The following is a 115,343-nucleotide window of genomic DNA, read 5'->3' on the forward strand; positions in this document are numbered from 1 at the left end:
TAGCAAGTCAATAGAAGAGCATTCATTTTTGAATTCGAAAAGAAAAAAGTTGTTTCTGATAAAACAACCACATAATTATTTAAGGTACCTTTTATACTATTTTAAAGATAATTTTTTAATTCGTTTATAAAAATTACTTCTCGGGATTTTCCGCTTTTTAGCTTTATAATCAGTCACTTTATAATCGATAACATAAATGTGTATTCTGATAAATCTTCTCCCGTATTTCTTCTGATGACTGTTTCTTTAACTGAGAAATTGTATGAACGATATCTTCTAAAAACAAAGGAGATGTATCACGGTTCTCATAAGGTCCATTAAATCGCCACGGACCATCAGTTTCAATTAATAACTGATCTAACGGCACTGAACTTGCTAGTTGTTGATCACGCTTTCGATAACACACTTCAGGAGTAACAGAGACGTAATACCCTTCTTTTACAATCAATTCGAGCACATCTTTAGGCGCTTTTAACCAATGAAAATGAGCGTGTTTCATTTGATGTTTTTGTAGTAAATCAAAAACCATTTTCGTTTTATCATGAACGGCATGAAGAGCAACTGGCAGATCGTTCTTAAGAGCAATTGCCAAACACTCCTCTAAAAATTCAATGTAGTACAAAAGAGAGTGGGGCAATTGATCAAGATTATAATAAGGTAAACCTATTTCCCCGATCGCGGTAATTTTGTCACGTTCCGTTGATATTAATGATTGCCATTCCATAAAGTCACATTCTTTAGGGAGTGGGTTTTCAGGATGGAATCCGACAGCAGCATAGACGAAATTTGGGTATTTCGTTTGTAATTCCAACGTTCGGTACGAAGAAGCCAAATCATTAGAAACCGCAATAACGCCTTTCATTCCTGCTAACTTCCACTCGTCAATTTTTTTATGAATGTTTTCGTATTGTTCAAGATGAATATGTGCGTCAATCATATGATCAATCCACTACTTTCTTCAAGGATACTAATACTCTCACTGTAGCATTTCACTAATTATTACAAAACCTCTTTCATTGAGAAAAATGTTCATTACTGTACAAATTCCCTTGCATCATTATTAAATCACCTTTATAATTCGTAATTATTACGATTTAATTTTCGTATTATAGGAGTGAACCTTCTTGAAAAAATGGATGATTATCGGCGGCGGCATTCAAGGCTGCACACTCGCAACCTTTTTAATAAAAAAGAAAAAAGTGACCATTGATGAACTTATTATCATCGATCCCCATGATGCCCCTCTTCAAAATTGGATACAGTGCACAAATAAAATTGCCATGCCACATTTACGTTCACCTTCTGTCCATCATATTGATGTCGATGCTTTTAGCTTAGAGCGACAAGCTAAATTGAATCTCTCTGAACAAGATCAATTGTTAGGACATTACGCACGCCCTTCTTTACCATTATTTAATGAGCATTCTTTAGGAGTCTTAGAAGACATTCAAATTGAAAAAGCTTGGTTAAGAGGTAAAGCCTGTGGAATAAAAAAAGCTACTGGAGCATGGGAAGTTCAACTTGAGGATGGACGCTCCTTTAAAGCAGAAAAAGTAGCGTTAGCAATGGGAATTAGTGAACATCCTATTTGGCCTGATTGGGCTCGTTCAATAAAAGATAGCGGCGCAAATATTGAACATATTTTTTCAGAGAATATTCAATCCTTAGCAAACGTCTCTACAAATATAACAATCGTCGGAGGGGGAATTAGTGCGGCTCACCTTTCGCTTAGACTAGCAGATAAATTCCCTGGTCACGTTACATTATTAACAAGAAATCGTCTAAAGGTGAAGAAATTCGATTCAGATCCTGGCTGGTTAGGACCCAAGTTTATGTCCACATTCACCCAATTAAAAGACTATACAGACAGAAGAAAAATGATTGCTAATGCTCGTCATAAAGGCTCAATGACTAGTGAATTAAATATTAAATTAAAAAGCAAAGAAAAATCGGGTAGTCTTAACATTATCTATGATGAAGTGAACCATGCTAAGTATGAAGAGGACATTATTCATTTAACGTTAAAGTCTAATGAACAAATATCTTGTTCATCAGTCATACTTGCAACTGGCTTTCATTCAATTCCTCCAGGCATAAAGTGGTTAAGTCCTTTTATCAAGAAACAGAACTTAGAATGCGCAGCTTGTGGGTTTCCGATTGTCTCCCCTTCTTCATTAGAATGGGATGAAAATTTATATGTACTTGGAGCGCTGGCAGAATTAGAAGTCGGTCCTGTATCAAGAAATATATCTGGAGCAAGAAGATCCGCTGAACGAATCGTGAATAGTTTATAAAATATTCACTCTAAATTAATAAGTGATCACTTTCATTATTGAAAGGATCACTTATGACATTCGTTACTATTTCTGATATGGAATGTTGACAAGGTCAGGAACCGTGACAAATTCAAAGCCTTGTTCTTTTAGGGTCGGGATTATTTGCCTGAGAGCTTTGATTGTCCCCGTTCTATCGGCCTCCTGTTCGCCTCCATCATGCATTAAAATAATCGCCCCTGGTTCGACGTTACTTAACACATTATATGCAATATCCTCTGGCGGTAATTCTCGCCAATCTAACGAGTCAGCTGACCATCCGACTACAGTATAATTCATTTCAGCTAGCTTCTCTACCAATTCATCATACAAGAAACCATAAGGAGCTCTAAATAGTTTTGGTCGATAGCCGATTAGATTTACCAAAACATCCTCTGTCTGATTCACTTCTCTTACAAGTGTTTCAATATCAGCAGCTTTCGAAAGGTCCGTATGAGAATATGTATGGTTTCCAATAATATGACCTTCCTTTACCATCCGCCTTACTATATCAGGGTAAGTTTCTGCTCTTTTTCCCAACACGAAAAAAGTTGCTGGAACATTAAATTCTTTTAAAACGTCCAAGACTTGATTTGTAAACCGTGGATCAGGTCCATCATCAAATGTTAATGCAACTTTATTTTCGGTTAATGGTCCTCTTAAGACAACCGTATTCGGATACTTTTGTTGTAAGATGATATTAGAAACAGGTTGACGAACTCTTCCACTATATTCGGGACCACCTGCAGGATCTGGGATCTCTTGCTCTCTTTGTTGGGGTTGATCCTTCTTATCCTTACTCCCCCACAATTCTAATAAATGATCGCCTATTGATTCCTCTTCAGCAAGAACAGTTGTATTTCCATTCACAAAAACACAAAATAGCAAAACACTCATCAATAACATTTTTAAAATTTCCCTCCGCAAGTTGTCATCTCCTTTTTCATTTACTTCTATTATTTTTAATAAAACAAGGAAACTTATTCGAGCATTTTTTAATTTCATGAAAGGTGTAATTAAACTTTTAAAGTAGGAGCTAATAGACAACCGCTTTTGATTCAAAAATATTCTTAATCACAAATAAAAAATGACCTCCCACTTTGCGGATAGGTCATTTTTTATTATTACTGTTATTAACGAGTTTTCCCCTTAGAACATATTGCACTGAAGGTAAAAGCTCTTTTACTCAAATTTTAATTTGAAACTGGTACGCCTTCTTCAGCTAACATTGTCCAGTCCTCTCCCATATTCGCTGTTTCATAAATGCTTTGTTGCATGGTTCCAACAAGAATAGTTCCTTCCAAAACAGGATGCTTACTAATCATCGTCACAACATCTTCTTCAAGTTCTAAATGTAAAGACGTCCATGTTTGTCCAAAGTCTTCACTTACATATAAACCATTATAGCTTCCAATCAAATAAGCTATTAACACTTCACTTTCTTCATCCATTGAAACAAAAGCTGTAGCTGTATAATCTGACTCAGCTTGACTCCAGCTTTCTCCTCCATTTTCAGAAACAAATAAGCCTGTTTCAAGGCCTGCTAAAACATAATCAGGATTTAACGGATTCGACACTAATGTAATAATCTCTGCAACTGATAAGCCCTCTACATTTACTTGACTCCAGTCATGTCCCTTATTTTCAGATTTATAAAGGACAGAATTCCCTGCATCTACCCCGTACATAATATTTTGATCGCCTTCGTTTACATGTAAACTATGAAAATCAACTTCCTCATATAAAGCAATTGGTTCCCAAGTCAAACCTTGATCGTCACTTATAACAACACCTAAAGGATTAGCTAAATCAGACCGTATACTTGGATGACCACTTGAAATCATTGTTCCATCGTTTAAAACGGTAAATCCCATCAAATCGTGCTGCTGTTCAGGTTCTCCAACTTGCTGCCAGCCTGACTCGTCAACTTGAATGAGACCATGATGTGTCGCAATATAAAAAGACTCATTTGCGTACTCAAGTCCATGAATATGAGTATATGATTCTATTTCATCAGTTTGACTACAAGCCGCTAAAATAATGACTACAAGCGCTGTGAAAATTATGTGTTTCATTGTTCTTCCTTTCTGATAATTAGTCTGTAAAATGTACGATTGTATTACTCCTAATAATACGATACGAGCAACGATCGTATTATTAAAAACACTTATCTCATATTCTCCTTTCACCTTTTAGTTAATCTACAATTGTTAATATAGTTAATAAATATGTAGAAAGAATGAAGTTTGCAAGTAATGACATGTATTCATTTCCACGTCCTAAATCACATTAAAGTAAAAATGTTCATTTTAAACATCGTTTAGACCCACTAAGTAGCATCAGTGGGTCTAATTCACCTTAAACATTCATTCACTTTCTTTTATAGGTAGATAAGAGTAACCCATAAATATAATGAGAGCAAAGTGACGAAAAGAGTTAAAGGTATAACAAAAATAGCAACTTTTAAATATTGGACCCAAGTAACATGAATGTTTTCCCTCTTTAACACATACATCCATAATAAAGTTGCAAGAGTCCCGAGTGGCGTAAGCAGTGCTCCTATATCACTCCCAATAATAATTGCGATATAAGAAAATTGTAATGTTTGTATATCTAGTCCCATTTCAGTAATCATTAGGACACCTAACATGACTGAAGGTAAATTATTCATTAGATTTGAAAGTACTGTTATCATAATCCCAGATAGAAAACTAGCATAAAGTAAATTTTGAGACATTGGTTCTTTCAATATTTCAACTAATATTACTGGTAAACCTGTATTGTTTAATGCATAGACTATCACATACATTCCAAAAGCAAATACGAGGATATGCCAAGGAGCTTTTTTAATAATATCATAGACGCCTATTCTTGTTTTAAACCATCTAATTACTATTAAAATAGCTGCTCCAACAAGAGCAATCCATTCAATATTTATACCTAAAGGCGTTAGTATAAAATAACTTGCTCTTACTAGTATAACAATACCAAGACATATTTTTAGTAATTGCACATCAATTGCTTGCCTTCCTATTGCTTTTTTTGATAATAGAGGAATTTGTTGAGACATGATAAAAGCAGTTGACTCATCTTGAATAGAATCTACTTTTTTTGGTATGCTCTTTTTAAAAAGTAGAAAGATTAATAAACTTAATGTACAGATCCCGATCATAGAAGGAACTAAAACCATATTTGTATATGATATTAAATCTAAACCTACTATTTGTAGACCGATTAAATTAGCAATATTACTTACTCCGATAGGTAAGCTTGAAGCCGTAGCAACAAAAACGCCGCCAAACAAATAAGGAAATTTTTGTTTTTTTGTTAACTTTAACATTGTAACAATATGAATAATGATTGGTGTTGTTAGTAAAATACTCCCATCATTGTTGAAAAAAATCGTCATTAAAAAACAAAGAATAATGATATACCAAAACAACTTTATACCAGATCCATTAGCCCGTTTGATAATATTATAAGCAGCCCACCTAAAAACACCTATCGTCTCAAGAACAATGCACATAATAATAGTTGATATAATTGTTAATGCAGGGCCACTTACGATTTCTAATATTTCCCTAACATCACTCAATGGTACAATTCCCATTAATAACAATATCCCAGATCCTACAAATGCAGGTACCGCTTCATTTATTCCTCGAGGTCGCCACATAATAAATAAAGTAGTAAGCGCAAAGATCAGCAGAGTAAAAATGACCAATGAATCAGACATTGGAGTTTACCCCTTTTATTAATTTATTGTAATTTTCTACGGCATCAGTCTTATTTTTAAACTGACTCAATTCGCTTGAAGGTTTTAAAAACTTATAGAAAACTAAACCCGATAAAAGTAATAAAGAAGAAATAAACATTTCCTCACCCCTCGCTATGAAAGATTATGTTGATAATTTTATTACATAAAATAATGTTCTTATCTATTTCTCCTTTTTCTTTAGCGATCATTCTTTGTTTGTTTTTTACTTTATTTTCGTATCAGTAATGTAGGCTTTGTTCTTATTCTCGGGCTCTCCTTCCACTTCAGCCTAATTTTCCTTATCATTCTCTGTTTCGTTTTCAGACTCACTTGCCATATCAATTGTTTCTTCTACTGGACTTTCTTCGTCAGAATTATCGCTTACTTCGTTTTCTTCATTACTTTGCATGACCACTATACTTAAACTTTTAAGATGCTCTATTGTGTAGAATATAAGGCCATCTCTTTCGGTTTGAAGCATAATAAAGCTTCCATCCTCACCATGTAATTTTCCTACTCTAGAATCTGGACCACTTCGATTAATGCGCACATTTTCTCCTATAAAAGTTTGGATTAACTTCTGAAAATTATTAGGGTATAAAAGTTCTTTTTCTTCAGAAGAAAAATGAATTTGTGCTTCTGTCTCTTCTGTAATCGTTTTAATATGTTCCAAGGTAAAAAAGATGATTTCTTGATTTTTTGCACGAAAGACTAAAAAGTCTTCCTTTACTGCTAAAAGCTTTCCAACCGTTGCTCCAGGTCCGCTTTTATTGACTTGAACTACTCTACCAATTAATGAATTATATATCTGATCAGACATTGTTTCCTCCCCCTTATCTAAAATCTACTAGTTAATCATCTATACTTCATATATACATATCCCTTTAGTCGTTTTCACTCGGAATATAGTTTATTTATATTGCAGAACACTTCTATGTGTGATGGGTAAAGTATTCAATTAATAATTAATATAAAGTATGTATAATTAGACTTAGACTATGAACTAGGTTGCTCTTAGATTTGCTTTTATGTATAGGTCATTTAAAAGACCCACCGAAAATTCGGTGGGTCTTAATAATAAATTGATCTATGTTCTCTTCAAGCTAAAACCAATATTCACTAAAGCCTGTTCTAATGTAGCATGAGTCTTAATTCCTTGTAAATCATCTTTAAATTCTACCGCTTTCATTGCTAAGTTTGGCTTAATTCCCGTCATCACAGGAGTTACTCCGATTAAATTTAAACTATTTGCTTTTTTTAATAAATGTGAAGTGAATGACCGATTCATAGCTTGAACGCCAGATAAATCAAAAATTAAATAGTCTAAGGATAGTCTTTGACTTTCAGATAAAGCAGTAAGAGTAATAGATTCTGCAAGTTCTTCACTTATATCTCCAATAATCGGCAGAATAGCAATTCCTTTAGCAACTGGAACAATTGGTGCCACTAAATTTTTTATTTGCTTATTAGCTATATCTAATTCTAGAATATAAGTAAGAAGAGAGGACATGGTCTCAAAGAGCTCAAGATGTTTATCGATAAATTCAAAAGGTTTATTATCTAGTCCACAAATCGTTCCATAATTCTCACCATTCCCAAAATATAAAGGTATACCAATAAAGCTCCCACCTCCTAATTTTTTTGTTACTTCAAGATGGGCGGTCAGTTCACTCTTAGTAATATCGGGAATGACGAGAATCTCTTTACCTTTCTCAACACTTAATTTGCAAAATGTTTCTCTAAAAGGTAGAGTCCCTCCTTCTTCTAACAAAACATAGTCTTGATTGATTACTTTGATAATTTCATTGGTATATGTATCGTTTTTAGCAATAAATAATGTATTAATGTCGATAAAACGATTCATAAGGTGCAGAACTTCATTAATTGCTTCATCAAAGTTTTCAAACTTATTTAATCTAATGCGAGACTTTTCAACCGTGCCTTTTGTCACTACGCCACCTCTTAGTTTGCATTTATATAAATTATTAAACTATTAAACTATTTCTTATTAGTTAGATTATAACGTGACTATCACTCACATGTACATCACAAAAAGCCTTAAAGTTGAATCAACAAGGCAATCCTTCGGCTTTGGAATACTTCTCATTTCTTCTATAGTCGGTTGACAATTCATATCTAAAAACACGTCAATCATGACATCTCCAATTAATCAGATTATATTTATATATCAATTAACCACTCCTACTATAAATAAGTAGAAGTGGTTTTTAAACTGTTATTTTTATTCTTCTGACTCATGTTCAAAGTTGATCTCAGTACCATTTTCTAGAGTCATTTCTAACTCCAAACTTTCATAATTTGGGTCGAAATCAAAATTTTCATGAATAGCAGCAAGAATTTCTTCTTCACTCATTTCACTATCAATTTGGAAATTTTCAAATCTATTTTCAAGTTCTTGATAAGCTTCATCTCCTGTTAACTGCATATCCATACGAGAATCATCAATTTCTGCATTTACTTCATCAGTCGTATGTTCGTAATGAATTGTATAGCTATCACCTAAATCACTATAATTCACATTCAAATGTAAGTAGCTAAAACCGAATGCAGTCGTTTCAGGTTCATCAGAATCAGGATCTAGCACTTCGTCCACATCCGTATCCATTCCTTCATCAGTATGAATCATGTCACCATCAGCTTCTTGCTCCACTGGCGTATCCTCTGGAGCTGGATCTTCAACAGTTGTTTCCTCGTTACAGGCTGCTAATACTAATAGAGATGATGCAAAAATACCTACCATTACTTTTCTTGTCTTTTTCATAAAATGAATTCTCCTTTTTTGGTTATGTAGTAGTTATGTAGTATAAGTAACCTTTAAACGATAAGATTAAACTTATTTTATGAATTATTTTAATATATTTTTACGTAATCCTTTTCATAAATAAAGAACACTCCCTACTGCAGAGAGTGTTGCTTAAAATATTGATTTTTATCCTTTCTTTGAAAATAACCCACTATGATAATCAGTATAAGCCTGTTTGATTTCTTCCATTGTATTCATGACAAAAGGACCATAAGCAACAATTTCTTCTTTGATAGGCACGCCTGTGTAGACAAGCACTTTTGAACGAGCATTTGCTTTTAATCGTAATTCACTTTCCTTTGTATCTATACCATTTTCTTTATATGTCAATGTTGCTACAGCTGTCTTTTTTAGACTTTTTTGATTATGACCAAATTCTACATCTCCTGAAAGCATATAAATGAATCCATTATGATTTTCAGGTAGACGCAAATTGTAAGAAGCACCATCTGATAAAGAAATTTCAGTTAATGTAAATGGGACTACTGACTCTATTGGCCCCTTTAATCCTTCAATGTTTCCTGAATAAACGTGAACTGCTCCTCCATCAAAGGAAACTGTCGGTACATTTTCGATATATACATTCTGGTAAGTCGTTGGAGTGTTTTTTTGATGTTTAGGTAAGTTCAACCATAATTGGAGTGTGTGAGCAATGTCATTGTCGACAGCTTCTTCCGCATGAAGTGCAGCCCATCCAGCATTCATGTATTGAACATCACCAGCCTCTAAAATATCATGACCACCATGATTATCCGTATGTTCAAGTCGTCCATCAATAACATACGTGATTGTTTGAAAACCTCTATGAGGGTGCTCTGAAAACGTCCCACGTTTAAACCAATCCTCAGCCATTAAAATAAACGGATCAAAGTCCTTCCATCGATCTGGAGGTAGCACCCACCCTTTTTGAACGGCTGGAAAAGACATTTCTTCATATTTAACATACCAGCTATCTTTAAGCTCCCTTTGTAATACATTATTAATTTCCATTTAATTTGCCCCCTCTTAAAAAATTTTTGATTCTTAGCAGCTCTAAATTAAGAGATGCTTAAATGCAATATACTATCTTTATTAAATCAGCTTTTGGGAAGATAAACAAAGCTATTGCTCATTACAGGAACAGTACTAAAAAGCAGAGGAACGACAATGAATGTCAAATGTCTTATTCCTCTGCTTTCATTATGGATTAATTATTTACTTTCAACCAAGGAAGGCACACTTATAATGCTTTCATCTAGTGGCTTAATTGGTTGTATGTTTTTACGGTTAGCTAAAAACTCTGGTCTAGGATTCGCATCTGAGAAAGGGTTAGTTAATTGATTTTCGATACTATTAAAAACAAAAAAGACATTACTGCGTGAGAATGGTGAAATATTACCACTAGAAGCATGCATAATATTTGAATCAAAAAAGAGAACCGATCCAGCAGGTCCCGTTGCCCTGTCGATTCTTCCTCCAGCTTGATCAACTAAGGTCTTTAAACTATTTTCATCCGGAACACCGAGCTCTTGTTTTTGTAACGACTGTTTATAGTTGTTCTCAGGAGTCTCTCCTGAGCAAGATACATACCACTTATGGGATCCAGGAATTAACATAAGTGGACCATTAAATTCATGGTTATCTGTTAAAACAATTGAACAACTTACTGCTCTCATATTTGGCATTCCATCTTCTACATGCCATGTTTCGAAATCAGAATGCCAGTAAAATTCTTTGCCTTTAAAACCTGGTTTAAAGTTTATTCTCGATTGCGTAATATACACTTGACTACCAAGAAGCTGCTGAGCAATACTGACTAGTTTTTTATTTTTTGAAAGTCGCTCAAAAAATTCACTGTTTTTATGAATTTCAAAGATAGAACGTACTTCGTTACTTCCAGGTTCTCGAATAACATCTTCACTATTGTTGTTTTTATTTAGTTCCATAACGTGGCGTAGTTCTTCTTTTAATACTTGAATATCTTCTTTAGAAAAAAGGTCTTTAAAAAGAAGATAACCATTCCTCTCATAAGTTTTTAAATCTTCTGCGCTAAGAGGACCTTGGAACAACTCGGAGTTTTTGTGAATGACGTCATCTTGTCTCCTGATCATTTTTGCTTCCTTACTAATTCTTGAAGAATACAAATCTGCTACCATACCCAATCACTCCTTCTGAAATATTTTATTTAATAGGTAACAGTTGATGTGATTCCCTCTATTTATACGACGAAACTAATAAATCCTATTCTTAAAGTATGAGATATTTTCAATTGTGATCAATAATTATTGACAATTAAATCATCCATATAATTTATTATAATCAATACTTAATTAAAATAATTATAATTAAGTATTGATTATATCTTAGAAGATGTTATAATAATAATCTAAATGTTATCTCAATGATCGAAAAATTTACTGATCTAGTAACTTTAACATAAAAAAGCTTTCTCATATTTTACGGTTAATAAAATAGTCATTTTGTAAATTCTCAATATTATTCTCAATTATAAAAATTTTTAAAATTCATTATCAATAATCATTATTAAATAAATCTATTACTCATTTACTCTTTTCACGAAGAATAAGAGGAATCATACAGCTAGATCGTCACGAATTTTAGTAGAGGTGAAGACAAGTGGCAAAAGTGGAAAGAAAAAAAATTGGATTACTCGTAATGGCTTATGGCACGCCTTATAAAGAAGAAGATGTCGTTGATTATTACACACATATTCGTCATGGAAGAACGCCAACTGCGGAAATGATCCAAGATTTAACAGATCGCTATAAAAGCATTGGTGGCATTTCTCCCCTTGCAAAAATAACATTAGCGCAAGCAACAAAGCTCGCGGAAACGTTAAATGCGATGCAAAACGAATTTGAATTCAAAATGTATCTCGGCTTAAAGCATATTACTCCTTTTATTGAAGATGCTGTCCAGCAAATGAAAGATGACAACATTGAAAATGCTGTTTCGATCGTATTAGCTCCCCATTACTCTACCTTTAGTACTGAGGTATACAATCGTCGTGCTAAAAAGGCTTCAAGTGAAATCAATGGTCCTGAAATTATCTCAGTAAATGAGTGGTATCAGGAGGAAGGTTTTATTCAATATTGGTCAGACGAAATCTCTAAAAAACTGAAGCAAAAAACAGATAATGATTTAGAAAAAACGGTTGTTATCTGTTCTGCACATAGTTTACCTAAAAAAATTTTAGAGCATAATGATCCATATCCAGAGCAGCTTAAAGAGACAGCGGAGTTAATCGCAAAGAAACTTCATTTTAAAAATGTTGTCGTTGGTTGGCAAAGCGAAGGAAATACGCCTGATCCTTGGATTGGTCCAGATGTACAAGATCTAACACGAGATTTATATGACCAAGGTTACCGTTCTTTTATTTATGCCCCTGTTGGCTTTGTTTCTGACCACTTAGAAGTTCTTTATGATAATGATTATGAATGCAAGGTTGTAACTGAAGAATTAAATGTAAGCTATGACAGACCACCAATGCCAAATACTGACTCTAGGTTTATTAATGTACTTGCTAAGGTTGTCATTGAAAAATTAAACAAGTAGGTGATGATAAATGATTCAAAAGACAAAAACATGTCCACAATGTCAAACTGAAATAAAACAGCTAAAACATAGTATTTTATGTGGATGCGGTATAAAATTTAAAACCATAAAAAAGGCAGGTTAATCATCATTCAAAGTAAACAAAAACGACTGGATCTAAGTTCCAGTCGTTTTTATTATGACTATTAATCTTCTCCGATAACAACTTCGGCAATATTAACGGCATGATCTCCTACACGTTCTAAATTACTTACAATGTCAACATAGATAATACCTGCAGCACCTGTACATCTATTTTCATTTAGACGTATAATATGTTTTTTACGAAGATCACGTTCCATGTTATCGATTTTCTCTTCTTTTTCTAGAACGGATCTTGCGTCATCTTGATTTCCCGTTTCTAATGCTTTAATTGATTGTTTTAAAGTAGATAACGTTAAATCAAACATTTCATCCAGATCAGCAATCGCTGACTCAGAAAATATCACTTTGTTCGTAATTTGATACTGAACAAGTTCCATAATATTTTCCATATGGTCACCAATTCGCTCTAAATCTCTAATCGTGTTCAGTAAAGTTGAATGTAATTTCGAATCTTCACCTGAGAGAGAATGCGAAGATAATTTAACAAGATAATCGGTAATTTTCCGATCCAAATTATTTATTGCATTCTCAAATTGCGGAACCATTTCCCCATGTTTCTTTTCATGAGTTTTCATAAAGAGCCCTACCTCTTCAAGTCCCTTTTCTGTTAACTCAGCCATCCTAAGCACTTCTTTTTGACCTTGTCCAAGAGCTATTGATGGAGATTCACGAATAAATCGTTCATCCAAATGGACTGCCTTATATTCAATAGTAGAATCCTCTCCAGGTACCAGCTTTGTAACGATCAAGGCGAGTATGGCAATAAATGGCGCTTGAATTAACGTATTCGAGACGTTAAAGATACCGTGCGCAAATGCAATTGTCATTTCTGGATTAAGACCTAAAGAATCTTGAAGAGATGAAATCAAATAGACAAAAGGACTAAACAACAGTAAGACAATCACTGTTCCAATTAAGTTGAAAATAACATGGGTTAACGCTGCTCTTTTCGCTGCAACAGAAGCCCCAATTGATGCCAAAACAGCTGTTATAGTCGTCCCGATGTTATCACCAAATAACACAGGTAAAGCCGCATTCAAATCCATTAGCCCTTGTGAGAAAAGAGCTTGTAGTAATGCAATGGACGCTGAGGAGCTTTGAACAATCATTGTAAATACCGTACCTATGAATACACCAAGTAGCGGATTATCACTCAAATTTATCATCATATCAGTAAATGCTTGAACTTCTCTTAGTGGTTTCATGGCATCGCCCATTAAGTTAAGTCCATAAAAAAGAGCACCAAAGCCAAACAAAATTTGTCCAATATTATTTGCTTTTCTGTTTTTAAAGAAAAAGATCAAAAAGGTACCAACAGCGATAATCGGTAGCGCATAATCTGATATTTTAATACCAATGATAAATGCTGTTATCGTAGTACCGATATTTGCCCCCATTATGACTCCAATTGCTTGTTTTAATGTCATAAAACCCGCATTTACAAGTCCAATTGTTAATACAGTGGTTCCTGAACTTGATTGAATTAAGATCGTTACTACTAAACCCGCTAGGATACCCATAATCGGATTAGTCGTGTACTTATCTAAAAGATCTCTTAATCGATCCCCAGCTGCTTTTTGGAGACCATCTCCCATGTACGTGATCCCAAATAAAAAGATCCCAAGTCCTCCAAAAAACATGAACAGTATTGTTTGTAAATCCATTTCATCAACCCTTCTTTATATCATTTCGACAAAATGTAACGCTATTTTATCCCCTTTCTTATAGTAAAAAAGGGATTAAGAAAAGTAAATGTTAGAAGTGTAAAGATATTGTAAAGATATTGTAAAGGCATTGTAAGTTTTATTCTGATGTCGTAATTATAGTTAATTTTTATTACATTAGGGCAATTTTTATACATCTTACGTATTTTTAAAGCTTAATGGTAAATAAAACTTTCATGAGCCTCTACTCTCAACCTAGAATGAAAAAGTATTATTCTTTTTCTATCCAACTAGAAACGAACCAACTTTCACACATAAAAAAAGCCTGCAATAAATCATGCAGACTTGTATCTATACTATTCATCTATAGGCTTTCTTCCAGTATAGCCTTCATCTTCTCCGTGAAAATGTGTAATTTCTGATTCCCCTTGTTTCCAACATAAAAGTACTTCTTCACCTTGAATAATTGCAGGAAAATCAAGAAGTCCCATTTCAATGTTCTTTAACTGTGCACCAGATGCTTCGATATTGTAAACATGTAATTGCGCTTGAATTTCTAAAAATTCAAGCTCGCTTTCTTTCATAAAAACACTGTCTGTTTCCGTTTGCAGATGATGAAATGTAGATTCTTTAATTTTCTTTAATTGCTTAGATTTATACTGAAATTCTTTTCGTAACTGTTGTAATTCTGCTAACTCTTTTTCAAGTGTCGGTAACAATTCATTGGCTTCTTCTAAAGTAAAATAAATTTTAGACATCCTATGCACCTCCAAAAACTATTATAAAACAAAATAGAGTGCATTTAAAGGAATCCAACTTAATGTCACTTGAAATCTTATCTTGTTAGACGTTGATATACTATCCAATCTCCTATCAAACATTATACAGTACGATATAATAGTCCCAATAGATAAGTTATATCTCTGTACATGATTATATAAGGTTATAATAGATAGTAGTATGATTGCTACTTCAGGCTTGTGGGTGTAAAAGGAGCTGATTACTACGGAACAGCATCGTTTTTTCCGTATATTAGGAGTCGTTTGTTATGTAACGGCCATTCTTTATTTGACAGAGCACTTTTTTCAAAGCGAAAAACTGATTCTACTATATAGTATTTTCGGCGCTATTTTGCTAGTCTTTAGTTTATTTTTCCTGCAACACATTAGTCGTTTCATTGTATTAACTCTTCTAATTGTTGGGATTGTTTGTTACTATCTTGAAGAAGTAAGTCTATTTGATGCCTTACTTGGTTTTGGCGAAAACATAAATTTATTGTCATTATTTTTATTAATACCGTTAATTGGCACTTTTATGTCTAGTGCAGGCTATTTAACAGCATTAAAAGAAATGGTTCAAGAAAAGGAACGAAAAGGTAATCAACACCCTTATCGTCTTAGCTTTTTTTTAACGGCTACTATTGGGGTGTTATTAAATTTCGGCTCAATGCCGATTGTTAAAAGAATAGCTGAAGAGAGTCTTTCTGCTTACCGCGATCAAAAACTAACCCTAACAATCATGCGTGCGTTCGCCTTCGGAATGTTTTGGTCTCCATATTTTGTGAACGTGGGCCTCGTTCTAGTGTTATTTAACCTTTCTTGGCTAGATATTAGTGGCTACGGTTTTATACTTGGTCTGATTTATTTACTTGTATGTTGGCTGATGTTTAGGAAAATCTCATTTCCTGATGATCCAATCATTGAACATACTCATCTAGAAAAGACTTATTTGTCGCAACAGTCTCTTGTCCCATTGCTATCTTTCAGTTTTACACTAATTACATTATCTTTTCTATTAGACTATTTATTAGAAGTAAATATGCTTACGATTGTCTCGATTTTAGCTATTATTCTACCTATATGCTGGGCACTTGGAACAAAAGTGATATCTTCTTATATTCATGATGTATCTGAACAGGTCCAATCTTCTTTTTTTCGCTTGAAAAATGAGATTGCCATTTTTATCAGCGCAGGCTTTTTTGGGAAAGCGATATCAGAGACTGAAATTGGAGCAACTATTTCAGAAATGTTGTTTCAATCATCATTTGGTTCCGTTTATTTATTAAGTTTTTCCATCGTAATTCTTGCTATCATCCTAGCGCAAATCGGCATTCATCCTATAATTATTGTAATAGGCATTGGTAGTGCTTTGTCTCCTGAAAAATTTGGCGTTAGTCCAGAATACTTAGCCATGCTCCTTCTAGTAGCTTGGACACTAGCGACACAACTGTCGCCTTTTTCAGGTCAAGTACTAATGGCTTCACGCTTAATGGGAAAACCACCTAAAATGCTCATTATACAGAATATTCCTTTTGTATTACTATTATCAATCATTTTAATCTCTACCATCTTCGGTTTACATTGGTTTAAGCTACTTTAGCTCTTACAAGATAATAATGATGACGAAATATGCTACACTTTTAAAGAAATAATTTCATTGTAGATTCAATTACCTTATAACTGAAAGTGAAGGAGAATGACTGATGGAAAATAAAGAATTAGAAAAACAGATCATTCAAAATTACCAAAGCGATGAGAATATGATGATTCTCGTCTTTGCACAGTGGTGTGTAAATAACAACCTAGATCCAGAAGAATTATACACTCGCGCATATCCAAATCAGTCAACAAATTATTCACTTACACAGTCTATGCAGTTAACCGTTCCTAAGGAAGAAGCAGGCCCAATTAGTGATGACACCTTACTTGGAGTTCTATCCCTTTTTGGAAATGAAGATCTTGCTTTTATTGTGACAAAAGAAATTGAAAAAAGAAGTCTTAAAAACTAAGAATCCGAAGGCGTTTCTATTTTTTAAAAAGTAGGAACGCCTACTCACTTAACTTTTTTAATAATACTGAATAAAATACAAAACTTGTCACATTGTAGTATATATTGTGGCTACAGCTTATTCTCTGTTTTATCTTAGATTAATATTTCTTTTAAATAGTTAAGGTCTTGTGCAATATGAGTAGACATTGCTGCTGCAGCCCTATCTACATCTCTTGCTCTCATAAAATGAATAATTTCCTCGTGTTGCTCTAAAATTTCTAAACACCTTTTACTGTTTTCAACATTCATCGTTCGATAAAAGAAAGTTAATGAACGTAAATCATTTAATTGTCTTTTTAAACGTATATTTTGACTAGCTTCTATTATAAGATCATGATACTTCGAATTTAGTTCAACAATTTGTTCAATTGAGTATTTTTCCCCTTTATTAAACACTTCTTTCGTATTTTGAAGAAGATCTGCTATATATTCCAATGTCTGATCAGATGCCAACCGCGTTGCTAAAACAACTGCAACTGATTCAAGTGCTTGTCTGCACTGATAAATATCCTCAACATCCTTTATTGTAGGTTCATAAACAAAAATTCTCGATTTTTCATCAATGACAAGTAACCCCTCCTGTTCTAATGAACGGATGGCTTCTCTTACAGGACTTCGACTAATTTCCAACGTTCGAGCGATTTTTGCTTCGTAAATTCGCTCTCCTGGTAAAAATTCACCTCTAATAATTTTCTCCCTTAAATAATCATGAGCTTGATGATGATAAGAAACAGCTTTTTTAATAGAAAAATCCATACCTTTTCACCTCTCCCTTATAAAGTGCAAAAACTCTAATAATCACCAATGAAAAAACAGTTAAAATAACAAGATTGACGACGAATTATGAATATTTTTAAAAAGAAATATTGACTAAATATTCACGAAAGTTATAATAAGTATATTACCTGTCGACAGACGACAGGTCAAGAAATAAAGAAAGGGACATCCCACAAGCGTGTAAGCGCTTAAAAATTTAAAAGAGGATGAGGTTTAAAATCATGAAAGCAAATATTTTAACACTTTGGAATCATTTATGGACTTCTCATCATCAAGCGAAAAATTTACTTTTGTTTGCATTACCTGTAAACACAAAGAAAAAACTTGAAAAAACGATTTCAAAAGAAGCAAATCACAAAGACAATGAAAAACCACCTAGTTACACAGGGCCTCAAAAAGTGGGGTTAATTCTTGGACCACTTCTTTTTCTTTCTGTATTATTTTTCTTTTTCCCTGAAGGATTAAGCTATGAAGGGCGTATGGTTCTCGCGACAACATTATGGGTTGCAACCTGGTGGATTACAGAGGCTATTCCTATTCCAGCAGCATCTCTCTTACCCATTATACTCTTACCGATAACTGGTGCTTTAGATGGGAGTGCAGTTACCTCTTCTTACGGTGACCCGATTATCTTCCTATTCTTAGGTGGATTCTTTATTGCTTTAGCGATGGAGAAATGGGATTTACATAAGAGAATAGCGTTAACGATCATTTCTGTGATTGGTACAAGTCCAAGAAATATTGTTCTTGGTTTTATGGCAGCAACAGGGTTCCTATCAATGTGGGTTTCAAACACAGCTGCCGTTATGATGATGCTTCCGATCGGTACAGCCATCACGTATCAAGTAGCCCAGGCTTTAAAGAATAGCAAAGAAAACCTTCCTAACGAAGAGGAGAAATTTTCGAAAGCGCTTATTTTCGGGATTGGTTATGCTGGAACAATTGGTGGACTTGGAACATTAATCGGTACACCACCTAATATTATATTAGCTGCTATTATTAATGAATTATATGGAATTCAAATTTCATTTGCGAGCTGGATGTTCTTTGCTTTTCCTGTCGTCATCATTCTATTATTCTCTAGCTGGTTATTTCTCACAAGAATTGCTCATCCCATTAAATTAAAAAGTCTTCCTGGTGGAAAAGAGTTAATTTCAAACGAGAAAAAAGCTTTAGGAAAAACTAGTTTTGAAGAGAAAATGGTTTTAAGCATTTTTACTTTTGCAGCATTTATGTGGATCACAAGAACGTTTTTCTGGGAGGATGGCGGGCTAATCATCGCAATACCAGGGATTAATGATACGATGATTGCCATATTTGCAGCTGTACTGTTATTTATCATTCCATCTGTTAATAAAGAAGGTCGCTTGTTAAATTGGGATGTTGCTAAAGATGTGCCATGGGGAATATTACTTTTATTTGGTGGCGGACTAGCCATAGCAAGTGGATTTCGTGAATCAGGCCTTGCAGAATGGATCGGTGGACAATTAACGGTCTTAGAAAGTGTTAATTTTATTTTAATTATTATCTTAACAACGACTCTTGTCTTGTTCTTAACTGAAATTACTTCAAATACAGCTACTGCCACGATGATTTTACCAGTGCTAGCAGCGCTTGCTCTTGCTCTAAACGTTCATCCATTTGCGTTAATGGTACCAGCAGCAATGGCAGCGAACTGTGCGTTTATGCTACCAGTTGGAACACCACCTAATGCAATTATCTTTGCTACAGGGAAAATTAAAATTATTGAAATGGTTAAAAACGGTTTTTGGATAAATAAATTAGCACTCATTTTAATCGTGCTTGCTGTATACTATTTAATGCCACTTATTTTCGGAATTGATTTGACTGTTTATCCAAGTGAATTAAGAAATTAACTTAAACAAATGTATATGATCGTAAACCTTTTAGAAAACTATTAAATTAGACTTCTAAAAGGTTTTCTTTTTTCTAATATATTTATCCGATTTACTTCATAATACTTGATCTCAAGTAATAAAAATAATGAGTCACGTCAAAATCCAAGAGTAAAAGGAGTTGTTTTTAAAATGTATGATGACCAGCAATTTTTTCATCTTCCACCTATTGCCTTTCGTAAAGATACTACTATCATCAAAGTGACAGGAAAAGGAACTCTGTCAGTACCTGCTAACCAAGCCATCATTACGTTAGGAGTCGTTACAGAGGATACAAACTTAAGTCAAGCTCAGGTAAATAATTCAGTTACCATGTCTAACATTATTACCTCTCTTTTTTCTCTAGGAATTCCAGGAGATCAAATCGAAACAGTTGTTTATCGAATTGATAGTGAATACAATTTTGAAAATGGACAACAGATTTTCAAAGGGTATAAAGTCACTCATCAAATTCAAATTACCGTTAACGATATTTCTATGGTTGGACAAGTAGTTGATACTGCAGTTGACAATGGTGCAAATTCTGTTTCAACCATCCAATTTACAGTAAATGACTTAGACATTTTTTATAATCAAGCATTATCAAAAGCTATTCAAAATGGACTGGTAAAGGCAATGATCATTGCTCGAGATTTAAATGTGACACTTAATCAAACTCCAGATAAAGTGATTGAAATAACACAACCAACTACACCTATCCCCTTTTCAGCGTCCTTTCTCTCAAAAAGTGAAGCTACTCCGATTCAACCAGGTAATATTACGGTGACAGCAATTGTTGAAATGGAATTCTCCTATCTAGCTTAGTAGTAATTGATACAAGAAAGGCTACATTCTCTTTATCATCTTTAATAAGAGAACGCAGCCTTTTAAATGTTAAGCACATTTTTGATCATGTTTTTTTCGTTTAAAATGAGACAAACTTTTACTCAACATCCCGGACGTTAAATAAACCCCAATAAAGACAAGTAACCCTCCGAATATCTGTTCTATTCGCATAACCTCACCAAGAAGTAAGCTAATAAGAGCTGTAAATACAGGAATTAAATTCAAAAAAATCCCAGCTTGGCTAGCACCAATCGATCGAACGGAAATATTCCAAAAAACAAATGAAAAAACAGATGGAAAAATAAACATATAAAGGATTCCATAAATCGACATTGAACTTATTTCAGATAAATTGATACCCTGCATTAATGCAAATGGAGTAAGAATGATCATGGCAAAAAAAGTCGAAACTGCCGTAGCAGTAATCGGAGGAATAGATATTTTCTTCCCTATAATCGAATAAAAAGTCCAAACAATAACCGCTCCGATCATTAACAAATCACCGCGATTATAGTCAGTGTTTAAAATACTACCAAGATTTCCTTGTGTTAAAATAATCAATGCCCCAAATAAGGAAATAAATAAACCTACGATTTGAATACGTGATAGCTTTTCTCTAAGTAATAACACAGAAAATAAAACAATAATGCCTGGATTTAGGGCGCTAATTAAAGCTGCATTTGTAGCAGATGTAAATTCTAGCGCAGAATAAAGAATAAGATTATAACCAATGATGCCCAACAAACCTAATAGCACTAAAGGCATCCATGATTTCATCACCATTTTCCAATCTGGTTTTTCAAAATAGAGCGCAATCGGAAATAAGAGAAAAAGTGCTAATACCCACCTTGAATAAGTAATCCATAAAGGGGAAATTTCTTCAACAACATATTTACCAAATACATAATTCCCTGCCCAAAATAATGTTGTTAATATTAATAAAATCCATATTTTAAAATTTTTCAATCCATTTCGCCTCCGTTTGTAAAAATGATTTAATGTAATCGATAAATGAAAATCGCCTCCCTTGAAAGAATCACTTTATAATGTAACATTTAATAAAACAGGACAATGATCACTACCTAAAATGTCTGAATGAATTTGTGCATTTAAGAGCTTAGTTTGTAATCGTTCTGATACGATAAAGTAATCAATGCGCCATCCTATATTTCTCTCCCGAACCTTACTCATGTATGACCACCACGTATACGCCCCTTCTTTTTCAGGATGAAAATACCTAAAAGAATCGATAAATCCGTTCTCTAATAAAGTTGTCATCTTCCCCCGCTCTTCTACTGTAAATCCAGAATTTTTCTTATTAGATGTTGGATTTTTTAAGTCAATTTCTTGATGAGCTACATTTAGATCTCCACACCAAATAACTGGCTTCACTTCATCTAATGCTTTAATATGCTTTAGAAAATCATCTTCCCACATGAGACGATCCTCAAGGCGTGATAAATCTCGTTTAGCATTTGGTGTATATACGTTTACTAAATAAAAAGAATCAAATTCTAATGTAATAATTCTCCCTTCTGGTTCGGTGTCCTCGCTCCCAACTCCGTAGCTAACAGATAGAGGCTTTATTTTTGTGAAAACAGCTGTACCTGAATAACCTTTCTTTTCAGCATAATTCCAATATTGATCGTAATCCTTTAAAATCAACTCAATTTGTCCTGCTTGAACTTTTGATTCTTGAATACAGAAAATATCTGCATTTACCTCTTCAAAATACTTAAGAAAGCCTTTCTTCACACATGCTCTTATCCCATTAACATTCCAAGAGACTAGTTTCATCTACTCATCACATCCTAAATAAACAATCTTTTATACTGAAAAATATTGATACAATTCGTTAATTACTTCAATGGTAAAATCGCAATAATTATAGTGTAGTTCATTAACTACAAAAATGGAAATAACCAGAAATAATTCGAAAATTCAAATTTATAAACTTTTAATCGTTCATGATCTCCATGTAAAGAAAATGCTTATTTTTTTAGAAATATAAGCTTACTAATCCTTTCTCTAGGACATTCACCCAAGAATCTACATAGGTAAATGCATAAGCTTTAATGAATAGTAAATTTAAAAATGGAGGTTATTTCATGAATACACATTTAAACTATTTTCCTGGTTACTCCCATTATAGAAATATAGATAATTCCGATAATAGAATATTGGATAGACAATTTGGGGGCTTTGGTGGACCTTTCTTAGGAGGTCTTGCAGGAGGTTTATTAGCTGGAACATTATTTTCACCTTATGGCTTAGGTGGATATGGATATCCCTATGGGTACGGAGGATATGGGTACCCGTATTATGGAGGTTACGGATTCCCTTATGGATACGGAGGGTATTATTATTAAAAGCCCGTTTTTAAGTCACCTATTATTATCAAATTATTAAAGTTCTTTTGTTATGAATAGTCATTTTGATTGCTACAAACAGTGTTATTAAATTTGAAAAAAGATGTGTCCTTGTATTTTGACACATCTTTTTTCATTCTCATTCTTACATTTTGTCAAATTCATCAACTAGCTCAGCAAATATCGCTAAAGCATTTTCAATAAATTCTGGTTTTGTTAGATCGACTCCTGTTGACTTAAGTAACTCAAATGGATAATCAGAGCTTCCACTCTTTAAAAACTGTAGATAGTTCTTAAGTGTGTTTTGATCTCCTGCTAAAATTCTATCAGCAAGATAAATAGCTGAAGCATAACCAGTCGCATATTTATATACATAAAATGGTCGATAAAAATGCGGAATACGCGACCAACCATATTTCACTTCATTATCTAAGACAAGTTCCTCACCATGATATTTCGTGAAAATCTTTTCGTATATGTCACTAAATACAGTTGCATTAAGAGGTTCTCCGTTCTCAGCTTTTTCATGGGTCATTTGCTCAAATTCAGCAAACATTACTTGTGTGAAAAACGTGCCTTTAAAACCATCAATAAAATGGTTAATAAGATGTTTCTTCATTTGAGGATCCTCTGTCATTTTCAATAAATGACGAATAAGTAAAATTTCATTTACAGTTGACGCTACTTCTGCGACAAAAATCGAATAACCTGCACTAATTTGTGGTTGATGCTTTGATGAGTACCATGAATGCATCGCATGTCCTGATTCATGGACAAGGGTAAATAAGCTGTCTAAATCATCTCTGTGGTTAAGTAAAATAAAGGGATGGACTCCATAAAGACCTAAATTATAAGCACCAGACCTTTTACCAGGCGTTTCACGAACATCAAAGTACCTTTTATCTTTAAAGCTTCGTAACGTCTCAACATAATCAGATCCAAGTGGCTTTAAGCTTGTGAGCATCGTTTCATACGCTTCATCAAATGAGATCTCATCTTTAACATCTTTTACTAAAGGTACATTCAAGTCATACGCTCTCAGTTCATCTAGACCAAGAATTTGTTTTCGTAGCTCAGCATAACGGCGCATCGGTTCTAAATGAGCCTTTGTCGTCTGTATGAGATTATCATAGACTTCTTTAGGTACTAAATCATCAAAAAGTGATTTTTCTAACGCAGAGGGATACTGGCGCATTTTTGAAATGGTCACATTATTTTTAATGGCAGCTGCTAGAGTCGTCGCAATCGTATTTTGAAGTTGCACGTATGGTTTGTAATAGGCAATGTATGCTTCTTTACGCGTATCACGATTTTGATCTTCAATCAGTTTCGTATACATTCCTCTTGTAAGCTCTACTTTTTCCCCTGCTTCATTCGTAACCTCGCCAAATTTAATATCGGCATTGTTGATCATTCCAAATGTTTGACTCGGTGTAGAAAGAGCATCCCCTAGTTGAGAGAGAACTTCTTCTTGCTCCTTTCTTAAAACATGTTTCTTATAACGAAAAGCTTCAAATAAATCTTCTTCAAAATATTTCAATCCAGATACTTCAGCAATGTAATTCTTTAATGTCTCTTCTTCAAGACTTAATAAAAAAGGCATAAAAAATGACTTCGCCGAGCTTAGCTTTACACTTAATTGTTTTCCACGATCTAAAAGCGCTTGTGCAGTAGACTTCCTTGTGTCTATATCCACATGTAACATGGCATACACATACACTTTTTTAAACAAATATCCAACTTCTTCATTTAACACTAAATAATGATATAAGGACTTAGCATCATGAATCTCTCCATTAAAAGCACGCAGGTTCCCAATCTGATCATTTACAGAATTATATGCTTCCTCCCATTCTGTTTGAGTAGCAAAAATATCCTCTAAATTCCATTTTTCATGTGCTGGAACTTCCTCTCTTGATTTATATGTCTTCATTTACCTACCCCTTCCAAAAGCAGCATTATTTATCTATTCATTATTATCAAAGTTAATCTGTTATGTATGACTGAAAAAATAACAATTCTTTCCTCTGCTTTGCTTAAATTATATCTGCACTGTTCTTACAATACAAACATATTGACCTTTTCTGATATTCCTCTCGATGAAATATAAATGAAAAGGGTGACCCAAAATATTGAGTACCCTCTTCATTATAAAATCACTCTTCAAATTCTGTAAAACCCTCTCTTTTTGGTTCGAAATCTTCTCCGTGAATTTCAACGATATTACCGTCAACTGTTCCCTCCACATACGTATCACTTACTTGCTCATGAGTCTTCGCAAGCCCACTTTCTACCTCTTGTGAACTTTTGTAATCAGATGGTTGATAATAATTTGTAGCTACTGCATCTGACGTTTTTGTAGGGATTTTTTCATTTTGTTTATTTACCATAATTACCTCCTCACATTAATTATCTTTATTATTTCTCGTTTTTAGAGATAAAATGAGGATTATTGATAATCAAATATTGGATATGATCTTTTAATCATAATAAAATCATTCCAGTAAGCCTAAATGAATATAGTCCCTCATGTTAATGCTTCCTGTCACTGGTATTTTCTCATCTTTTTGAAATGATTTTATCGCTTCCTCTGTTTTCTTATCAAAAATCCCATTACATTCTCCTTCATAATAACCAACTACTTTTAACCTTGTTTGAATGATGTAGACAAGAACACCTTTAGAATCTCTGCTTAATTGCTTATACTCACCATCTCCATTTCCCATAACAGGGCCATCTAAATGAACTGGAGTATCTATTGGAACTAACTCGTACAATTTTTCAACATCTTTGTTTTTCATACGTATGCATTCACTGCTGACATTTTTACCTAGTAACCAAGGTTTATTCGTTCCATGAATTCCAAAAGTCCCCCACGGAACATTTAAACCTAACCATCTTGTCCGAAACCCACTTCCCCAATTTTTTGCTTTATAAATGACTCTAAATTCACCATTTCGTGTTTATTTTTCATCTGCTCCAAAGGAAATGGAGAATGTGTCTATAATTTATTTATCACGTACTAAGTAAAGCTCGTTTTTCCATAAATCAATATAAATATGTTGCCTTTCATTTGTAGCATAAGCAAATGGTGGTACTGCGAATATACAAATAATAATCACTATTAGTAGAAAATATTCTTTTCTCATAAAGTTACACCTACTTGCTATCCTCATGTTTTAGAGGGAGATTTCCCAGCTCCCATGCGCTTGTAGGAGAATCTCTTTTAACAGTAAAAGTAAAAGATAATTCTACTTCTGACTTCCCTACTTCTTTTAGTTTAAATACGATAGGAATTTCGTGTAGTACATCTCCTTTTATTAAGGGGGGATTTAATTTATTTACCATTCTGATCATTTCAACATCTTTCATACTATCTGAAATAGCTGTTACATCACCGCTATAAATATAGCCCATTAAATCTTCGTCATGATGATTGACTGCAATGAAAAATAATTCAATAATTGCTTCTGGAGTTTGTTCTTTTACAAATTGACCTAGCGAGCCAGCAGCTTTATAAATCATAACCTGATGGGAAAGATCAAGACTTTTTGTCGAGTGAGTTAAACTATCTTTAAAATGAATACAAAAATGTCCAGGAAACCCGTTCTTTAAGGCCCCATGACCATGAGGCATTCCGTGCATCGATGCTGCGATGACATGATTTTGATAATGGATAAGGATTGCTCTTCTATTCCAACTCCATTTTCCTCCATAAATTCTTTTCATTATTTTCGTATCTGATTCTGTTAAAGGTTGAACATCTGCGTGATTACTACCAGCTCTTCGTTGTGCTTGAAATTGTAAGCCTGTCTCAATATCAGTAATTCTAAATGTTGTATAACGAGGAATGATTGAATTAACTTCTTCCCAAGTAAATATCTCTCCAAAATGTTTGGCTTGTAATACCTTAAAATAGGTTTTTATTTTCTTTGTTACATTTGGTGAAATCGCTATTTTTTCTTTAGTCTGTTCATCATAAATAGCCCCATTATCATCCACGATAAAAATTCGAATGATCCCATTATCTTCTATTAATAAATAATTGTTTGAAGACGGTATTTCCGACACTTTCATGCGCGATTTTGCATTCGTTAAAGCATGAATTAAGTCATTAGACTGTACGGTTAAGACTGTTTGAAATAATGAGTTGCCAGATGATTTAACTAAAAAAGACATCTCAGCTTCTGCTTGCTTAGCAAGTATTTGTACAGGCTGCATTATGTAAAACAGTAGTAGCATTAATAAAAACGTCTTTTTCATCCCTAAGACCACCTATATATCATCATTTTCCTTTACCCACTCTTAACTATTTGTCATCATCGTTCAAATTAAACAGATAAGTTATGGAAATAGCGAGAACATACTAAGTAAGCTTATTAAAAAGACCCAAAATGAACGTCATTCACTTTGGGTCTTTCAGATTAATTATTGGCTTTGTTGATTTGGTTGAAATTGAGGTTCTTCTTGAATAACTTGTTGATAACGACTTTCAATTTGATCACAAATGTTTTTTTGCTGCTGGGATAATTGCTCAAATAACTGTTTTGCTTGCTGATTCTCCGTCTCTAGAGCAAACTGACTTAAACTCGCTTCAACACTTTTAGCTGATGAAATGGCTTGTTGTAATTGTGTTTGAACTGTCATGTCTACACCCCCTTACCAAAGGTAGGGTGTCTAATTATGATCAGTATTATTCATTTTTATAAGTCAACCTACTCGTCATTCTCCACTTCATTATTGCATTCAAAACATAGTGAGCAATTATTTCGAAAAAGAATATGATGGAACTCACATTCATATCATACATTCAGCTCCAGCACCTTAAAAATTTATGATTTTCAATATCCCCAACCGTATCCTCCACCAAACCAACAGGCACCAACTATAATAATGAGAATAAAGAGAACTACAAGTAAAGCAAAGCCTCCTCCATATCCTCCAGCTATACCCATTACAATCACTCCTTTGTAATTAAATGTGAAGTGGACACTTCACCGTCCACTGTTATTGTATGCTTTTCTTATTAGTATGACTGGGTTCAAATACAAAAAAACTTGAAGGAATGTATTCTCCAAGTTTTTTTGTCTATTCATATTTAATTGGGTTCATTTCCAATTTTCAGTGCGATTTTTCCAAATTGCTCAGCTTCATTCATTCTTAATAATGCATTGGTGGCTTCGCTTAATGGAAAGACTTTATCCATAACTGGTTTTATATTGTAACGACTAATAAAATGTAGCATTTCTCTAAATTCATCACGGCTACCCATCGTTGTACCAAGCATATTAAATTGACCATAAAAGAAGTTACGGATGTTGATTGTTACCTCATCACCTGCTGAAGCACCGAATGTAACAATCGTTCCACCTTTTTTAAGTTGGTGTATAGATTGATTAAACGTTGCCGCTCCGACTGTTTCAATGACAACATCCACTTTTTCTCCCTTTAGTGCCTCCTCCCAGTTGCTCGCACTATTAATCGCCACGTCTGCACCAAGTTTAAGAGCTTTTTTCCGTTTTTCCTCTGAACGAGAAGTCACAATGACTCGACAACCAATCGCTTTGGCAAATAATAATAAGAAAGTAACCGCACCACTACCAACTCCTGGTAGTAAAACGGTATCGTTTGGTTTGACATTCGCTCGTGAAATCAAAGCCCTATAGGCAGTAAGAGCAGCAAGCGACAATACACCAGCTTCTTCCCAGTTTAGATGCTTTGGCTTTGGTTCTATATTTGCAGCAGAAATCGTGATTTTTTCCGCAAAAGTTCCATGATCAGGTAACCCTAACACTTCAAACCCTTCAGGTGGAGATGAACTTTTGTTAATCCAACCTAAACTTGGATTTATAATCACTTCATTGCCAATGTGAAATCCTTCTACTCCTGAACCAATTTCTTCAATTATACCAGCTCCATCAGACCCAATAATTAATGCTGGTTCATTTTCCTTATGACGCTCTAACACAAAAAGATCTCTGTGATTTAACCCAGCATAAATGAGCCTTATTCTTACTTCGCCAGCTGCTGGTTGTTTTTCTTCGATCTCCTGATATGCAGTTCCTTTTAGACCTTTCTCACCTTTATGTATAAATGCTTTCATTTGATCACTTCCTTCACTTTATTCCTCACCTTCACCAATAAGCTAGTTAGATCACAACTAAATTCCATTCTCCTTATCAGCTGGATAAATCAGGCCAACTTCTTTTCTTGCTTTTTCAATGATCTGTGCTGTAATCATCGAATGCTCATATGAATTAACTGTTGATTCTAGCTGATGGTTCTTAATTAGATTCATAAATTCATTAATTTCATAATACATATTGTTTTTCTCTTGTGGCACTGTAATATCTTCAATTGTTCCATCTAAATAATGAATTTCTGCTTTTTCAATATCGTGGATTTTGTCGATCACAATACGACCATTTTCCCCATGAATTTCAGACGGTATTGATGATTCTGTAATTTTTGAGTACATGATAACAGCATCCATATCTTCATATTGAAGCAGTAAACTTCCTTCACCATCAACTCCTGACTCTAAAAACACACTATTTGCTTTTACGCTTATTGGCTCACCAAATAAAGTAACTGCTGGATAAATGCAATAAATGCCCATATCCATTAAAGCGCCATTTGAAAAAATCGGATTAAACGTATTTAATACAATTCCTTCTTTATATTTATCGTAGCGTGAAGAATATTTACAGCTACTTGCAAAATAGCGACGAATTTTTCCGATTTTGTTGATATTTCGCTTAATGCTTTCAAATGTAGGAAAGAATGTCGTTTTCATTGCTTCCATTAAAAGAACTTGATTTTCTTTTGCTGTTTGAATCATCGCTTCTAGTTCTTTTGTGTTCGAAGCAATCGGCTTTTCACATAAGACATGCTTTCCATGTTCCATTAGCGTAATCGCTTGTTTTGCATGAAAAGAATTTGGACTTGCTATGTAAACAGCATCTATCTGATTACTTTTTGCGAGTTCAGAAAGATCTGTATAAATTGTCTCAACTTGATATTTCTTTGCAAATTCTTTTGCTTTTTCCTCTGTTCGAGAATAAACAGCATGGAGAGAGAAATCCTCTAGCTTTTGGCCTGCATCAATAAATGATTCAGTAATCCAGTTTGTACCTACCACTGCAAAACGTATCATACTATCACCTCATAATTTATCATATCAAGTTTTAATCATACCATATTTGGGTATATAAACATAAATAATGAAACAACCTGAGCCAAGGTAAAACTATGGCTCAGGTTGCAAATGATTATTAATCAGCTGTCATTTCTAGATCATCTACACGCTTTTCAAGATACTGTGTATCTTTACGAGCGTTAAAACGATCTGCTTTTTCTACTTTAACAGCAACGTTATAACTTGGAATTTTAGCTAGCTTTTCATAAACACCTTTTGGAAGTAAGAAGTTTCCTTCTGGGAAATGGACTTCTACATTTCCTTTTGCAATATCTACAAACCTAGCATTTCCTGTGAACACACCATGTTGGTTATAAACAACGACAGAGTCACGTTCAGCAATATTAAGATTTTTCGCATCTTCAGCATTCATTAATACATCATAACGATCAGCTCCGTTAAATGAGTCATACTCACTATAAACCATGGAGTTGAACTGCTTACCGCGTCTAGTCGTTACATAGAAATCTCCAGCTGCTTTATTTAAATCTGGGATATCAACTGGAATTAAGTTACCTTTGCCATCTGGAGTTGGGCAAATACCATCTTCACATAACCAAGCACCACCCCATTGGAAAACATCACCTTGATTTTTCAAATGTTGAATGCCATCGTAGTTCGGGTTTGCTAGAGCAATTTCATCGCGAATCGCTTGACCATCTTTAAAATCAACTAGATGAGCTTCTTCTGGATTTACTCGTTTTGCAAGGTCGATATAAATTTGCCATTCTGAACGAGCTTCTTCGATCACTTGTTTATTTCCATCGATTGTCGGAGAGAAATAAACCATACGTTCCGTTGAAGTAGAGGTTCCACCACCATCTTGTTCATAACGAGTCTTAGCTGGAAGAACGATAACCGCTTCCTTCGCATCAACAAGTGTAGATGTATTGAAAATAATATCTTGGTGAACACGAATTTCAAGTTCAGACAATGCTTTTTCTACAAAGTTTGGATCAGGCATTGTTTCTAAGAAGTTACCGCCGGATAAATAGTACATTTTAATTTTACGCTCATGATCCTCAGGTAGTAAAATATTCTCTAATGATACACCAAGAACATCTCCTTGCCATTTTGGTAATTCAAAGTTCCATAGCTTTTCAATGCGCTCAATATTTATCGGTTCAAAATCTCCACCTGGAAGAACGAATGGATCACATCCCATTTCACCACTACCTTGTACACTAGAGTGTCCGCGGATTGGCATAAGACCACAGTGTTCACGGCCTAAGAAACCACGCAGTAATGCTAGGTTTGCAACTTGAGAGATGTTATCAGAAGCAAACGTGTGCATTGTTAATCCTAATGACCAAACAAACACACCTGATTTACTATGAGCAAGTAATGTTGCTAGTTCACCAATACGGTCTTTTTTAACACCAGATGATTTTTCGATAGTTTCCCAAGATTCTTGTTGTACTTTCACTTTTAATTCTTCGTAATTATTAACGTGTTCTTTTACGAAAGCATGGTCAATTGCAGAACCGGCTTTTGCTTCTTCCATCTCAAACCAGTACTTCATAATCCCTTGCATGAAGGCAATGTCTCCACCAATGTTTACTTGATAGAAATCATCCGCAAGCTTCGTACCAAATAGAGCAGATTCCCCTACTGATGGAATCCAATAGTTTTCCATTGCTGGCTCACGATATGGGTTGATGACAATAATTTTTGTTCCTTTTCTTTTTGCAGCATACATATACTTGGTCGAAACAGGTTGGTTATTAGCCGCAACAGATCCCCAGAATACTACAACGTCTGAACCAATCCAGTCTTTATAATTAGCGCTAGATGCCCCAATTCCTACAGAACGCTTAAGTGCAGTCTTTGAAGGCGAATGACAAATACGAGATGCATTATCAACGTTATTCGTACCTAAGAATCTAGCAACTTTTCCAGCTACATAATAGGATTCATTTGTAATCCCTCTAGAAGTTAAGAAAAACGCAGTGTTTTTAGGATCTAATTGTTTATATTTATCAGCAATCATGTCCATTGCTTCGTCCCACTCAATACGTGAAAACTTTCTTTCCCCTGGTCTACGAATTAATGGATACGGGATGCGTCCTAATTTACGTAGCTCTGCACTTGAATATTTACGCAATTCATCAATATCTGCATGAACAATTTCTTCTTTCATAGCAGGCATTGTGTTAAGACGTAATACATTTAAACGAGTTGTACAAACGTGAGGTCCAGCTAACGTTTGATCATACAAACCTGAAACCCCTAACGCACAACCATCACAAACACCTTGCGTAATGATATTTTTCGCATAATTTAAATTATCTTTATTATCCCAAACGACTTTCATTGTATCTCGAATATGTTTAGGTTTTACTTTACCTAACCCAAAAGGAACTTTACTTACCCATAGTTTAGGTGCTGGTGCGCTCGGTAATTTAATAGGACCAGAATGTTTTGTTTTACCCAATTTAATCACTCCTTAGTGAAATTTCATACTTAATCATATGTTGTATTTTTCTGTAAAAAAACCACCGTACACTTTTCCTAAGAAAAAGGCAACGGTGGTTAGTCTTTTGCAGGATCGCTACGAAGTACCAAACCAATTATAGATTTTTACTGAATTTTTCTTCGATATCTTCATCAAAAACAAAGATTGAGATACCAAAATCTCGTTCGATATCAATATCAACAAATAGGTCAACGAATTTACATTGCAAAAACTCTTCCATCTCAACTGGAGGTGTTTTGCGATACATATCTTTTACCATTTCTGTTCGTGCAGCTCGGAGCATCTGTTTTCCTTCATCAGCAGATGCGATAAATTTTTCAATAGGAGAGAGATTCCCTTCCATTTCACATATCGCCCATTTCTTACAAAATGTCGTACTGATTTTACTTGGACCTTTTCCCATATGCTTCTTACGAAAAGACCTTACAAGATTACTAAACTCCGCTTCATATTTGTTCATTTTTCTACCTCTTTTATCATTTACTACTAAAATCGTATTAGTAGTTGTGATAAAAGTCAACTAACTTGCTAAGTCTTTTAATTCGTTTTGGGCTCTAAGTTGCTTAATATCAATACGAATAACTAATGAAACAATTAGCGCAACAATGAACATGAACCCAAAGATATATAATGTCCCAGCATAACTATTTGTCGTTTCACGAACCCACGCTGCAATAATTGGACCTGCTACTCCAGCTGCTGCCCAAGCTGTTAAAATATATCCATGGATAGCACCAAGTTGTTTTGTTCCAAATAGGTCTCCAATATAAGCAGGAACAGATGCGAAACCACCGCCATAACAAGTTAAGATTAAGAACAATACCGCTTGGAATAAAATAGCGTGTGTGATACTTGGTAACACAAAGAATGACGCAATTTGAATAATGAAAAATGCTGTATAAACGTTCGGACGTCCAAGATAATCAGAAATAGATGCCCAACCAATTCGCCCTAAACCATTAAAGACTCCCATAAGTCCAACCATTGTTGCAGCTGCAGCTGCAGAAAGTCCCGCAATCTCTTGTGCCATAGGTGAGGCAACTGATAGGATCGCAATACCACATGTAACATTAATAAACAGCATGACCCATAAATACCAGAAACGTCTTGTCTTAATCGCTTCATTTGCTGATAACTGCGATAAATCAGCAGACACTTTTTTACCATCCGTTTTGAAATCTTCCATGTAACCTGCTGGTGGTCTTTCAAGATAAAGAGCAGAACAGATCATCACAATAAAGTAGACAATTCCTAAAGTAAAGAATGTGTTTGCAAGTCCCACTGAACCAATTAAGTTTGCCATTATTGGGCTTGCAATCATCGCTGAAAAACCAAAACCCATAATCGCAAGTCCTGTTGCAAGACCACGACGATCTGGGAACCATTTAATGAGTGTTGATACTGGTGTTATGTATCCAACTCCTAGACCAATTCCTCCAAGTGCACCATATGTAAAGTAAAGTAAACCAATTGATTCCATGTTAATCGCAAAGCCAGCCCCTATTAGACCAGCCCCAAAAAATATTGCAGCCACTAATCCTGACTTACGCGGTCCATATTTTTCAACAAAGTGACCCATAAATGCTGCAGAAAGACCTAAAAAGACGATGGCAATACTAAATGTTAATTGTACTGCACTTAAATCCCATCCAAACTGCTCCTGAATTGGATTTGTGAACACACTCCATGCATAAACAGATCCAATCGAAATATGGATCCCGACTGCTGCTAATGCAATCAGCCAGCGATTTTTTGTTTTACCCATTATTGTTCCCCCTTTTTCTAAATAAGAAATTCAGCTTGATCCCAATCATAACTTGCATAAGCTTTCATTGCCCTTATATGTAAATTAGAATGGATACTTCGCTAACTTTGCTCACGTCCTGTGGGCAAGTGCGCCTATCCTGTTGCATAGAACTTACATATAAGCACAAAAAAAACGACGCTAACCTTTTTTTGAATAAATAGAAATAAAAGCACGCATTTCTATGTTCAAAAAAAGTGCGACGATTAGTTTCAAGCAGGTTTCGCTACTTTCACACCAACAGTAATCGCTTACAGATATAACACATAAAACTGATGACAGGTTCGCTATCTCAAGCCTTAAATGTTACAACTTTATGAATACGTTTAAATCATACCTCTTTTTGTTCACAATTTCAATATATTTATATAATTAAGTTAATAAAAATCACATTTTTTTACTTGCGCTCTCATATTTCAACAAACTTAACTTGTCACTCTCATAAATTTGTGTTTATATTTTAATCAATTGAGAATTAAGATTCTCTTTGTTAGAAGCTATAATTGACTGATAGAATGGGGGAGCTTTTTTGTCTGAGAATTTAAGTATTGAGAGAAAAATAGTAAAATACAGTAATGGAGCTCTAAACGAAGTCGAAGATCAAGTTGTAACCGAATTTCCACTGACAGTCTATGTGAATAACGAAGAATTTGCAACAATGGTATGTAGCCCAACTAATTTTGAAGAAATGGTTATTGGCTTCCTAGCATCAGAAGGGGTTATTCTTTTTAAAAAAGAAATTAAAGAATTAACCATCGATTCAGAGCGTGGATTTGCATATGTTGAGTTACATTCTAAAACAGTAAAAAATCAACAGCTTTTTTCTAAACGCTTTATTGGTTCATGTTGTGGAAAAAGTAGACAATTCTACTTTCAAAATGACGTTCAAACGGTAAAAACATCGATGTCAAAAGCGACGATTACAGCAGAACAATGTATTCAGTTGATGAACAGCATGCAAGAAGATAGTGTTGTTTTTAAAAACACTGGTGGTGTACATAACGCGGCACTTGGTACTGATGAAGGTATTTTTGTCAGTCGTTCTGATATTGGAAGACATAACGCTTTAGATAAGCTTTATGGATATTGTCTAATAAACGGCATTCCAGTAAGAGATAAGGTTCTTGTATTTAGTGGGAGAATTTCTTCGGAAGTATTGACGAAAGCAGCTAAAATTGGTGTTGGTATCGTATTGTCTAAGTCTGCACCAACAGATTTGGCCATTAAACTAGCTGAGGATTTAAATATTACAGCAGTTGGTTTTATTCGTGGCACTTCATTTAATGTTTATTCTCATCCTGAAAGAATCGTTCTAGATTAATCTTCACAATAAGGGGAGACTCACTGTTTGAGTCTCCCCTTATTTTATTATATGAATACTTTTAGCCCCCACTTACTGGCGGAATAAAAGCAATCACATCACCATCTTTTAAAACGTCTTGGTCATCCGCATAATTCTCATTAATTGCTGGCATTGCATTAGAAAGTGCCGTCAGCTTATATGCATCTTGAAGCCAAGATTTTAATTCACTTACCGTTATACCTGCTTTTTCAGCCTCGAGTTGATCGACTCCTGCTTGCTCTTGAAGCTCTGCAAATAATAATATTTTAATCATCTTTGTCCTCTCCTATCTTTGGTGCGCCGTCTGGATAAGGAGTCTTTTCAAGTTGATCACCAATCCACTTTGTTCCGTCTTCCCAAAACTCTTTTTTCCAAATCGGAACAATTTGCTTAATACGTTCCATTGCATATTCGTTCGCTTCATACGCCGCCTTACGGTGAGGCGTTGATACGGCTATTATAACAGCAATTTCTGAAATATCGAGAGTTCCAATTCGATGCGTAATAGCAATCGTAGAACCTGGCCACTTCTTTCGTACTTCTTCCCCAATTTGTTCTAGGGTTTTAATAGCCATTGGAATATATGCCTGATATTCAAGCTTAAGCGTTCGTTTTCCGTGGGTTAATTCTCGTACGGTACCAATAAACGTACTAATAGCCCCACATTCTCTTCGACTAACTTTTGCCACTATCTCTTCGATCAACAGCGGTTGATCGCTGATTTCAAATAAACGTTGTTCCATATTCATCACTCAATTTCTGTAAAATATATTGCATATACTTGTCAGTTTCATTGATGTTAAAAAAAGGATAATCTTTTTCACTCAGCTGCAGTGGCTGCCAACTAATCACACACATAATGTTATTCACTTTACTTAAAAGTGGAAGATCTTCTTCACTTCTTAATAAGACAACTTTTAGATATTTCTCATTTTTAAATCCTTCTACAAAAATAATATCTGGAGAAAATGATTCATATAACGTTAATAGCTTATCTAATGACCATGTCTGATTCTTAATTTGAATATGTAAACTGCCTCCACCTTCAACAGCTGTCATCATAGCTCCTGCTTTTTCATGACGTTCACTATCTTTTAAAGTGATTTGACTTTTGGGCTCCCCACCATGACCATGATGCTTAATTGTTGCAACCTGTATGCCAGATTTAGCACTTTTATGAATCAATTTTTCAAGAAGTGTCGTTTTACCACTATTTTGGTATCCAACTACCTGTATGACGGGACAATATTGCTCCAAGGCCATTCACTTCCTCCTAAATCTTCCAAAAGCAGTACATCAACTTTCATTCCCTTTTCGTAACCTCTTGTTCCGCCTGGCAAGACTATGAGAGCATCGGCTCCTCCTAAAGAGCTTACGACACCAGATTTATCAAGACCAGATGGTGATGCAAATAATTCACTTTCACCATATTCTACCTTTCCCCTTACTAATCTCATAAATGGGTTCGGTTTTGGGAAGTCAACTCCTAAAGTGGCCTTCGTTTTACGTAAATGCGGCTGCTTATTAAATAAAGCTGTTTTAAGAATTGGACGAGTAAACAGTTCAAATCCGACATAGCAAGCTGAAGGATTTCCAGATAAACCATAGATCAGTTTATCACCGACCTTGGCAATTGTCGTGACACTACCAGGTCTCATTGCAACTTTGTTAAATAAGACATTCGCTCCAAGCTTCTCAAAGATCGCTGGCATATAATCATAATCTCCAACAGATACACCGCCAGTGGTAATTAAACAATCAACCTGTGCTAGGGCATCCTTTGTTGCCTTGTAACAATCCTCAAAATCATCATTAAATTTACCAAAATATCTCGCTTCTCCGCCAGCTCGATCAATTTGAGCCATGATCATATAGGCATTACTATTACGAATTTTTCCAGGTTCAAGTGGTTGATCGACACTTAAAAGTTCACTACCAGTTGCGATAACACCGATAACTGGCTTTACAGCGACGTTTACTTCATGATAACCAAAGGTAGCAAGAAGCGCGACAACCCCTGGATTAATTTTTGTTCCCTTTTCTACTAGCACAGTTCCTTTTTTCGTATCTTCCCCTTGATAGGATATATTATCTCCTTGTTTAAAAGAGCGCTTTATTTGCATGATCTTTTTTGATTCATCAGCAACCTCTTGTGTTAATTCAAGCATGACGACAGCATCACAGCCTGCTGGTATTGGAGCACCCGTCATTATTCTCACTGTTTGAAAAGGTTTAACCTCCCCCCGAAAAACGTAGCCAGCCCCAATTTCTCCGACTACCTCAAATGTGATTGGAGACTCAGAACTAGCACTTTCTGTATCTACTGAACGAAGGGCGAACCCATCGTACGGCGAACGATCAAATGCTGGAACATCATGTGAAGCAACTAAATCTTCTGCTAAAAATCGATTATATGACTGTTCAAGTGGTACCTTTTCACTTTTTTGTTCAATATAAAATTCCATCACTTTCTTAACTGCTTCTTCAACAGGGATCGGCTTTCTCTTTTCTACCAATACACTCACTCCTTTGACATCATCAACTATACATCACTCGGTACTGTTAAAGATGCAAGGGAACATTCCCTTGCACCTGGTTAACCACCGATATAGGACATTTCAATTTTCTTTCTCGTCTTTACTGTCTCTTCGGTACGTTCCTCAGAATATCTGTCAGTGCGGTTTGACCAAATGTTTTCAATCTTCTTTTCAATCTCAAGATCTGATGCTCCTGAACGAATCAATTGACGGAAATCGTAACCCTCCTCAGCAAATAAACAAGTGAACAGTTTTCCATCTGCAGATATTCTCGCTCTCGTGCAGCTACCGCAAAAAGTATCTGAAACCGAAGAAATAAAACCTACCTCAGTCGTTGTACCAATATACCGATAACGTGAGGCTACTTCACCAAAATAGTCTTTATCTACTGCTTCGACTGGAGCAATCGTTGATACCTTTTCTAAAAGCTCTTTTTTTGTAACAACTTGAGAAAAGTCCCATCCGTTCGTTTGACCAACATCCATAAACTCAATAAAACGTAACGTTATTCCTCTGTCTTTACAGTAGGTCGCAAGCTTCACAACCTCTTCGTCATTGACACCTTTTTTCACAACCATATTTACTTTCACGAGCAAACCCGCAGAAATTGCTGCTTCCATCCCTTTTAAAACAACATTAGGTTTTACTTTTCTTCCGTTCATTTCTTGGAAAATGTCTGTATCTAATGCATCTAAACTAATATTTACACGCATAAGTCCTGCCCGTTTTAATGCTTCAGCTTGCTTCACAAGATATACACCATTAGTAGTAAGTCCAACGTCTTCAATTCCTTCTAAAGCAGATAGACGCTTCACAAGAAGATCGACATTCTTTCGTAAGAGTGGCTCCCCACCTGTTATACGTATTTTCTTCACACCTAATTTTGTAAATTGAGAAACGAGTCTTTCAATTTCATCAAATGAAAGTAGTTCTTCCTCTCTCATAAATACATAATCTTCGCCGAATATTTCAGCAGGCATACAGTAGGAACAGCGGAAATTACACTTGTCCATAATCGAAATACGCAAATCTTGCAATGGACGCGAAAATTTGTCGCTAACTGGTCTGATTTCCATGCTCATTCCCTCCTCTTAGTTGATTTTAATCGTGCTATATCATCATTCGACGTAGAATAGTCTCTAAAATAAATGGTTGTTAGCTATGAAAAAGCTGTTACTATATTAAGAGAAATCTATTAAAGTTCCTGTTCAATACATCATTCTAACATAAAAGAAGTGGGTGAATTAATTAAGATGCATAATTTTAGCGATTCTGTTAATGTAAATGTTGCAATTTTAACGATATCTGATACGAGAATAGAAGAAAATGACCGTAGTGGTCAGCAGATTAGAGAATCTCTTCTTCTAAAAAATCATTCGATCGTTGACTATAAAATGAGTAAAGACGATTTGCAATCAATTCAAGAAATTGTGAAAAAATGGTCTGTTGACCCAGAAATTCAAGCGATTATTTTAAATGGGGGTACTGGCTTTTCTCCTAGGGACGTTACATATGAAGCTGTCTCTTCACTTTTAAATAAAAAAATGGATGGCTTTGGTGAACTTTTCCGTAGCCTCAGTTATGAAGAGATTGGTCCAAAAGCGATGTTTAGCCGCTCAATCGCAGGAAGCATAGATAGTACGGCTATTTATGCCCTACCAGGTTCTACGAATGCTGTCAAACTTGCAATGGAAAAATTGATCCTACCGACAATGCCTCACTTTGTAGAGGAACTCGTTAAAAAATGAGTATGGCTGGAGTCGTACTTGCAGGTGGCAAATCATCTCGTTTTGGTAGACCGAAAATGTTTGAAGAGTATAAAGGGGTTCGATTCTATGAATATAGTATAAATGCGCTTTTTAATAGTGGAGTTGAGTCCATTTATATTGTCACAAATGACCAACTTGCTCCTTCCTTTAAAAACATGAAAGCAAAAATCATCATAGAAGATGAGAGTCACCATGGCCCGTTGTATGCTCTATCATATGCTATGAGAACCATTCAGGATAAGGATTGGTTTTTTGTCCTAGCAGCTGATATTCCGCTTGTTAGCACAGATTTTGTTCGTGAAATGTGCACGCTTGCTGAACAATCAATAAATGATATTATTATTCCTATAACAGGAGACAAAGAACAACCTTTGCTTGCTCTCTATCACCATAGCTGCTTACCTATTGCGTTAGAACTTTTGGCTGAAAATAGAAAAAGCATGCGCCCATTAATAGAAAAAGCAAATGTAAAATATGTTCATTTTTCTAGTGATCAGAAAGATTTTATGAATATTAATCATCAAGAAGATTTAACACAAATCATTAATAAGGAGATTACGTAGATGAGTGAATTTTCCCATTGGAACGAAGAAGGCCGTCCAAAAATGGTCGATATTTCAAAGAAAGACGATTCCAAACGAACAGCCGTTGCTCAGAGCACCATTTTAATCAAAAAGGAATTATATGATGCGATCCGAAATGCCGAAATTAAAAAAGGTGATCCCTTGCAAGTTGCGCAAATCGCAGGAATTATGGCTGCTAAAAAGACACCTGATATGATTCCAATGTGCCACCCTATTCAAATTCAAGGTGTTGATTTCAACTTTGAATATCAGCAAGTTGATAATGGATATGAGTTAATCATTCAAGCAAAAGTGACATGTAAAGGAAATACAGGTGTGGAAATGGAAGCCTTAACTGCTGTTTCTGTTGCCTCTTTAACTTTCTATGACATGTGTAAAGCTGTAGATAAAAGTATGATCATTAAAGAAACCTTTTTACTGAGCAAAACGGGTGGAAAAAATGGAGATTACAACGCGTCCAACATCTAAATAAAGGATAAAAGGGTATCTCAAAAAGTCAACGACTGAGATACCTTTTTTGATGCTAACTTAAAAACCCCGTAAATTAATCTTCCAAGGTTGTTATTTAAGTTACCTGAACTGTGCAATAATTCAGTTATCAGAAAAACAAGATAGTTAGGAGCGGTTGATATGAAATTATCAGAATTAAAGAAAAGCGGACATGCACCATCTTTATTCTCAGCATTTTTATATTTTGACGTAAGTTTTATGATTTGGGTTTTACTCGGGGCTTTAGGAGCCTATATCACTCAAGATTATGGCCTTTCACCAGCTCAGGTTGGAATGATTGTCGCTATACCCATTTTAGGTGGATCGTTTTTTAGAATCGTCGTCGGCGTGTTAACAGATCGTTTCGGACCAAAGAAAACTGCCATTGGCGGAATGATTGTGACGATGATCCCTCTATTTTGGGGATGGCTCGGTGCTTCGAACATATCTGAACTATACGCAATCGGTATTCTTTTAGGGGTTGCAGGAGCAAGCTTTTCAGCTGCACTACCTATGGCAAGCCGTTGGTATCCACCGCATTTACAAGGGTTAGCTATGGGGATAGCTGGAGCTGGTAACAGCGGTACACTACTTGCAACTTTATTCGGCCCAAGGTTAGCAGAAATTTATGGTTGGCAGGGTGTGATGGGGATCGCCCTTATTCCTCTTACCCTTGTGTTATTCTCTTATATTTTCTTAGCAAAAGATGCACCAAACCAACCTGCACCACAGCCAATTGCAAATTACTTCAAAGTGTTCAAGCAAAAAGATACAGCGTACTTTTGCTTACTATATGCCGTCACATTCGGTGGTTTTGTTGGGCTTGCTAGTTTCTTAAGTTATTTCTTTGTTAATCAATATGGTTTATCGAATGTTCGTGCTGGAGATTTCGTTAGCTTATGTGTTGCAGCAGGTAGCTTTTTCCGTCCTGTTGGTGGCTTGATCGCAGACCGAATTGGCGGCGTTAAATTACTATCTTTCTTGTTTATCGGTGCTGCAATCTGTATGTTTGGTGTAAGCTTACTGCCTCCTTTAGCTCTCGTTACCGTCTTATTGTTTGCTGGTATGATGTGTCTTGGCATGGGTAATGGTGCCGTATTCCAGCTTGTGCCACAAAGATTTCAGAAAGAGATTGGAATGGTAACTGGTATTGTCGGTGCAGCAGGTGGATTAGGTGGCTTCTTCCTCCCGAATATTCTTGGAACATTAAAAGAAATTACTGGAACATATGCGAGTGGATTCATCGTCTTCTCCCTTATTGCGATTGCAGCTCTCGTTCTACTTCTAGTTGTTCAGGCGTCATGGCGTCAAGCTTGGAAGATATCAGGAGAATCAGTGAAAATATAATATCTTTCGAAGCGTCCGTGTGTAGCACGGGCGTTTTATTTTTTTGCATAAAAAGGAATGTCCCTTCAGCATAAAGATAAATGTGTTAAGAAAAGAAATTGAGGGAATATAGGTAAGTAAAAAGCTCCTCTCACTGGAATGAAAGGAATGATCGATATGTATAATAAAGCATTGCTTATTTATAATGGAAATGCTGGTAATAATGAAATATCGAAAAATTTGAATCAAATTGTTGGAAATCTTGCTCAAAACATCCGTGAATTAACGTTGTTACAGACAGAAAAAAAAGGAGATTCAGAACGGTATTGTAAGGAGCGTGCTAGTGAGTTCGACTTGCTTATTATTATGGGAGGTGACGGAACGGTCCATGAATGCATAAACGGTTTAATGGAGTTAGAAGACCCGCCAATCGTTAGTATTATTCCAACTGGTACTTGTAATGATTTTTCACGCTCTCTTTTGATCCCACAAACAATTACTGAAGCGGCTGAATTCATTCATTCAGGAAAAGTTGAGAGTATTGATATTGGGCAATGTAATGATCGTTACTTTTCTAATTTCTTCGGTGTAGGCTTAATAACTGAGGCATCTGAAGCGACTAACTCTAATTTAAAGAGCTCAATCGGAAAGTTTAGTTATTTTATTAGTGCCTTGCAATCTTTAAAAAAAGCAACATCATTTTCCTTTTCATTAAAAACCGATAAAGAACAGTTTGAAGGAGAAGCAGTTATGATTTTAGCGATGAATGGATACTTTTTAGGAACCTCCAATCTACAATTGAATGAAACCAAATTGAATGATGGGTTACTAGAAATTTATTTAGTTCGAGAGTCAGGCCTTAATTTAATTCGAAATATGTATAACAAAGCATTTTCAGATGATTGGACTAGAGACACAGAGGGCATTGATCTAATCAGAGCTTCTTCTTTTCAGCTAGAAACAGATGAAAAACTTGATGTTGATATGGATGGTGAGATCTATTTGAAAACACCAGTAAATGTCTCTATTTTAAATAAACATTTGAAATTTATTACTCAATGATAATCTATTCAATAGAAAAAGTAACCTTAACTTTTTAAAGGTTACTTTTTCTATCTTCGAATTCTATAGCCATTCTTTCTAACAATGCAGCCATTTGAGCTCGTGTTGAAGGAGCTTTGGGACGAAACGTTCCATCCTCATAACCTGACAGATAACCTTTTTGATAGATCGCCGTTACAGGCTGATAGGACCAATGATTTATTGCTACGTCAGTAAACGGAGAACTTTCTGGATCTGAATATTCAAATTGAAAAATATTATATAAAATGGTTGCTAGTTGCTCTCGTGTTAAAGGTTCGTTTGGAGCAAACCGTTCAGGCGATACCCCATTTAAAAAACCCAACTCTTTTGCCAGTTCAATTTCATTCTGTGCCCAATGCCCAATCGTGTCTTTGAAATGATAAGATACTGGTACTTGTCCCCCATATCCTAATGCTCGGATAAGAATGACTGCACTTTGAGCTCGTGTTAGATTCTTGTTTGGCAAAAATGTTGTATTAGTTGTTCCATTCATCCAACCTTTTACAGACACAAAATAAATACTCCCCTCTGCCCAATTACCTAATGGGACGTCTACAAAATAACGGCCATTTAACCAAAGGCTATAATAATCCCAAACATCAGGTGTTTCATGTAACAATGCCCATGAACCAGTTCCTTTTATATCATATCTATTCGTAAGTCGTAACTTCGCTTTAATCGATCTTTCATTTTCATACCAAATTTGATACCTTCCTTCCGTTAATTTCGTACTACCGATAAACGTATATTTTCCTTTTGGAATCTGAAATGTAGTATAAGGAGCTTGTTTGTTTTCATCGAAATAAGTATGCCCATTAAATTCTTTCATTAAAGGAGTAACGTTCGTAATGGAGAGTCCCTTACCTGTAATCATTCGATTTTCTAAGGTTGGACCGTCTAGCTTCCAAATCCGTCCATAAAAAGGAATTCCATGAACGATTTTTTCTTTTTGGACACCTTGATTTAGTGCATATTCAATCGAGCGCTCCGAAAAACCAATACTAGCTACAGGACCAATCGGGCTATCAGTAGATTCCCAACTTTCATCATAAGCCATGATCATCAAGTAGTCTGAATGTCCAGCTAAAGCTTTATAGTTATAAAAGCCATGCCAACCAGTCTTCCATCCGTTTGGGTTGGCAGCAACTGAGACGGAAACAACTTTGTCTTTAGGAATGTATTTTCGAAGCAGTCTTATCAAGTCAGTATGTGCATCTCGATATTCATGTCCAATACCTTCAATATCCACGTTTACACCATCTAAATTGTATTGTTTGATTGCTGATGCGATATCACGTGCTATTTGATCTCGATTTAATAAACCGTTTATACCAGCAGTACGATCCCAGTGGTTAGCCAGAAAAGGAACAACCTTAATTCCCCTTTTGTGCATTTCACTTATAAAGGATTCTTGAAGCTTCCACGTGATTATAAGCTCTCCTTCTTTTGAAACATCAAAATAATTAGGAGAAACCGTGTGAAGACTCCCTCTCGTTTTATTCACTTGATTTACATAGTTACTTGGTGAACCAAAATAGATATATGACATATTAAATCGGTTCTGTTGCGCACTTTGAAAAGAACCACCCATGAGAAAAATAACAATCAATAGTACGACACCAATTGATATGTTTCGACTATTCATAAAGCTCTTCCTTTCATTCAACTCCATTCAATTGATATAGCTTGCTTCAAAGACAATTGTTTCATTAGTTAGTGAGACATTCATCTCGATTCCAAGATATGTAACGGTTTTCTTTTCATGCAATTCGATCTCTGCATTCGGTTCAACACCCAATTCATGAAAAATAGCATCGATATCAAGCGAATCAGATTCTTGAATAAGCATTAGAATGATCTGCCTCCATCCAACCAGTACGTCAAATGTATTTGCTGTAATAGGCGATAATAAGATTAGTTTTTCAACTTGATTATTCGAAACAAACACTTGAAGTTCTATTTGCTTATTCAATTTTGCTTGATAATAAATGGATTTTTCATTTGAAACTTTTTCTACTGTATCAATGGTTAAATCGCAAGCTAATTCTTTAGATACGGCATTCCAACGTTCTTTAAAATCATTAAATGTAAGTTGATAGTCCTGTTCCATTTCCTGATCTAATTCTAAGCTTTGCTTGGCAAAACGACCCTCTTTTTGTAAAGTACGGTTTTGTATGTTTCCTTTTTGAAATGATTGACTTTGCTCTTTGGACTGGGTAATCTGGTCTTCACTAACTTGTTGACAAGCCACCAAGACAAGAAACAACATGATTCCTATGAATAAAAAACGAACATACATGAATACACCTACCTTTAAGATCCATTCGTTTGTAGTGTCATCAATACGAAAGCGATTATTCAAAATTCCCGTTTATTTTTAAAGCCAAAGAGGAATAGTCATAGAAAATAGTAAACGTATCATACTAACTTAAAGATAATAAAAAGTATGGAGGTAATTTAATCATGAATCAAATGGTAGAACGATTTTCTGAATGGCTAGAGGCTCAAAAAGGAAAAAAGTTATTTATCAAAAAGGGAGAACATTCGACTGGGATGGAAAATATATCTGATCTTGATACGATTTCCATCAGTCTTGAGTCGATATCCTTACGTCAATCTAAACAATCCTCGTTAGATGACTATCTTCCACACCAAGAACTCATCCTACATGGAAATGGTGAAATTCATGGGAATGAAAAAGATTCACCATTACCAAACCAATCATTTGAAATTCCACTTGATGAGACATTTCGTTTTTCCACGGAAGGTAATGCGGTCAATGTACATACCGAAAAAGCCGTTTATCATTTATCTCCTCATTAAAGAAGAAGTCATCTTATTTATAGATGACTCCTTTCCTTCCTTTTACCTCCCAACCCTCTTCAACACTTCCTCAAGGGGCTCAGGCTTCAAAAACTCCACAGGTGAAACTCCCTTCTCAAACGTAAATGAATCACCCTCAATAATGATCACATACTTTCCGTTCACTTTGGCAATATGAACAGATTCACCAAAATCAGAAAGCAATGCCTTTACGTCTATATGATCGAGTTTGAGCTTGAGTGGTAGTTCTGGCTGATGCTCGACAATCGGTGCAGAGGCTTCTACGACTTGCTCTGGTGTCCATTTTTCTTGGAGTTCACGCACGGGTGTGTTTGACCATGCTTCGATGTATTCTTCCTCTTGGATTCGTTCTGGACTTTCCTCTTGATATGTTTCTGCGATGTGTTGCTGGGCCATTTGTATGACTTGTGTTTTGACGATCTCTGGCATTGATTGATGGTACTCGACAAATTTTAAGAAGTCTTCAAAGTAGCGAGCATGAGAGGATTGGTGGATTTTCAGTTCCCACTCTTCGACCATGCCTTCTTCTGGCATGTAGGGGTATTGAATGGACTTCATATTTTTCGTTGTGATTGCTCTTTCTACATTACGAATCATCGTTTTTTCATCAGTAATGGAAGCAACCTTTTGTTCGAAATCGCATTTTAATACAAATACAAAAGGATCATCCATATATTTATTGAATTTCGCACGGATCACAAGCAGGGCTCCACCTCGAATGGCACTTGTATCCATATATGCTCGTACTAGCTCCTCACTACTGCTTCTAAAAGCAGCTGCATGATCCGCTATTCGAATCCGGTTAAATTGATTAAAGTTAGGATTCGTATCTAAATCATACCCAGGCTCAACAATAAAGCGTCCAATCTTTGTTGGCACTTGTTCTGATTTAGGGTTTCTTTCAACTTTTCTTTTTGCAATCTTCATTAATTCCCCATCAAGAAAATCTTTGAGAGGGCTCGTGATGTATACTTGTTCATCTATCGTTTGATAATGGTTAAAACGTTTATCTGCCTGCTCTCCTTGCCCTTCTACTTGAACGACAAAAAAAGATAAAAATTCAATTGTAAAATCCATCGCTATCACCTTAATTTCTGTAACATTTTGCTTGAAGCAACTTTGTTATTATACCATTTTCGTGTATGGCTTTTTCATAAACATTCTTATTGGGCGTTTTTGGTTTATAAACGTATAAAAAGGGCAAATATGAATTATATCAAATCGTAGGAGGAAGATGATTATGAAAAAGATTAGAAAATCAATTTTATTTTTAATTTTAGCTATTAGTTTAGTAGCTTGTGGCAATGAGGTACCAAATGAAACGGCAAATGAACCTCCTATCGAAACACCGAATCAAGACACAAACGAACCTCAAACTGAAGAGCAATCCTCAGGACAAATTACTGATTTCAACCTCGAGATTGAAGTAGCTAATCAAGACAAGGTTGATGTTGACTTTGAAGTAGAACGTGCTGAAACAGAGGCAACATATTCAGTGGACGGAGAGGAAAATTTAAGAGGAGCTGAAGCTTTATCGCAAATTGAACTTATGTTTAATGATCTAAACCTGACTAAAGATGTTAACGAAGATGAGATCATTGATCAGATTTTGACTTATTTTAATATTAACCATGCGGATGTAACAGATTTTGATTTAGATATTGAATTTGACTATCAGGAAAAAATTGATATTGATCGTGATCAGTTATCATGATTTATTGTTTAAAAACAAGAGCTTTAATTCGGCTCTTGTTTTTTGTTGAAATTTTTTAAATGTACTCTTTTTATCATGCTATAATCTTATTTATTGATTGATAAAAAAGGAGCCATTTTCATGCAAGTACAACAGAAAGAGATAACAAAAAATTCACCTCAGCATCAAACAATGTATCGAATCTTGCTGATCATTGGTCTTGTCCATTTATTAAATGATGCGATACAAGCTCTTATTCCTGCAATGTTTCCGATTTTACAATTATCGATGGGACTAACCTTTACTCAGCTAGGTTTGATTGCTTTTGCCTTAAACTTAACATCCTCTCTTATTCAACCAGTAGTAGGGATGTATACAGATAAGAAGCCTTCACCATATGCCTTACCAATTGGTCTAGGTTTTACTTTCGTTGGCGTACTTGGCTTAGCTTATGCACCGTCGTTTTGGTTTGTGGTGATTTCGGTTCTTTTTATAGGCTTAGGGTCGGCCACATTTCATCCTGAAGGGTCTCGGGTAGCCTTTATGGCTGCTGGCACTCGTCGTGGCTTAGCTCAATCGATTTATCAAGTAGGCGGAAATAGCGGTCAGGCTCTAGCCCCTTTGATTACGGCATTAATTCTTGTTCCACTCGGACAATTTGGGGCTATTTGGTTTACATTAGTTGCGGCTATAGCTATTGGTCTTCTTATTTATATTGCTCGTTGGTATTCAGAACAAGTACGGTTACAAGCTAGTGTGAAAAAAGAGTCTACAAAGAAGAAAAAACAATCAAGATTACATCGTCGAACAGTTACTTTTGCAATTACGTTATTAATTTTCCTAGTTTTTGCTCGCTCATGGTTCCATGCAGGAATCACTAATTTTTACGCTTTTTATGTGATTGACCAATACGGGGCAACAATCCAGCAAGCGCAAGTGTATCTATTTATCTTTTTAGCTGCTGGGGCTATCGGAACATTTGCTGGTGGACCACTTGCTGATAAGTTCGGGAAAAGAAACATCATTATGCTATCTATGTTAGGATCTGCTCCCCTTACTCTGATCCTCCCACATGTTGGAGAAATCGCTGCATATCCACTTATTGCTGTAATTGGTTTCATTATTTTATCAAGCTTTTCCGTTGCCGTTGTCTATGCACAAGAGCTTGTACCTGGAAAAATTGGAACTGTGTCAGGACTTATTATCGGACTTGCATTTGGAATGGGTGCCCTTGGCTCTATTGCCCTTGGTCTAATGGCTGATGCGATCGGTTTGACAAATACAATGCTTTTCACCGTATCCTTACCTATACTAGGAATCGCTACGTTCTTTCTTCCATCGGATAAGTGGATAGCTGAGAACAGCAAATAACCTTGCTTTCTTTTCCGACTTTAAGCAACTATTTTAATTGTTTAAAGTCGGTTTTTATTTTATTATAATCATCTTATATTTCAGTATGTGAAATTATTAATTTTATTATCCTCTTTCTTCTGAATGTAAACAATAAAGATGAATAATTTAGCAGAAATTGAGCAACTTAATCAATGTTTCAATACATTATGAATGGAGTGTTATCTATGTCTCAAAGTGTAAATCAATTAATGTCAACAAATGTTGTTACAGTTAGTCCACAACAATCAATTCAAGAAGCTGCAGTCTTAATGAAGCAGCAAAATGTCGGTTCAATCCCTGTTGTTGAAAACGGACAGATTTGCGGAATCATTACAGACCGTGATATTACGTTACGTTCAACAGCAGCAGGAACAGCTAGCAGTGTTCCAGTTCGTGATTGCATGTCCACAAACCTCACTGTCGCATCACCTACAATGGATGTACATGAAGTTGCGCAACTAATGGCTCAGCACCAAGTCCGCCGCTTACCAGTTGTCGATAATGGACAAGTAGTTGGAATGGTTGCTATCGGAGACTTAGCAAATGAAGCCATTTATCAGAACGAAGCAGGTGAAGCACTTTCTAATATCTCTCTTCCGTCAAATGAAATGAAATAATGAAGGAGCAATTTTAATTTCAATATGTCAAAGAACAGAGATCCAATTTGGTTCTCTGTTTCTTCATTCCTTTCTCATACTTAAGGACGAATTCTCACTAGCGTTCCAATGGGTATCGTTCTGGCTAGCTCTTCCACATCACGATTGTACATTCGAATACATCCTCTTGATACTTCTTTTCCAATAGAAGAAGGGTTATTGGTTCCATGAATGCCGTAATGCTTCTTAGATAAAGACATCCACATTGTTCCATAAGGTCCACCTGGATTTGGCGCTTTATTAATGATGATAAATTCACCTATGGGAGTTTGGTGAAGCATTCTTCCAACCGCAATTGGATATACTTTGACTATTATTTGATTTCTCAGCAAGGTTAATGTTTTTTTTGAGAGTGAGACGAGAATAGAGTATGGCTGATTCCTTGGATCAGGCAACCCAGGGATAGTAAGAGGTTGACCTACGTAAATGACGTTGGGATTTGTAATTTGATTTGCTTGGATAAGCGCTTCAAAAGGTACACGGTAATCCTCCGATATTGTCCATAACGTCTCTCCAGGCCCAATAATGTGCTGATGCATCACTCACCTCCTGTATCGTTCTTTAAATTACTATATGCAACAGCTGCCTAAATGATATGTGTACCTTAATCAAGATCGATATCGCACTTACAATTAAATGTGATTATAAACGTACTCCCTTTGTCTTTTGAGCTTTTAACAGTAATCGTTCCTTCCATCATTTCTATCAAATTTTTGGAAATTGTTAACCCAATTCCAATCCCATCCTGATCACTAGGCAATTTCGATGCCCGGTAAAAAGGAAAAAATATTTTTTTCATTTCTTCTTCATTCATACCGACTCCTGTATCGGATATGAAAATATGAAAATCATTCTCTTTTTTTTCAGTTGAAAGGACAATCTTTCCCTCATAGTGATTAAATTTAATAGCATTTGCTAGTAAATTAAGGAGAGCCTGCATCATCTTTATCGAATCAATACGAAGAAAAACTTCATGGTTCAAGTCTAGATTCGTTATAATTTCAACTTTTTTTTCTAAAGCAAGCGGGGTTACTATATGAATGCTGTCCTCTATTAATTGATGAATCGAAATATGTTCTAAGGAAAGATTTAATTGACCTTTTTCATACTTCTTCAAATTCATTACTTCATTTATTAGCTGTAATAGATGGTTTCCTGATTTGATCATTTTATCTATTCGTTCAGTCTGCTTTTCATTTAAGGAGAGGGATGAATCCATTTTCATTAATTGTGCATAGCCTAAAATACTGTTTAGTGGTGTTTTGACCTCATGACTTATTTGTGTTAAAAACTGGTGTGAACCTAATGATGCCTTTCCATTATGTTCTTGAAAAGACATATGTTCAGAATGAAAATTCCCAACCACAAATATTCCCTTTATCTTGCTTTCTGCTAAAATAGGATAAATAGTAATGGAAAGTTGTTTAATTGTATGAATATTGGATTGAAGGACTACTGTTAGGGATAATGAATCGCTCTTATGTAAGTTTTTTATTAATTCAACAAACCTACTCTTACTTTCACTAGATAAAAAAGAGTGTAAATACTTTCCTTTCACTTCGTCTAATGAATAACCAGATACAACGAGGAAGCCTTGATTTGCGTGTGTGATTCTACCATCAAGATTAGTCGAAATCACCACAGTTGCAGGGTGTTGGTACAAATGTTGAAATTCTTGCTCATACTCAGTCTCTCTTATCCTTTTGTTCTTTTCTTGTACAGTAAGAATCATTTGCTGATTTATAAATAAAATGATAATGATAATGGCTAATAAATAAGGTAAAAAAGACCCTTCCCATTCAAAGGATAAGGGTGTAAAAGAATAAGCAATATTAAATGAAAGAGTTCTATTGTTGATTGTAAAAAAATAAAGGAATATAATACTCAGACAAAAGACGATATTGCTTACCATTCTCTTATCCGTTTGATTCCAAACAACAACAGAACCACATTTCCAAATGACATATAGTAAGATAAGCGATAGAAGAAGTGATAAAGAAGCATGTGGAATAAATAACCCCATTAAGATAAGTTGAACACTATATGTACCCAGTCCTACTATCAATAATTGAGAGAAAAATGCAAGTCTTTTGTGCAACAAATTCTTCTTATTATTTATCAAAATACTCCGCGAGTCATAAGTGAAAAAGGCGATCATCAACACAAAATTGATTAATAACACACTTTCAAAATTCAAAATATTCCCCATCGCTTCACCCTTTCATTTATGAAGTTTTACATAGGATGACTTAGTTCCCTAACACCTTTTTGCAATCCCGTATCCACTCAATACTAGTGACAATACACTCTCTATGTCTATCTATATCTGCACCCATTTAGCATATATTTACGACCTTCTAAATGATACAAAGTATTATTGAGAAAGAACTTTAACCCTTTCATTAACTCAAAAAAGTCTAACCACAACAAATAAAACATTGAGTGATTTTCAATAACCGCTCAATGCTTAAGTATGCTAACTGAGGTTAGACTTTTATTCTTTTGAATTTACAATATTTAAATGATCAGCTTTTGTTGGACCGTACTTATTTTATGTTTAGAAATATAGGCTGACTTATCATAACGAAGGAAATAAGCTAAGTAAGTTCTACCAGATGTTTCAATATGCGAAATTTTATTTAAGTTAATGATATAGGATCGATGAGATTGGAAAAACGATTGTGTTAATTTTTTTTCAATTGAATCTAACGTTTCAAACGTGATGTACGTTTTTTCAACAGTGTGTATGAATGCTTCTTTTCCATTTTTCTCTACAAATAAGATTTCATCGATTGGGATATAAAACGTTAGCTTTTTATTCCGTACAATGATTCGTTTATTATGATCCTCTACAATTCTTTTTGATATTCCTTCTGTATGCTTACTACTTTTTCTTACTTTATCTAATGCCTTATAAAGTCGTTCCGCTTCAACTGGCTTCACAATATAATCTAATGCTGAAATAGTGAACGCCTCTACCGCATAATCATTATAGCCTGTAATAAAGATAAACTTTAAATCAGGAACGTATTCTTTACAAATTTTGATTGCTTCAACCCCATTTAACTTAGGCATACGAATATCAACTAATACGACATCAACATCTTTATGCTTCATCACTTGTTCAATGACTTCTTTCCCATCTGAAGCAACAGCGACAACCGTAAAATCTGGTAAATATTCTATAAATTCAGCTATGATTTCTTTAGAATCCGCATTATCGTCTGCAATAATAACTTTGTAATTTTCCATATTACACACCTGCTTCACCGTATGTTATCTATGATTTCTAATCACAGATATGTTGAATAAACTTTAAAGATCGTTCTTTTGTCAGTATACAAGTTTCATTATAAATGTAACAGTATTGGAAGAAAATTTCACTATTATTATACCAGAAAACCATTGTAGAATAAACATGGTCTATCAAATTAAAGGGTGAACTATTCATGAACCTCCATTCTAAATTAAAGCCTCTTACATCAACAAATTTTTATTTTATTGTTGATTATAACGGGAACGTTACGTACCTTTATTCTACAGAAATGAATTACCTGGAATTACACATGGAAGAAGCTATTGGACAACCATTACAAAATGTACTTCCAACATACTTTCCTATTTCATTTGAAAAGCAGTTACGAAAAGCTATGAAAGAAAACGCACCAACTTCATACATGATTGAAATAGATTTACATATAAAAAAGCAGTTAGAAGTAGAAGTTTATCCCATTCCTAAAGGCTTCATTGTTTTCATAAAAGAAGCTATGCATGAAAGAGAAATAGAGATTGCCCTTCAAGAAAATCTTAAAACACTTGTCCTATTAACTGAAACAGCAAATGATTTAATTGTTAAAGAAAAACCGAAAAAAATTCTTGATACATTATTTAATAGTCTCTCTCATTATTTAGATCTTGATGTCTATTTTAATTACATTTTAGATGAGCATAGCAAAAAATTGAAATTAATGAATTTCCAAGGCATCTCAAATGAAACAGCTATAGAAATACAACATCTTGATTTAGGAGAAGCTGTTTGCGGCACTGTAGCCAGCAATCGATCAAAAATCATCGTCGAAAATGTTCAACAGACTGTTGATCCTAAAGTAGCCCTTATTCAATCCTTAGGAATTGAAGCGTATGCCTGTTATCCATTAATTTCTCACAATCGGCTCATCGGTACATTATCTTTTGGTTCAAAGCAGCGCACGAAATTTACTGAAGAGGAGCTACTCGTTATAGAGAAAATTTGCAACCAAGTAGCTGTTACACTTGAACGATTGTTTCTAATCACTGAATTAAAAGAGAGAAATCAGGAATTAAAACGAAGCAATAAACAATTACTAATATCGAAAAATGAAGCAGAAAAAGCAAATAAAGCAAAATCTGATTTTCTTTCGTTAATGAATCATGAACTTAGAACTCCATTACATTCAATTTTAGGATTCGCTCAAGTACTGACAATCAATGAACAAAATCCACTAAATAGCTTTCAAAAAGACAAAGTTAATAAAATCTTAGAAGCCAGTCGTCATTTATTAACGCTAATAAATGATATATTAGATCTCGTCCGATTTGAAACAGGTACGCCACTTCTCAACTTTGAAAGTGTCGATTTACGTCAAATCGTTTCAAACAGTATTGAGATCATTAAACCAACTGCAGACAATCATAACATTATCATTCACCATTCGATCCAATCAAAAGTTCCAAACATTCGTATGGATGCATTTCGACTAAATCAAATTGTTCTTAACCTATTATCAAATGCGATTAAATACAATCATCAAAATGGACAAATAAGTGTGAGCTACAAACTATTAGATGATCACATAAAAATCATTATTACTGATACTGGATTTGGAATTGATGAAGAAGAACAAACAAAAATCTTTGAACCTTTTTATAGGTCTCCTCATTATTCTTCTTTAATTGAAGGAACTGGTATTGGATTAGCTCTTGTTCAAAAGTTAGTAACAGAGTTAGGTGGATCTATAGGTGTAGAAAGTAGTGTAGGATTGGGCAGTACTTTTTGGATTCTATTCCCAATTGAAAAACCCCTGTTTCATAGCACAAAATCTTCATAGCGAAAAATGCTATCTTAATCGATAGCATTTTTTAAATATATTGCTTCTTATGATGAATGATCTATACCTACACATCTATAACTGAATTTCTAGATTGGAGTATTCCGTCTAAATTTTTCAATTCTAGCTCTTCAAACTTTGCTAGCATTCTCTTTTCGTCAATTTGATAAAGTGCTTCAACTATGTCACAGGATACTTCTACTTCACAATGAATAGCCGCTAACTGTCTACAAATGTGAAGAATTTCTTGATCATTCTCAATTTTCAAGCGTTGTGATGGCGTCAAAGAGGATAAATTATCCAATATCCCTTCAATTGTGCCATATTTTTTTAATAACTGTAGGGCTGTTTTTTCGCCAATTCCCTTTACTCCAGGATAGTTGTCACTGCTATCACCCATTAAAGCTTTTAAATCGACCATTTGACGAGGGGTAATCCCTTTTTCCTCAAAAAATATCCCTTCATTAAACACTTGATAATTTCCATAACCTTTCTTTAAAAGAATAACAGAAACATTTTTATCAATTAATTGTAAAATATCTTGATCTCCCGTCAAAATGAGTACATCTGAATTCTTGCTATAGTGTCTTGCTAATGTACCAATACAATCATCAGCTTCAAAGCCCGCTAAACCAACATTTGGAATACTAAGCTCATCAACGACATCTTTCACAAGATCAAATTGAGGAATTAGCTCAACTGGTGGTTCGCCGCGATTCGCTTTATAGTCAGGAAAGATCTCATTTCGAAATGTTTTACTCCCCATATCCCAGCAGCAAATAATATGGGTAGGCTGATGCGCATTGATTGCTGTAAATAAATGTTTAATAAATCCATGTATCGCATTAGTCGGTATTCCTTTACTATTGACCATGTAATAACCACTCATCGCAGTAGCAAAAAATGACCGAAATAACAATGCCATACCATCTACGAGCATGACTCTATCTTTATTCAAAATAACTCTCCACTCCCTTATCTCTAAAAAAACCTTTACGTATTATATCATGAAAGATGACCCAATTGTTTTTAAAAAATGGAGTAAAGATTATAATGATTCTAATTCGACACTCATGATATGTGCAATTTGCTTTAGTTCATAATAAATTTCCGTTGTATAACGTTTCTCATTCACTAAAATGATGATATCCATTTGCTGTGATTTGCTGTCTTTTAAGTCCCTTACTCTCACTTTACGTGGCCTCATCTTTCTTTGCTTCATTTCTTTTAGAATATCAGTCATTGTTTCTCCTGCGTCAACAATTAATTTGACTCTCAATTCTTTTTCTCTTAATGATCTAGGGCCGATAAACTTAAATAAAAATGGTAAAAGTTCTACGCTAAATAGGAGCAAAACAGTCGCAATAATGGCTTCAATCCAAAAACCAGCACCACAAGCGATTCCAATCCCTCCAGCTCCCCAAATCATCGCCGCAGTTGTTAAGCCAGATATCATATCATTATTTCTTCTTAAAATAACACCAGCACCTAAGAAACCAATACCCGATACGATCTGTGCCGCAAGTCGAAGTGGATCCATTGGTCTAACATAAGCATCAGCATATTCAGTTGCTGCCTCTATTGATACATTCGTTAATAAACAACTCATTATCCCAATAACTAAGCAAGTTTTGAGTCCTAAAGGTTTCTTTTTTAACTCTCTTTCCAAACCAATTATAATACAAAGTATTGTCGCAATCCCAAGATTAAACATGAAACTACCTGGGTATAAAATCATAGCTGTTCCTCCTACGTTAAAATAAAGCATTTATTGAGTGATGTTTAACTTTCACTATATCCTCTAATCATTCCGTCGTAAAGAGAATATGGTATACTTGATCAATGAATTCATTTCTTAATATGCGGAGGCTACATGTTACACTTTGAAGAAAAATTAACCATTATTGAATCCTTTTCAGAATTAGAAAGAAAAAATGTCTCACTTGGACGGGTGAACTTTCATTTTGAAGAAAGTGCTACCGATAAGAAAAATGTTGTTTATCATCTGCATCCAAATGGTAACGGTTTTGTTTATGCAGAGAAAATAAAGGGATATAAAACAGATAAGAACGGAATGGTGAATATTCGTGATTTCTCTGAAGAAGAGTTACGAATACTAATCGAAAAATCGATTGCTTCCCTTTCCTTTTCATTAACACAAACAGAAGACACAGTTATTAATGAAGAGTATGAAGAAACGTGGATAAACCGCGATAAGCAGACGCTTACTCTTCTTCAAGAAGATGATATGTGGAATGTGTACGCTGGTGCAAATCTTGACGGAACCTTTAATACGTATGGTGAAGCGGCAGAGTATTTAGATGAAGAAGGGTTCAAGATAAAAAGCTAGATTAATATGGAGATTTGACAACTCTTTTGTTGTCAAATCTCCATTGTTTTTCCTATGATTATGCATCTACACTAATTTTAGAAATCAAAGTTGTCTGGATCAGGTCCAACTCGTTCATTTTTATTTAAATTGTTAATTCTAGTCATTTCCTCTGCTGATAGCGTAAAATCAAAAATATTTGCGTTATCAATTATTCGTTTTTCTTTAATCGATTTTGGTATTGTTATCACATCATTTTGCAAATCCCAGCGCAAAATCACTTGAGCTGCTGATTTTCCGTATTTTTTCGCTATCTCATTAATCGCTTCGTCTTTCAATAGTTCTCCTTGCTTTAACGGCGACCAAGCTTCTAGTTGAATGTCTGCCTTTTTACAAAAGCTGTGTAGTGCTTCCTGTGTTAAATGAGGATGATATTCAACTTGGTTAACCATTGGCTTAATTTCTGCGTCTACAAGTAAGTCCTCTAAGTGATGAATGTGAAAATTACTTACACCTATGGCTTTAACACGGCCGTCTTTATATAGCTTTTCAAGTGCTCTCCAAGTGTCTTTATATTTCCCTTCAACAGGCCAATGAATTAAGTAAAGATCAAGGTACTCAAGTCCAAGTTTTTTTAAGCTAGTCTCATAGGCTTCTATGGTCGTTTCATAGCCTTGGTCTGCGTTCCATACTTTTGAAGTAATAAATAATTCTTCTCTTGGAACACCACACTCTCTTATTGCTTGCCCGACACCTTCTTCATTTTTATAAACGGCTGCAGTATCAATACTTTTATAACCAGCTTTAATAGCAGCTTTAACAGAATCAATTACCTCAGAGCCATCCTCCACCTTATAAACCCCAAAACCAAACCAAGGCATCTTGACACCATTATGTAGTGTTGTTGTATCCTTTAAACTTGTAACCATTCTTATCACTCCCTAGATAAAATAACTACCCTTTAATTTTACTACAATTTACCAAATCAAGAAACCAATTTGCCTGCCTACAGGACGTAGGTACTCGGCGTTACTCACAGGACGTGAGTGACTTTAGCCGAGTTTCCAGTTTCCATAACGCGGAGGAAGTTACCCGAGTTTCCTTAATGCGGATGAATTTAGCGAAGTTTCCATACTATATAAGACGAGGTCTCTTAGCAAACCTTTAATAAAACTCAAAAAACTTTCTTAAATAAAAAAAGAAAAGCCGCCAAATCAATTGGCAGCTTCTTTAAGCTTAATCGTTATATACTTGTTGAAACCATTCTTGTGCTTTGTCTACTTCTTCTCTTGTTAATTGATGACCGCCCTCGCCCCAGTGCTCCGTCACTTTTGCATGAGCACGACTAAGATCGTTAACAAGCTCTTTTGTTTGATCAGCTGGAATAAGCGGATCACGCTTTCCTGCTCCAATAAAGACAGGAGTATTCGTTAAATCAGGTAACTCGACACCACGACGAGGCACCATCGCATGGAACAGCACTGCTCCACTTAATGATTTTTCCTTATGATACAGCAGACTAGCAGCGATATTAGCTCCGTTCGAATAACCAATTGCGACAACTTTTTCGCAATTAAAAGAATACTTCTTTGCACTTTCATCAATAAATTGATTTAATTCATCCGTACGGAAAAGCAAATCTTCTTCATCAAATATACCTTCAGCAAGCCGGCGAAAGAAGCGCGGCATTCCATTTTCTAGTACGTTTCCACGAACACTAAGCACGGACGCATCTTTAGCAATCATGTTAGCTAGTGGTAATAAATCTTCTTCATTTCCTCCCGTTCCATGGAGAAGAAGCAAGGTTACATCGTTTTCTGGTTTTCCTTCTATAAAAAGATGCTTCACGTTCAAACCACTCCTTATTTTGTATTTAAAGGTACTAATTTTGCTTCAATCGATTCTCTTTGATCTTCAAAATACGGAGGTAATGATAATCTTTCTCCGAGATGATCGAAATCCTCATCCCCTTCAAATCCTGGACCATCTGTTGCTAGTTCGAAAAGAATGCCATTTGGCTCTCTGAAATAAAGAGAACGGAAATAATAGCGCTCAACAAAGCCTGAGTTAGGTAATCTTAATTCTTGTAAGTGAGTAACCCACTTTTTTAATTCTTCCTCATTTTCAACGCGGAAAGCCACGTGGTGGACACTACCACGACCTGGACGTTCTCTTTCGAGGTCTGAGTTTTCTTCTAAATGAATCTCTGCCCCTGTTCCACCTTCACCCGTTTCAAATACTCGAATGTCTTTTTGACCCTCCACTGGTGATGCGTATGAACCTACCTCTGTAAAGCCCATTACTTGAGTCAAAATAGTCGCTGTAATATCAGGTTGTGCAACTGTTAGTTTAACTGGACCTAAACCAACCACCCCATGTTCTGTCGGAACAGGGCTCTTATCCCATGGCTTTCCTCCAGCAACACCACTGTTTGTTTCATCAGAAACGAGAACTAGACGTTGTCCTTCAAAATCACGAAATGAAAGTGTAGCACGACCAGTTTCATTCGAAATGTCATCATGATCAACATCTAACTCTTCAAAACGTTTTTTCCAATAACGTAGTGCCTCATCGTTTGCTACTCTTAATGATGTAGCTGAAATGCTGTTCGTGCCTTGATACGTTTGGCCTGCATGAGGGATTTCAAAAAACGTTAAATCAGTTCCTGGATTTCCTCTTTCATCTGCATAGAAAAGATGATAAACCGATGTGTCATCCTGATTGACCGTTTTCTTAACAAGTCGAAGACCGAGAACTTGTGTGTAGAATTTGTAATTTTCTTTTGCATTAGCTGTGATTGCTGAAACGTGGTGAATTCCTTTTAATGGTTTTAATTGCATGAATGCTCACTCCTCAATTTTGTTTTGATATCTTTTGTTTCTGAAGCTTTTTTAATAACGTAAGCAATTGCTTTTGTTCATCTTTCGTTAATGAATGAAACTGTGCAGCTTGGAATTGCTCTTGAATCGGAACAATTTCCTCGAAAAGTTGCTCGCCTTTTTCTGTTAAAGAAATTAGTTTCGTTCTCCATTCCTGTTTGCGCTCAATTAACCCTGACTTTTCAACCTTAGCAAGCATTTGCGTCATATTTCCTTTTGTCACAAGTAATTTTTCCGCTAATTCTTGCTGGGATATTGGTTGATGTGCCCCAATTTGCACTAAAAGGTCAAACTGAGCAATCGTTAAATCCCATTTTTTTAAATGTTGGTTCGATAATCGGATACTTTGATTGTAAAATCGTGCTAAGCGAAACCACAGCAACAAACTAAGTCGTTCTTTATGGGAACGTCCGAAATAGTTTTTAGCCAAATGGCCTTCACTTCCTTTCTTACTTTTTATCAGTTTATAACTAAACTGATAAAAAGTAAAGTATTTAGAATAAAAAAAGATAATTGGTCTTATCTTGACCAATCATCTTTATTATCATTTATTTAGTTCTGCAAGAATTGGATACAGCTCTTCTAAATGAGTAATCTCATAATCAGGAACAACCTCATTGCGTTCTTTATCATGTCTATTAATCCAAACGGATTTCATACCAACTCTTGATGCACCGAGGATATCCGTCATTAAGTTATCTCCGACCATAATCGCCTCGTCTTTATCAAGCTCCATCAGTGATAGTGCATGTTCGAAAATAGATGGATCTGGTTTTCCCTTACCAAAACCACCAGAAATCACAATTTGATCGAAATACGGAACTAGCTCAGGCGTGATTGTTAATTTTGTTTGCTGCAAGTCTGGAGAACCGTTTGTTAAAAGAAGAAGTTGGTATTTTCCTTTTAATTCGTCTAAAACTTGATATGACTCGTCATATACAAATGGATGCTTACGACGCTCTGCAGGAAAACGTTCTGCTAATTCATAACCAAATTCAGGATCGTCAATTCCAAGTGCCTTTAACCCTCTTGTCCATGCTTCTTTACGATATGTAGGAACAATGTCTTTCATTTTACGAAAATCATCATGATCATCTAAGAAATTACCCCATAGCCCTTCAAATGGATTAATACCAATCATTTGGGTAAACGGATATGTTTCATATGATGCATACAACTCTCTAGCTTCCTTACGAACCGCTTCCTCAAGCTCTTTAGGATCTACCCCATATTTATCTCGAGCGACCTCACACGTCTTATCAAAAGCCGTTTGTACACTCTTTTGATCCCAAAGGAGCGTATCATCCAAATCAAAAAAGATAGCCTTAATCATCTACCAATGCCCCATTTCTTATCTTGTTGATTATTTGAAATTTCAATCATCATATTAAGAGTACCGAGAATATAGTTATAAGTAAATAGGAATTAATGAAACTTCGCTAAATTCACCCACGTCCTATGGGTAACGCCAAGTACCCTCGTCACGAGGGCATGAAACTTCGCTAAACCCGTTCATGTCGTGTGTACAACGCCAAGTACCCTCATCACGAGGGCAAAAGTGGTGAAGATGCTTGCCTTCCACAACTTTTGCTAATATGTTATTGAGTTAATCTATCTCGTTTTTGATTTTGCATCTGTACCTCTTTGGGCAAAACAGCTTCAAAAGCTGATAAGAGTACTTCGTTATCATAGAGATGTTCATCTAAAATGGTCACAATACCTTTGTCTTCATGTGTACGAATCAAACGACCAATTCCCTGCCGTAATCGAAGTAGCATATACGGGACATCTACTTCCCAAAAAGGATTTTCGGCCGCTTTTCTTTTCGCATTAAAAACTGGATCCTTTGGTGGATATGGCAGCGACCACATAATGACATTTGATAATGACTCACCTGGAATATCTAACCCTTCCCAAAGACTTGTCGCACAAAGAACAGAATCAATGTCTGTTTGAAAAGAAGAAATCAATTGGCTTATTTCCTTATCACCTTCAAAATGCATGCTCCACTTTTGAAGCTCCTCATCTTGCTCTACTACTTTTTTAAACGTTACTATCTCTTGATCACTTGTAAACAAAAGTAGTGCTTTTCCATCTGTTTCTTTCAATAAAGACTTCACATGATTGAGCTTGTCTGTAAATGTCTGCTCCTTTGAAAGGACTGGCGCAAACAATTCCATTTGCTCTTTATAATCAAATGGAGATTCAACTGAGAACGATAAATAGTCTTCTATTCCAAGGCTATCAGCGATGTACTGAAAAGAAGCGTTTGTTGATAAAGTAGCCGATGAAAAAATAAATGGCAGTTTTTTCGAAAAGACTCTTTCTCTCAAGACTTCTTCCACTAATCGTGGCATGATCACAAGCGTAACACCATGCTCATCTTCTTGCACCCAAGAAATAACGTTTTGTTGTTTTACGAAAATGTTTAATGCGTGATGAATCATATCAAGATGCTCTTCGACAATTTTTAGTTGATAGGCATCAATCGTATACATCTCACTTTCAAAAACCATTTCATCTTCAAGTTTAGCGATTAATGCTACTAATCGTTCCACTTCACTAAGGAGAGGCTTTGACATCTCAATTTCTTTTCGATCTGAGCCTTCAACCGTCTTCGCATGCTGACCTATAACACGTGCTACATGCATACTTTGAGAAATAAGGTCTTCAACAAGCACAGCAAACTCCTCGCGCACATCATTTTCAAGCAGTCTCGTTAACAGGTCTTCAAGTACATCGTGACGCCATTTATACGTTAAGGCTTTTTGTGCTGCTACTTCAAGTAAATGTCCTTCATCAAATATAACAGTGCTCGCTTCTGGTAATAAAGGAAGCTGCCCTTCTCTCTTTCTCGATTCATATGTCCATACATGCTCCATATAAAAGTCATGTGAACAAATAATCAGATCTGTTGATTGACGATAATACTCCCTCGAAAGTGTTTGACCACAACGGTGACGTTTATCACAAACAAAACAATCTTGAAAATTATCCCAACCAATTTTATTCCACGCTTCATCATTTAAGTCTGGATATTCTTTTCGATCACCATAATGATGAAAGGTTTGCATCGTTTGATTAGCATTCACAAACGCTGGCAACCCTTGATAAATCTCATCATATTGCTCGTCATATTGACCATGAGAGCGTTCTAAATCAAGCTTTTGTAAACAAAGGTACTGGTCCTTTGATTTAGCTAGACGAGCATCAATGGATAAGTTTAATAACCTAGATAGCTTTGCAATATCGCCGTCTTTCTTAACTAATTGTTCAATTAATGACTCATCAGCACAGGCAATAATAGCTGGTTTGCGCATAAATCTTGCATAACATAATGCATATAGAAGATACACAATCGTTTTACCAGTTCCTACACCAGCTTCAGCGAACATTATTTTCTTCTCAATGAATGCTTTTTCCATTTGAAAAGCCATGAAGATTTGTTCGTCTCTAAGCTCCAAGCCAGCTTCAGGTAAAATGTCATAAAAGACATCCCCAATCCACTCATTTAATTGTTCAAAAAAAGACTGATTTGGATCATAAGAAAAAGGTAATCGGTTAAATGTTTTCACAAAAGTGCCCCCGTATCATTTGAAATCAATAGTCCATTATCACAGAAATAAACTTGTTTTGTCAATCAACGTATTTTCATTATCTAAGGTCATTGAACATATCCTTAACTAATTATGGTAAGCTTTACATTGTTAACTTAAAGTGAAAGTGAGGTCTTTCAGATGATGAATAAAATAAATATGAAAATCGTAAACTTCGCAATAGGATTACCAAAGAATATGACATACGACAACGAGAAAGTAATGAATACTGGAATTTGTAAAGATAAAGTTGATGAGGCTTTTTTAACAAAAGAAGGGTTTCTTGGAGATGGAGTTGGTGATTTAAAACATCATGGAGGCTTCGATCGTGCAGTGTGTGTGTATCCTCATGAACATTATTCTCTTTGGGAAAAAGAGTTCAATACCTCATTACCGCCTGCAGCATTTGGTGAAAACTTAACAGTAACTAATATGCTAGAGCAAGATGTTCATATTGGTGATATCTTTCAACTAGGTGAAGCAGTGATTCAAATCACACAGGGAAGAATTCCTTGCGATACGATTAATAAGAGAACCAACGTACAAACTTTATTAAAAAGAATCGTTGAAACTGGGTATACTGGCTATTTATGTCGTGTACTTAAAGAAGGTTCTGTTATGACGAACTCAAAACTCGAGTTAATAGAGCGACACTCTCATCAAGTTTCAGTTCTATTTGGAAATCAACTCTATTTCCATCAGCCAACAAATATTGAAGGAATCAAAAAGGTGCTTGCTGTTGAAGAATTAGCGAACAGATGGCGTGAAAAATTGACGAATCGATTACACAATCTTTCTAAATAATAAAAAATCCTACATTCGATTCGAATACAGGATTTTCCGTTTGTCACAAGAGCAATTGCTCATAAATGCTGTTCAGCTGTGCAACTCGATTATCATCTTGTTCAAAACGAGCATAATCCATTTCATAACGTAAAACTAAATTTAAAATAGCTGTTTCATTTTCAGTCAAATCACGAACAAACTCTTCCTCGTTGTTGTATGAACGACTTTCTAGCTTTTTATAAATATTTGCACAAATTTGGTGATCGTCAATATGGTTTGACAGTGATTCACGAACGTATGCTAATTGTTGATCCAATTCACTCACCCTTTCTATATGAATAGGATGCGAAACAATGCTTATTTCATACATTCTTCAATTATTAAGAAATTGATCTAGCTGTTGTAACTGGTCTTTTGCATCCCTATAGCCAAGTTCATATAATTCCTTTAATCTCACTTGGTTTCGTTCGATTCTACGTACAGGAACACGTGAGCTTGGCTGAATGATAAAAAGGTTTTCTTTACTCTTTTCAGAATGAATATAAGATAACGTATCATTATAAATTTTATAACGCTCTTGCAGCAGGCTAGCAATCTTTGGATGTCGTTTATACGTATATTTCAGCATTGAAGCGATTTTTCTACGTTTCATTTTGTATTGTTCCAATTTCGTCATGATAATCACATTTTTCTGGTTACCATCTGATTGTGATTTTTTTAACGGTATAGGATCTATCATTCCACCATCAAGTAAAAATTTCCCGTTATACTCTACACTTTCTGAAATAAACGGTAATGAACTAGAAGCTCTTAAAAGCTTTAGCATATGTTTTCCATGCTCATGCTTGCTGTAATAAATGGGTTCCCCCGTCTCACAATCTGTCGCCACAACGATAAATTGCTCACTCCCTTTTAAAAATGTCTCAAAATCAAAAGGGACAATCTTTCGGGGAATCTCATCGAATAAAAAATCCATCCCAAATAGCTCTCTTTTTGAGATGAAATTACGAAAAGATAAATAACGGTGATCACTAACAAGTTCGATATTGACCTTTTTATTTCGACCTTTTTGCCTTGATAAATAAGAAGCAGCCATACACGCACCTGCAGAGACTCCAATCACATAAGGAAAATAGAGATCATGCTCCATAAAGCATTCAAGAACACCTGCTGTATATAAGCCTCTCATTCCTCCACCTTCTAATACAAGCCCAACCTCTTTCATCTTAAACCTCTCTTTTCACTTACTATTCTCATCAGATCATTTAGATTGGGCAGAATAAGCTGAAAAAGCATCGGAGTTCTCTCCAATGCCCTAAACTCGTACCTAGCCTAAAGATTCAGTTCACTAATTTACTTCCACCGTCCAATTAAATGGATCGTGAATCTTACCTGTCTGAATACCTGTTAGCGTGTCATATAACTTTTTCGCTAGGTCTCCTGTTTGGCGATTGTTAATCACCATTTTCTTATCGCCCCAATTTAATTCACCAATTGGTGAGATAACGGCTGCAGTCCCCGTCCCAAAAGCTTCTTCCAACTCGCCTTTTTCATACGCTTGATAAAGTTCTTCCATCGATAGTCTTCGCTCTGATACGGTTATTCCCCACTCAGCAAGTAATTCAATTGTTGACATTCTAGTAATACCTTCCAAAATACTACCACTTAACGCTGGTGTAACAACCTCACCATTAATTTTGAAGAACACATTCATACTACCAACTTCTTCAATATATTTCTTTTCAATTCCATCTAGCCATAATACTTGAGAGTAGCCAAGTCCACTTGCTCCTACTTGAGCTTTGTAAGCAGCAGAATAGTTACCAGCTGTCTTTGCCGTTCCTGTTCCACCGAGTACAGCTCTTGTAAATTTTTCTTCTACATTTATGCTAACAGGATTAATCCCCTCAGCATAATAAGAACCGACTGGCGATAAAATGATCATAAACGTATATGTAGTCGATGGAGCGACACTCAAATTAGGTTCTGTTGCAATAATAAAAGGACGAATATACAGTGACGTACCTTCAGTTGTTGGAATCCATTCTTTATCTAAAAGGAGTAGCTCTTTTAAATAAGACAAGACAAGCTCCTCGTTTACAGCTGGAATACTCAATCGGTCACTAGAACGGTTTAATCGTTCGAAATTCTTTTCAGGTCTAAACAATAAAATGCGATCATCTTCTGTACGATAGGCTTTTAACCCTTCAAAGACAGATTGGCTATAATGAAGCGACATTGCCGAAGGATCAAGGGTAATGGGTTGATATGGAACGATTTGCGGACTTGTCCAACCCTCGCCCTCGGTATAATTCATCATTAGCATATGATTAGTAAAATGCTTTCCAAAAGAAAGACTACTAGGATCTGGCTTCGTTTTAAAATTCGAACTTTTTGTAATAGTAAGCTTCATCGTTATCATAACTCTCCCTTATGATCAAAATAAATTGAAAACTGTATCAAGTAAGCAAACATTGTAGCCTATTCTACTATTTATCATATCATTTTTTATCAATTATGAGTAAAAAAGTAAAAAGCATCCCCTTTAATCGTCTAAAGAAGATGCTTTATCGCTTGTTCGAACTCTGTTAATTCTTTTTTCTTTTACTCCATAGTTCTTCTACTTCTTGATTATAAGCTTTTCTTTCATCAGGCTGTAGTTCCTTTGTTTTTTCATCTAAAACCGATACGAGCATGGTTTTGTTCTTATAAAACGCTTCTTTCTCAGCGTTATAGTAATACTTCACAACCTCTTCTTCTTTTAAGTACTTCTTACCAAGCTGAAGTAGAGTCGTTACAGGAAGGTTATTGACTGATAACGTAACATTCTCTTTCTCTTTTTCTTTAATCTGCGTTTCTTCAGAAATCACAGGTGACACTTTTGCGATCATTTCTTGATGAATGGCCTTTTTTAAAACTTTTTTTACAATTCGTTTTTTCTTTGATTTTACATTTACTTTTGCTAAAATCATTGCTTGATTTTTTACTGTCTCATTGGCTTTTGTCATTATTTTCTTCAATTCAAAAACTCCTTATGTACTATTTAGAATAGCGTATCCATTTCCGCTTTATCTATCTTGATTGATTAATAGTACCAAATTAAAATCAGTTTTTGTGGAATCCGAGTTATATTCTTAAAAACAAATATATTCTGACATTTTTCGGACGACTTCACCGACACGTTTAAACAGATTAAACAGCTATTTTACGCACATAACAAAAAAGTAAGAATATCGGTACTAAACGATATCCTTACCTTCTTATGATGACAAGATGTTATTTCGCTTTTCTTTCTTGAAATGCTTTAAGCGTATCTAATGTATCCAAGCCTTTTGATTGAATATTTTTAGGATCCAAGCCATTACCCAATGAGCCAAATAATGTTCCTTTACTCGGATCAATTAGCTCACTTTGCTGATAATAAAGTCGTGGTGTTTTCCATAATGCAACGAGCGCACTCCCCATAGGCATTTCATGGTATCTTTCTGGCCATCTCTTTTTGATTTGTTCTTTTACTAGAGGATAATATTTCGAACTGACCCCTGGAAATAAATGATGTTCCGTGTGGTAAGAAAAATTAAAGTGCAAAAAATCGACCCATTTTGGAACCGTTACCGTTAAACTATTTGCTAAAGGATCGTTCACTTCAGTCGTTGGATTTAGACGGTGATTTGTTGAAATATACCCCATAACAATTAGGTTAGCAATTAGTAATGGCAGCAGAAACATAAAGAACCACTTGAAGGGTCCTACCCATACTAGTAAACCGATCCACGTCATCCAAGGTAGAATCGCCTCGATTAAAACTGCAGGACGTTTTTTCGGATTGAATTCTTTTAAATAAACGGTAAACATTTTCATCGAATGAGCAGAAAATTGAATAGACAGCGAACAAAAGCTAAAAAATGCACGAATCCCTAGTGGCAACCGGTAAATCCACCGCAAAAAACGTGACTTAGCAAGCTTTTCAAATGTAGGCCAGGCATCAGGGTCATGCTCTTCATGCTGAGTATGAACGTGATGGGTTAAATTATGCCATTTTCTCCACAACCGTGGTCCTGTCGTTAATGGCCAAAATGCGATAGCACCCAAAAAATCACGGAGCCACGGCTTACGAACGACCGTACCATGTAAAATTTCATGACCTAAAAAACCAAGCGCAGCAAAGCTACAACCCAAAATAATAGAAATACCTAGATAAAAGATTGGATTGATTGATAACAAACCAATTGTGAGTAATCCAGCAATTGTTACAAGCAAATATGCGAGCCCTCCCCATAATCGAGCAGGAACTGGATCAAAGGCTTCATTAGGTAAATCAGGCTTAATTTTTCCAGCATACCAACCAAATGAATGTAAATCCTTCAAATACGTAACTCCCTTCAATAAGTAAAGCGTTAATATTTAGACAATAAAAGTGTACCATCATGCAAGGAACAAGACTATGTTTTTTTATACAACACGAATAAAAAACTGAAAATTTCTGACTATTTTATGTCTTTTAATGTGATATATTAGCAAAAGCCCGCACCACTTTGGTACGAGCTCACTAATTACTTTTCCTTTTTACGATCAATCGTTCCTTCTTCAAACGTATCTTCTACTTGTTCTTTCGTTTCTTCTAATCCTTTATTGTTTTCTACTTCTTTATTCTTTCCTTTTTCCTTACTTTCTTGTTTTTCTTCTTTCTTAGACATGTGATGACCTCCTCTTTGCTATCTACTTCATTTATTACCCTCTAGATAAGAAGCTTACACATGCTATTTTATTTTTTATGAAGTTCCTGAAGAAATAGGCATATGTCCTTGTTCATCTGCTTTTTTTAAGAAAAATGTTGCTCGATCACGGTAGAGTAAAATGACTGCTAAAGTGAATGAAAAAATATCAGCGATAGGAAACGCAAGAAAAACTCCATTTAACCCAAAGAAATGCGGCAGGATTAAGACTAGCGGAATTAAAAAGAGCACCTGTCTTGATAACGATAAAATCATCGCCTGTTTCGCTTTGCCTAACGCTTGATACAACCCTCCACTTACAATTTGAATCCCAATTAAAAAGGCCGCAGCAAACATGATTCGCATTGAGGCGACTCCTGCATTGATGACTGCTTGATCAGATGTAAATATCATCATGAACCATTGTGGAAACGACATCAGTAAGATAAACATGATAATCGAAATTGTCGTTACAACCTTTAAGCCAAGTGAAACCGTTTCACGTAAACGTACGAATTGTTTTGCTCCGTAATTGTACCCAACAATTGGTTGCATTCCTTGCATGACGCCAATCATCGGCATCATAGTAAACATAATGATCCGTTGAACAATGCCGAAAACGCCGACATAAAAATCGCTTCCGAATCTAATTAACATCGTGTTAAGGGCAATCATCATCACACTTCCTGCTGCTTGTTGAACAAAAGCTGGTAAACCTACCCCAACGACTTCTTTCAAAATAATAAAATCAAGTTTCAGATCAGAAAGGCGTAATTGCAACGAGCTTTTCCCTGTTAAGAAATAGCGCAAAATGACAACAGTGACTGAAGCTTGCGAAATGACAGTCGCAAACGCTGCACCCTGAACACCCATATTAAAACCAAAAATAAAAATCGGATCTAAAATGATGTTAATGACTGCTGGAATAATCATTGCCATCATCGCAAATTTTGCATTTCCTTCAGAACGAATGATATTATTTGTCGCAAACGCAAAAGAAAAGAAAAATGTCCCTAGCATAATCGGAAACATATAATCAATAGCATGACCTAAAATATTCGGTGTAGCCCCAAACAATACAAGTAATGGTTCAAGAACCGTAAAAGCTGCAATAAAACCTAAAACACTCATGATCAAAATCATCGTAATCATATTCCCAAATACTTTATTCGCTTCTTGCTCACGTCTTTCTCCAAGACGCCTTGAAATAACCGAAGCCCCACCTATCCCCATCGCAGCTGACACTGCCATTATAATCATCATGATTGGAAAAGCGATTGTGACACCTGCAACGCCATCAATTCCTACCCCATACGAAATAAAAATCGTATCAACTATATTATAAAGCGCCATGACAAACATACCGACCATTGCAGGAATCGATAAATTTTTTAAGAGTTGTGGAATAGGCTCAGTCCCGAGCCTTTCACTCTGTCCTTTTTGACTCACATGAAACACCTACCTTTTTTGTTACTGTTGTAAATGATTTGAAATTTTACGTAGCCACGCTAAAAAAAGTTGTCTTTCCTCAGGCAAAAATCCTTTCATTAAGCTATCATCCATCTCACCAACTTCATCCCAAAGTCTTTCCTCTAATAGCTCTCCTTTTTCGGTTAATACGATTTGCTTTTGCCTCCGATCCAACGTACTATCAATCTTTTCAATCAATCCTTTTTTTAGCATTGAATCAATTATCCCATTCATTGTAGACGCTTTTATATAAAGGCGATTTTGTAATTCAGATTGTAACTGTTCTCCGTGCTGAACCAATAAAAATAACACTTTTGATTGAGCAACAGTTAAGCCAAATTCTGATAATTTTTGATTAAATTTATTTTGCATAAGATGAGCCACAATACCAATATGATAGCCCACTCGATCATCTAAATTTCGCATTTAATTTATTAGCCCCCTAATGAAATTATATTAAAATATTACTCTCTCATTAGTAAATATGCAAATTATTTGTTTAATAAATAATAAAAATCATTAGTACACGAAATATTATATTCATTTTATTTTTATGACTTCTCTCTACACCAATGCCCAGTTTTTAACATACATTATCCTAAGAAGTCGATGAATCCATCAAAATAGGGAGAGAAAATAAAATGATCTTAACAGCTTCACATTGGGTATACCTAATTGGCACAATCATTATTATTTTAACAATGCTATGCCGACAAAACGTTGTTGTTCCAGCTATTCTAATGACTTTTTTAGTCGGATGGGTTTATTCTGGCTCTTTCTCAACAGGATTACAAACCATTTTCAACTCCAGCTTGACCGCTGCTGCTGAGCTTTTTAACATTTTTCTCATCATTGCGATTATGACGGCCTTGCTTCATTCATTAAAAGCAATTGGTTCTGATGAACAAATGATCAAGCCATTTCAACGGATTATGACAAATGGACATCTCTCGTTTTGGATACTCGTTCTCGTCACGTATTCTCTTTCCTTGTTTTTTTGGCCAACACCTGCAGTTCCTCTCATTGCGGCATTACTCATTCCTGTTGCCATTAGAGCAGGGTTGCCCCCAATCGGAGCGGCTTTAGCGATTTCTTTTGCGGGGCAAGGAATGGCACTATCCTCTGATTACATGATACAAATTGCACCAATGCTAAGCGCCACCTCTGCTGGTATTGATGTTGCTCCTGTTGCAGATCGTACTTTCGTACTCTCGCTGATTACTGGTATAACGGCACTTTCAATTGCTTATTTCTCTTTACGTAAATCAATAAAAAAACCTGCCCTCTCTCACAGTACAGCTTGGGAAAATGATCAAATGACAGCCAGCGATGAGATGGAACAATTCACTAACCAATCAAAACAGAAACGGATCTTTTTTGCCGCCTTAGTTCCAGCTACTTTTTTGATCATTATCGTGTATATGATTTTATCGAAATTTTCAAGTGCGATTCCTGAATTAGAAGGTGGAGCAGGTGCTGCATTGATCGGTGGGGCTGCTGTTCTTCTCTTGATTTGTGTATCTAGCATTTATCAAATCCGAACTGCTTTAAGTCATAGTAGTGATTACCTTGTAAAAGGTTTCGTCTTTGCCTTTAAGGCGATGGGTCCAGTCATTCCGATTGCTGGATTCTTCTTCCTTGGTAGTGGGGAATTATCTGCCCGTATTTTTGCGATAAGTGAAGCAAGCCAAGCTCCCTCTTTCTTATTTGACCTCGTTCAAGCAGGACAACAAACAATACCAGAAAGTCCATTTTTAGCTGGATTCGGAATACTACTTGTCGGAATGATTACTGGGCTTGACGGCTCTGGTTTTTCAGGCTTACCACTCGTTGGCGCTTTATCTGGAGCTTTAAGTGAAAGTGTCGGAGTAGATGCTGCAACTCTCGCGGCTATTGGGCAAATGGGGGCCATTTGGGTCGGTGGCGGAACACTTATTGCGTGGTCTTCCCTCGTTGCAGTAGCAGGTTTTGCAAAAGTACCCGTCATGGAGCTCGTACGAAAAAGCTTCACCCCAGTTATGACAGGGCTACTATTATCAACGTTTATCGCGTTATTGATCTTTTAATAGATAAAGAAAAAGAGCGCTTCCTTTCTGTTTTAGAAGGCGCTCCTTCTCTTAATAATTTTCTCATAATTAAACTTGAATTTTTTGATCGGCGATAATTTTATTTACCATTGTTCTTTTAAAGCTTTTTGATTCATTTGGATTAATACCTAGCTTTTCCTCTACATAATTGATTCCAAAAGAAGTCGGTTTTGCTAGGTCCGCCCTTGCAAATTTCTTTCCACCAGCAGAATACCATAGCATTACACCATCTAATAACATTTCTTGATCTAACTTCTTTAAAACTTGTACATATAATTCATGATTAAGTTCATTTTTCAGCTTCATATTTAGACTAATAAAGTTAGGTTTAACTTGATGATATTCATCATAAAAAGCCAATAATACTTTATCACTAAAACTTAATTTCATTTAAACCCCTCCTCAAGGAGTAATCTATTTTTATCTAATACTCCATTGACTTTATACAACAATCATTATACTATAATTGGATAAAAATTGGTTAAATTCGACAATAATAGACTTTTTTATAGTTAAAAAGTTGTAATTTAGCGAACTACCTCTAACTTTGTAGTTTAATAGAGATCAAAAAGATAAATTGTATCAAGAGAGTTATCTTCCTTTTGTTCAAACGATCTTTTCTAACCAATTTCTCGTTTAACTTTCCATAAACCCTGGGTATATGATTCTAAAAAGGAGGAATGACTTATGGATACTACAATCAATAAGCATCTTTTCTTTAGCGTCATTTACCTAATTGCTGCATTAGCAAGTGGAATTAGTGCCTACTTTAATGAAACTGCATTTCGATTTATCTTTACAATTTTATGTGGAGTCTTTTTAGTTTTAGCGATTCTCTCTTTTATAAAAAATCGCATGAATAAACCAAAACAGATTTGATCGAAGGGTGTTGTAAATCAATAAACCGCTGTTTCGGGTACTATAAATAAAACTTTACGTATCTTTTGTTCCCTCAAAGCATATATCAATAGCAATTTATCATACAACTAGAGGGGACGATCAGATGGGAATTACATTTATAAAGATTTCAGCTGTGTATTTTGTGATAGGTGTTTTATTAGGCTACTACATGTCAGTCACTCATTCTTATCAATTCGCTGGAGTTCACGTGCATATTAATTTATTGGGATGGACATCGATGACACTCGCTGGGATTATTTATACTTTATTTCCCCAAACTCAACGCAGCATTCTAGGTAAAATACATTTCTGGCTTCACAATATCGGATTACCTGTTATGATGATCGGTCTCTTCTTCTTAATTCAAGGAAATGAAACTATTGGTACGTTGATTCCATTTGGCGCAACTGCTGTTTTATTAGCCGTTATCACCTTTGCCTTAAACGTATTTATGAATTTAAAATGAAATTGTTACGGTAGCTTTGTTTATTGTAGCTATTATCACAAAAAATTCGTTTTTCTTAACGTATGTCACGCCTTTTATCTTTTTGCTACTTGCCATACAGAATTGGGGAGAGTATAAAACAGAAAAAAATCTAAAAAAAGAGCTTCTGACCGAAGGCAGAAGGCTCTTTTTGACATTCTTTTGCATTATAAAACCGATTGAACACGACCAACTTGGCCATCTTGTAGTCTAACTTTAATACCATGAGGGTGTGTTTGTGAATTGGTTAGAATATCTTTCACAATTCCTCGAGTTGTTTTACCAGTACGTTGGTCTTGCTTCAAGACAATATCTACTTCGATTCCTGGTTGAATGTTTTTTCTTTCTTTTCCTGATTTCATCATTACTTTTTATGCTCCCAACATAATTGCTCCGTATTTGTTTTTCTCCATACAAGTATAGCACATATGAATCTAAACAAATTTTGTGAGAGCCTCTTTAAACAAAACGTGCAGTTCTTTTGTATGATTCTATTCTTTGTTTAGCTTCATTTTCTGTAGACGTAAGGCATTTAAGACAACGGAAACGGAACTGAACGCCATTGCTGCACCGGCAACCCAAGGGGCAAGTAGCCCAATAGCAGCTATCGGAATGCCAAGTGAGTTATACAAGAAAGCGAAGAAGAGATTTTGCTTGATGTTCGTCATTGTTTTTCGACTTACCATGACGGCATCAACGACACTGTTAAGGTCTCCACGCATCAATGTGATATCAGCTGCTTCAATTGCAATATCAGTTCCTGTTCCTACAGCCATTCCAACATCAGCAACAGCAAGTGCAGGAGCATCATTTAAGCCATCTCCAACCATCGCTACTACTTTACCTTCACCTTTTAATCGATCAATAACAGCACTTTTTTCTTCTGGCAAAACCTCTGCGATCACATTATTAATTCCAACTTGTTTCGCAATCGCTTCAGCAGTTCGTGTGTTATCTCCTGTTAACATAATGACTTCTAAGCCAAGCTTATGCATGCGCTCAATCGCTTTTTTAGATGAATCCTTTACCGTATCAGCAACGGCCACCATCCCGCAGTATTGCCCGTTTACTGCGATCAACATTGCTGTCTTACCTTGGCCTTCAAACTGCAACATTTGTTCTTCTGCATCGCTAAATGAGATGCCTTCTTGAGATAGTAAATGTCGTGTCCCTATTAGTAACTTTTTACCTTGGACAACTGCTTTAATTCCGTGACCAGGTACTGCTTCAAATTGTTCTGTTTCAAATAATAATAGATCACGCTCTTTCGCACCGTTTACAATCGCTTGTGCGAGCGGATGCTCCGACTTATTTTCAGCAGAAGCAATCAACTGAAGTAATGATTCTTCTTCGTTCTTTTCTGTGACAAAATCCGTTAATGTCGGTTCACCTTTCGTTACCGTTCCCGTCTTGTCTAGGACAACTGTTTGAACAGATTGTGTAGCTTCTAGGTGTTCACCACCTTTGAAAAGTAGCCCAAGTTCAGCTGCTCTACCTGAACCAGCCATGATCGATGTCGGAGTGGCAAGACCTAACGCACAAGGACAAGCAATGACAAGGATTGAAATTGTCGGAATAAGCGCAGCGCCTAGATTTCCTGGTGTGACAAAAAGGTACCATACGAAAAATGAAACAATCGCAATCACAACAACAACAGGAACAAAAATTCCGGATACTTTATCAGCAAGTCGTTGAATGTTCGCTTTCGAGCCTTGTGCTTCTTCAACGATTTTGACGATTTGCGAAAGGGCTGTGTCCTTTCCTATTTTTGTCGCTACCATTGTCAATGAGCCATTTTTATTTATCGTTGAACCAATAACAGCATCACCAATATGCTTTTCAACAGGAATACTTTCACCTGTAATCATGGATTCATCAACAGCCGATTGACCTTCAATAATTGTTCCGTCAACTGGCACCTTCTCACCAGGCTTAATAATCAAGTGATCACCAACGACAACTCGCTCAAGAGGAATCGTTTCAGTCTGACCATTTCGAAGTACTGTCGCTTCTTTTACTTGAAGGCCAAGTAGTTGTTTAATCGCTTGACTTGTTTTTCCTTTTGCACGGGCTTCAAACAGCTTCCCAAGGACGATTAATGTAATAATAACAGCTGCTGTTTCAAAATATAGATCAGGCATCACTGTTCCAGTTCGCATTGCCTCAATCCCTAAATAAATACTGTAAAAGTAAGCAGCTGAGGTACCGAGCGCAACAAGAACGTCCATATTTGCACTCTTATTTCGTAACGCTTTATATGCGCCAACATAAAACGGTGCCCCTACGATGAACTGGACTGGCGTTGCAAAAGCAAGCTGCACCCATGGATTCATTAATGCATGAGGCATCCACATCCATGAAGTAAATTCAAAATGAGTGACCATTGACCAAAAAAGAGGCAGTGTTAAGATTGCTGAAAAAATAAATCTTCTTAATTGCCTCTTCATTTCGTTTTCTTTATCATTAGTACGCTCGGTATCGCTAGCTTTTTCCTTCAATTTGTATCCAAGTTTATCAACAGCATCCTTCATTTCATTTGTCGAAATAGCATCTTCAAAATATTCAACTGTAGCAGTTTCAAGAGCTAGATTAACTGTCGCCTTTTGAACGCCATCTAATTTATTTAATCTTTTTTCAATTCGATTCGAACATGCTGCACATGTCATCCCATTAACATCAAATTCTTTTTTCGTAAGTCTAACTTGATAGCCTAACTTCTCTATTTTTCCTGTTAAATCTTTTAAACTTAGATTGTCTGATTGAAAGCGAATATTTGCCTTTTCTGTTGCAAGATTCACATGTGCTTCATTAACACCTTCCATCTTGGAAAGTCCTTTTTCAATCCGCGATGAACATGCTGCACATGTCATTCCTGATATCTCGAAGGATATATTTTTTTCTGCCATTCATTATCACCATCCTACCCCAGTAGGGTATATTAAAGTTCTAAGAAAACGTGCCATTAAGGCACGTTTTCACTTTAACGAAATCTCACAACTTCTATTCAACATCATATCCTTGTTCTTCGATTTCTTCTCTAATTGCAGCAAGACTTACAACACCTTGATCAAATGTAACATCAACTGTACCTTTTCCTAGGTCAACCTTAACAGCATTCACACCATCAAGTTTTCCTACATTCCCCTCAACTGCTGCTACACAATGACCACAAGTCATCCCTTTTACATTTAAAGTTGTAGTTTCCATATTATTCATCTCCTTTTAATATATTTTAATTTATCAATTACTATACTCTAGTAGGGTAATAAAGTCAAACTATTTAATCTATGTTTTTGTTAAACGTTCAATGACATCCATAAGCTCTGATATCGCTTCATCTCCATTACCTTTTTGAATAGCATCTGACACACAGTGCTTAGTATGATTCTCCATTAAATGAAGGCTGACCTTCTTCATCGCAGCATTGATTGCCGATATTTGAATCAGTATATCTACACAGTAACGGTCATTTTCAACCATATTCTGAATACCTCTAACCTGTCCTTCAATTCTTTTTAGACGATTAATTAACTGCTCTTTTTCTCGATCATTTCGATGATCAACAGTTTTATGTTCATGCATTTGCTATCTCCCCTTTCGAGAATACGGTACGTGGGTATACTTATTATACCATGGTACTTCTAACCTCTGTCAACTTTTGATAGAAATACTATATGTGGGTATCTTAGAAAATAACCTTGATTTTTTTAAATATTCATCTTAATAAGAAGCATAAGCCTTTTAAAAAAGCTCATACTTCTTCTCTATTCGTATCTTGAGAGGAGAAATTCAGTTAGAACAAAAACATAAATGTTGTAAATTCAATTAATAAGAATCAATAAGTTGATTTAATTCAGGAATTTCAGCAAGAATACGTTCAACTGGTACAGCTAATCCATGCCCTTCTTCCTGACTACCTAGAGGTGATAATGATCTAGCATAGACGACACCAACAACTTCTCCTTCTTCTGATAACACAGGACTTCCACTATGTCCTGGAAAGATTGAATTAGAAATTTTCATCGTTTGAAAAGGTACTTCCTCATTAATTATTTCTCCATTATTGACAATTTGCGTTTGTGTTAAAGGATTACCAACAACATAAATCTCTTCTTGTTCTAAGGCTGACCTCTCTCGAATCGGTAGATAAGGAAGGTTATCGCCATCTACTTTTAAAAGCGCGATATCAAGCTCTTCATTCGATTCAATGACCTCTGCATGAAAAAGGTCTCCACTTGGAAAGGAAATAGCTAAAGGATTTTGCTGATGGATAACATGATGGTTGGTTAAAATATAACCATCGGGATGAATGGCAAATCCAGTCCCTCTACTTGTATTACCTTGCACTGTAACGACAGCATCTTTAAAAGCTGCTATATGCTCTTGCTCACTTAACTCTTCCGATGTTCGCGCTAGTTCAATAGAATCTCTCGAAAAATGATTAAATAACGTACCTACACCTTGCATAACGAGTAATGTAGCAATAGATAGTCCAACTATTCGAATAAACCAAGATTTTCTTTTCTTTTTTTTCTCGTCTTCTTCTGTCTCTTCTTCATCAAACAAAAAATCTTCAGGAGCTGGTTCCTCATACTTTTGTTCTTCAAATTGTTCTTTATCTTCTTTCATTTATTAATCCTCCCATTCATACACCGTACTATATAAAGAAAAAATGACGTTTCTTAAATAATAGCATTTCTTAAAACTTTCCGTCTAATCAAGGCAACTATATGTGTGATGAGAGCAGGAAAGTATATTCGTTGTTAGTTCTGGTTGGATTGCATTATACTATTATAAGGTAAGAACGACGGTTGCTTAAATTAGAGGAGGAACGTATGGAACTTATTTCGTTAGATGAAGTACAAAAGCTTATTAATAGCTTTGCTGGACAAGATATTTATCTTCATTTAGAAACAACTAACGGGGCTTATGCCTCGCATTTTGATGAATCATTTTTTTCTGCTAGTGCATATATTCGTAATGCTAAAGTTAATTATGAACACGGAAAAATCATTGGTGAGGGACCGTATCGGGTTGGTCTTAAGCTTGAAATTGGCTGGGTATATGCGGAGGGGTTAACTCATTATGAATTAGATAAATACGGGCGACTCTTACTAGCTGGGCACGGCTTTGACGGGAAGCTTGCTGTTGCCCTTGAAATAAGTAAAACACCATTTGAATAGAAAGGAGTGAAGAAAATGAGTAAAGATCGCCAAATATTAGTTGTATTCCCTCATCCAGATGACGAAGCTTTCGGTGTATCAGGTACAATATCAAAACACGTTGCCGAAGGAACTTCAGTTACATATGCTTGCTTAACTTTAGGAGAAATGGGACGAAACTTAGGAAATCCTCCATTTGCAACGAGAGAATCACTTCCAAATATCCGAAAAAAAGAACTCCTAAAAGCAGTGGAAGCAATGGGGATTCAAGATTTACGAATGATGGGCTTACGAGATAAAACAGTTGAATTTGAAGATGATCATAAGATGACGAAAATGGTTTCAGATTTAATTGAAGAATTAAACCCATCTCTAGTGATTAGCTTCTATCCAGGCTACTCTGTCCATCCAGATCACGAAGCAACAGCAAGAGCAGTTGTTCGGGCAATCGAACGTATGGAAAAAGATAGTCGTCCTACTCTTCATTGCATTGCATTTTCGAATAACCATGAACAAGAAATCGGTCAACCTGATGTGATTGTTGATGTATCAGCATATGCAGAACAAAAAAAAGCTGCGATGTATGCACACATCTCGCAAACGGCTTGGGTGCTTGAAGATATGGAGAAAAGATGGGCAAATAATGATGTAGATGCCTTTAATTGGCTCCATTATGAACGGTTTTGGACCTATTCATTTAACTAATCAATTTGCCACCTCTTACATTTAGAGGTGGCTTTTTAGTGTAAATTCAGGTAAAAGCCTTGCACTCTTATAGTTACCCCTTTATAATATTTTACTTGTTAGCAAAAGATAAAAAGGAGTGATTGGGTGCTTTTAACAAAGCTTCGGGCCGAGGAAGAGCAAAAAGATGCTGAAACGTTAGAACAAGACCTTGCAGACCTTGAATTTCAAGTATTTCGGATGCAAGAAAACATGAAAGATATTGCAAAACGATGGCAAGTCATTGGTATTGAGCAAACTAAAGAAGAAAAATGGGTGATTGTGTCAATTTTTGATGATGGGCATGTATGCAAAATCATGCTCAATCAATGTGAAGCCGCCTATCAAGGTGTTTGGGACTTTTCCATTCAAGCACAATATCTTGATCAACATATCATTCATATTGGTGATATGAAAGGCGAAGAAAATCAAGGCTATGGCTCAATCTGTATGAAGTATCTCAAAGAACATGCAACTGATCAAAATGTTCAATATATTAAAGGAGACTTAGCAAAACGTGATTGGGGTCATCTTGACAGACTCATCCATTTTTATGAGAAACATGATTTTGAAGTTGAAATTGATCATGCCAACCAATCTGGTGAAATCAGATGGAATGCCTCTTTTCAATAAGAAAAAAAGAATCTGCTTAGCTAGTTTTCAGTCAATCAATGAAACTAGTAAGCAGATTTTTTCGTTTTAGAATTCGACTGTATCAAGCATCGCCCACATACTTGGACCAATGCCCTCAACTGCTTCTTTAAGAGGTAGGAAGACAGTATAACCTACCAACTGTCCTTCATATTCCTTTGCAACATGGATGACAGACGTTTTTTGATCATTAGACGTGACTTCTTCTAGAAACGCATACTCTACTCCATCGAGTGGAACGTCAATCTCTTTTGTAATTTCTCCATTTGCGTGATCAATGATCGCTTGCTTTAATTCATCTGCATTTACCTCGGTACCATGAGTCGTTACTCGAGTAAAAAACGATTCGTCTAACTGTGAAATAATCACATCTCGATTCGGTTCTTCACTCTCTAGTTTATAATCCTCTAATACGTAGACTCCATATCCAAGCTCACTACGATGAAACTGAGCTGTTCTCATCTCAGTCTCTCCTTCAACGTACACTGGAATATCTTTCACATCAGAAGCATCACTTGCTCCAGGAGCAGCTGTATCTTCTTCTTGATTAGGCTCTTGCCGAGAATCAGGTTCTTTGTCTGGCTCCACTGCAGGTTCTTCAATCTGTTCTCCTCCTACCGTCTCTTCATTTACCTGAGTTGTCGTCCCACAAGCTGTTAATCCAAGCAGTAAAAATATAGAGCATCTAATTACAAATCGTTTCATACTGATCCCCCATTCTTTATTTTTTATTTTAAATATGAAACGATGATTGTGATTGTTAAGTTTCACCCCATATGAAATAAAAAAGCGTAAGAAGTCCTTTGACTGTCTAACGCTTTGATGAACCAATTATTCCTTTGCTATCAAATAGCTGATTGACCCTGTTAACAAACCAAAAACGGCTCCTCCTAACACTTCTTCTGGCATATGCCCTAAACGCTCTCTTAGACGAACAGCTCGCTTACTAGTTGAATGTGACTTCTGAAAAGCAGTTAGTTCTGCTATGTTCTCTGCCATTTGATTGACTTTGATCGTTAATTCACCTGTTTGTCTACGAATACCTTGTGCATCATACATGACGATCAGACCAAAAACAGTAGAAAGCGCAAAATCAATGGAAGACACTCCACGTTCAAGCGCGATATATGTAGCTAACGCTGTCACGCCAGCAGAGTGCGAACTTGGCATGCCGCCCGTTTCAAAAAATGTTCCAAAATCCCACTCTCCCATTTGCCATCTTTTTATAGGAATTTTTAATCCTTGGGCTAGGCCAATGGTTGTTAATGCCGTTAACATAGGACGATTCATACACTTCACCTCTATTATAGAGTGCGAATCATCGCAGCCAACTATTCATTCATTTCTTGAGGAATGCTTACTGAAATAACATCATCAAATTTAATCTCATATGATTAAAGCCATAAGAATGTACCACCTGTGCCATGTTTTTTACCAGCACTTGCCACAAATTTTACCACTTGATGTCAACATGTTTACCAATAGAAGCACGTCAACGATTTTAAGGAAAAAGCCTAATCCTCCTTATTTTTAACGAGGAATTAGGCTTTGGTCTTCCGCAATCGCACCAATTGTGGATATCTGATGACAAGTTTTTTGTCACCGAATCTGAAATTTATGGGAATAATAAACTCTATCATCAATTAAAAAAGAACTTCGAATAAGAAAAACATAGGGAGATTTTAGTCTTCCTATGTTTTCATTCATATTATTTATCTGTTTGTTTTTGCTTCTTTTTCAAATACTCCGCACGTATTTTTTCAAGTTGCTGCTTTTTATCAAATTTGGCAGGCGTCTGTTTTTCATGAAACTTCGTCACAGCTACCTTACCTTTGGTATCCAATTGATATTTTCCCACTTTGTTCACCTACTTTTCTTGTCTTTAAAAAGAATCTATTCAACAAATATAATATACCTTATTTTACTGAAGTAAACCTTATTACTTTATTAGTGTACTGCTAACTTTGCATATATCAGTAAAAACATTAAAAACTTAGTAAAATAATTCATCGCCAAATGGTATTCATTTCATTGCTATAATCAAAATAAAATGCCTTGACACTCTGTATAAGTCTCAATAATTCTATTTCTTGTTAGTTCAGCTCTCTTCTAAAGGTCCAATTGTTCGGTAAATAAGGTTTCAAATATTAAAACAATCTAAGTCTACTCCATCTTTTTTATTGATTCTTAATGCTAATAACCATTACGTTCTCGATGATTTCAAATGTAAGTTTCTGAGGGGAATATTGTTTTTATTGCAAAGTCTTTTTACTACTTGTTAAAAAAAATCTACATCCCCAATATTTTTCTCCAAAAAATCACCCGTTCCTTCTCGGATATAAATTAAATGAGTAGGCAGATCCCTCTTGTCTTGATTATTTTCATCTGGTTCTTCTATCGGAGCTACTACCCTAGCCTCTTGTTGGTACCATAACGTAAACGATGTTAACCCAACGAACAAAGCAAAGATGAGAAACCATTGCTTTGTCATAATCTCTTCTCCTTACGCTTCTTCGATCAAACGGATTCGTTCTGCTTGATTGTCCTGGATCAACTTTTGAAGCGCTGCTCGTTGACTTTCTAATGTTGTTAACAGTTTTCTTATACTTCTTTTCATATCAGTCGTTTGCTTAAGTGAATCATTTATTTTACCATGCACCATCCAGTCAACGATAAAACCGTCAAAGAAATAATCAGCAAAAGTCAGGAAACCCTCAACCTTTATTTTAAAGTCTGTATAGGCGTTAATGTCACGTAACTCTTCTTCAAAATGACGTAAAGCCCGCTGAGCATCATGAATATGGCTCTGTGCATCATCAAGATGGCTATGTTTAATAGCTGTTGAAATCATCCCGCCACCGAACATATCCCAAGTAGACCATCCACTCGCACTTTCCAAAGATGATATAGCCACGTTCAATGCTTGCAACCCATTCTCTCCTGCTGCAATCGCTTCGTCATATTCATTATCTTGGGACGTTAGTTTTGCTTCCTTTTCAAGTAAAGAAGCAATTTGCTCATTTGCCAATGAATCTTGTGAAAGAATGAGAGTCTTTTTCTCTTGTAATAGCTGTTCATATTCTTTTTCTGGTTGCCCAAGCGGCAATAAGATTTTATCAATTTCAGTGATTTCCTTTTCAAGATCATTGATCGTCATTTTCGCTTCATCATATTTTAATTGCGCTTGCAGGAGCTCTTGCTGTTCTTTCTCCATTTTTTCTAATTTACGACCAACCACTGTATAAAACAAATTTGTGAATGAGAGCTTCTCAAGCTGTTCCACGTCTTTGCTTTCCTTTTCTACAATACTCTTAAGACGTTCGAGCTTTGTCTTCTCTTCTTTCAAATAATGTTCAGCTCGAGTTTTGCGATCTGTCCATTTTGAATAAAGACGTAGTCGTTCATTTACCTCTTCAAAACGTTTTTGATATTGTTCCATGCTCATTCCTCCCTCTTTATTTATACGGTATCAAAATCAAATAGGTTTCAAATGGAATAAATGAAAATAAGAGAGAAAACAATAAAGATTATCCATCACTATTCCTTCGCATTTATGATCATTTTGTATTATAAAAAGGTTTTGAATAAACTTATTATTATAACATATTCATGGTGACGGTTTCACTTATTTACTCAGTGATCGAAATAGGATACTATTTATCAGCACTATACAGTCAAAGGGGTTACTTAATGGACATTGTTGAACAAATTACACATTTACAAGTTTTAAATCAGTTTTGGCTTTTACTCATTTTTCTAGTTCCAATGGTATTGATTTCACGAACTGTTGTTGCTGGAACTCGTTTTTCACCAATTTTAATCATTGTAATTTTTGGATTACTTCTTGGTTTTATCCTCGTATCTGTCGGCATTGCTACACCTGGGCTTCCTGAATTTCCATTTGTCGATTTTATGGCACGAACAACGATTATTGCTCTTATCGTTTCTTTCTTTGTTGGAGGGCAAGAATTACGAAAAATTCTTGGTAACAAAGAAATGGAATCACCAGACATCGTTGTGCCATCAGAAGAAGAAACCATCCTTGGAACGAACCGAACTCAATTATTTTTCATTATTCGTTCATTCTTCTTGTTAATTGGTATCGAAGGATTAACAAGAATGATCATGCAAGGTCAAACAGTTGAGGGCTTTGCTGCTTATAATCCGCTTATTGCATATATAGGATTAATCATTGCTGTCATCCTTATCGATAATAAAGCCAAGATTTCGAATAAACATGTGTATATTCGAAAAGGATTACTTGAAATTGCTCTTATTGTAATGATTCTTATTATTTCTGCCTACATTGCACAAGCATTTCATTCTCTCATTGCTTTGCCGCAAATTTTCTTTGCAATGATGATTTCGGCAGCGTTAGGAGCGATTTTTTACAACTGGACGTTTGGACCAACTCTTAGGGCTCTTCTTTTTGCAGGGATTCCAGTTGTTCTCGCTGCCAATTTTATGGTGGGTGGCTCACGAATTGGAGATGCTTTTGCCATCCAAGGGATGAATGCAGTACTCACTTATGGATTTTTCGGACAGCTATTTTGGATGTTTGGTGGTATTGCTTTAGTCATGCTTATTGCAAAAACAGCTCACATCCGTAATCTCGCGCCAGGTATGGCTGGGTCTTTATCTCATTCGGGATTAACAGGGGCTTGTACGGCTGGTGACTTTGGACAAGTCGCAGCGAAACGTGCACCTATCATGATTAACATCCCATTTTTTGGACATGTCTTTGTTTTTTCCATATTAGCCATTAGTGCTGAACGTGGTACACTCTGGCTCGGTCCAACAGCGGTCATTGTCTTAATTGGTGTTGGGTTAACAGCACTTGCTCTTCTGAATTTACGTAGAGCTCACGGTGATGATCGAAAAGAAGTGAAAGCTTTGATGCAGTTTTCATTTGGATGGCAAATTTGTGCTGTCTTTGGAGGCCTTGCCTTATTAAGCCTTAGTACGATACCGTTTGACTATTCTGTCATGGCACAATCGTCAGCTATTTCTCATTTTGGGTTATTTGCTGCGGTACAAGGTGAAATGTTTGGATCAGAAGCCGCGTTACTAATTCCATTTATCTTTTCAATGCCATTTCTTGTGCATCCGCTTGTCTTTTATATGTTCGGGAAAGCAATGGAACGTAATGGAGAGATGCCGATCAAACCAGTCTATCTCTTTGCTTTAATTGGTGTCATTGGTGTAGTATATTCGATCTATTTTGCATAATTGAGCTGATAAAAAAAGACGCTAGGGTAAATTCCTAGCGTCTTTTTTTACCTTTTCATTTGACAATAGTTTAATTAAATCGGTTTGATATGTTCGAACGAGCTCTTATAGTTTAAGAGCGAAACTGATCTTGCCATCTACTTTAAACCGACCGTCTTAAAAGTCATATCGGATTTAGATCATCCTAAAGTAGCTTAAATAAATGTTTCTACGATAATTTCAGAATGACGTCAGTATTTTTTTGATCCCCCATCAAAAAAATAAGCACACCCTTCCTGTAAAACCACTTGTGCACTACCATTACATATTACATTAAACTAAAAGATACGATCCTTTTCATTATGGATATGCCTTGGAATGCTTGTTCATTCTCTCGATGGAATCTTTTAATGCCTATATTGCCACGATTATCCTTTCTTTCTTTTGTGATTCGCTATATTAATTCACTTTTATGCAAGCGATTTCTTACATTATGATTTAATAATAAAAACTGTTGCACAATAGTAATAAAACGAATATTATAGTTAATGTTGTTTATTATGTTCGGGTCTAGGAGGACTATCATGATTGAAAAATGGTTTCGTTTAAAAGAGAATCAAACAAATGTTAAAACAGAGTTAATTGCTGGAATGACAACATTTTTAACAATGGTTTACATCGTTGTTGTTAATCCAATCATTTTAGCTGACGCTGGTGTTCCTTTTGAACAAGTATTTTTAGCAACCATTATTGCAACTGTTGTTGGAACACTGTGGATGGCCATATTTGCCAATTATCCAATTGCGATTGCTCCTGGTATGGGGTTGAATGCCTATTTTGCTTATTCCGTGGTAGGTGCAAATCCCGAGATCGGCTATGAAGTTGCCTTTGGTGCGGTGTTTGTATCAGGTATTTTATTTATCATCCTTTCGTTAACACCTTTTCGAGAAAAATTAGTTGAAGCGATTCCATCCAATTTAAAGCATGGTATTACGGCTGGTATCGGTTTATTTATCGCTTTTATTGGCATGCGCTTAACAGGATTAATCGTGCCACATCCAGCGAACCTTGTCGCTCTTGGTGACTTACAATCACCACAAGTCACCCTTGCTTTAATTGGACTTGCGATCACGCTTGTTCTCATGACATTGGGTGTTAATAGTGCTTTATTTATCGGAATGATCGCAACTGGTGTCATCGCCTTTCTTATGGGACAGTTATCATTTGATCAAGGCTTTGTCGCAATTCCAAGTCAGCCTGAATGGTTTGTCTTCGGTTCGCCAATTGATGCATTAATGAATGTCTTTCAATACGGGCTATACGCCGTTGTGTTTTCGTTTTTGCTTGTAACCATTTTTGATACGACTGGAACAATGATTGGGGTTGCCCAGCAAGCTGGCTTTATGAAAGGGAACCATATGCCAAGAGCTCGCCAAGCATTGCTTGCTGACTCTGTTGCGAAGACTGTGGGATCTATTTTTGGGACAAGCCCAACATCAGCATACATTGAATCATCTGCAGGTGTTGCGGCAGGTGGACGAACTGGCTTAACAACAGTGACAGTTGCAGGGCTGTTTATCTTAACAATTTTCTTTGCTCCTACTGTAAGTGCTGTTTCAGGACTCGCCGCGATTACCGCTCCTGCTTTAATTATTGTTGGGAGCTTAATGCTAGGAAATGTTGCACATATTAAATGGGATGAGTTTGATGAAGCATTCCCTGCTTTTCTTGTTATTTTGAGCATGCCTCTTACTTCAAGTATTGCGACAGGGATGGCGCTTGGTTTTATCTCTTACCCGCTCATGAAACTTATAAAAGGAAAAGGACGCTCTGTTCATCCACTCGTTTATCTATTCGCTGTGCTCTTTTTGATTCAACTTGTTTTCATGCCTCATTAAAGTATGAATAAAGTTCATTAAGTTTGGAATAGTAATAGCAAACAGGAGGATGGCCAAATGGAGACAATGCGCATACTTCAATACGTTTGCTCAATACTTGGAACAGGCTGCTTGATTTTTACGTATATTCAAATGGCTCGAAAAAACAAAGAGAAGTCAACTCGCTAGTTTAGCTTGTTGGCTTCTCTTTTTTCTATATTACATTCATTTAATTAACTAAGTGCTGCTTCAATTTTCTTTTTTGTAATATTCCAGTGAGAATCGACCCACTTCGGCTCTTTATTTTCGAAAATAAAGAATTGTGGTGATTCATGCTTAATACTTAACTCTTCCGCAATTGTATTTGAAACAGGACGTTGTTCAATTACTTTTACGAGTGCAAATGTCGCATCTGAACCTGCATAATCATTAATAAATGCATCATACTGTTTATATGCCTCTGCGCTGATCGGACAAGTCGTACTATGCTTAAGTAAAAATACTTTCTTATCTGATGATGACTCCAATAATTCATGCCATTGTTCAATTGATTCTAATTCTACCATTGTTGTCATTTTCATTCACTCCTAATTGAATTTATACTTCCTCTACATAATACATCAATGCGAGTGCACCTGGCCCAGTATGTGTACTAATAATAGGTGACGTTTCGGTAATCGTTATAAAAGGAATTTCACGAACTTGCAGAAGGGCTTCCTTTAATTTATTCGCAAGTTCTTCTGCCTCAATTTGAGCAATCCCTACAGCTTTAACGGCTTTGCCCTCTGTTTCTTCAATAAATCTTCTCTTAAAATAGTCGATCATTTGCATATGGGTTCGCACTTTCGTCACAGGTGTGTAGACCCCATCAGCAAGTGAGGCAATTGGCTTAATTTTCAACAACGATCCGAGCAAGGCTTTTCCACGTCCAATCCTTCCACCTTTAGCCAAATATTCAAGTGTATCGACCATAAGATACAAGGAAGTGTGCTCACGAATGACGTTAAGTCGTTCAACAATCTCGTTAACACTGTGCCCCTTTTTCGCCATCGTCGCTGCCTCAATCACTTGAAAACTAAGCGCAGCTGAGATAAAGCGTGAATTGACAACCGTTACACCCTCACCAACCATATCGGCAGCTGTTCTAGCAGCATTAACGGTTCCACTCATTCCTTCCGTCATATGAATCGAAAGAACATGCGTTGTTTCTGGATCATTAAGAAGCTCTCGGTACGTTTTTTCAAAAGTGCCAACTGAAGGCTGAGAGCTTTTCGGCAATTCATCAGCTGACGTTAATAACTTAATAAATTCTTTTTTTGTTATATCGATTCCATCTACATACGTTTTATCTTTAAATGCAATCGATAAAGGTACAACTGTGATTCCGTACTGATCAATTAGCTCATCGCTTAAGTCACACGTCGAATCAGTTACAATCTTTACTGTCATTCAAATATACTCCTTATTCTTTGACGACACACAGACATAAGGTCTATCTGCCCTTTAATGAAACCCTTTTCATTCTAATTCAGTGATTTTACACGAATAAATTGAATTTCTTCTTTATTTTATCACAAAAATAGCTTTGATGAGAAACAAAACGCCCGCTTATTTCTGACTAAGAGCAAAGTGAATGTCTTGGTATGTAATGTGCTCTGGTAGTGCTTCTTTTATTGGTTTTAGTCGCTCTCTCCCAAGTTCATTTGCAGCTTCAAAAATGAGTTGTCTATCTTCTTCATCTACATGCTCCCAAAGGCGCAGCTCAATCCCCTCCTCTTGCGCGCGAATCAAGTGCTTAATGATCGTTTGTTCCGTTAAAGCGAATTCTTCGACTAAGTCCGAAACGGTTGCACCAGCTAAAAATTTTTGGGCTGTGTCAAGGTACTGCCCTTTCGTTGCTTTTTGAGTTGTTACCTTGCGTGGCGTTTGATTCATTGACACAGAATCAGTTGATTTCCGCTCAAAAAATGGTTGAAGAACCGTTAGAAAAGCATCACCATACTTTTGTAGCTTCTGCTCACCAACACCTGATATGTCCGAAAATTCATCTAACGTTAACGGAATTCGACGGCTCATCTCTTTTAATGTCCGATCGGAAAAAATCATATAAGGAGGAAGATTTTGTTCATCTGCAAGCTGCTTTCTACATTTCCTTAACGCTTCAAAGATGTCATCTTGTTCCACAGGTTCTTCAGGAGGTGCCGCTTCAATTAATTGGACGATCTCTTTACCGGTGAGCACATGCAACGCTTTTTCTGTTAATTGTAGTGTCGGATAAGAAGAACCAGTTGGTTGTAAATAGCCTTCAGCTGTTAAGACATCAATCAATTCAACGACAGCTTTTTGTGTCCAATCCTTCATCAGGCCGTATGTCGATACGTTCATCAGGTCAAATTGCTTTATTTTTTGATTGGAAGAACCGACTAATACTTGCGCAACCATCGTTTTTCCAAAGCGCTCTCTCATTCTTTTTATACATGAAAAGACCATCTGTGCCTCTTTTGTCCTGTCTACTTTTTCACCTGTATGAGAGCAATTTGAGCATTTTCCACAAGTCATCTCTCGTTCATCACCAAAGTATTGGAGAATATACGCCTGCAAACAGCGCTCCGTATGACAGTAAGCCGTCATTTGTTGGAGCTTCTTATACTCCATTTCTTGGCGTTCTTCCAGACGATCAGATTGTTCGATTAAAAAGCTTTGCGTACGAATATCCTGTGCAGAAAACAAGAGAACACAATCACTATTTTCCCCGTCTCTGCCTGCACGACCTGCTTCTTGGTAATAAGCTTCAACTGTTCTTGGCATGCTATAATGAAGAACAAATCGGACATTTGATTTATCGATACCCATGCCAAACGCATTCGTCGCTATCATGATCTTGACTTCATCTCGAATAAAAGCTTCTTGTCCAATGGACCGTTCTTTTTCGCTCATCCCACCATGATAACTCGCAACAGCGTAACCCAAAGCTTGCAAATCCGCATGAATTTGTTCGACTTCTTTACGCGTCGTTGCATAAATGATTCCTGACTCTTCTTTACGAGCTGCTAGAAATGCATCCATAAACCGTTTTTTATTGACACCTTTCTTCACTTGAAAACGTAGGTTAGGACGAGCAAACCCTGTCGTCACTACATGCTGCTGATCAATTTGTAAGTATGATTGCAAGTCATCACGCACTTGCTCTGTAGCCGTTGCCGTTAGCGCAAGTACAGTAGGACGAGCCCTTAATTGTTCAATCCACTCAGTAATTCGCAAATAGCTCGGTCTAAAATCATGTCCCCATTGCGACATACAATGAGCTTCATCAATCGCAATTAACGAAAGTGGAATTTGACCCACTAAATGCTGAAAATAAGTCTGCTCCAAACGTTCAGGTGCAACATAAATCAGCTTATAAACCCCTTCTAAAATCTCTTGATGCCTCTGACGCTCTTCTTCCGCCGTTAATGTGCTATTTAGATAGGTAGAGGCAATACCCAATTCCGATAAAGCATCTACCTGATCCTTCATTAACGAAATAAGCGGGGAAATGACAATGGTCACACCAGGTAAAACGAGCGCAGGGATTTGATAACAAAGTGACTTCCCTCCACCTGTAGGCATAATTCCAAGAGTAACTATTCCTTGTAAAACTTGCTCGATGATTTTCCTCTGCCCGTCTCGAAATTGATCATAACCAAAAATCGACTGTAGCTTTTCTTCAGCTGCTTTAAAATCAACTGTCTGCATGCCCTCACTTCCTTCTTACATTTCTTCTATAATAGAACGATTTCAACCTATATCATGTCTCATTAATGTTTAAAACTTCATCTGTTCGTTTCCATAACCATCCTACCACTCATCTCTCTTCTGGTCGAGAGCTCATCAAAAAACCAATGAATTCGAAAAAGATTGCCATAAAACTATCGCTTGATGCCAAATGAATGGTATAATTCATTCGATTATGTACATTGGAGGCTAACGTATTTATGATTACTGTTACAAATGTAGGACTACAATATGGCGACCGTAAATTATTTGATGAAGTAAATATTAAATTTACTCCTGGTAACTGCTACGGTCTGATCGGTGCAAACGGCGCAGGAAAATCGACTTTTATTAAAATTTTATCTGGTGAAATTGAACCACAATCAGGTGATGTTCATATGAAGCCAGGGCAACGCCTAGCTGTTCTAAAACAAAACCATTTTGAATATGAAGAGTTTGAAGTTATGACGACTGTCATTATGGGTCATCCGCGTCTTTACCAAGTAATGCAAGAAAAAGATGCGATTTATATGAAAGAAGACTTCTCTGATGAAGACGGTATTAAAGCAGCTGAGCTTGAGGGCGAATTTGCTGAATTAAATGGTTGGGAAGCTGAGTCAGAAGCGGCTGTCTTATTAAAAGGTTTAGGAATTGGCGAAGACCTGCACAACAAGAAGTTAGCTGATTTAACTGGTTCTGAAAAAGTGAAAGTGTTACTTGCTCAAGCTTTATTTGGTCAACCAGATGTCCTTCTTCTTGATGAGCCGACAAACCATCTTGATTTAAAAGCAATTGAATGGTTGGAAGAATTCCTCATCAATTTTGAGAATACCGTCATCGTTGTTTCTCATGACCGTCACTTTTTGAACAAAGTTTGTACACATATTGCAGACTTAGACTTTGGTAAGATTCAAATTTACGTAGGAAACTACGATTTCTGGTATGAGTCTAGTCAATTAGCACAAAGAATGGCTCAGGATCAAAATAAGAAAAAAGAAGAAAAAATCAAAGAATTACAAGGTTTTATTGCGCGCTTTAGTGCCAATGCTTCCAAATCAAAGCAAGCAACTTCTCGTAAGAAGCTTCTTGATAAAATTGAGCTTGATGATATTCGTCCTTCTTCACGTAAGTACCCTTATGTTCATTTTAGTCCAGAACGTGAAATTGGAAACGACCTTTTAACAGTACAAGGATTGTCAAAAACAATTGACGGTGAAAAAGTTCTTAACAATGTTAGCTTTACAATGAACAAAGATGACAAAATCGCTTTAGTCGGAAACAATGAGATTGCTAAGACTGCATTATTTAAAATATTAGCAGGTGAAATGGAGCCCGATAATGGTAGTTATAAATGGGGTGTGACGACATCACAAGCATATTTCCCAAAAGATAACTCAGCTTTCTTTGAAGGATCCGATATGAACTTGGTTGATTGGTTACGCCAGTATTCTCCTGAAGATGATAGCGATACATTCTTGCGTGGTTTCTTAGGGCGAATGCTCTTCTCTGGTGAAGAAGTGAAGAAGAAAGCAAGCGTTCTATCAGGTGGTGAAAAAGTCCGTTGTATGCTTTCGAAAATGATGTTAAGTGGTGCAAATGTTCTTTTACTAGATGAGCCAACAAACCACCTTGACTTGGAGTCCATTACAGCAGTCAACAATGGTCTAATCAATTATAAAGGCTCAATGATTTTTGCTTCTCATGATCATCAATTTAATGAAACGATCGCTAACCGCATCATTGAATTAACAGAAGATGGTCTAATTGATAAACAAATGACGTATAATGAATATCTTCAAGAAGCTAAATAATGAATAAAGAAACTCCGGAATAAACACCGGAGTTTTCCTTTCGTATATATATGAAAACTATTCCGGTACGTGAAATTTCACAAAGAAGAATAGGAGGACCGTCGTATGTCAGTGAAAACAGCTTATCTTTTTGCCATACTAGGAGCAGCACTATGGGGCATAACGGGGCTTTTCGTTCAAAATCTTTATGCATACGGTTTTTCGGCCTGGGATGTTGTTGCCATTCGGTCTGTGTTTACAGTGCTTTTGTTACTAGCCTATGTTTTAATTTTTAAACGAGACGCTCTTTACATTCGATGGAAGCATATCCCTCTTTTTATTGGATCTGGTGTCGTTAGCTTTGTCTTTTTTAATTGGTGCTTCTTTACCGTAATGGATCAAGCGAACATTTCACTTGCTGTTGTCTTACTTTATACAGGACCACTGTTTGTCACACTTTTATCACGCTTTCTTTTTAAAGAGCTTTTAACACCGAGAAAGACTGCAGCGATCATTGTGACATTAGCAGGATGCGGCTTCGTTGTCGGCCTCTTTCCTTCCATTGATTCTGTTCTCACTGCCTCAACACTATTAATTGGTTTAGGCTCTGGATTTTTTTATGCATTATATAGTATTTTTGCAAAGATTAGTAGTAGACATTATCATACAATTACAATTACAACATATTCGTTTATATGTGCAACCCTTTTTATGGTTTTATCTAGTCAAATTACGCACAAAGTAGAGCTGTTTTTAAATTCTTCCATTTTATTAAATAGTCTTGGTTTAGCACTTTTCCCTACAGTTCTTGCCTACTTACTTTATACAAAAGGGTTGAGTCAAATAGAATCAAGCCGTGCTTCTATTTTATCAACGATTGAGCCTGTTGTTGCGATCGGAATTGGATTTTTCTTTTTCCAAGATGTTCTTTCCCTATGGCAATGGTTCGGAGTGAGTCTTGTCATTCTCTCAATTATTCTTGCAGCTGAATCACCAAGTAAACAAGCCAAGATGAAAAAAGCATCTGCACAAGCCATGTGACTCTAGTGCAGATGCTTTTTCATTTTTTTACATCCAAGTATCGAGTCAGTTCCTTGCTGTTCTTATACTTAGGATTATTCGAACGCGTTGAATCTCTTATATCCGATACATTCGTAATTCGTAAGAAGGTAATTGTTTCACCTCTCTTACGAATTAATGCAAGCTCTTGTTCGTCTCTTGGATTAATTCGTACCCTCATGTTGTCATCCATCGTTGTAAAAATACTCTCTTATTCTATTGCAGTGTATTAATGCTCATAACGTTTTTGTTTCTGTCTTCTTCGTTTCCAAAGTTGAAAGATCACAATGATACTAGCCACTACTATTAGCGTATAAATAATTTGTATAACGAAACTTTCCCAGTCATTAATCGTGCGACCATAATAAAAACCGATAAAAAAATAAATGCTCATCCAAACGAATGCTGAGCTAAACCCCACTAAAACAAATAAATGAAATGGTACTTTTGAAATCCCAATACTAAACGGGACAGCATGACGAATAAAAGGAAAAAAATAGCTAAAGCTAACAGCCTTTAAGCCATACTTATCTAATAATTCTTTTCCTTTTTCTGCTCGTGTATGCCAAATCGAACTCTTTTTTTTCGTAGATAGCCCTTTCCTCTTTGAAACCACACTCCCAATTACATAAAGGATCGTACCATGACAAAGGATACTACTAAAAAGAATGAAAAAGGTAGGAATAGGATCAAGATACTTAGTCGTGGCAAGCAAGCCAACACTCATTAATAATACTTCATTTGGGACCGGAAAGATAAATAGACCAACAGCAGTGATCAAAAAGAGAGCGATATAGCCGTGTTGTCTGATGATATCAACAAAAAACATCAAGTCGTCCACTACTATATCCCCTCCTTTTCCATTCTTCTGCAATGAGACTTCTGGATCACCTTAGCCTTTAAAATATTCTTTATAATAGCCGCCAACTTTACCCGTGTTATCAACCACAAAGTAAAATTCGTCTGTTTCATTTTTCAATTCGTATGATTTTCCAGCCGTAAGTGCTCGGTTAACCATATATTTCTTCGCATCGGTATGTATGCATTCAATCGTGCGAATTGTAGGTCGATCAGTCCATGTTTGATGAATCATTGTTAAAACACTCCTTTTATTATCTATGTTCTTATTATAAAGCGATTCCTTTAATTTGCAAACTCTTACCAACCTTTGCGAGAGAATCCTGAAAAATAAAGACTAAAAAGGCTGACCACCGTGGTCAGCCTTTAAATATACGATTATCCTTCAAGTAAAAGAGATTCTGGATCTTCTAGAAGTTCTTTCACCTTAACAAGGAAGCTTACTGCTTCTTTTCCGTCAACAATACGATGATCATAAGAAAGAGCAAGATACATCATTGGACGGTTTTCAAAATTTTCTTGATCAATTGCAACTGGACGCCATTGAACCTTGTGCATGCCCAGTATCCCAACTTGTGGTGCATTTAAAATTGGCGTTGACCAAAGTGAACCAAATACGCCACCGTTTGTGATTGTAAATGTTCCACCTTGAAGATCAGATAAAGCTAACTTGTTATCACGCGCTTTTTTACCAAGTTCACCAATTTGACGTTCAATACCAGCAAAGCCAAGGCGATCAGCATCACGAACAACTGGTACAACAAGACCATCATCTGTCGAAACAGCTACACCAATGTCGTAATATTTCTTAACTAAAATTTCATCACCTTGAATTTCTGCATTTAATAATGGGAAGTCTTTTAATGCGCCAATAACAGCTTTTGTAAAGAATGACATAAAACCAAGTTTCACACCGTTCTTATCAAGGAATGCATCTTTACGACGTTTGCGAAGATCCATTACAGCTGTCATATCAACTTCATTAAACGTTGTTAACATTGCAGCCGTTTGTTGCGACTCAACAAGTCGTTTAGCAATCGTTTGACGACGACGTGACATTTTAATACGCTCAACTGGCTTTGATTGATCTGTCGCAGCAGGTGTTGAAGCTGGTGCTTTCTTCTCTTGTTGCTTAGCAGCTGGTTGTGCAGCAGCTGGCTTAGACTCATAAGATTCAACATCTTGTTTGCGAACACGACCTAGTGGATCAGTCGTAGAAACTGCATTTAAATCAATACCACGCTCACGAGCTAGCTTTCTAGCAGAAGGTGAAGCTAATGGGCGCCCCTGTGAAGAAGATGAAGTTTCTTCTGACTTTGCTTCTACTTTTTCCTCTTGCTTCGTCTCCGTTTTTTCTTCTTTTACTGGTTCAGAAACTTGTTTTGCAGCTGGTGCTTCACCACTTTCTGCGCTTCCATTTTCTTCAATAACAGCAATGACTTCGCCAACTTCAACTGTGTCACCTGGTTCTCTCTTAAATTCTTTAATCACACCAGAATGCTCGGCCACAATTTCAATATTTACTTTATCTGTCTCTAATTCAGCAATATATTCACCTTGATTAATGTGTTCCCCTACTTCTTTCAACCATTGAGCAATTGTTCCTTCAGTAATCGATTCTGCTAATTCTGGTACTTTAATTTCAATCACGGGAAAAAGCCTCCTCTTATTGTTTGCGTGTCAATGATTCTGTTACAATACGTTCTTGCTCTTTTTTATGTGCATATGGGTCACCCTCAGCAGGACTTGAACGATGAGTACGGCCAATATAACTGATTGATACTCCCACAGGCGTGATTTCACGAATTCTTGATTCGATGTACGGCCATGCGCCCATATTTTTAGGCTCTTCTTGAACCCAAGTAATTTCTTTTATATTCTTGTAACGTGCAAAGAGCTCACGAATTTGTTTCTTAGGGAAAGGATATAGCTCTTCAACACGAGCGATATGCAACCAATCCCAATCTTGATCTTCACTCTTGCTAACTCGATCAGATAAATCAATTGCTACTTTACCACTGCAAAAAACAATACGTTCAACTTTATCAGCTTGCTTACCAAGTCCTTCTTGCTCAAACACAGGTAGAAATTCACCCTCAGTAAAGGCATCGTGACTTGAAGCAACGACTTGATTACGAAGCAGACTCTTTGGAGTCATAATAATAAGTGGACGAACAGAATCTTTTTCAAGAATTTTCGCTTGACGTCTTAAGATATGGAAATATTGAGCAGCCGATGTACAGTTCGCAATCGTCCAGTTGTTTTCTGCCGCAAGAACAAGGAAGCGTTCAACACGGCCACTTGAATGTTCAGGTCCTTGACCTTCATATCCATGTGGAAGAAGGACGACAAGGCCAGACTTTTGTCCCCATTTTGCACGACCAGCTGAAATCCATTGATCGAACATAACTTGTGCACCGTTAGCAAAATCACCAAATTGAGCTTCCCACAGTACTAATGTTTCTGGTGCACGAACGTTATAGCCATATTCAAAGCCGACAACAGCCATTTCAGATAATGGGCTATTGTGAACAGCAAAGGAAGCATTCGCTTTTTCAAATATTTGTAATGGCGTAAGTACTTTATCATTCAATCTGTCATGCAAAACAAGATGACGGTGAGCAAAAGTACCACGCTCTGAATCCTGACCAGTTAAACGAATTGGTGTTCCATCATGAAGAATTGTCGCGAATGCTAATGTTTCCGCTAAAGCCCAGTCTATTTTCCCATTTTCTTCAAAGGCTTGTAGACGACGCTTTAAGATTTTCTCTAGCTTTTGGTTCGCTGAAAATCCTTCTGGCCAAGTTAATAACTCTTCATTTATTTCTTTTAGCGTATTAAATGGAACATTCGTTTTCACTTTAGGTAATCCGTTTACGACAACGTCAGGCGGAGCCATTTCAATCACTTGTTTTGACTTATTACCTGCTACTTCGTCGTATTGAGCTTGTAAACTATCTTGAATTTCTTTATCTAATTGATCGCCATAATTTGATTCAATGACTGAGTTTGAAGCTAATTGTTCTGCGTAAATGGCACGAGCTGTTGGGTGCTTACGAATTTTCTCATAAAGACCAGGTTGCGTTACCGCTGGTTCATCCATTTCGTTATGACCAAAACGGCGATAGCCAACTAAATCAATTAAGAAATCCTTTTTAAAACGCTTGCGATATTGAACAGCTAAATGAATAGCTGCCATACACGCCTCTGGATCATCTGCATTTACATGAAGTATTGGAATTTCAAACCCTTTTGCAGGATCACTTGCATATGTAGTAGATCTGGAATCATACGTTTCCGTCGTGAAACCAATATTATTATTTGCAATAATGTGAAGAGACCCACCAGTCTGATAACCCGTTAATCGGCTTAAATTCAGGGTTTCAGTGACAATTCCTTGACCAGGGAATGCGGCATCACCATGAATAAGTATCGAATATGCTTTTGAAACATCTTGTTTAGGAAAGCCTTTTTCTGTTCTAATCTCTTGAGCAGCTCGTGCATACCCTTCGACAATCGGACTTACAAACTCAAGATGACTAGGGTTATTAGCTAGAGAAACGGTGGCTTCAGCTGTATTTTCTTCGCTAATTTGTCGATCAGCACCAAGGTGGTACTTTACATCACCAGTCCAACCATTATTGCCTTCAGCAGGAACCAAATCTTTACTTGGAACATGTAGAAATTCCGAAAAAACCTTCTTATATGGTTTACCAAGTGTATGAGCAAGTACGCTTAATCTTCCACGATGAGCCATTCCTATCATGACATGCTTTGTTCCCTCATGGACAACTTCACGAACTGCTTCATCAAGCATCGGAACAAGAACATCTAGCCCTTCAATAGAGAAGCGCTTTTGACCAACAAACGTGCGGTGAATAAACTTTTCAAAACCCTCTACTTGTGTGAGTCGCTTTAAAAGATTCAGACGTTGTTGTCTCGATAGATTTGGTACATACATGCCTGATTCAACCATTTTAATTAACCATTGACGCTCTTCAAAATCATGTACATGATTAAATTCAAAAGCAAGTGTTTTCGTATAAACCTCTTTTAAATAATTAATTGCATCCAACCCATCTTTTACATGTGCAGGAGCATCGGGACAAAGTAAGTCTACTGGTACTTGTTTTAAATCTTGCTCTGTTAAATCATATTGATCTAAATCAAGCATTTTAGTATCTTTCTTATTCTTTAGAATCGGGTTAATGTCTGAAGCAAGATGACCTTTTCTACGGATCATATCTGCTAGTTTAACCGCACTTACAAATTTCCTCATCATATCATATGAGGCAACAGGAGAGTCTTGGGAAGTAGTTGATTGACTCACTTGAACAGTTTCAGAAATTGGGGGTGGTCCCCATACATCAAATAATTCTCTTAAGTCTTCATCTACAGCTTCAGGATTTTTAGAATACTCTTCATACAGCTCAATTGCCACGCCAAGATTGGGACCATGAAACCCTTGCCATGGTTCTTCCGCTTTGTGCTCCTTGCTTGACATCTGATAAAAACCTCCTAGTTAACTTTTAAGTTAAATCTATGAATGTTCAAACAATATAACGCTTACATGGCTATTTTAACATAATTGTCACATTTATTAAAGAACATATAGAAGTATTCATAGATTTATTTACAACTTATTTTTATTGACAGTTATGATCATAATGGAGAAAGTAATAAGTACGATGTTTACTAGCTCTTCTCCTATAAAGTGTAAAACTTTCCTTATAGAAAATCTAGATATATTAGATGAATTTGTATTTTTTTCACAATCCCATTTATTTCTAAAAAAGGACTGATTGTATGATTACAATAGATCAAGCAAACATGCAAATTATTTCTACATCGTGTCTCAATTGTCAAGATGTCTATTTCAAGCCCCCTTCAGGGGAAATTCCTAAAGTTGGGTGTTGCTCATATAGCCCTACATTCTACCTACTTCAATTAGCAAATATGAGCAAAAAGGAACACTCTTTCGATATCAAATCCATTCTTCAACATCAAGCTGCTCGTGTTGAAGATTATAAAGTGACCGTTTTTGCACATGTACACGAAGCTTATTTTAAAGTTTCCAAAAAATTCCTTACTCAAATGGAGAAAGACGATTTACGTCATTCTTATTCCATTTGTCAATTTTTCAAGGAAAAGAAAGGTTGTATTCTTGACCCTTCTTTTAAAAATTCAGTTTGTCGTTCTTTTATTTGTACAAACATTGAAGAATCATTGCACTATGATCAGCAAGTTGTCCAAGCATTTATCAATGAGATCAGAACAGAAGAACATGGTTTTCAGAAGTATCATGAACAAGTATTAAAACAAAAAGGGATTAATTTACGTGAACATTCAGAGGAAGTTATCGAGTATTTAAAAACAATTTGATAAACCAATTATTTCTTATGATTACCAAGCATAGCGCATCTAATTACTTAGAGTGCTGCGCTTGGTAAAACCAATCTTTTATCTGCTTTTTCTCAGACTCTGTAAATTGAAATAAAGGCGAATCACACCCTTCTTCTTGAAGGACAATTTGTAGTATATTTCCTGACTCTCCAGTTATGACAAGAGCTTCTGGATCTTCAAGCTGATTTGGGATATTCCCTTCAAATTGAACAATATAATGTGTCCAATTTTGAACTTCAAAGGAATTAATGATTTTCATGTTTTCTAATTTACATTCACTATATTGTTCAAATGTTAAGTCAATCATAATGTAGTACGCTCACTTTCATATTTAACTAAACTCATTTTTAAAAAAAATTTTACTATTAGATCATAAATAAAGAAGCCATCAAGCTGAAGGCTTCTTTATTTATAAATACAATTACTCAAAAGAGTTATAAATCGTCACTTCTTCAATTGCTTTACGCGCAGAACGATGTGCTGGACTTGCAGCTTTACCAATCGGCAAGAGCATAACTGGAACAAAACGCTCAGGCACTTTAAAAGTTTCCATAAATGCCTTACGATTAAATCCACCCATTGGCACTGTATCATAACCTTTTGCCTTAGCTGCAAGCATTAATTGCATCGCCGCTAAAGCAGGGTTTAAAAAGGCTTCATCTCGAGGAAATGTTCCTTCACCTTGATAGGCGCCATTAATTTGTCCAACAAGCGTATCTTTTACTTGAGCAGTCATGAAACCATTGTCAACTGCTGGTTGGTAAACACCATCCGCTTCTTTATTTGCTTCTAGATCACCTAAAATCGCTACAACAACAGAACTATCTACGATTTGTTGTTGATTATACGCAATTGGCAAAAGCTCTTCCTTTTTCTTTTGGTCTTCGATAACAAAAAAACGCCAATGCTGTAAGTTCCAAGATGAAGGAGCAGTAGCTGCTGCTGCGAGCATTTCTTCTAGCTCTTCTTTGGAGATTTTAACGTCTTTTTCGTATTTACGAACCGAATGACGCTCTTCCATTGTTTGAAATAAACCAATTTCCTCAAAATGAGTCGTACTTGACATGGTGTAAACTCTCCTTTATATCTGTTTCTTTCTTTATCGTATAGGAAAAGTCATCAATCTGTAAAATCATTTGCTCACGTTAAACGATTTTTCAACAATTTTACCGCTTCTTCAATTTCATTTTTCGTCGTGTATCGACCTAAACTAAAGCGAATTGTCCCTTTTCCTTCATCTTGTGAAATCCTCATCGCTTTTAACACTGGCGATAGTTTGACTTTACCTGAATGACAAGCAGAGCCTGTTGAAGCTGCTATTTCAGGAACTGCCTGTAATATTTCTTCCCCAATCCGATTTGCAAAGCTGACATTTAAGGTATTAGGGAGGCAGGCAGTCGGATGACCATTTAAACGGATTTGATTAGGAAAAGCTTCTTGAAGTAATCGGTAAAAGGTATCCCTTAATGCATGAATCTTACCCATGTTCACTAATTGTTCTTTTGCACTTTTACAAGCTGCTCCGAGTCCTACAATATGGAGGACATTCTCCGTTCCAGCTCTCATACCACTTTCATGCCCTGCACCGTGAATAATAGGGTCTAACTCCACTCCCTTTCGAATATAGAGTGCGCCAATCCCTTTTGGAGCATACAATTTATGTCCAGCAATCGACATAAAATCCACGCCAATGTCTTTCACATTCACATTCACTTTCCCAATTGATTGCGCTGCATCTGTATGAAAGAAAATATTATGCTTCTTAGCTAACTTGCTAATTTCTGCTATCGGCTGTATTGTACCAATTTCATTATTAGCATGCATAACTGTAATTAAAATCGTATCTTTTCGGATTGCCTGTCTGATATCTTCTACAGATACTTGTCCATATTGATCGACATCAACATACGTTACCTTTGCCCCTTTTCTCTTCAGATACTCAAGTGGAGCATGTACCGCTGGATGCTCAATCGTTGTCGTAATAATATGGCTTCCTTTATGTGTGTTGCACTCATATACATTTTTGATCACATGGTTATTTGATTCACTGCCACCACTAGTGAAAATAATTTCGTCAGCTGTCGCTCCAATTAACGCTCCGGTCTGTCTCCTTGCAAACTCAACTGCTTTTTTTGCCTCACTGGCTGCAAAATGAGTCGTTGACGGGTTCCCATAATGACGTGTTAAAAATGGCGTCATCGCCTCGACTACTTCAGGAGCAAGAGGTGTGCTAGCATTATAATCTAAGTAAATTTGTTCCATAGTAACCCCACTATCTTTTATATGATTAAAATAAGTGTACCACGTACTGCAAGATAACTTAGATTTTTTGCTAACGTATAAAGTCTTTCATCTGACAAATACTTATTGTAAAAGGAGTGAAGCGCACATGGAAATGAATTTAGATTCAAATGAAAGTGCTTTTCCTTGCCAAGTAACTGTTGATCCTGAAAATGGTGTCTATACGATTCGAACATTTGATACTAGTGGCCGCACATTTGCAGATGGTCATGCATTACTAGCTTGGGTCAAACGAAATTGGGAGCCGCTGCAGTTTCAGGATCCGACTGTATATTTACATCTACTCCATTCTGTGAAAGAAGAAATTGGAGACTTTCCTTCATAACCTTACAAAGCTTATTATGTCTAAAGATATTAAAAGCCAGTTATGAGTCAATTTCTCATAGCTGGCTAGTTGCGTGCATTGCTTTTGTATGTTCCCCCATATTTAACTTATGGATTATACTATTTCTTTTTAAAGGCAAGCATATACCATCCGCCTTCTTTTACAACTGGGATGACATCCTTTAATTGGAATTTTGTTTGCCTCGCATATTCTTCTAACTCAGACTTAGAAGGCACTGGATACATTTTTTCATGTGCTGACATGAAGCTATTAAAAGCCGAAGCAAAAGCTTGTCCGTGTTTTGATTCTACTAGAGGTGAAATGATAATAAGAAACCCTTTTCGATTTAAACATTGATTTGCCTTCTGAAAAAGCTTAAATCGATCTTCCTCTGAGAAATAATATAATAAATTGTTCATCATTACGACATCATATGATTTGTTGACGTCATATGTATGAATATCTCCTTGAACAATCGATATTAAGGTGCTTTCAACATCCTTTTGTGCTTTTTTAGCAACCTCTTCATCTACTTCTAGTCCACTTAGCTCAATCTTTGGAAATTTAACATGCAAGCGTTTTAAATAACCACCATACCCACAGCCGATATCAAAAACAGATCGAGCATGTAATTTCTTAATGTATTCAGAAATCTTTGGAAACGCTAACGTTTCTAGCAGAGCTGATGTCTGAGCCACCGTATCACCATAATCTGTCTCAAAGAAATTAATGTCTTTTCCTTGCATTAAATCTTTATATGAGAGCATAGTTGGAATATGGAGTTCCATCATCTCTTTTAATAATATTCCCACTGATGCTGGACTTTCCTTAGACACATATTTAACTAGTTGTTTCTTTGCTTTGACTTTACCCTTACGCCCTTCTTTAAGATGTCCAAGTACAATTCCTACTTCTACCCAACGTTGAAGTAAATCTTGATTTAATTCATTCGCTTGTGCAACCTCTTCAACAAGAGCCCCTTTTTGAAAATGAGTAAACAAATCAAGACTGTAACCTAGATGAGCATGCCATGTTGGGAGAAAAGGCTCGTTTCGTTTCATCCATTTTCGTGCATTCCATAATCGCATATATTCGATTAGCATATTCGTTCACCTCATTTATCAATTTGCCATGGATAATCACTGGACGTTGAAAAAATATGTCGTTCAATCTCCTTTTGATGTAACGTCCTTTTCCCAGATGTCAATGCTTTTAAACCATCTAAAGCTTGGAATGGCCACAAACCTGCTCCTGAAATATTAAGCATATGTTTAACATGTAACAACTCTGTTTCAACAAGCTTTTTAATCGCAGCAACTCTCAATTGCTGCCACCCTTTTCCTTGAATACCATACATGTATGCAGACATATGACTAAGCCAAGATAAGTAGTTGACACGCTCTTTTCTAACTGATTCAAACCATTGAAACAAACTGTACTCTGTCGCTTGATTTGTTTCATACATCCAACTAATTAATTCTCCAAGTATATCTGCGTCTTGAATAGCAAGGTTCATTCCTTCTCCAGCCATTGGATGAACACTATGAGCAGCGTCTCCAATGATAATGATATTATCTACAAAATAACGATTGACAGTATGACGGATCGGCATCATAAGTTGAATTTCCTTCCACTTCTTAACTTGTTGAACGTATCCATCAAGCTTAGGCTGAAGTCGTATGTAATGATCATATACAGTTTGGAGACCTTCCTGCTTAAATTGCTTGTATTCACCAGGACGGATCAATAACACTGTTCTCACACGCTGATTTGGTAACGGAAATAAGCCGAGAAAACGAGTTTCATCAGCAATCATCTCACCATGATTCAAATTGGGTGGTGATGGAAAAGAAAAAGTTAAAAAATCATGCTGATATTTCTGCGTTTTTAAGGATACATTTTTACTCTTTCGTATTTTTGAGCCCCTACCGTCTGCCCCAACGATGATATTGGCACTAATCACGACAGTTTCTTCTTCTTTCTTAACGATCGCTTGATGATTTGACTTTAATTCAAGAAAGGTAGCAGGCTGCATAAGATGAAAGCAGTCATATGCTATTGCTTCTTTTAACAGTAATTCTTTCAATCGATTATGCGGTATCATTGCAGCCGATTGAAATAGCGTAGGTAGTTTACGATAAGACATAACGACATTTAACATTTCCTCATTTTTATCATTAAGCTCTTTTGTGATGATTTCTTGAAGTGGATTTACTTCTGGTTTTAAGACAGGAGCCAATCCTAATTGATTGAATATCATCAATGTTTTCGGTTGAAGAAGTTCACCTTTATAAATATGACCAAAGCCTGAATCTCTCTCAACAACCATAACACTAATGCTCTGTTTCACTAATTTGAGAGCAAGGCTTAATCCTGCAACGCCACCTCCAATAATTAATACCTCTACCTTCATACGTACTCACCACCTGTTTAACCATTCCCTCTCGATACTTGACTCAAACAGGTTTTTGGTTGACTGTGTCAATGCTTGATATGTATTCTAAACTAATCAGAGATCTTTACACGATTTATCTATTTCTCTATTAAAATGAAACGTATATAATAGAAAAAGCACGTTTTTAATAAAGGATGGCGTCTTGTGAAAAAATTCTTCTTACTCTTTATTAGTATAGTAATTTGTATGATTGGCGTTGCTGTTTTTAGCTTTACACAAAATGATCAAGTAAGGCAAATGACGTACAAAACATTTCTTGGACAACATCATATTCCAAAAGAGTATGTTCCGATTTATCAAGAAGCAGCTGATCAGTATGAGATCCCGTGGGAGCTACTTGCAGCTGTTCATCGAGTCGAAACCATTTTTTCAACGATGGATCCTATGGTGAGTCCTGTCGGTGCCCTTGGTCCTTTTCAATTTATGCCCCGAACATGGATTGGTTGGACTTATCCTGGAGGACGACTTGGTGAAATTGATGAGGATATTGATCTAACTGATGTCGATTTAATAGCAGAGCATAATGGTTACGGCGTTGATGCAAGAGGAGTCGGTAGGGCAGATCCGTTTGATATATATGATGCAACATATGCTGCAGCGAAGTATTTAGCAGACCATGGTGCAGCGGATGGCGATATTGAAGGAGCTTTGTTTGCCTATAACCAAAGTAATGACTATGTAGAAGAAGTGATGGGGTATTATAAAGCCTATGTAGATCATTATGAGCTTGTTTCTCTACCCGTTACAAAACATTAAACAAAGTCTGATGAATAGATACTTATTTTGCCTGCTTTTAAAAAGGCAAAATAAATATCTATTTTATCAGACTTTTTTCTATGACTATCATGAATTGGATAAGCATATATGTATTGATAAGAGGTGTAGATATGCTCAGCTCATTGGTCGTGCTTCTCCTTTCTATTCTTGTCAGTATAGACGGCTATATCATTGGTTTTTCATTTGGGTTAAAACGAATTCGCGTTCCAATCACGATCGTTGTATTGATTGCTTTATTTTCATCATTTGTGATTTTATTTTCAATGGGGATAGGTCATTTCATTGGAGATATTTTGCCAACAAACGGAATTCAGAGCTTTGCTGGTATATTAATGATTGCGGTTGGTTTTTATAATATGGTCCATGATCTCCCTCTATATCGTCGCTCTTTTTTTCTCATGATTGCCCTGTTCATGAATGTTGATAGCTTTAGTTACGGGATTCAAGCAGGACTCGCTGAGCGTTCCTTAAGCTTTGCACCTATTGCAGGCCTGTTAATATTTTTCGCAATGTTTATTGGAGTCATTCATGGACATGAAACAAAAAACAGGTTCATTCTACGCTATGTTAGACTACTTCCAAGTCTCCTATTTATTTTTCTTGGTTTAAGTAAGATTTTTTTTTGATTTCCTCTCTTCCTTTACAGATGAAACAGCACACTCTAGTCAACCCAACTAGGTGTACTGTTTCATGATGTAAGATCATTTATTTAACGTTTTTTCATCTTGATTCTCTTTTTCCTTTAAAAAACCAATCTTATTTTTCGGTTTACTTGGATCTAGTCGTTTCACCGCCATAAGAAGAAAGCTAATTTGGGAAACATGCTGAATCAGCTCCACTCTACTGCCATTCTCTAATCGACCATAAAAGCGAATCAAACTCGGATCATAGTACCCGATATTTTCAATATGAAATTGGATCGTTTGTCCAAATGAAACAAGTCTGACTCCAACCTCTTGAAGATGATCAAGATTCTTTTCAAACTCACGAATCATATTTACAAGTTTTTCATAATATTGGCTAGCAAGTTCGGGATTTGTCGGGACTAATGCATGATAATCAACCTTATTAATGTCGTTTAATATAGGCACGTTTTTAACATCCATTCCAACCATCCCCCTTTTACGATATATGTAATCTATTCGACAAAAATCTTAAAAGCCCTGCACTGGCGAAATAAAACTACTCCATTTTCAAAAAAATTATAAAATAGCTGTTTTATTATTGGTTGTTTTACTATATACTGGTGAAGAAAATAAAATATCTTGTTAACTAGGGGAGTCCAATAAGTTGGGCTGAGAGAAAACGCGTTGAAGATTTTCGACCCTTTGGACCTGATCTGGCTCATACCAGCGTGGGGAAGTTAGACTATACACCAATAGTTATTACGACTACTTCTACATTTCTAGCCTGGTCCATCCTTTTTTGGACCAGGCTATTTTATGTACTCCCGTATTCCCTTCTATGTTCTAGATCTCGTCCTTATTAAAAATAAGTTTCAGCACTTTAAAAGGAGAGATGAATCATGTCAACATCATCACTTAACGAAAAAAACATTTCCATCATGTCTAGTTTTTCAGGTAGTAAGAAAGTGTACGTAACAGGCTCAAGACCAGATATCCAAGTGCCAATGCGCGAAATCGAGTTAAGCCCAACAACTGGCTCATTTGGTGAGGAAGAAAACCCTCCCCTTCGTGTTTACGACACAAGTGGTCCTTACACAGATCCTAACCATTCTGTTGATATTACAAAAGGTCTTCCAGCATTAAGACATAGATGGATTGTCGAGCGCGGTGATGTAGAAGAATATACAGGTCGTGACATTAAGCCTGAGGATAATGGATATAAGGATTTAGAAGATCCACGTGCAAATCATAACGTTTTTCCACGCTTGCAACGTAAACCTTTACGTGCAAAGGCAGGAAAGAATGTAACTCAGCTTCATTATGCAAAGCAAGGCATCATCACTCCTGAAATGGAATTTATCGCAATTAGAGAAGGTATGGAGCCTGAGTTTGTAAGAGAAGAGATTGCAAGAGGACGTGCCATTATCCCAAATAATATTAATCATCCAGAATCAGAACCAATGATTATCGGACGTAATTTCCACGTTAAAATTAATGCGAACATTGGAAATTCTGCGGTATCTTCTTCTATTGAGGAAGAAGTAGAAAAAATGACTTGGGCAACTCGCTGGGGCGCTGACAACATTATGGACTTATCAACGGGTAAAAACATTCACACAACGAGAGAATGGATTATTCGTAACTCAGCTGTTCCTGTTGGGACTGTGCCAATTTATCAAGCACTTGAAAAAGTAAACGGTGTTGCTGAAGATCTAACATGGGAAGTGTACCGTGATACATTAATTGAACAAGCTGAGCAAGGTGTTGACTACTTTACGATTCACGCTGGTGTATTACTACGCTACGTTCCATTAACAGCAAAACGTATGACTGGTATCGTATCACGTGGGGGCTCCATCATGGCTCAATGGTGTTTATTTCACCACCAAGAAAACTTCTTATACACTCACTTCGAAGAAATCTGTGAGATTATGAAAACGTATGATATTGCCTTCTCACTTGGTGACGGATTACGACCTGGTTCGATTGCTGATGCCAATGATGAGGCTCAATTTGCTGAATTAGACACACTTGGTGAGTTAACACAAATTGCTTGGAAGCATGATGTTCAAGTCATGGTTGAAGGTCCAGGACATGTACCGATGCATTTAATTAAAGAAAACATGGACAAACAATTAGAAGTTTGTAAAGAAGCACCTTTCTACACACTAGGACCACTAACAACTGATATTGCACCAGGTTATGATCACATTACATCAGCAATTGGTGCAGCAATGATTGGTTGGTACGGAACAGCGATGCTTTGTTATGTAACGCCAAAAGAGCATCTAGGTCTTCCAAATCGTGATGACGTTCGTGAAGGAGTTATCACATATAAGATCGCAGCCCATGCTGCTGACTTAGCGAAAGGCCATCCTAGTGCATATAAGCGCGATAACGCTCTATCAAAAGCCCGTTTTGAGTTCCGTTGGAGAGATCAATTCAATTTATCCCTCGATCCTGAACGTGCTATTGAATATCATGATGAAACATTGCCTGCTGAAGGTGCAAAAACAGCTCATTTCTGCTCAATGTGCGGACCAAAGTTCTGTAGCATGAGAATTTCACAAGATATTCGCGATTATGCTAAAGAAAACAAGCTTGATACAACAGAAGCAATTGAAAAAGGAATGAAAGAGAAATCAGAGCAATTTAAGGATATTGGCAGTAAGATTTATCAATAACTTTCTTGGGAGGTTTTGATATGAAGGTCGGTCAAATTGAAAAGGAAATTGATCAACTAGAATGGAATCTTGCTCTTCTTAAAAATCGCTTAACAATGATTCAACAAAACTGTAATCATCAATTTAAAGGCGATCAAATCTCGCAAAAATGCGTGAAATGTAATAAAGTTAATGTCTTATATTATTAAGCAAAATAGTAGAAAAAACTGCCTGGGCTTCAAAATGAAGTCGGGCAGTTTTTTTAGTGAAAAGGAGAGCATATGGACCTCCATCTATTAAAAGATTGTATTAAACATTCACTCTAACTCTACTATGCTCTTTTGCTACAGAAACTTCGTAGTAATACTCTTCTTCCTCATCTACACGATCGACAATAATTAACACATCTTCAAATGAAACAGAATGATTCTCTGTTTGATTATCGACCATAAACTTAATAATTCGCTCAATCTCATTATTAATTTTCGTATTCAACTCTTCTTCCGTTATTCGTTTATTTCTACTACACTCATGAAACTCTATTGGATAGTTTGGTAACTTCATCATAATCCTCCACTCATCATATATAGTTTATTATATTACAAAATAATGCTACATCTCTAGAGGTATTATGATCGTTTATCAAAACTAATTTTTCTTGCAACTATCCTTTTATCATAGTTTTATACAATGACCATCATTTATTATCTATTTTGGGTTTTCTATCCTATAATCATCACTATTTTCTTTTATTTTTTATATCTCACATGTTTGTCATTCAAGCGGGAATGATATGTATATCTATAAAATAAGGAGAAGATCCTCATGGATTACAAAATGTTTAGTGCATTTAATCGGCTGGCGGGGCGTTATTCTTTATTAGATATGTTAATGATATTGATATCAAATAAAGTTCATTATATGTTTATTTTTGTGTTAATAAGCATGTTATTTGGTAATCGTTCACACAAAAAAGTTGCCTACTCCTCGATTTCATCTGCAATAGTTACTTTGTTCATTAGCTTTGTAATTAAATTGTTCTCTTTTAAATACCGTCCCTTTGTGAAACATCGTGTTGGCATACTCCTTCCCTCAAAAACGGACTCCTCGTTTCCGAGTAAACATACTCTACTAGTTTTTGCTATTGCTACTTCAATCTTTCTTCGTGAGCGTGTTCTCGGATCAATCTTATTGGCGATATCTACACTAACGGGATTTTCACGAATATGGGTAGGTCATCATTATCCATCTGATATTATCGGAAGTGCTTTTATTAGCAGCATGACCGGCATCATCATGAACAAAACTTTTAAAAATAATGCTTCATAGGATAAGGGATAAGACAAATACTTTGAATACTTTTAAATTGTTAAGGAAACGATATCACATAACGAATGTAAGGAGGTCACTCTAATGAACACACAACGTGCACAGGAAATTATTGATTCACCTGTTACGGTCGATGTCACCTACAAAGGTAAACCAATCTATATTCAGAATGTAAACGGAGATAATGAAACAGCGCGAATTTTTCCTCTTGATGAACCTGAAAATGAACAAGAGGTTCCTTTAACTTACTTAGAAGAACACGAAAGTTAGAATTCCAAAGATAAAACACCGTTAATTTTACTTGACGGTGTTTTAAGGATGATGAAACAACTGGGAAAGAAGAAATGAACGGATTACATCTAACTAATTAATATTTAGTAAATATATGATCGATGTCCATTCCCTTTTAAACAAAACTTGGGACTTAAAATTTTAAACTACGTCGATAAACCTCTATGTTTAATAAATTTATTTCCTAACATGTAAAAAAGGATTATGGTCCGTTTCTTTGCCAATTGTTGTTACACCATCATGTCCTGGTAATACATATGTATCATTAGGCAATGTTAAAAGCTTGTTATGAATACTTTTTAGAAGCTGTTGTTCTTGACCGCCTTTTAAGTCCGTGCGGCCAATTCCACCTTCAAAGAGCGTATCTCCAACAATAATAAAGCCATCCTCCTCAAAATAAAAGCTGACACTACCTGGAGAATGACCAGGGGTTTCAAGCAAATAAAATTGGAATCCTTCAATTGAAAGCTCTCCCTCTTTTGTAAACAACTGATCTGCATGTTTCACAATAATTGGCTGAACACCTTCAAAAATAGCTGAACCATTTAATGATGGGTTCGGCAGCCATTTCTTTTCGGCTTGGTGAAGATACACAGGTATACTGTATTCTTCACGGATAGGATCAACTGCACCAATATGATCAAAATGTGCATGAGTAAGCAGGATCGCTTTAGGTTGAAGTCGCTTTTTTTGTACAAACTGAATAATTTTATTTTTCTCTTCGCCAGGATCGATGATTAAACATGACCCCTCATTGTTATAGACAATATACGCATTTGTTTGAAGCGGCCCTAGTGGCAGCTGAATCCATTCCATTATGTCACCTCTTAATCACCATTGTATCATGTGATTAGTTTACTACTTAAGAGCTATTAATTATATCATTTATGAGCTTCGTCTTGCTGTTTCTTTTATCTTGACGAACCTGAAAATGAATAAAATGTTCCAGTATCTTATTTAAAAGAATAGTAAAAATAGAATTTCATATGACCCCTTCCCACTCTTTTAATATTTTTTTGTAAACTCACAAAAAAGATTCTTTGATTTATCTTTACAAATACTAAAAAACACCGCCTAATTACTGACGGTGTTTTGCAAATTATGATTTCCCTGCTTTAAAAACACTTCACTTTTATACGATCTCATTCTTAGTTAGTTATTCATATATTCAATCTGATGTTATTTTAAAACTTTCTCTAGAAAGCTAAAATCAATTAATCCTTCTAAATCATCTGAATTCGAGTAACCCGCATCTTTACTGATTGTTGCCATTTCTTGAATAACCTCTTCATTAACTTCATACGTCACTGTTAAGTTTTCCATTGCAGCAGCCAATTCATCTAAGTCGATCTCTTTTCCTGTTAATTTCTTTAAATGGTTGACTACAATTTCTTGGCTTTCAACTGGCTCATTCTGAATAAACTGTACTGCTTTAATATGTGCCTGTAAATATTTCTCTACATATTCAGGATGTGATTCTATAAGCTCCTTATGCGCTACAACAACTGTACTTGTCGATTCTTTCCCCCACGCAAACTCATCCCAATCTAATAACGTACGTCCACTCACTTGGCTTTCTAATACTTGAGCCCATGGCTCTGGTATAGCAGCACCATCAACATCCTTTTGTACAAATAACGTTGTTGTATCAGCTGGTGCAGCACTGATCATTTCTACAGTACCTCCATTATCACTTGTCTGTAAATTTACATTTTGGAGAGCTTTGCGTAGCATAATGTCTTGCGTACCTCCAATTACTGGAATGGCAATGCGCTTACCGTCTAAATCGGCAACCGTCTGAATATCACTATCACTGCGCACAACAAGAACGGCCCCGCCATTTACAGCACCAGATATAATATGGTAGGAAGGATCTTTCAAATAAAAATTCATCGCAGGACCAGGTCCAACTGTACCGATTTCAATTGCGTTAGTAGCCATACCTTCCATAAATACACCACCGTTATTAAACGTTTGTGCATTAATTTCAATGTCCTCACCAAATGCTTCAGCAAAAAAACCTTTTTCAAGTGCAACAATAGTTGCTACGTGAGTTAAGTTAGGAAAATAGCCAATCTTCACTTCTGTTTTTTCACCTGTTGATGTTTCACCTGAACCGCAGCCAGCAAGAATAATACCAAGTAAGGCAAATAATGTATAAAACGTTCGTTTTTTCATCAAGTATTCCCCCTTTTCACTCTTACATGTATGTCCGTTAAATTTCCTATTTTTATTGAATAGATCATTCTGTTCTAAATTTAAAAAGACAAGATTATTCACAATCGGTTCAAGAGATACAATAACGATCATAACTAAGATGACAAAACCCACTTATTAACGTACATGATCTATTTTAAACCATTGACCTGCCCAAATAATCTCTTTGTCGCATTAATCAAGACAATCACATTTACCTGATCTAGATCTAGTAATTTCACCAATCCTTTTTGTTAGGGAAAAACGAATGATTTTTGTTTTACGTTTAAATTTCCACCACCTATTCTTAGTAAATAGATAAGTTTTATATGTTTTATAGACTTTATAATATTTAAATCAAAATGCTTTGTCAAGAAATTTCAGTTTTATCTTTTTTAAATTAAATATTGTTACTTAATCTTAATATCTTTAAGATTGTAACTGAATAGACCATTCACTTTAAACACTTGTCCTATTACAGTTATAAGGTACTTCGTATAGCGATAATTAATTTCGTCTTGCTATGTATTATGAATAAGAAAAAAAGACCACTCTTTTGAGTAGTCTTAAGCAAATCCAAGATAACTATTTGATGATTTCTATTGATGAGATATGAGATGGGTTTATCATAATTGTTCCTTCTCTGCTCAACTGGACTAGGTAGTTTTTTATAACTTTAACACTGCCCCCCATTGGAATTTCATTAATATCATAAAAACTGTTTAAAAAACTGTCCGCAGAATAACCAATTTCATTTAACAAGTATTCTTTTCCACTATCCATGATTATTTTAACCTTCATCATTATCCCTCCCTAGCCCATACATCACTTTATTCGCCATCAAGAATGTAGCATGTGTATGTCTTAGATCACGAAGACGGATTTTTTGGAAGTCCCAATTGCTCTACGATCACTTTGAAAGCTCGTTTAAAGTTATTCCGATGCACTCAGCTTCCGTTTTTCGTACATACCATTAAATCGTATGGAAGGTATTCATCTGCCAATACCGTTTTTCCCCGAAAAATGCACTTATGATGTGCTTTCATGCTGTCCAAAAGAGCGTCATGGACATAGAAAACTCTCAGAGCGGTATTGGTCTTCCATTCATTTACAAAGCCATACACGCTATTCTCGTCGATCTTACTAAGTGGTTTTCGAATGAAGATTCGGTTACCTTCAAATTCAATGTCACTCCACCGCAAGCCAAGAACCTCACCCATCCGCATACCTGTCTGAGTGGAAATACTGACGCCGATAAAGTGTCTTGTTAAGTTCAATACTCGCTAAGGAGCGTTTGAAAACAACATCATTTCATCCGCTGTCTCTACGCGAAGCTTTTTCGGCATTCTTGGCAATGAAATATCGTCTATCATTGACTTGTTTAAGATGCCTTTCTGA

120 protein-coding genes, 1 pseudogene and 1 riboswitch are annotated in these 115,343 nt (G+C 36.0%); of the genes and pseudogenes, 38 read left to right on the top strand and 83 right to left on the bottom strand.

Going from position 1 to position 115,343, the window contains the following annotated elements:
* Positions 1 to 178 precede the first annotated feature (178 nt).
* On the bottom strand, positions 179 to 937 hold the full coding sequence (locus IQ10_RS04025) for a TatD family hydrolase (protein ID WP_144449195.1): 759 nt from the start codon (positions 935 to 937) through the stop codon (positions 179 to 181).
* A gap of 187 nt (positions 938 to 1,124) precedes the next feature.
* Between IQ10_RS04025 and IQ10_RS04030 the strand changes: the two genes are divergently transcribed.
* Positions 1,125 to 2,294, top strand: a complete 1,170-nt coding sequence (locus tag IQ10_RS04030; protein ID WP_144449196.1) for an FAD/NAD(P)-binding protein — start codon at positions 1,125 to 1,127, stop codon at positions 2,292 to 2,294.
* A gap of 66 nt (positions 2,295 to 2,360) precedes the next feature.
* Here the strand turns inward: IQ10_RS04030 and IQ10_RS04035 are convergent, their stop codons facing one another.
* The 8 genes from IQ10_RS04035 to thpD all read right to left on the bottom strand — a co-directional run bounded on the left by IQ10_RS04035 (position 2,361) and on the right by thpD (position 11,028).
* The gene (locus tag IQ10_RS04035) at positions 2,361 to 3,239 is read right to left on the bottom strand and encodes a polysaccharide deacetylase family protein (protein WP_144449197.1); all 879 of its coding nucleotides are present in this window, start codon (positions 3,237 to 3,239) and stop codon (positions 2,361 to 2,363) included.
* Between the two features lie 266 nt (positions 3,240 to 3,505).
* A complete protein-coding gene (locus IQ10_RS04040; protein ID WP_144449198.1) occupies positions 3,506 to 4,387 on the bottom strand; it encodes a F510_1955 family glycosylhydrolase in 882 nt (293 codons plus the stop codon).
* A 305-nt stretch (positions 4,388 to 4,692) separates the two neighbouring features.
* Positions 4,693 to 6,048: an arsenic transporter gene (locus IQ10_RS04045; RefSeq protein WP_144449199.1), complete on the bottom strand. Its 1,356-nt coding sequence runs from the start codon at positions 6,046 to 6,048 to the stop codon at positions 4,693 to 4,695.
* A 310-nt stretch (positions 6,049 to 6,358) separates the two neighbouring features.
* Positions 6,359 to 6,889, bottom strand: a complete 531-nt coding sequence (locus tag IQ10_RS04050) for a hypothetical protein (RefSeq protein WP_144449200.1) — start codon at positions 6,887 to 6,889, stop codon at positions 6,359 to 6,361.
* A 267-nt stretch (positions 6,890 to 7,156) separates the two neighbouring features.
* The gene (locus tag IQ10_RS04055) at positions 7,157 to 8,020 is read right to left on the bottom strand and encodes an STAS domain-containing protein (protein WP_242009728.1); all 864 of its coding nucleotides are present in this window, start codon (positions 8,018 to 8,020) and stop codon (positions 7,157 to 7,159) included.
* Positions 8,021 to 8,311: 291 nt separating this feature from the next.
* Positions 8,312 to 8,851 (bottom strand): YusW family protein, encoded by a 540-nt coding sequence (locus IQ10_RS04060; RefSeq protein ID WP_144449201.1) that lies wholly within the window; start codon positions 8,849 to 8,851, stop codon positions 8,312 to 8,314.
* Between the two features lie 168 nt (positions 8,852 to 9,019).
* Complete coding sequence (locus IQ10_RS04065; RefSeq protein WP_144449202.1) at positions 9,020 to 9,883, bottom strand: pirin family protein; 864 nt, start codon at positions 9,881 to 9,883, stop codon at positions 9,020 to 9,022.
* A 200-nt stretch (positions 9,884 to 10,083) separates the two neighbouring features.
* Positions 10,084 to 11,028: an ectoine hydroxylase gene (gene thpD / locus IQ10_RS04070; RefSeq protein ID WP_144449203.1), complete on the bottom strand. Its 945-nt coding sequence runs from the start codon at positions 11,026 to 11,028 to the stop codon at positions 10,084 to 10,086.
* Between the two features lie 490 nt (positions 11,029 to 11,518).
* Here thpD and hemH point away from each other — a divergent pair, with 490 nt between their 5' ends.
* Positions 11,519 to 12,448: a ferrochelatase gene (gene hemH / locus IQ10_RS04075; protein WP_144449431.1), complete on the top strand. Its 930-nt coding sequence runs from the start codon at positions 11,519 to 11,521 to the stop codon at positions 12,446 to 12,448.
* Positions 12,449 to 12,633: 185 nt separating this feature from the next.
* Here the strand turns inward: hemH and IQ10_RS04080 are convergent, their stop codons facing one another.
* Both IQ10_RS04080 and IQ10_RS04085 read right to left on the bottom strand, forming a co-directional pair.
* Positions 12,634 to 14,256: a Na/Pi cotransporter family protein gene (locus tag IQ10_RS04080; protein WP_144449204.1), complete on the bottom strand. Its 1,623-nt coding sequence runs from the start codon at positions 14,254 to 14,256 to the stop codon at positions 12,634 to 12,636.
* A 356-nt stretch (positions 14,257 to 14,612) separates the two neighbouring features.
* Complete coding sequence (locus tag IQ10_RS04085; RefSeq protein WP_144449205.1) at positions 14,613 to 15,014, bottom strand: DUF2203 domain-containing protein; 402 nt, start codon at positions 15,012 to 15,014, stop codon at positions 14,613 to 14,615.
* A 310-nt stretch (positions 15,015 to 15,324) separates the two neighbouring features.
* Here IQ10_RS04085 and IQ10_RS04090 point away from each other — a divergent pair, with 310 nt between their 5' ends.
* Together IQ10_RS04090 and yxiS are read left to right on the top strand one after the other, a co-directional pair.
* Complete coding sequence (locus IQ10_RS04090) at positions 15,325 to 16,635, top strand: hypothetical protein (RefSeq protein ID WP_242009730.1); 1,311 nt, start codon at positions 15,325 to 15,327, stop codon at positions 16,633 to 16,635.
* 103 nt (positions 16,636 to 16,738) lie between these two features.
* Entirely contained in the window at positions 16,739 to 17,044 is a 306-nt protein-coding gene (gene yxiS, locus IQ10_RS04095; RefSeq protein WP_144449207.1) for a protein YxiS, read from the top strand.
* 134 nt (positions 17,045 to 17,178) lie between these two features.
* Here yxiS and IQ10_RS04100 read toward each other — a convergent pair whose 3' ends face one another.
* On the bottom strand, positions 17,179 to 17,841 hold the full coding sequence (locus IQ10_RS04100; protein ID WP_144449208.1) for a GntR family transcriptional regulator: 663 nt from the start codon (positions 17,839 to 17,841) through the stop codon (positions 17,179 to 17,181).
* 242 nt (positions 17,842 to 18,083) lie between these two features.
* Here IQ10_RS04100 and IQ10_RS04105 point away from each other — a divergent pair, with 242 nt between their 5' ends.
* Together IQ10_RS04105 and IQ10_RS04110 are read left to right on the top strand one after the other, a co-directional pair.
* A complete protein-coding gene (locus IQ10_RS04105) occupies positions 18,084 to 19,739 on the top strand; it encodes an SLC13 family permease (RefSeq protein ID WP_144449209.1) in 1,656 nt (551 codons plus the stop codon).
* A 171-nt stretch (positions 19,740 to 19,910) separates the two neighbouring features.
* Entirely contained in the window at positions 19,911 to 20,582 is a 672-nt protein-coding gene (locus tag IQ10_RS04110) for an SIMPL domain-containing protein (protein ID WP_144449210.1), read from the top strand.
* Positions 20,583 to 20,651: 69 nt separating this feature from the next.
* Here the strand turns inward: IQ10_RS04110 and IQ10_RS04115 are convergent, their stop codons facing one another.
* Positions 20,652 to 21,569, bottom strand: coding sequence for a DMT family transporter (locus IQ10_RS04115; RefSeq protein WP_144449211.1), 918 nt, complete (start codon positions 21,567 to 21,569; stop codon positions 20,652 to 20,654).
* Between the two features lie 75 nt (positions 21,570 to 21,644).
* Complete coding sequence (locus tag IQ10_RS04120) at positions 21,645 to 22,400, bottom strand: exodeoxyribonuclease III (protein ID WP_144449212.1); 756 nt, start codon at positions 22,398 to 22,400, stop codon at positions 21,645 to 21,647.
* 311 nt (positions 22,401 to 22,711) lie between these two features.
* Between IQ10_RS04120 and IQ10_RS04125 the strand changes: the two genes are divergently transcribed.
* Positions 22,712 to 22,972 carry a hypothetical protein gene (locus IQ10_RS04125; protein WP_144449213.1) on the top strand — a complete coding sequence of 87 codons (261 nt, stop codon included), beginning with the start codon at positions 22,712 to 22,714 and terminating at the stop codon, positions 22,970 to 22,972.
* Positions 22,973 to 23,117: 145 nt separating this feature from the next.
* Here IQ10_RS04125 and pepF read toward each other — a convergent pair whose 3' ends face one another.
* The 12 genes and pseudogenes from pepF to IQ10_RS04180 form a co-directional block, all read right to left on the bottom strand.
* Positions 23,118 to 24,905 (bottom strand): oligoendopeptidase F, encoded by a 1,788-nt coding sequence (gene pepF / locus IQ10_RS04130; protein ID WP_144449214.1) that lies wholly within the window; start codon positions 24,903 to 24,905, stop codon positions 23,118 to 23,120.
* 223 nt (positions 24,906 to 25,128) lie between these two features.
* The gene (locus IQ10_RS04135) at positions 25,129 to 25,362 is read right to left on the bottom strand and encodes a YozQ family protein (protein WP_144449215.1); all 234 of its coding nucleotides are present in this window, start codon (positions 25,360 to 25,362) and stop codon (positions 25,129 to 25,131) included.
* A gap of 105 nt (positions 25,363 to 25,467) precedes the next feature.
* Positions 25,468 to 25,698: a peptidoglycan-binding domain-containing protein gene (locus tag IQ10_RS18695; RefSeq protein ID WP_367613652.1), complete on the bottom strand. Its 231-nt coding sequence runs from the start codon at positions 25,696 to 25,698 to the stop codon at positions 25,468 to 25,470.
* Between the two features lie 27 nt (positions 25,699 to 25,725).
* Positions 25,726 to 25,923, bottom strand: a pseudogene (locus tag IQ10_RS18700) (L,D-transpeptidase); the annotation flags it as partial.
* A 208-nt stretch (positions 25,924 to 26,131) separates the two neighbouring features.
* On the bottom strand, positions 26,132 to 27,235 hold the full coding sequence (locus IQ10_RS04145; protein ID WP_144449217.1) for a hypothetical protein: 1,104 nt from the start codon (positions 27,233 to 27,235) through the stop codon (positions 26,132 to 26,134).
* 165 nt (positions 27,236 to 27,400) lie between these two features.
* Positions 27,401 to 27,619: a DUF1657 domain-containing protein gene (locus IQ10_RS04150; RefSeq protein ID WP_144449218.1), complete on the bottom strand. Its 219-nt coding sequence runs from the start codon at positions 27,617 to 27,619 to the stop codon at positions 27,401 to 27,403.
* Positions 27,620 to 27,813: 194 nt separating this feature from the next.
* Positions 27,814 to 27,927, bottom strand: coding sequence for a YjcZ family sporulation protein (locus IQ10_RS04155; RefSeq protein WP_144449219.1), 114 nt, complete (start codon positions 27,925 to 27,927; stop codon positions 27,814 to 27,816).
* A 143-nt stretch (positions 27,928 to 28,070) separates the two neighbouring features.
* Positions 28,071 to 29,075 (bottom strand): zinc-binding dehydrogenase, encoded by a 1,005-nt coding sequence (locus IQ10_RS04160; RefSeq protein ID WP_144449220.1) that lies wholly within the window; start codon positions 29,073 to 29,075, stop codon positions 28,071 to 28,073.
* A 57-nt stretch (positions 29,076 to 29,132) separates the two neighbouring features.
* A complete protein-coding gene (locus tag IQ10_RS04165) occupies positions 29,133 to 30,128 on the bottom strand; it encodes a Gfo/Idh/MocA family protein (protein ID WP_144449221.1) in 996 nt (331 codons plus the stop codon).
* Positions 30,129 to 30,246: 118 nt separating this feature from the next.
* Positions 30,247 to 32,604 carry an FdhF/YdeP family oxidoreductase gene (locus IQ10_RS04170; RefSeq protein WP_144449222.1) on the bottom strand — a complete coding sequence of 786 codons (2,358 nt, stop codon included), beginning with the start codon at positions 32,602 to 32,604 and terminating at the stop codon, positions 30,247 to 30,249.
* Positions 32,605 to 32,740: 136 nt separating this feature from the next.
* Positions 32,741 to 33,106: a Na-translocating system protein MpsC family protein gene (locus tag IQ10_RS04175; RefSeq protein WP_144449223.1), complete on the bottom strand. Its 366-nt coding sequence runs from the start codon at positions 33,104 to 33,106 to the stop codon at positions 32,741 to 32,743.
* Positions 33,107 to 33,166: 60 nt separating this feature from the next.
* The gene (locus tag IQ10_RS04180; protein ID WP_144449224.1) at positions 33,167 to 34,411 is read right to left on the bottom strand and encodes an L-lactate MFS transporter; all 1,245 of its coding nucleotides are present in this window, start codon (positions 34,409 to 34,411) and stop codon (positions 33,167 to 33,169) included.
* 568 nt (positions 34,412 to 34,979) lie between these two features.
* On the opposite strand from IQ10_RS04180, the gene fdhD reads away from it, so the two are divergent.
* Positions 34,980 to 35,771, top strand: coding sequence for a formate dehydrogenase accessory sulfurtransferase FdhD (gene fdhD / locus IQ10_RS04185; protein ID WP_144449225.1), 792 nt, complete (start codon positions 34,980 to 34,982; stop codon positions 35,769 to 35,771).
* Between the two features lie 61 nt (positions 35,772 to 35,832).
* Here the strand turns inward: fdhD and moaD are convergent, their stop codons facing one another.
* The 5 genes from moaD to moaA form a co-directional block, all read right to left on the bottom strand.
* Positions 35,833 to 36,066 carry a molybdopterin converting factor subunit 1 gene (moaD, locus tag IQ10_RS04190; RefSeq protein WP_144449226.1) on the bottom strand — a complete coding sequence of 78 codons (234 nt, stop codon included), beginning with the start codon at positions 36,064 to 36,066 and terminating at the stop codon, positions 35,833 to 35,835.
* A complete protein-coding gene (locus tag IQ10_RS04195) occupies positions 36,059 to 36,535 on the bottom strand; it encodes a molybdenum cofactor biosynthesis protein MoaE (protein ID WP_144449227.1) in 477 nt (158 codons plus the stop codon). The genes moaD and IQ10_RS04195 overlap by 8 nt, the downstream gene beginning before the upstream one ends.
* Entirely contained in the window at positions 36,516 to 37,055 is a 540-nt protein-coding gene (mobB, locus tag IQ10_RS04200; RefSeq protein ID WP_144449228.1) for a molybdopterin-guanine dinucleotide biosynthesis protein B, read from the bottom strand. Before mobB ends, IQ10_RS04195 begins: the two co-directional genes overlap by 20 nt.
* Complete coding sequence (locus IQ10_RS04205) at positions 37,019 to 38,308, bottom strand: molybdopterin molybdotransferase MoeA (protein WP_144449229.1); 1,290 nt, start codon at positions 38,306 to 38,308, stop codon at positions 37,019 to 37,021. The genes mobB and IQ10_RS04205 overlap by 37 nt, the downstream gene beginning before the upstream one ends.
* An 80-nt stretch (positions 38,309 to 38,388) precedes the next feature.
* The gene (gene moaA / locus IQ10_RS04210; RefSeq protein ID WP_144449230.1) at positions 38,389 to 39,411 is read right to left on the bottom strand and encodes a GTP 3',8-cyclase MoaA; all 1,023 of its coding nucleotides are present in this window, start codon (positions 39,409 to 39,411) and stop codon (positions 38,389 to 38,391) included.
* 171 nt (positions 39,412 to 39,582) lie between these two features.
* Here moaA and IQ10_RS04215 point away from each other — a divergent pair, with 171 nt between their 5' ends.
* From IQ10_RS04215 to IQ10_RS04235, 5 genes are all read left to right on the top strand, one after another.
* Positions 39,583 to 40,077, top strand: coding sequence for a MogA/MoaB family molybdenum cofactor biosynthesis protein (locus tag IQ10_RS04215; protein ID WP_144449231.1), 495 nt, complete (start codon positions 39,583 to 39,585; stop codon positions 40,075 to 40,077).
* Complete coding sequence (locus IQ10_RS04220; protein WP_144449232.1) at positions 40,074 to 40,661, top strand: molybdenum cofactor guanylyltransferase; 588 nt, start codon at positions 40,074 to 40,076, stop codon at positions 40,659 to 40,661. Before IQ10_RS04215 ends, IQ10_RS04220 begins: the two co-directional genes overlap by 4 nt.
* Positions 40,662 to 41,150 (top strand): cyclic pyranopterin monophosphate synthase MoaC, encoded by a 489-nt coding sequence (moaC, locus tag IQ10_RS04225; RefSeq protein WP_144449233.1) that lies wholly within the window; start codon positions 40,662 to 40,664, stop codon positions 41,148 to 41,150.
* 162 nt (positions 41,151 to 41,312) lie between these two features.
* Positions 41,313 to 42,518, top strand: coding sequence for a nitrate/nitrite transporter (locus tag IQ10_RS04230; protein WP_144449234.1), 1,206 nt, complete (start codon positions 41,313 to 41,315; stop codon positions 42,516 to 42,518).
* Positions 42,519 to 42,665: 147 nt separating this feature from the next.
* Positions 42,666 to 43,559: a diacylglycerol/lipid kinase family protein gene (locus IQ10_RS04235; protein WP_242009732.1), complete on the top strand. Its 894-nt coding sequence runs from the start codon at positions 42,666 to 42,668 to the stop codon at positions 43,557 to 43,559.
* A gap of 34 nt (positions 43,560 to 43,593) precedes the next feature.
* Here IQ10_RS04235 and IQ10_RS04240 read toward each other — a convergent pair whose 3' ends face one another.
* Together IQ10_RS04240 and IQ10_RS04245 are read right to left on the bottom strand one after the other, a co-directional pair.
* Positions 43,594 to 45,225: an S-layer homology domain-containing protein gene (locus IQ10_RS04240; protein WP_158639984.1), complete on the bottom strand. Its 1,632-nt coding sequence runs from the start codon at positions 45,223 to 45,225 to the stop codon at positions 43,594 to 43,596.
* Between the two features lie 27 nt (positions 45,226 to 45,252).
* Positions 45,253 to 45,879, bottom strand: coding sequence for a hypothetical protein (locus IQ10_RS04245; protein WP_144449236.1), 627 nt, complete (start codon positions 45,877 to 45,879; stop codon positions 45,253 to 45,255).
* 164 nt (positions 45,880 to 46,043) lie between these two features.
* Between IQ10_RS04245 and ymzB the strand changes: the two genes are divergently transcribed.
* The gene (ymzB, locus tag IQ10_RS04250) at positions 46,044 to 46,403 is read left to right on the top strand and encodes a protein YmzB (RefSeq protein WP_144449237.1); all 360 of its coding nucleotides are present in this window, start codon (positions 46,044 to 46,046) and stop codon (positions 46,401 to 46,403) included.
* A gap of 42 nt (positions 46,404 to 46,445) precedes the next feature.
* Here ymzB and IQ10_RS04255 read toward each other — a convergent pair whose 3' ends face one another.
* Positions 46,446 to 47,501, bottom strand: a complete 1,056-nt coding sequence (locus IQ10_RS04255) for a DUF3900 domain-containing protein (protein ID WP_144449238.1) — start codon at positions 47,499 to 47,501, stop codon at positions 46,446 to 46,448.
* Between the two features lie 163 nt (positions 47,502 to 47,664).
* On the opposite strand from IQ10_RS04255, the gene IQ10_RS04260 reads away from it, so the two are divergent.
* The 3 genes from IQ10_RS04260 (at position 47,665) to IQ10_RS04270 (ending at position 50,126) form a co-directional block, all read left to right on the top strand.
* The gene (locus IQ10_RS04260) at positions 47,665 to 48,138 is read left to right on the top strand and encodes a YusW family protein (RefSeq protein ID WP_158639985.1); all 474 of its coding nucleotides are present in this window, start codon (positions 47,665 to 47,667) and stop codon (positions 48,136 to 48,138) included.
* A 120-nt stretch (positions 48,139 to 48,258) separates the two neighbouring features.
* Positions 48,259 to 49,488: an MFS transporter gene (locus tag IQ10_RS04265; RefSeq protein ID WP_144449240.1), complete on the top strand. Its 1,230-nt coding sequence runs from the start codon at positions 48,259 to 48,261 to the stop codon at positions 49,486 to 49,488.
* A gap of 206 nt (positions 49,489 to 49,694) precedes the next feature.
* Complete coding sequence (locus IQ10_RS04270; protein ID WP_144449241.1) at positions 49,695 to 50,126, top strand: CBS domain-containing protein; 432 nt, start codon at positions 49,695 to 49,697, stop codon at positions 50,124 to 50,126.
* A gap of 80 nt (positions 50,127 to 50,206) precedes the next feature.
* Here the strand turns inward: IQ10_RS04270 and IQ10_RS04275 are convergent, their stop codons facing one another.
* The 3 genes from IQ10_RS04275 to IQ10_RS04285 all read right to left on the bottom strand — a co-directional run bounded on the left by IQ10_RS04275 (position 50,207) and on the right by IQ10_RS04285 (position 53,417).
* Positions 50,207 to 50,704, bottom strand: a complete 498-nt coding sequence (locus tag IQ10_RS04275) for a L,D-transpeptidase family protein (protein ID WP_144449242.1) — start codon at positions 50,702 to 50,704, stop codon at positions 50,207 to 50,209.
* 65 nt (positions 50,705 to 50,769) lie between these two features.
* A complete protein-coding gene (locus IQ10_RS04280; RefSeq protein WP_144449243.1) occupies positions 50,770 to 52,374 on the bottom strand; it encodes a sensor histidine kinase in 1,605 nt (534 codons plus the stop codon).
* 308 nt (positions 52,375 to 52,682) lie between these two features.
* Positions 52,683 to 53,417 carry a LytR/AlgR family response regulator transcription factor gene (locus tag IQ10_RS04285; RefSeq protein ID WP_144449244.1) on the bottom strand — a complete coding sequence of 245 codons (735 nt, stop codon included), beginning with the start codon at positions 53,415 to 53,417 and terminating at the stop codon, positions 52,683 to 52,685.
* A gap of 197 nt (positions 53,418 to 53,614) precedes the next feature.
* On the opposite strand from IQ10_RS04285, the gene IQ10_RS04290 reads away from it, so the two are divergent.
* Positions 53,615 to 55,252, top strand: a complete 1,638-nt coding sequence (locus IQ10_RS04290) for an ATP-binding protein (RefSeq protein WP_144449245.1) — start codon at positions 53,615 to 53,617, stop codon at positions 55,250 to 55,252.
* Between the two features lie 67 nt (positions 55,253 to 55,319).
* On the opposite strand, the gene IQ10_RS04295 is transcribed toward IQ10_RS04290, so the two are convergent.
* Entirely contained in the window at positions 55,320 to 56,210 is an 891-nt protein-coding gene (locus IQ10_RS04295; protein WP_437177655.1) for a 5'-3' exonuclease, read from the bottom strand.
* 90 nt (positions 56,211 to 56,300) lie between these two features.
* Positions 56,301 to 56,990, bottom strand: coding sequence for an MgtC/SapB family protein (locus IQ10_RS04300; RefSeq protein WP_144449246.1), 690 nt, complete (start codon positions 56,988 to 56,990; stop codon positions 56,301 to 56,303).
* A 135-nt stretch (positions 56,991 to 57,125) separates the two neighbouring features.
* Between IQ10_RS04300 and IQ10_RS04305 the strand changes: the two genes are divergently transcribed.
* Entirely contained in the window at positions 57,126 to 57,602 is a 477-nt protein-coding gene (locus tag IQ10_RS04305; protein WP_144449247.1) for a hypothetical protein, read from the top strand.
* A gap of 77 nt (positions 57,603 to 57,679) precedes the next feature.
* On the opposite strand, the gene pgoN is transcribed toward IQ10_RS04305, so the two are convergent.
* The 6 genes from pgoN to IQ10_RS04335 all read right to left on the bottom strand — a co-directional run bounded on the left by pgoN (position 57,680) and on the right by IQ10_RS04335 (position 64,035).
* Positions 57,680 to 58,510 carry a glyoxal/methylglyoxal reductase gene (gene pgoN / locus IQ10_RS04310; protein ID WP_144449248.1) on the bottom strand — a complete coding sequence of 277 codons (831 nt, stop codon included), beginning with the start codon at positions 58,508 to 58,510 and terminating at the stop codon, positions 57,680 to 57,682.
* A 307-nt stretch (positions 58,511 to 58,817) separates the two neighbouring features.
* Positions 58,818 to 59,429, bottom strand: coding sequence for an alpha/beta hydrolase (locus IQ10_RS04315; RefSeq protein WP_144449249.1), 612 nt, complete (start codon positions 59,427 to 59,429; stop codon positions 58,818 to 58,820).
* Between the two features lie 14 nt (positions 59,430 to 59,443).
* Positions 59,444 to 60,421: a ring-cleaving dioxygenase gene (locus IQ10_RS04320; RefSeq protein WP_144449250.1), complete on the bottom strand. Its 978-nt coding sequence runs from the start codon at positions 60,419 to 60,421 to the stop codon at positions 59,444 to 59,446.
* A 13-nt stretch (positions 60,422 to 60,434) separates the two neighbouring features.
* Complete coding sequence (locus IQ10_RS04325; RefSeq protein ID WP_144449251.1) at positions 60,435 to 60,890, bottom strand: MarR family winged helix-turn-helix transcriptional regulator; 456 nt, start codon at positions 60,888 to 60,890, stop codon at positions 60,435 to 60,437.
* 114 nt (positions 60,891 to 61,004) lie between these two features.
* Positions 61,005 to 61,793 carry an HAD family hydrolase gene (locus tag IQ10_RS04330; RefSeq protein WP_144449252.1) on the bottom strand — a complete coding sequence of 263 codons (789 nt, stop codon included), beginning with the start codon at positions 61,791 to 61,793 and terminating at the stop codon, positions 61,005 to 61,007.
* Between the two features lie 265 nt (positions 61,794 to 62,058).
* Positions 62,059 to 64,035, bottom strand: a complete 1,977-nt coding sequence (locus IQ10_RS04335) for an ATP-dependent DNA helicase (RefSeq protein ID WP_144449253.1) — start codon at positions 64,033 to 64,035, stop codon at positions 62,059 to 62,061.
* A gap of 174 nt (positions 64,036 to 64,209) precedes the next feature.
* On the opposite strand from IQ10_RS04335, the gene IQ10_RS04340 reads away from it, so the two are divergent.
* Positions 64,210 to 64,860, top strand: coding sequence for an MOSC domain-containing protein (locus IQ10_RS04340; protein ID WP_144449434.1), 651 nt, complete (start codon positions 64,210 to 64,212; stop codon positions 64,858 to 64,860).
* Positions 64,861 to 64,903: 43 nt separating this feature from the next.
* Here IQ10_RS04340 and IQ10_RS04345 read toward each other — a convergent pair whose 3' ends face one another.
* The 8 genes from IQ10_RS04345 to IQ10_RS04380 all read right to left on the bottom strand — a co-directional run bounded on the left by IQ10_RS04345 (position 64,904) and on the right by IQ10_RS04380 (position 71,453).
* Positions 64,904 to 65,158: a sporulation protein gene (locus tag IQ10_RS04345; protein WP_144449254.1), complete on the bottom strand. Its 255-nt coding sequence runs from the start codon at positions 65,156 to 65,158 to the stop codon at positions 64,904 to 64,906.
* 57 nt (positions 65,159 to 65,215) lie between these two features.
* Positions 65,216 to 66,067, bottom strand: a complete 852-nt coding sequence (locus tag IQ10_RS04350; RefSeq protein ID WP_144449255.1) for a patatin-like phospholipase family protein — start codon at positions 66,065 to 66,067, stop codon at positions 65,216 to 65,218.
* 123 nt (positions 66,068 to 66,190) lie between these two features.
* Positions 66,191 to 67,264, bottom strand: a complete 1,074-nt coding sequence (locus IQ10_RS04355) for a branched-chain amino acid aminotransferase (RefSeq protein WP_144449256.1) — start codon at positions 67,262 to 67,264, stop codon at positions 66,191 to 66,193.
* A 166-nt stretch (positions 67,265 to 67,430) separates the two neighbouring features.
* Positions 67,431 to 67,862: a hypothetical protein gene (locus tag IQ10_RS04360; RefSeq protein ID WP_144449257.1), complete on the bottom strand. Its 432-nt coding sequence runs from the start codon at positions 67,860 to 67,862 to the stop codon at positions 67,431 to 67,433.
* A gap of 256 nt (positions 67,863 to 68,118) precedes the next feature.
* Positions 68,119 to 69,210, bottom strand: coding sequence for a Delta(10) desaturase DesB (gene desB / locus IQ10_RS04365; RefSeq protein ID WP_144449258.1), 1,092 nt, complete (start codon positions 69,208 to 69,210; stop codon positions 68,119 to 68,121).
* Between the two features lie 185 nt (positions 69,211 to 69,395).
* Complete coding sequence (locus IQ10_RS04370; RefSeq protein WP_144449259.1) at positions 69,396 to 69,539, bottom strand: DUF4025 domain-containing protein; 144 nt, start codon at positions 69,537 to 69,539, stop codon at positions 69,396 to 69,398.
* Positions 69,540 to 69,614: 75 nt separating this feature from the next.
* Positions 69,615 to 71,006, bottom strand: coding sequence for an MATE family efflux transporter (locus IQ10_RS04375; protein ID WP_242009736.1), 1,392 nt, complete (start codon positions 71,004 to 71,006; stop codon positions 69,615 to 69,617).
* Between the two features lie 21 nt (positions 71,007 to 71,027).
* The gene (locus IQ10_RS04380; RefSeq protein ID WP_144449260.1) at positions 71,028 to 71,453 is read right to left on the bottom strand and encodes a MarR family winged helix-turn-helix transcriptional regulator; all 426 of its coding nucleotides are present in this window, start codon (positions 71,451 to 71,453) and stop codon (positions 71,028 to 71,030) included.
* Positions 71,454 to 71,668: 215 nt separating this feature from the next.
* Between IQ10_RS04380 and IQ10_RS04385 the strand changes: the two genes are divergently transcribed.
* On the top strand, positions 71,669 to 73,093 hold the full coding sequence (locus IQ10_RS04385) for a hypothetical protein (protein ID WP_144449261.1): 1,425 nt from the start codon (positions 71,669 to 71,671) through the stop codon (positions 73,091 to 73,093).
* 69 nt (positions 73,094 to 73,162) lie between these two features.
* Here IQ10_RS04385 and IQ10_RS04390 read toward each other — a convergent pair whose 3' ends face one another.
* Positions 73,163 to 73,504, bottom strand: coding sequence for a hypothetical protein (locus IQ10_RS04390; protein ID WP_144449262.1), 342 nt, complete (start codon positions 73,502 to 73,504; stop codon positions 73,163 to 73,165).
* A gap of 297 nt (positions 73,505 to 73,801) precedes the next feature.
* Between IQ10_RS04390 and IQ10_RS04395 the strand changes: the two genes are divergently transcribed.
* Both IQ10_RS04395 and IQ10_RS04400 read left to right on the top strand, forming a co-directional pair.
* A complete protein-coding gene (locus tag IQ10_RS04395) occupies positions 73,802 to 73,993 on the top strand; it encodes a hypothetical protein (RefSeq protein ID WP_144449263.1) in 192 nt (63 codons plus the stop codon).
* A 124-nt stretch (positions 73,994 to 74,117) separates the two neighbouring features.
* The gene (locus tag IQ10_RS04400) at positions 74,118 to 74,480 is read left to right on the top strand and encodes a cytochrome-c oxidase (RefSeq protein WP_144449264.1); all 363 of its coding nucleotides are present in this window, start codon (positions 74,118 to 74,120) and stop codon (positions 74,478 to 74,480) included.
* A gap of 185 nt (positions 74,481 to 74,665) precedes the next feature.
* Here IQ10_RS04400 and IQ10_RS04405 read toward each other — a convergent pair whose 3' ends face one another.
* From IQ10_RS04405 to IQ10_RS04425, 5 genes are all read right to left on the bottom strand, one after another.
* On the bottom strand, positions 74,666 to 74,863 hold the full coding sequence (locus IQ10_RS04405) for a YwbE family protein (RefSeq protein WP_144449265.1): 198 nt from the start codon (positions 74,861 to 74,863) through the stop codon (positions 74,666 to 74,668).
* A 126-nt stretch (positions 74,864 to 74,989) separates the two neighbouring features.
* Complete coding sequence (locus IQ10_RS04410; RefSeq protein ID WP_144449266.1) at positions 74,990 to 77,404, bottom strand: heavy metal translocating P-type ATPase; 2,415 nt, start codon at positions 77,402 to 77,404, stop codon at positions 74,990 to 74,992.
* 94 nt (positions 77,405 to 77,498) lie between these two features.
* On the bottom strand, positions 77,499 to 77,705 hold the full coding sequence (copZ, locus tag IQ10_RS04415) for a copper chaperone CopZ (RefSeq protein WP_144449267.1): 207 nt from the start codon (positions 77,703 to 77,705) through the stop codon (positions 77,499 to 77,501).
* A 78-nt stretch (positions 77,706 to 77,783) separates the two neighbouring features.
* Positions 77,784 to 78,080, bottom strand: coding sequence for a metal-sensing transcriptional repressor (locus IQ10_RS04420; protein ID WP_144449268.1), 297 nt, complete (start codon positions 78,078 to 78,080; stop codon positions 77,784 to 77,786).
* A gap of 243 nt (positions 78,081 to 78,323) precedes the next feature.
* Complete coding sequence (locus IQ10_RS04425) at positions 78,324 to 79,127, bottom strand: S1 family peptidase (protein ID WP_144449269.1); 804 nt, start codon at positions 79,125 to 79,127, stop codon at positions 78,324 to 78,326.
* A gap of 206 nt (positions 79,128 to 79,333) precedes the next feature.
* Here IQ10_RS04425 and IQ10_RS04430 point away from each other — a divergent pair, with 206 nt between their 5' ends.
* The 3 genes from IQ10_RS04430 to IQ10_RS04440 all read left to right on the top strand — a co-directional run bounded on the left by IQ10_RS04430 (position 79,334) and on the right by IQ10_RS04440 (position 81,016).
* Positions 79,334 to 79,681: a YojF family protein gene (locus IQ10_RS04430; RefSeq protein ID WP_144449270.1), complete on the top strand. Its 348-nt coding sequence runs from the start codon at positions 79,334 to 79,336 to the stop codon at positions 79,679 to 79,681.
* Positions 79,682 to 79,696: 15 nt separating this feature from the next.
* Positions 79,697 to 80,365, top strand: a complete 669-nt coding sequence (gene bshB2, locus IQ10_RS04435; protein ID WP_144449271.1) for a bacillithiol biosynthesis deacetylase BshB2 — start codon at positions 79,697 to 79,699, stop codon at positions 80,363 to 80,365.
* Positions 80,366 to 80,491: 126 nt separating this feature from the next.
* Positions 80,492 to 81,016 carry a hypothetical protein gene (locus IQ10_RS04440; protein WP_144449272.1) on the top strand — a complete coding sequence of 175 codons (525 nt, stop codon included), beginning with the start codon at positions 80,492 to 80,494 and terminating at the stop codon, positions 81,014 to 81,016.
* A 66-nt stretch (positions 81,017 to 81,082) separates the two neighbouring features.
* On the opposite strand, the gene IQ10_RS04445 is transcribed toward IQ10_RS04440, so the two are convergent.
* The 5 genes from IQ10_RS04445 to IQ10_RS04460 all read right to left on the bottom strand — a co-directional run bounded on the left by IQ10_RS04445 (position 81,083) and on the right by IQ10_RS04460 (position 84,473).
* Entirely contained in the window at positions 81,083 to 81,739 is a 657-nt protein-coding gene (locus IQ10_RS04445; protein WP_144449273.1) for a DUF8580 domain-containing lipoprotein, read from the bottom strand.
* A 126-nt stretch (positions 81,740 to 81,865) separates the two neighbouring features.
* Positions 81,866 to 82,324, bottom strand: coding sequence for a divergent PAP2 family protein (locus IQ10_RS04450; protein ID WP_144449274.1), 459 nt, complete (start codon positions 82,322 to 82,324; stop codon positions 81,866 to 81,868).
* 418 nt (positions 82,325 to 82,742) lie between these two features.
* Complete coding sequence (locus IQ10_RS18130; protein ID WP_088090641.1) at positions 82,743 to 82,892, bottom strand: hypothetical protein; 150 nt, start codon at positions 82,890 to 82,892, stop codon at positions 82,743 to 82,745.
* 420 nt (positions 82,893 to 83,312) lie between these two features.
* On the bottom strand, positions 83,313 to 83,525 hold the full coding sequence (locus IQ10_RS04455) for a hypothetical protein (RefSeq protein ID WP_144449275.1): 213 nt from the start codon (positions 83,523 to 83,525) through the stop codon (positions 83,313 to 83,315).
* Positions 83,526 to 83,537: 12 nt separating this feature from the next.
* Positions 83,538 to 84,473 carry a coiled-coil domain-containing protein gene (locus IQ10_RS04460; protein ID WP_144449276.1) on the bottom strand — a complete coding sequence of 312 codons (936 nt, stop codon included), beginning with the start codon at positions 84,471 to 84,473 and terminating at the stop codon, positions 83,538 to 83,540.
* Between the two features lie 251 nt (positions 84,474 to 84,724).
* Here IQ10_RS04460 and IQ10_RS04465 point away from each other — a divergent pair, with 251 nt between their 5' ends.
* Both IQ10_RS04465 and IQ10_RS04470 read left to right on the top strand, forming a co-directional pair.
* On the top strand, positions 84,725 to 86,263 hold the full coding sequence (locus IQ10_RS04465; protein ID WP_144449277.1) for a hypothetical protein: 1,539 nt from the start codon (positions 84,725 to 84,727) through the stop codon (positions 86,261 to 86,263).
* A gap of 563 nt (positions 86,264 to 86,826) precedes the next feature.
* The gene (locus IQ10_RS04470) at positions 86,827 to 88,140 is read left to right on the top strand and encodes an NCS2 family permease (protein WP_144449278.1); all 1,314 of its coding nucleotides are present in this window, start codon (positions 86,827 to 86,829) and stop codon (positions 88,138 to 88,140) included.
* 212 nt (positions 88,141 to 88,352) lie between these two features.
* On the opposite strand, the gene ytxJ is transcribed toward IQ10_RS04470, so the two are convergent.
* The 3 genes from ytxJ to recQ all read right to left on the bottom strand — a co-directional run bounded on the left by ytxJ (position 88,353) and on the right by recQ (position 91,854).
* Complete coding sequence (ytxJ, locus tag IQ10_RS04475; RefSeq protein WP_242009738.1) at positions 88,353 to 88,694, bottom strand: bacillithiol system redox-active protein YtxJ; 342 nt, start codon at positions 88,692 to 88,694, stop codon at positions 88,353 to 88,355.
* A 22-nt stretch (positions 88,695 to 88,716) separates the two neighbouring features.
* A complete protein-coding gene (locus tag IQ10_RS04480; RefSeq protein WP_144449279.1) occupies positions 88,717 to 89,568 on the bottom strand; it encodes a DegV family protein in 852 nt (283 codons plus the stop codon).
* A 159-nt stretch (positions 89,569 to 89,727) separates the two neighbouring features.
* Positions 89,728 to 91,854 carry a DNA helicase RecQ gene (recQ, locus tag IQ10_RS04485; protein WP_144449280.1) on the bottom strand — a complete coding sequence of 709 codons (2,127 nt, stop codon included), beginning with the start codon at positions 91,852 to 91,854 and terminating at the stop codon, positions 89,728 to 89,730.
* A 239-nt stretch (positions 91,855 to 92,093) separates the two neighbouring features.
* On the opposite strand from recQ, the gene IQ10_RS04490 reads away from it, so the two are divergent.
* Together IQ10_RS04490 and IQ10_RS04495 are read left to right on the top strand one after the other, a co-directional pair.
* Positions 92,094 to 93,683 carry an ABC-F family ATP-binding cassette domain-containing protein gene (locus IQ10_RS04490; protein ID WP_144449281.1) on the top strand — a complete coding sequence of 530 codons (1,590 nt, stop codon included), beginning with the start codon at positions 92,094 to 92,096 and terminating at the stop codon, positions 93,681 to 93,683.
* A 105-nt stretch (positions 93,684 to 93,788) separates the two neighbouring features.
* On the top strand, positions 93,789 to 94,703 hold the full coding sequence (locus IQ10_RS04495; protein ID WP_144449282.1) for a DMT family transporter: 915 nt from the start codon (positions 93,789 to 93,791) through the stop codon (positions 94,701 to 94,703).
* A gap of 19 nt (positions 94,704 to 94,722) precedes the next feature.
* Here IQ10_RS04495 and IQ10_RS04500 read toward each other — a convergent pair whose 3' ends face one another.
* The 5 genes from IQ10_RS04500 to IQ10_RS04520 form a co-directional block, all read right to left on the bottom strand.
* Positions 94,723 to 94,902, bottom strand: a complete 180-nt coding sequence (locus tag IQ10_RS04500) for a DUF3970 family protein (RefSeq protein ID WP_144449283.1) — start codon at positions 94,900 to 94,902, stop codon at positions 94,723 to 94,725.
* Positions 94,903 to 94,950: 48 nt separating this feature from the next.
* Positions 94,951 to 95,562, bottom strand: coding sequence for a DedA family protein (locus IQ10_RS04505; protein WP_242009740.1), 612 nt, complete (start codon positions 95,560 to 95,562; stop codon positions 94,951 to 94,953).
* A gap of 51 nt (positions 95,563 to 95,613) precedes the next feature.
* Positions 95,614 to 95,814, bottom strand: a complete 201-nt coding sequence (locus IQ10_RS04510; RefSeq protein WP_144449284.1) for a DUF6501 family protein — start codon at positions 95,812 to 95,814, stop codon at positions 95,614 to 95,616.
* A 143-nt stretch (positions 95,815 to 95,957) separates the two neighbouring features.
* Positions 95,958 to 97,229 carry a 2-oxoglutarate dehydrogenase complex dihydrolipoyllysine-residue succinyltransferase gene (gene odhB / locus IQ10_RS04515; RefSeq protein WP_144449285.1) on the bottom strand — a complete coding sequence of 424 codons (1,272 nt, stop codon included), beginning with the start codon at positions 97,227 to 97,229 and terminating at the stop codon, positions 95,958 to 95,960.
* 16 nt (positions 97,230 to 97,245) lie between these two features.
* Positions 97,246 to 100,083, bottom strand: coding sequence for a 2-oxoglutarate dehydrogenase E1 component (locus tag IQ10_RS04520; protein WP_144449286.1), 2,838 nt, complete (start codon positions 100,081 to 100,083; stop codon positions 97,246 to 97,248).
* Between the two features lie 302 nt (positions 100,084 to 100,385).
* Between IQ10_RS04520 and IQ10_RS04525 the strand changes: the two genes are divergently transcribed.
* On the top strand, positions 100,386 to 100,961 hold the full coding sequence (locus tag IQ10_RS04525) for a hypothetical protein (protein ID WP_144449287.1): 576 nt from the start codon (positions 100,386 to 100,388) through the stop codon (positions 100,959 to 100,961).
* A 43-nt stretch (positions 100,962 to 101,004) separates the two neighbouring features.
* On the opposite strand, the gene IQ10_RS04530 is transcribed toward IQ10_RS04525, so the two are convergent.
* The 3 genes from IQ10_RS04530 to IQ10_RS04540 form a co-directional block, all read right to left on the bottom strand.
* A complete protein-coding gene (locus IQ10_RS04530) occupies positions 101,005 to 101,289 on the bottom strand; it encodes a type 1 glutamine amidotransferase family protein (protein WP_144449288.1) in 285 nt (94 codons plus the stop codon).
* Between the two features lie 114 nt (positions 101,290 to 101,403).
* The gene (locus IQ10_RS04535) at positions 101,404 to 102,048 is read right to left on the bottom strand and encodes a nitroreductase family protein (RefSeq protein ID WP_144449289.1); all 645 of its coding nucleotides are present in this window, start codon (positions 102,046 to 102,048) and stop codon (positions 101,404 to 101,406) included.
* Positions 102,049 to 102,122: 74 nt separating this feature from the next.
* Complete coding sequence (locus IQ10_RS04540) at positions 102,123 to 103,244, bottom strand: cysteine desulfurase family protein (protein ID WP_144449290.1); 1,122 nt, start codon at positions 103,242 to 103,244, stop codon at positions 102,123 to 102,125.
* Positions 103,245 to 103,371: 127 nt separating this feature from the next.
* Here IQ10_RS04540 and IQ10_RS04545 point away from each other — a divergent pair, with 127 nt between their 5' ends.
* Positions 103,372 to 103,608: a hypothetical protein gene (locus IQ10_RS04545; protein WP_144449291.1), complete on the top strand. Its 237-nt coding sequence runs from the start codon at positions 103,372 to 103,374 to the stop codon at positions 103,606 to 103,608.
* A gap of 119 nt (positions 103,609 to 103,727) precedes the next feature.
* On the opposite strand, the gene IQ10_RS04550 is transcribed toward IQ10_RS04545, so the two are convergent.
* Complete coding sequence (locus IQ10_RS04550) at positions 103,728 to 104,711, bottom strand: class I SAM-dependent methyltransferase (RefSeq protein WP_144449292.1); 984 nt, start codon at positions 104,709 to 104,711, stop codon at positions 103,728 to 103,730.
* 11 nt (positions 104,712 to 104,722) lie between these two features.
* The gene (locus tag IQ10_RS04555) at positions 104,723 to 106,021 is read right to left on the bottom strand and encodes an FAD-dependent oxidoreductase (protein ID WP_144449293.1); all 1,299 of its coding nucleotides are present in this window, start codon (positions 106,019 to 106,021) and stop codon (positions 104,723 to 104,725) included.
* 186 nt (positions 106,022 to 106,207) lie between these two features.
* Between IQ10_RS04555 and IQ10_RS04560 the strand changes: the two genes are divergently transcribed.
* Together IQ10_RS04560 and IQ10_RS04565 are read left to right on the top strand one after the other, a co-directional pair.
* On the top strand, positions 106,208 to 106,819 hold the full coding sequence (locus tag IQ10_RS04560) for a lytic transglycosylase domain-containing protein (protein WP_144449294.1): 612 nt from the start codon (positions 106,208 to 106,210) through the stop codon (positions 106,817 to 106,819).
* Positions 106,820 to 106,950: 131 nt separating this feature from the next.
* Complete coding sequence (locus IQ10_RS04565) at positions 106,951 to 107,466, top strand: MntP/YtaF family protein (protein ID WP_144449295.1); 516 nt, start codon at positions 106,951 to 106,953, stop codon at positions 107,464 to 107,466.
* 75 nt (positions 107,467 to 107,541) lie between these two features.
* On the opposite strand, the gene IQ10_RS04570 is transcribed toward IQ10_RS04565, so the two are convergent.
* Positions 107,542 to 107,946 (bottom strand): DUF6173 family protein, encoded by a 405-nt coding sequence (locus IQ10_RS04570; RefSeq protein WP_144449296.1) that lies wholly within the window; start codon positions 107,944 to 107,946, stop codon positions 107,542 to 107,544.
* Positions 107,947 to 108,104: 158 nt separating this feature from the next.
* A riboswitch (TPP riboswitch) is annotated at positions 108,105 to 108,218 on the top strand.
* 147 nt (positions 108,219 to 108,365) lie between these two features.
* On the opposite strand from IQ10_RS04570, the gene thiC reads away from it, so the two are divergent.
* Positions 108,366 to 110,150, top strand: a complete 1,785-nt coding sequence (gene thiC, locus IQ10_RS04575; RefSeq protein WP_144449297.1) for a phosphomethylpyrimidine synthase ThiC — start codon at positions 108,366 to 108,368, stop codon at positions 110,148 to 110,150.
* 20 nt (positions 110,151 to 110,170) lie between these two features.
* The gene (locus tag IQ10_RS04580) at positions 110,171 to 110,338 is read left to right on the top strand and encodes a serine protease (RefSeq protein ID WP_144449298.1); all 168 of its coding nucleotides are present in this window, start codon (positions 110,171 to 110,173) and stop codon (positions 110,336 to 110,338) included.
* A 100-nt stretch (positions 110,339 to 110,438) separates the two neighbouring features.
* On the opposite strand, the gene IQ10_RS04585 is transcribed toward IQ10_RS04580, so the two are convergent.
* Positions 110,439 to 110,693: a hypothetical protein gene (locus IQ10_RS04585; RefSeq protein WP_144449299.1), complete on the bottom strand. Its 255-nt coding sequence runs from the start codon at positions 110,691 to 110,693 to the stop codon at positions 110,439 to 110,441.
* Positions 110,694 to 110,954: 261 nt separating this feature from the next.
* Between IQ10_RS04585 and IQ10_RS04590 the strand changes: the two genes are divergently transcribed.
* Positions 110,955 to 111,458 carry an undecaprenyl-diphosphatase gene (locus IQ10_RS04590; RefSeq protein ID WP_144449300.1) on the top strand — a complete coding sequence of 168 codons (504 nt, stop codon included), beginning with the start codon at positions 110,955 to 110,957 and terminating at the stop codon, positions 111,456 to 111,458.
* 84 nt (positions 111,459 to 111,542) lie between these two features.
* Positions 111,543 to 111,728: a small acid-soluble spore protein H gene (locus IQ10_RS04595; RefSeq protein WP_144449301.1), complete on the top strand. Its 186-nt coding sequence runs from the start codon at positions 111,543 to 111,545 to the stop codon at positions 111,726 to 111,728.
* Positions 111,729 to 111,926: 198 nt separating this feature from the next.
* Here IQ10_RS04595 and IQ10_RS04600 read toward each other — a convergent pair whose 3' ends face one another.
* The 4 genes from IQ10_RS04600 to IQ10_RS18705 form a co-directional block, all read right to left on the bottom strand.
* Complete coding sequence (locus IQ10_RS04600) at positions 111,927 to 112,565, bottom strand: MBL fold metallo-hydrolase (RefSeq protein WP_144449302.1); 639 nt, start codon at positions 112,563 to 112,565, stop codon at positions 111,927 to 111,929.
* Positions 112,566 to 112,928: 363 nt separating this feature from the next.
* Positions 112,929 to 113,927 (bottom strand): ABC transporter substrate-binding protein, encoded by a 999-nt coding sequence (locus IQ10_RS04605; protein ID WP_144449303.1) that lies wholly within the window; start codon positions 113,925 to 113,927, stop codon positions 112,929 to 112,931.
* A 603-nt stretch (positions 113,928 to 114,530) separates the two neighbouring features.
* Positions 114,531 to 114,746 carry a hypothetical protein gene (locus tag IQ10_RS04610; protein WP_144449304.1) on the bottom strand — a complete coding sequence of 72 codons (216 nt, stop codon included), beginning with the start codon at positions 114,744 to 114,746 and terminating at the stop codon, positions 114,531 to 114,533.
* A 146-nt stretch (positions 114,747 to 114,892) separates the two neighbouring features.
* Positions 114,893 to 115,222, bottom strand: coding sequence for a tyrosine-type recombinase/integrase (locus IQ10_RS18705; RefSeq protein WP_144449305.1), 330 nt, complete (start codon positions 115,220 to 115,222; stop codon positions 114,893 to 114,895).
* Positions 115,223 to 115,343: the final 121 nt, after the last annotated feature.

This window comes from Halalkalibacter nanhaiisediminis (assembly GCF_007830185.1).
Taxonomy (GTDB): Bacteria; Bacillota; Bacilli; order Bacillales; family Bacillaceae_D; genus Halalkalibacter; species Halalkalibacter nanhaiisediminis.

Coding starts and splice junctions, on each gene's coding strand:
- IQ10_RS04025 (WP_144449195.1), bottom strand. CDS start 937: ATGATTGACGCACATATTCATCTTGAACAATACGAAAACATTCATAAA.
- IQ10_RS04040 (WP_144449198.1), bottom strand. CDS start 4,387: ATGAAACACATAATTTTCACAGCGCTTGTAGTCATTATTTTAGCGGCT.
- IQ10_RS04045 (WP_144449199.1), bottom strand. CDS start 6,048: ATGTCTGATTCATTGGTCATTTTTACTCTGCTGATCTTTGCGCTTACT.
- IQ10_RS04050 (WP_144449200.1), bottom strand. CDS start 6,889: ATGTCTGATCAGATATATAATTCATTAATTGGTAGAGTAGTTCAAGTC.
- IQ10_RS04060 (WP_144449201.1), bottom strand. CDS start 8,851: ATGAAAAAGACAAGAAAAGTAATGGTAGGTATTTTTGCATCATCTCTA.
- IQ10_RS04065 (WP_144449202.1), bottom strand. CDS start 9,883: ATGGAAATTAATAATGTATTACAAAGGGAGCTTAAAGATAGCTGGTAT.
- thpD (WP_144449203.1), bottom strand. CDS start 11,028: ATGGTAGCAGATTTGTATTCTTCAAGAATTAGTAAGGAAGCAAAAATG.
- IQ10_RS04080 (WP_144449204.1), bottom strand. CDS start 14,256: ATGGATTTACAAACAATACTGTTCATGTTTTTTGGAGGACTTGGGATC.
- IQ10_RS04085 (WP_144449205.1), bottom strand. CDS start 15,014: ATGTCTAAAATTTATTTTACTTTAGAAGAAGCCAATGAATTGTTACCG.
- yxiS (WP_144449207.1), top strand. CDS start 16,739: ATGGAAAATAAAGAATTAGAAAAACAGATCATTCAAAATTACCAAAGC.
- IQ10_RS04100 (WP_144449208.1), bottom strand. CDS start 17,841: ATGGATTTTTCTATTAAAAAAGCTGTTTCTTATCATCATCAAGCTCAT.
- IQ10_RS04105 (WP_144449209.1), top strand. CDS start 18,084: ATGAAAGCAAATATTTTAACACTTTGGAATCATTTATGGACTTCTCAT.
- IQ10_RS04110 (WP_144449210.1), top strand. CDS start 19,911: ATGTATGATGACCAGCAATTTTTTCATCTTCCACCTATTGCCTTTCGT.
- IQ10_RS04120 (WP_144449212.1), bottom strand. CDS start 22,400: ATGAAACTAGTCTCTTGGAATGTTAATGGGATAAGAGCATGTGTGAAG.
- IQ10_RS04125 (WP_144449213.1), top strand. CDS start 22,712: ATGAATACACATTTAAACTATTTTCCTGGTTACTCCCATTATAGAAAT.
- pepF (WP_144449214.1), bottom strand. CDS start 24,905: ATGAAGACATATAAATCAAGAGAGGAAGTTCCAGCACATGAAAAATGG.
- IQ10_RS04135 (WP_144449215.1), bottom strand. CDS start 25,362: ATGGTAAATAAACAAAATGAAAAAATCCCTACAAAAACGTCAGATGCA.
- IQ10_RS18695 (WP_367613652.1), bottom strand. CDS start 25,698: ATGGGAAATGGAGATGGTGAGTATAAGCAATTAAGCAGAGATTCTAAA.
- IQ10_RS04145 (WP_144449217.1), bottom strand. CDS start 27,235: ATGAAAAAGACGTTTTTATTAATGCTACTACTGTTTTACATAATGCAG.
- IQ10_RS04150 (WP_144449218.1), bottom strand. CDS start 27,619: ATGACAGTTCAAACACAATTACAACAAGCCATTTCATCAGCTAAAAGT.
- IQ10_RS04155 (WP_144449219.1), bottom strand. CDS start 27,927: ATGGGTATAGCTGGAGGATATGGAGGAGGCTTTGCTTTACTTGTAGTT.
- IQ10_RS04160 (WP_144449220.1), bottom strand. CDS start 29,075: ATGAAAGCATTTATACATAAAGGTGAGAAAGGTCTAAAAGGAACTGCA.
- IQ10_RS04165 (WP_144449221.1), bottom strand. CDS start 30,128: ATGATACGTTTTGCAGTGGTAGGTACAAACTGGATTACTGAATCATTT.
- IQ10_RS04175 (WP_144449223.1), bottom strand. CDS start 33,106: ATGAACAAATATGAAGCGGAGTTTAGTAATCTTGTAAGGTCTTTTCGT.
- IQ10_RS04180 (WP_144449224.1), bottom strand. CDS start 34,411: ATGGGTAAAACAAAAAATCGCTGGCTGATTGCATTAGCAGCAGTCGGG.
- moaD (WP_144449226.1), bottom strand. CDS start 36,066: ATGATTAAAATATTATTATTTGCAGAGCTTCAAGAGCAAGCAGGAGTC.
- IQ10_RS04195 (WP_144449227.1), bottom strand. CDS start 36,535: ATGGAACAACGTTTATTTGAAATCAGCGATCAACCGCTGTTGATCGAA.
- mobB (WP_144449228.1), bottom strand. CDS start 37,055: ATGGCCTTGGAGCAATATTGTCCCGTCATACAGGTAGTTGGATACCAA.
- moaA (WP_144449230.1), bottom strand. CDS start 39,411: ATGAGCATGGAAATCAGACCAGTTAGCGACAAATTTTCGCGTCCATTG.
- IQ10_RS04215 (WP_144449231.1), top strand. CDS start 39,583: ATGCATAATTTTAGCGATTCTGTTAATGTAAATGTTGCAATTTTAACG.
- IQ10_RS04220 (WP_144449232.1), top strand. CDS start 40,074: ATGAGTATGGCTGGAGTCGTACTTGCAGGTGGCAAATCATCTCGTTTT.
- moaC (WP_144449233.1), top strand. CDS start 40,662: ATGAGTGAATTTTCCCATTGGAACGAAGAAGGCCGTCCAAAAATGGTC.
- IQ10_RS04230 (WP_144449234.1), top strand. CDS start 41,313: ATGAAATTATCAGAATTAAAGAAAAGCGGACATGCACCATCTTTATTC.
- IQ10_RS04235 (WP_242009732.1), top strand. CDS start 42,666: ATGATCGATATGTATAATAAAGCATTGCTTATTTATAATGGAAATGCT.
- IQ10_RS04240 (WP_158639984.1), bottom strand. CDS start 45,225: ATGAATAGTCGAAACATATCAATTGGTGTCGTACTATTGATTGTTATT.
- IQ10_RS04245 (WP_144449236.1), bottom strand. CDS start 45,879: ATGTATGTTCGTTTTTTATTCATAGGAATCATGTTGTTTCTTGTCTTG.
- ymzB (WP_144449237.1), top strand. CDS start 46,044: ATGAATCAAATGGTAGAACGATTTTCTGAATGGCTAGAGGCTCAAAAA.
- IQ10_RS04255 (WP_144449238.1), bottom strand. CDS start 47,501: ATGGATTTTACAATTGAATTTTTATCTTTTTTTGTCGTTCAAGTAGAA.
- IQ10_RS04260 (WP_158639985.1), top strand. CDS start 47,665: ATGAAAAAGATTAGAAAATCAATTTTATTTTTAATTTTAGCTATTAGT.
- IQ10_RS04265 (WP_144449240.1), top strand. CDS start 48,259: ATGCAAGTACAACAGAAAGAGATAACAAAAAATTCACCTCAGCATCAA.
- IQ10_RS04270 (WP_144449241.1), top strand. CDS start 49,695: ATGTCTCAAAGTGTAAATCAATTAATGTCAACAAATGTTGTTACAGTT.
- IQ10_RS04275 (WP_144449242.1), bottom strand. CDS start 50,704: ATGCATCAGCACATTATTGGGCCTGGAGAGACGTTATGGACAATATCG.
- IQ10_RS04280 (WP_144449243.1), bottom strand. CDS start 52,374: ATGGGGAATATTTTGAATTTTGAAAGTGTGTTATTAATCAATTTTGTG.
- IQ10_RS04285 (WP_144449244.1), bottom strand. CDS start 53,417: ATGGAAAATTACAAAGTTATTATTGCAGACGATAATGCGGATTCTAAA.
- IQ10_RS04290 (WP_144449245.1), top strand. CDS start 53,615: ATGAACCTCCATTCTAAATTAAAGCCTCTTACATCAACAAATTTTTAT.
- IQ10_RS04300 (WP_144449246.1), bottom strand. CDS start 56,990: ATGATTTTATACCCAGGTAGTTTCATGTTTAATCTTGGGATTGCGACA.
- IQ10_RS04305 (WP_144449247.1), top strand. CDS start 57,126: ATGTTACACTTTGAAGAAAAATTAACCATTATTGAATCCTTTTCAGAA.
- pgoN (WP_144449248.1), bottom strand. CDS start 58,510: ATGGTTACAAGTTTAAAGGATACAACAACACTACATAATGGTGTCAAG.
- IQ10_RS04320 (WP_144449250.1), bottom strand. CDS start 60,421: ATGCAATTAAAACCATTAAAAGGAATTCACCACGTTTCAGCAATCACA.
- IQ10_RS04330 (WP_144449252.1), bottom strand. CDS start 61,793: ATGATTAAGGCTATCTTTTTTGATTTGGATGATACGCTCCTTTGGGAT.
- IQ10_RS04350 (WP_144449255.1), bottom strand. CDS start 66,067: ATGAAAGAGGTTGGGCTTGTATTAGAAGGTGGAGGAATGAGAGGCTTA.
- IQ10_RS04355 (WP_144449256.1), bottom strand. CDS start 67,264: ATGATAACGATGAAGCTTACTATTACAAAAAGTTCGAATTTTAAAACG.
- IQ10_RS04370 (WP_144449259.1), bottom strand. CDS start 69,539: ATGTCTAAGAAAGAAGAAAAACAAGAAAGTAAGGAAAAAGGAAAGAAT.
- IQ10_RS04380 (WP_144449260.1), bottom strand. CDS start 71,453: ATGCGAAATTTAGATGATCGAGTGGGCTATCATATTGGTATTGTGGCT.
- IQ10_RS04385 (WP_144449261.1), top strand. CDS start 71,669: ATGATCTTAACAGCTTCACATTGGGTATACCTAATTGGCACAATCATT.
- IQ10_RS04390 (WP_144449262.1), bottom strand. CDS start 73,504: ATGAAATTAAGTTTTAGTGATAAAGTATTATTGGCTTTTTATGATGAA.
- IQ10_RS04395 (WP_144449263.1), top strand. CDS start 73,802: ATGGATACTACAATCAATAAGCATCTTTTCTTTAGCGTCATTTACCTA.
- IQ10_RS04400 (WP_144449264.1), top strand. CDS start 74,118: ATGGGAATTACATTTATAAAGATTTCAGCTGTGTATTTTGTGATAGGT.
- IQ10_RS04405 (WP_144449265.1), bottom strand. CDS start 74,863: ATGATGAAATCAGGAAAAGAAAGAAAAAACATTCAACCAGGAATCGAA.
- IQ10_RS04410 (WP_144449266.1), bottom strand. CDS start 77,404: ATGGCAGAAAAAAATATATCCTTCGAGATATCAGGAATGACATGTGCA.
- copZ (WP_144449267.1), bottom strand. CDS start 77,705: ATGGAAACTACAACTTTAAATGTAAAAGGGATGACTTGTGGTCATTGT.
- IQ10_RS04420 (WP_144449268.1), bottom strand. CDS start 78,080: ATGCATGAACATAAAACTGTTGATCATCGAAATGATCGAGAAAAAGAG.
- IQ10_RS04425 (WP_144449269.1), bottom strand. CDS start 79,127: ATGAAAGAAGATAAAGAACAATTTGAAGAACAAAAGTATGAGGAACCA.
- IQ10_RS04430 (WP_144449270.1), top strand. CDS start 79,334: ATGGAACTTATTTCGTTAGATGAAGTACAAAAGCTTATTAATAGCTTT.
- bshB2 (WP_144449271.1), top strand. CDS start 79,697: ATGAGTAAAGATCGCCAAATATTAGTTGTATTCCCTCATCCAGATGAC.
- IQ10_RS04445 (WP_144449273.1), bottom strand. CDS start 81,739: ATGAAACGATTTGTAATTAGATGCTCTATATTTTTACTGCTTGGATTA.
- IQ10_RS04450 (WP_144449274.1), bottom strand. CDS start 82,324: ATGAATCGTCCTATGTTAACGGCATTAACAACCATTGGCCTAGCCCAA.
- IQ10_RS04455 (WP_144449275.1), bottom strand. CDS start 83,525: ATGACAAAGCAATGGTTTCTCATCTTTGCTTTGTTCGTTGGGTTAACA.
- IQ10_RS04460 (WP_144449276.1), bottom strand. CDS start 84,473: ATGGAACAATATCAAAAACGTTTTGAAGAGGTAAATGAACGACTACGT.
- IQ10_RS04465 (WP_144449277.1), top strand. CDS start 84,725: ATGGACATTGTTGAACAAATTACACATTTACAAGTTTTAAATCAGTTT.
- IQ10_RS04470 (WP_144449278.1), top strand. CDS start 86,827: ATGATTGAAAAATGGTTTCGTTTAAAAGAGAATCAAACAAATGTTAAA.
- ytxJ (WP_242009738.1), bottom strand. CDS start 88,694: ATGACAACAATGGTAGAATTAGAATCAATTGAACAATGGCATGAATTA.
- IQ10_RS04480 (WP_144449279.1), bottom strand. CDS start 89,568: ATGACAGTAAAGATTGTAACTGATTCGACGTGTGACTTAAGCGATGAG.
- recQ (WP_144449280.1), bottom strand. CDS start 91,854: ATGCAGACAGTTGATTTTAAAGCAGCTGAAGAAAAGCTACAGTCGATT.
- IQ10_RS04490 (WP_144449281.1), top strand. CDS start 92,094: ATGATTACTGTTACAAATGTAGGACTACAATATGGCGACCGTAAATTA.
- IQ10_RS04495 (WP_144449282.1), top strand. CDS start 93,789: ATGTCAGTGAAAACAGCTTATCTTTTTGCCATACTAGGAGCAGCACTA.
- IQ10_RS04500 (WP_144449283.1), bottom strand. CDS start 94,902: ATGAGGGTACGAATTAATCCAAGAGACGAACAAGAGCTTGCATTAATT.
- IQ10_RS04510 (WP_144449284.1), bottom strand. CDS start 95,814: ATGATTCATCAAACATGGACTGATCGACCTACAATTCGCACGATTGAA.
- IQ10_RS04520 (WP_144449286.1), bottom strand. CDS start 100,083: ATGTCAAGCAAGGAGCACAAAGCGGAAGAACCATGGCAAGGGTTTCAT.
- IQ10_RS04525 (WP_144449287.1), top strand. CDS start 100,386: ATGATTACAATAGATCAAGCAAACATGCAAATTATTTCTACATCGTGT.
- IQ10_RS04530 (WP_144449288.1), bottom strand. CDS start 101,289: ATGATTGACTTAACATTTGAACAATATAGTGAATGTAAATTAGAAAAC.
- IQ10_RS04535 (WP_144449289.1), bottom strand. CDS start 102,048: ATGTCAAGTACGACTCATTTTGAGGAAATTGGTTTATTTCAAACAATG.
- IQ10_RS04540 (WP_144449290.1), bottom strand. CDS start 103,244: ATGGAACAAATTTACTTAGATTATAATGCTAGCACACCTCTTGCTCCT.
- IQ10_RS04545 (WP_144449291.1), top strand. CDS start 103,372: ATGGAAATGAATTTAGATTCAAATGAAAGTGCTTTTCCTTGCCAAGTA.
- IQ10_RS04550 (WP_144449292.1), bottom strand. CDS start 104,711: ATGCTAATCGAATATATGCGATTATGGAATGCACGAAAATGGATGAAA.
- IQ10_RS04555 (WP_144449293.1), bottom strand. CDS start 106,021: ATGAAGGTAGAGGTATTAATTATTGGAGGTGGCGTTGCAGGATTAAGC.
- IQ10_RS04565 (WP_144449295.1), top strand. CDS start 106,951: ATGCTCAGCTCATTGGTCGTGCTTCTCCTTTCTATTCTTGTCAGTATA.
- IQ10_RS04570 (WP_144449296.1), bottom strand. CDS start 107,946: ATGGATGTTAAAAACGTGCCTATATTAAACGACATTAATAAGGTTGAT.
- thiC (WP_144449297.1), top strand. CDS start 108,366: ATGTCAACATCATCACTTAACGAAAAAAACATTTCCATCATGTCTAGT.
- IQ10_RS04580 (WP_144449298.1), top strand. CDS start 110,171: ATGAAGGTCGGTCAAATTGAAAAGGAAATTGATCAACTAGAATGGAAT.
- IQ10_RS04585 (WP_144449299.1), bottom strand. CDS start 110,693: ATGAAGTTACCAAACTATCCAATAGAGTTTCATGAGTGTAGTAGAAAT.
- IQ10_RS04590 (WP_144449300.1), top strand. CDS start 110,955: ATGGATTACAAAATGTTTAGTGCATTTAATCGGCTGGCGGGGCGTTAT.
- IQ10_RS04595 (WP_144449301.1), top strand. CDS start 111,543: ATGAACACACAACGTGCACAGGAAATTATTGATTCACCTGTTACGGTC.
- IQ10_RS04600 (WP_144449302.1), bottom strand. CDS start 112,565: ATGGAATGGATTCAGCTGCCACTAGGGCCGCTTCAAACAAATGCGTAT.
- IQ10_RS04605 (WP_144449303.1), bottom strand. CDS start 113,927: ATGAAAAAACGAACGTTTTATACATTATTTGCCTTACTTGGTATTATT.
- IQ10_RS04610 (WP_144449304.1), bottom strand. CDS start 114,746: ATGAAGGTTAAAATAATCATGGATAGTGGAAAAGAATACTTGTTAAAT.